The 112,266-nt window shown below is 65.1% G+C and carries 110 protein-coding genes and 4 pseudogenes; 47 read left to right on the top strand and 67 right to left on the bottom strand.

Annotation, left to right across the window (positions count from 1 at the left end; translation table 11 throughout):
* Positions 1 to 171: 171 nt before the first annotated feature.
* Together QOC76_RS05310 and eccCa are read right to left on the bottom strand one after the other, a co-directional pair.
* Positions 172 to 1,335 carry a type VII secretion-associated protein gene (locus tag QOC76_RS05310; protein WP_526354915.1) on the bottom strand — a complete coding sequence of 388 codons (1,164 nt, stop codon included), beginning with the start codon at positions 1,333 to 1,335 and terminating at the stop codon, positions 172 to 174.
* Positions 1,332 to 5,078 carry a type VII secretion protein EccCa gene (gene eccCa / locus QOC76_RS05305; RefSeq protein ID WP_526354913.1) on the bottom strand — a complete coding sequence of 1,249 codons (3,747 nt, stop codon included), beginning with the start codon at positions 5,076 to 5,078 and terminating at the stop codon, positions 1,332 to 1,334. The genes QOC76_RS05310 and eccCa overlap by 4 nt, the downstream gene beginning before the upstream one ends.
* Before the next feature lie 145 nt (positions 5,079 to 5,223).
* Here eccCa and eccD point away from each other — a divergent pair, with 145 nt between their 5' ends.
* Both eccD and mycP read left to right on the top strand, forming a co-directional pair.
* Complete coding sequence (gene eccD, locus QOC76_RS05300; RefSeq protein WP_526354911.1) at positions 5,224 to 6,588, top strand: type VII secretion integral membrane protein EccD; 1,365 nt, start codon at positions 5,224 to 5,226, stop codon at positions 6,586 to 6,588.
* Complete coding sequence (gene mycP / locus QOC76_RS05295; RefSeq protein ID WP_526354909.1) at positions 6,585 to 7,985, top strand: type VII secretion-associated serine protease mycosin; 1,401 nt, start codon at positions 6,585 to 6,587, stop codon at positions 7,983 to 7,985. The genes eccD and mycP overlap by 4 nt, the downstream gene beginning before the upstream one ends.
* On the opposite strand, the gene eccB is transcribed toward mycP, so the two are convergent.
* The 3 genes from eccB to QOC76_RS05280 form a co-directional block, all read right to left on the bottom strand.
* Positions 7,950 to 9,329 (bottom strand): type VII secretion protein EccB, encoded by a 1,380-nt coding sequence (gene eccB / locus QOC76_RS05290; RefSeq protein WP_526354907.1) that lies wholly within the window; start codon positions 9,327 to 9,329, stop codon positions 7,950 to 7,952. The two genes, mycP and eccB, sit on opposite strands and share 36 nt — an antisense overlap.
* Before the next feature lie 70 nt (positions 9,330 to 9,399).
* Positions 9,400 to 10,590, bottom strand: coding sequence for a PE-PPE domain-containing protein (locus tag QOC76_RS05285; protein ID WP_526354927.1), 1,191 nt, complete (start codon positions 10,588 to 10,590; stop codon positions 9,400 to 9,402).
* Positions 10,508 to 10,891 carry a hypothetical protein gene (locus QOC76_RS05280; protein WP_526354905.1) on the bottom strand — a complete coding sequence of 128 codons (384 nt, stop codon included), beginning with the start codon at positions 10,889 to 10,891 and terminating at the stop codon, positions 10,508 to 10,510. Before QOC76_RS05280 ends, QOC76_RS05285 begins: the two co-directional genes overlap by 83 nt.
* Positions 10,892 to 11,626: 735 nt before the next feature.
* Between QOC76_RS05280 and QOC76_RS05275 the strand changes: the two genes are divergently transcribed.
* The 8 genes and pseudogenes from QOC76_RS05275 to QOC76_RS05240 all read left to right on the top strand — a co-directional run bounded on the left by QOC76_RS05275 (position 11,627) and on the right by QOC76_RS05240 (position 23,273).
* Positions 11,627 to 15,976, top strand: a complete 4,350-nt coding sequence (locus tag QOC76_RS05275) for an AAA family ATPase (protein WP_526354903.1) — start codon at positions 11,627 to 11,629, stop codon at positions 15,974 to 15,976.
* A 106-nt stretch (positions 15,977 to 16,082) separates the two neighbouring features.
* Positions 16,083 to 16,874 carry a hypothetical protein gene (locus tag QOC76_RS05270; RefSeq protein ID WP_526354901.1) on the top strand — a complete coding sequence of 264 codons (792 nt, stop codon included), beginning with the start codon at positions 16,083 to 16,085 and terminating at the stop codon, positions 16,872 to 16,874.
* Positions 16,840 to 18,039 carry a polyprenyl synthetase family protein gene (locus tag QOC76_RS05265; protein WP_526354899.1) on the top strand — a complete coding sequence of 400 codons (1,200 nt, stop codon included), beginning with the start codon at positions 16,840 to 16,842 and terminating at the stop codon, positions 18,037 to 18,039. The genes QOC76_RS05270 and QOC76_RS05265 overlap by 35 nt, the downstream gene beginning before the upstream one ends.
* Positions 18,036 to 18,494 (top strand): hypothetical protein, encoded by a 459-nt coding sequence (locus tag QOC76_RS05260; protein ID WP_526354897.1) that lies wholly within the window; start codon positions 18,036 to 18,038, stop codon positions 18,492 to 18,494. The genes QOC76_RS05265 and QOC76_RS05260 overlap by 4 nt, the downstream gene beginning before the upstream one ends.
* Positions 18,491 to 18,769, top strand: a complete 279-nt coding sequence (locus QOC76_RS05255) for a hypothetical protein (protein ID WP_526354895.1) — start codon at positions 18,491 to 18,493, stop codon at positions 18,767 to 18,769. The genes QOC76_RS05260 and QOC76_RS05255 overlap by 4 nt, the downstream gene beginning before the upstream one ends.
* On the top strand, positions 18,766 to 19,785 hold the full coding sequence (locus QOC76_RS05250) for a hypothetical protein (protein WP_526354893.1): 1,020 nt from the start codon (positions 18,766 to 18,768) through the stop codon (positions 19,783 to 19,785). The genes QOC76_RS05255 and QOC76_RS05250 overlap by 4 nt, the downstream gene beginning before the upstream one ends.
* Positions 19,778 to 20,179, top strand: coding sequence for an SCP-2 sterol transfer family protein (locus QOC76_RS05245; protein ID WP_526354891.1), 402 nt, complete (start codon positions 19,778 to 19,780; stop codon positions 20,177 to 20,179). The genes QOC76_RS05250 and QOC76_RS05245 overlap by 8 nt, the downstream gene beginning before the upstream one ends.
* A pseudogene (locus QOC76_RS05240) lies at positions 20,179 to 23,273 on the top strand (FAD-dependent oxidoreductase). The gene QOC76_RS05245 and the pseudogene QOC76_RS05240 overlap by 1 nt, the downstream one beginning before the upstream one ends.
* Positions 23,274 to 23,276: 3 nt before the next feature.
* On the opposite strand, the gene QOC76_RS05235 reads toward QOC76_RS05240, so the two are convergent.
* Positions 23,277 to 23,831: a CGNR zinc finger domain-containing protein gene (locus QOC76_RS05235; protein WP_526354925.1), complete on the bottom strand. Its 555-nt coding sequence runs from the start codon at positions 23,829 to 23,831 to the stop codon at positions 23,277 to 23,279.
* A gap of 74 nt (positions 23,832 to 23,905) precedes the next feature.
* Between QOC76_RS05235 and QOC76_RS05230 the strand changes: the two genes are divergently transcribed.
* From QOC76_RS05230 to QOC76_RS05215, 4 genes are all read left to right on the top strand, one after another.
* A complete protein-coding gene (locus QOC76_RS05230; RefSeq protein ID WP_526354889.1) occupies positions 23,906 to 24,916 on the top strand; it encodes an EamA family transporter in 1,011 nt (336 codons plus the stop codon).
* A gap of 33 nt (positions 24,917 to 24,949) precedes the next feature.
* Positions 24,950 to 25,609: a cutinase family protein gene (locus QOC76_RS05225; RefSeq protein ID WP_526354887.1), complete on the top strand. Its 660-nt coding sequence runs from the start codon at positions 24,950 to 24,952 to the stop codon at positions 25,607 to 25,609.
* A gap of 4 nt (positions 25,610 to 25,613) precedes the next feature.
* Positions 25,614 to 26,252, top strand: a complete 639-nt coding sequence (locus QOC76_RS05220) for a cutinase family protein (RefSeq protein WP_526354885.1) — start codon at positions 25,614 to 25,616, stop codon at positions 26,250 to 26,252.
* A gap of 80 nt (positions 26,253 to 26,332) precedes the next feature.
* Positions 26,333 to 27,016 carry a cutinase family protein gene (locus QOC76_RS05215; RefSeq protein ID WP_526354923.1) on the top strand — a complete coding sequence of 228 codons (684 nt, stop codon included), beginning with the start codon at positions 26,333 to 26,335 and terminating at the stop codon, positions 27,014 to 27,016.
* On the opposite strand, the gene truA is transcribed toward QOC76_RS05215, so the two are convergent.
* The 8 genes from truA to infA form a co-directional block, all read right to left on the bottom strand.
* The gene (gene truA / locus QOC76_RS05210) at positions 27,013 to 27,939 is read right to left on the bottom strand and encodes a tRNA pseudouridine(38-40) synthase TruA (RefSeq protein WP_526354883.1); all 927 of its coding nucleotides are present in this window, start codon (positions 27,937 to 27,939) and stop codon (positions 27,013 to 27,015) included. The genes QOC76_RS05215 and truA overlap by 4 nt on opposite strands.
* Before the next feature lie 4 nt (positions 27,940 to 27,943).
* Positions 27,944 to 28,606 (bottom strand): 50S ribosomal protein L17, encoded by a 663-nt coding sequence (gene rplQ, locus QOC76_RS05205; RefSeq protein WP_526354881.1) that lies wholly within the window; start codon positions 28,604 to 28,606, stop codon positions 27,944 to 27,946.
* 40 nt (positions 28,607 to 28,646) lie between these two features.
* Positions 28,647 to 29,699, bottom strand: coding sequence for a DNA-directed RNA polymerase subunit alpha (locus QOC76_RS05200; protein ID WP_526354879.1), 1,053 nt, complete (start codon positions 29,697 to 29,699; stop codon positions 28,647 to 28,649).
* A 78-nt stretch (positions 29,700 to 29,777) separates the two neighbouring features.
* Positions 29,778 to 30,383, bottom strand: a complete 606-nt coding sequence (gene rpsD, locus QOC76_RS05195; RefSeq protein ID WP_526354877.1) for a 30S ribosomal protein S4 — start codon at positions 30,381 to 30,383, stop codon at positions 29,778 to 29,780.
* 15 nt (positions 30,384 to 30,398) lie between these two features.
* Positions 30,399 to 30,821, bottom strand: a complete 423-nt coding sequence (gene rpsK / locus QOC76_RS05190) for a 30S ribosomal protein S11 (RefSeq protein WP_526354875.1) — start codon at positions 30,819 to 30,821, stop codon at positions 30,399 to 30,401.
* A gap of 4 nt (positions 30,822 to 30,825) precedes the next feature.
* A complete protein-coding gene (gene rpsM, locus QOC76_RS05185; RefSeq protein WP_526354873.1) occupies positions 30,826 to 31,200 on the bottom strand; it encodes a 30S ribosomal protein S13 in 375 nt (124 codons plus the stop codon).
* A 241-nt stretch (positions 31,201 to 31,441) separates the two neighbouring features.
* Entirely contained in the window at positions 31,442 to 31,555 is a 114-nt protein-coding gene (rpmJ, locus tag QOC76_RS05180) for a 50S ribosomal protein L36 (RefSeq protein WP_003879483.1), read from the bottom strand.
* A 42-nt stretch (positions 31,556 to 31,597) separates the two neighbouring features.
* Positions 31,598 to 31,819 carry a translation initiation factor IF-1 gene (gene infA / locus QOC76_RS05175; protein WP_003418601.1) on the bottom strand — a complete coding sequence of 74 codons (222 nt, stop codon included), beginning with the start codon at positions 31,817 to 31,819 and terminating at the stop codon, positions 31,598 to 31,600.
* A gap of 248 nt (positions 31,820 to 32,067) precedes the next feature.
* Between infA and QOC76_RS05170 the strand changes: the two genes are divergently transcribed.
* The 10 genes from QOC76_RS05170 (at position 32,068) to mmsB (ending at position 43,395) form a co-directional block, all read left to right on the top strand.
* Entirely contained in the window at positions 32,068 to 33,771 is a 1,704-nt protein-coding gene (locus tag QOC76_RS05170; RefSeq protein ID WP_526354871.1) for an NAD(P)/FAD-dependent oxidoreductase, read from the top strand.
* 11 nt (positions 33,772 to 33,782) lie between these two features.
* Complete coding sequence (locus QOC76_RS05165) at positions 33,783 to 35,276, top strand: ATP-binding protein (RefSeq protein ID WP_526354869.1); 1,494 nt, start codon at positions 33,783 to 33,785, stop codon at positions 35,274 to 35,276.
* Between the two features lie 29 nt (positions 35,277 to 35,305).
* Entirely contained in the window at positions 35,306 to 36,178 is an 873-nt protein-coding gene (locus QOC76_RS05160; RefSeq protein ID WP_526354867.1) for an LLM class F420-dependent oxidoreductase, read from the top strand.
* On the top strand, positions 36,175 to 37,026 hold the full coding sequence (locus tag QOC76_RS05155; RefSeq protein ID WP_526354865.1) for an LLM class F420-dependent oxidoreductase: 852 nt from the start codon (positions 36,175 to 36,177) through the stop codon (positions 37,024 to 37,026). The genes QOC76_RS05160 and QOC76_RS05155 overlap by 4 nt, the downstream gene beginning before the upstream one ends.
* Positions 37,027 to 37,053: 27 nt before the next feature.
* Positions 37,054 to 38,040 carry a dTDP-glucose 4,6-dehydratase gene (rfbB, locus tag QOC76_RS05150; RefSeq protein WP_526354863.1) on the top strand — a complete coding sequence of 329 codons (987 nt, stop codon included), beginning with the start codon at positions 37,054 to 37,056 and terminating at the stop codon, positions 38,038 to 38,040.
* 1 nt (position 38,041) lies between these two features.
* Positions 38,042 to 38,647 (top strand): dTDP-4-dehydrorhamnose 3,5-epimerase, encoded by a 606-nt coding sequence (rfbC, locus tag QOC76_RS05145; RefSeq protein ID WP_526354921.1) that lies wholly within the window; start codon positions 38,042 to 38,044, stop codon positions 38,645 to 38,647.
* A 158-nt stretch (positions 38,648 to 38,805) separates the two neighbouring features.
* A complete protein-coding gene (locus QOC76_RS05140) occupies positions 38,806 to 39,681 on the top strand; it encodes an LLM class F420-dependent oxidoreductase (protein ID WP_526354861.1) in 876 nt (291 codons plus the stop codon).
* Between the two features lie 86 nt (positions 39,682 to 39,767).
* Positions 39,768 to 41,288, top strand: a complete 1,521-nt coding sequence (locus tag QOC76_RS05135; RefSeq protein ID WP_526354859.1) for a CoA-acylating methylmalonate-semialdehyde dehydrogenase — start codon at positions 39,768 to 39,770, stop codon at positions 41,286 to 41,288.
* Between the two features lie 16 nt (positions 41,289 to 41,304).
* A complete protein-coding gene (locus tag QOC76_RS05130) occupies positions 41,305 to 42,507 on the top strand; it encodes an acyl-CoA dehydrogenase family protein (RefSeq protein WP_526354857.1) in 1,203 nt (400 codons plus the stop codon).
* A 12-nt stretch (positions 42,508 to 42,519) separates the two neighbouring features.
* The gene (gene mmsB / locus QOC76_RS05125; protein WP_526354855.1) at positions 42,520 to 43,395 is read left to right on the top strand and encodes a 3-hydroxyisobutyrate dehydrogenase; all 876 of its coding nucleotides are present in this window, start codon (positions 42,520 to 42,522) and stop codon (positions 43,393 to 43,395) included.
* A 76-nt stretch (positions 43,396 to 43,471) separates the two neighbouring features.
* Here mmsB and QOC76_RS05120 read toward each other — a convergent pair whose 3' ends face one another.
* Positions 43,472 to 44,332, bottom strand: coding sequence for a hypothetical protein (locus QOC76_RS05120; protein WP_526354853.1), 861 nt, complete (start codon positions 44,330 to 44,332; stop codon positions 43,472 to 43,474).
* Positions 44,333 to 44,541: 209 nt separating this feature from the next.
* On the bottom strand, positions 44,542 to 45,348 hold the full coding sequence (locus QOC76_RS05115) for an HAD family hydrolase (protein WP_526354851.1): 807 nt from the start codon (positions 45,346 to 45,348) through the stop codon (positions 44,542 to 44,544).
* 104 nt (positions 45,349 to 45,452) lie between these two features.
* Between QOC76_RS05115 and QOC76_RS05110 the strand changes: the two genes are divergently transcribed.
* Both QOC76_RS05110 and QOC76_RS05105 read left to right on the top strand, forming a co-directional pair.
* Positions 45,453 to 46,130: a response regulator transcription factor gene (locus QOC76_RS05110; protein ID WP_526354849.1), complete on the top strand. Its 678-nt coding sequence runs from the start codon at positions 45,453 to 45,455 to the stop codon at positions 46,128 to 46,130.
* Positions 46,127 to 47,356 carry a GAF domain-containing sensor histidine kinase gene (locus QOC76_RS05105; protein ID WP_526354847.1) on the top strand — a complete coding sequence of 410 codons (1,230 nt, stop codon included), beginning with the start codon at positions 46,127 to 46,129 and terminating at the stop codon, positions 47,354 to 47,356. The genes QOC76_RS05110 and QOC76_RS05105 overlap by 4 nt, the downstream gene beginning before the upstream one ends.
* On the opposite strand, the gene QOC76_RS05100 is transcribed toward QOC76_RS05105, so the two are convergent.
* The 10 genes from QOC76_RS05100 to secY form a co-directional block, all read right to left on the bottom strand.
* Entirely contained in the window at positions 47,353 to 47,871 is a 519-nt protein-coding gene (locus QOC76_RS05100; protein WP_526354845.1) for a MarR family winged helix-turn-helix transcriptional regulator, read from the bottom strand. The genes QOC76_RS05105 and QOC76_RS05100 overlap by 4 nt on opposite strands.
* 40 nt (positions 47,872 to 47,911) lie before the next feature.
* Complete coding sequence (locus QOC76_RS05095) at positions 47,912 to 48,916, bottom strand: pyridoxal phosphate-dependent aminotransferase (RefSeq protein ID WP_526354843.1); 1,005 nt, start codon at positions 48,914 to 48,916, stop codon at positions 47,912 to 47,914.
* 53 nt (positions 48,917 to 48,969) lie between these two features.
* Entirely contained in the window at positions 48,970 to 49,980 is a 1,011-nt protein-coding gene (locus tag QOC76_RS05090) for a 3-oxoacyl-ACP synthase III family protein (protein ID WP_526354841.1), read from the bottom strand.
* 37 nt (positions 49,981 to 50,017) lie between these two features.
* On the bottom strand, positions 50,018 to 50,689 hold the full coding sequence (locus QOC76_RS05085) for an SRPBCC family protein (RefSeq protein ID WP_526354839.1): 672 nt from the start codon (positions 50,687 to 50,689) through the stop codon (positions 50,018 to 50,020).
* Positions 50,670 to 52,391, bottom strand: a complete 1,722-nt coding sequence (locus tag QOC76_RS05080; protein ID WP_526354837.1) for a thiamine pyrophosphate-binding protein — start codon at positions 52,389 to 52,391, stop codon at positions 50,670 to 50,672. The genes QOC76_RS05085 and QOC76_RS05080 overlap by 20 nt, the downstream gene beginning before the upstream one ends.
* A 70-nt stretch (positions 52,392 to 52,461) precedes the next feature.
* Positions 52,462 to 53,196 carry an anti-sigma factor family protein gene (locus QOC76_RS05075; protein WP_526354835.1) on the bottom strand — a complete coding sequence of 245 codons (735 nt, stop codon included), beginning with the start codon at positions 53,194 to 53,196 and terminating at the stop codon, positions 52,462 to 52,464.
* Positions 53,193 to 53,681, bottom strand: coding sequence for an RNA polymerase sigma factor (locus tag QOC76_RS05070; protein ID WP_526354919.1), 489 nt, complete (start codon positions 53,679 to 53,681; stop codon positions 53,193 to 53,195). The genes QOC76_RS05075 and QOC76_RS05070 overlap by 4 nt, the downstream gene beginning before the upstream one ends.
* Before the next feature lie 103 nt (positions 53,682 to 53,784).
* A complete protein-coding gene (map, locus tag QOC76_RS05065; protein ID WP_526354833.1) occupies positions 53,785 to 54,582 on the bottom strand; it encodes a type I methionyl aminopeptidase in 798 nt (265 codons plus the stop codon).
* A gap of 3 nt (positions 54,583 to 54,585) precedes the next feature.
* Positions 54,586 to 55,134, bottom strand: coding sequence for an adenylate kinase (locus tag QOC76_RS05060; RefSeq protein WP_526354831.1), 549 nt, complete (start codon positions 55,132 to 55,134; stop codon positions 54,586 to 54,588).
* Positions 55,131 to 56,456, bottom strand: a complete 1,326-nt coding sequence (gene secY, locus QOC76_RS05055; protein WP_526354829.1) for a preprotein translocase subunit SecY — start codon at positions 56,454 to 56,456, stop codon at positions 55,131 to 55,133. Before secY ends, QOC76_RS05060 begins: the two co-directional genes overlap by 4 nt.
* A gap of 307 nt (positions 56,457 to 56,763) precedes the next feature.
* Here secY and QOC76_RS05050 point away from each other — a divergent pair, with 307 nt between their 5' ends.
* From QOC76_RS05050 to QOC76_RS05035, 4 genes are all read left to right on the top strand, one after another.
* The gene (locus tag QOC76_RS05050) at positions 56,764 to 57,693 is read left to right on the top strand and encodes a class I SAM-dependent methyltransferase (RefSeq protein ID WP_526354827.1); all 930 of its coding nucleotides are present in this window, start codon (positions 56,764 to 56,766) and stop codon (positions 57,691 to 57,693) included.
* A 67-nt stretch (positions 57,694 to 57,760) separates the two neighbouring features.
* On the top strand, positions 57,761 to 58,780 hold the full coding sequence (locus tag QOC76_RS05045) for an SAM-dependent methyltransferase (protein ID WP_526354825.1): 1,020 nt from the start codon (positions 57,761 to 57,763) through the stop codon (positions 58,778 to 58,780).
* A gap of 7 nt (positions 58,781 to 58,787) precedes the next feature.
* Complete coding sequence (locus QOC76_RS05040) at positions 58,788 to 59,681, top strand: class I SAM-dependent methyltransferase (protein ID WP_526354823.1); 894 nt, start codon at positions 58,788 to 58,790, stop codon at positions 59,679 to 59,681.
* 8 nt (positions 59,682 to 59,689) lie between these two features.
* Positions 59,690 to 60,589: a class I SAM-dependent methyltransferase gene (locus tag QOC76_RS05035; RefSeq protein WP_526354821.1), complete on the top strand. Its 900-nt coding sequence runs from the start codon at positions 59,690 to 59,692 to the stop codon at positions 60,587 to 60,589.
* Positions 60,590 to 60,749: 160 nt separating this feature from the next.
* Here QOC76_RS05035 and QOC76_RS05030 read toward each other — a convergent pair whose 3' ends face one another.
* Genes QOC76_RS05030 through QOC76_RS05020 form a run of 3 tightly spaced genes read right to left on the bottom strand, consistent with a single transcriptional unit; the run spans position 60,750 to position 63,692 of the window.
* Positions 60,750 to 61,250 (bottom strand): DUF3830 family protein, encoded by a 501-nt coding sequence (locus QOC76_RS05030; protein WP_526354819.1) that lies wholly within the window; start codon positions 61,248 to 61,250, stop codon positions 60,750 to 60,752.
* 1 nt (position 61,251) lies between these two features.
* Positions 61,252 to 62,658, bottom strand: coding sequence for an amidase (locus tag QOC76_RS05025; RefSeq protein WP_526354817.1), 1,407 nt, complete (start codon positions 62,656 to 62,658; stop codon positions 61,252 to 61,254).
* A complete protein-coding gene (locus QOC76_RS05020) occupies positions 62,655 to 63,692 on the bottom strand; it encodes a D-2-hydroxyacid dehydrogenase (RefSeq protein WP_526354815.1) in 1,038 nt (345 codons plus the stop codon). The genes QOC76_RS05025 and QOC76_RS05020 overlap by 4 nt, the downstream gene beginning before the upstream one ends.
* Before the next feature lie 80 nt (positions 63,693 to 63,772).
* Between QOC76_RS05020 and QOC76_RS05015 the strand changes: the two genes are divergently transcribed.
* From QOC76_RS05015 to QOC76_RS04990, 6 genes are all read left to right on the top strand, one after another.
* Positions 63,773 to 64,495 carry a maleate cis-trans isomerase family protein gene (locus tag QOC76_RS05015; protein ID WP_526354813.1) on the top strand — a complete coding sequence of 241 codons (723 nt, stop codon included), beginning with the start codon at positions 63,773 to 63,775 and terminating at the stop codon, positions 64,493 to 64,495.
* Between the two features lie 2 nt (positions 64,496 to 64,497).
* Positions 64,498 to 65,670, top strand: a complete 1,173-nt coding sequence (locus tag QOC76_RS05010) for a M24 family metallopeptidase (RefSeq protein ID WP_526354917.1) — start codon at positions 64,498 to 64,500, stop codon at positions 65,668 to 65,670.
* Between the two features lie 3 nt (positions 65,671 to 65,673).
* Positions 65,674 to 66,873 (top strand): aminotransferase-like domain-containing protein, encoded by a 1,200-nt coding sequence (locus QOC76_RS05005; RefSeq protein WP_526354811.1) that lies wholly within the window; start codon positions 65,674 to 65,676, stop codon positions 66,871 to 66,873.
* A 5-nt stretch (positions 66,874 to 66,878) separates the two neighbouring features.
* Positions 66,879 to 68,153, top strand: coding sequence for a M20 family metallopeptidase (locus QOC76_RS05000; RefSeq protein ID WP_526354809.1), 1,275 nt, complete (start codon positions 66,879 to 66,881; stop codon positions 68,151 to 68,153).
* A gap of 130 nt (positions 68,154 to 68,283) precedes the next feature.
* A complete protein-coding gene (locus QOC76_RS04995; RefSeq protein WP_526354807.1) occupies positions 68,284 to 69,003 on the top strand; it encodes a maleate cis-trans isomerase family protein in 720 nt (239 codons plus the stop codon).
* On the top strand, positions 69,000 to 69,677 hold the full coding sequence (locus tag QOC76_RS04990; RefSeq protein ID WP_526354805.1) for a GntR family transcriptional regulator: 678 nt from the start codon (positions 69,000 to 69,002) through the stop codon (positions 69,675 to 69,677). The genes QOC76_RS04995 and QOC76_RS04990 overlap by 4 nt, the downstream gene beginning before the upstream one ends.
* 5 nt (positions 69,678 to 69,682) lie before the next feature.
* On the opposite strand, the gene QOC76_RS04985 is transcribed toward QOC76_RS04990, so the two are convergent.
* A complete protein-coding gene (locus QOC76_RS04985; RefSeq protein ID WP_526354803.1) occupies positions 69,683 to 71,149 on the bottom strand; it encodes an NAD-dependent succinate-semialdehyde dehydrogenase in 1,467 nt (488 codons plus the stop codon).
* Between the two features lie 81 nt (positions 71,150 to 71,230).
* Between QOC76_RS04985 and QOC76_RS04980 the strand changes: the two genes are divergently transcribed.
* The gene (locus QOC76_RS04980) at positions 71,231 to 72,496 is read left to right on the top strand and encodes a class-III pyridoxal-phosphate-dependent aminotransferase (protein ID WP_526354801.1); all 1,266 of its coding nucleotides are present in this window, start codon (positions 71,231 to 71,233) and stop codon (positions 72,494 to 72,496) included.
* A gap of 81 nt (positions 72,497 to 72,577) precedes the next feature.
* Here the strand turns inward: QOC76_RS04980 and QOC76_RS04975 are convergent, their stop codons facing one another.
* The 3 genes from QOC76_RS04975 to QOC76_RS04965 all read right to left on the bottom strand — a co-directional run bounded on the left by QOC76_RS04975 (position 72,578) and on the right by QOC76_RS04965 (position 76,445).
* Positions 72,578 to 73,966 carry an MFS transporter gene (locus QOC76_RS04975; protein ID WP_526354799.1) on the bottom strand — a complete coding sequence of 463 codons (1,389 nt, stop codon included), beginning with the start codon at positions 73,964 to 73,966 and terminating at the stop codon, positions 72,578 to 72,580.
* Positions 73,967 to 74,170: 204 nt separating this feature from the next.
* A complete protein-coding gene (gene sppA / locus QOC76_RS04970) occupies positions 74,171 to 75,967 on the bottom strand; it encodes a signal peptide peptidase SppA (RefSeq protein ID WP_526354797.1) in 1,797 nt (598 codons plus the stop codon).
* Positions 75,968 to 76,094: 127 nt separating this feature from the next.
* Positions 76,095 to 76,445, bottom strand: a complete 351-nt coding sequence (locus tag QOC76_RS04965) for a nuclear transport factor 2 family protein (RefSeq protein ID WP_526354795.1) — start codon at positions 76,443 to 76,445, stop codon at positions 76,095 to 76,097.
* Between the two features lie 44 nt (positions 76,446 to 76,489).
* Here QOC76_RS04965 and QOC76_RS04960 point away from each other — a divergent pair, with 44 nt between their 5' ends.
* On the top strand, positions 76,490 to 77,416 hold the full coding sequence (locus QOC76_RS04960) for an LLM class flavin-dependent oxidoreductase (protein WP_526354793.1): 927 nt from the start codon (positions 76,490 to 76,492) through the stop codon (positions 77,414 to 77,416).
* A 59-nt stretch (positions 77,417 to 77,475) separates the two neighbouring features.
* Here QOC76_RS04960 and rplO read toward each other — a convergent pair whose 3' ends face one another.
* From rplO to QOC76_RS04895, 13 genes are all read right to left on the bottom strand, one after another.
* Complete coding sequence (gene rplO / locus QOC76_RS04955) at positions 77,476 to 77,919, bottom strand: 50S ribosomal protein L15 (protein WP_526354791.1); 444 nt, start codon at positions 77,917 to 77,919, stop codon at positions 77,476 to 77,478.
* Between the two features lie 3 nt (positions 77,920 to 77,922).
* Positions 77,923 to 78,111 carry a 50S ribosomal protein L30 gene (gene rpmD, locus QOC76_RS04950; protein ID WP_526354789.1) on the bottom strand — a complete coding sequence of 63 codons (189 nt, stop codon included), beginning with the start codon at positions 78,109 to 78,111 and terminating at the stop codon, positions 77,923 to 77,925.
* Positions 78,112 to 78,113: 2 nt separating this feature from the next.
* Positions 78,114 to 78,797, bottom strand: coding sequence for a 30S ribosomal protein S5 (gene rpsE / locus QOC76_RS04945; RefSeq protein ID WP_526354787.1), 684 nt, complete (start codon positions 78,795 to 78,797; stop codon positions 78,114 to 78,116).
* Positions 78,798 to 78,834: 37 nt separating this feature from the next.
* Entirely contained in the window at positions 78,835 to 79,242 is a 408-nt protein-coding gene (gene rplR / locus QOC76_RS04940; protein ID WP_526354785.1) for a 50S ribosomal protein L18, read from the bottom strand.
* A gap of 2 nt (positions 79,243 to 79,244) precedes the next feature.
* The gene (gene rplF, locus QOC76_RS04935; protein ID WP_526354783.1) at positions 79,245 to 79,784 is read right to left on the bottom strand and encodes a 50S ribosomal protein L6; all 540 of its coding nucleotides are present in this window, start codon (positions 79,782 to 79,784) and stop codon (positions 79,245 to 79,247) included.
* 12 nt (positions 79,785 to 79,796) lie between these two features.
* Entirely contained in the window at positions 79,797 to 80,195 is a 399-nt protein-coding gene (gene rpsH / locus QOC76_RS04930; RefSeq protein WP_526354781.1) for a 30S ribosomal protein S8, read from the bottom strand.
* A 96-nt stretch (positions 80,196 to 80,291) separates the two neighbouring features.
* On the bottom strand, positions 80,292 to 80,477 hold the full coding sequence (locus tag QOC76_RS04925) for a type Z 30S ribosomal protein S14 (protein WP_011558444.1): 186 nt from the start codon (positions 80,475 to 80,477) through the stop codon (positions 80,292 to 80,294).
* Between the two features lie 4 nt (positions 80,478 to 80,481).
* Positions 80,482 to 81,054 (bottom strand): 50S ribosomal protein L5, encoded by a 573-nt coding sequence (gene rplE, locus QOC76_RS04920; RefSeq protein WP_526354778.1) that lies wholly within the window; start codon positions 81,052 to 81,054, stop codon positions 80,482 to 80,484.
* A 1-nt stretch (position 81,055) separates the two neighbouring features.
* On the bottom strand, positions 81,056 to 81,373 hold the full coding sequence (gene rplX / locus QOC76_RS04915; RefSeq protein ID WP_526354776.1) for a 50S ribosomal protein L24: 318 nt from the start codon (positions 81,371 to 81,373) through the stop codon (positions 81,056 to 81,058).
* Positions 81,374 to 81,742, bottom strand: coding sequence for a 50S ribosomal protein L14 (gene rplN, locus QOC76_RS04910; RefSeq protein ID WP_526354774.1), 369 nt, complete (start codon positions 81,740 to 81,742; stop codon positions 81,374 to 81,376).
* Positions 81,743 to 82,038: 296 nt separating this feature from the next.
* On the bottom strand, positions 82,039 to 82,923 hold the full coding sequence (locus tag QOC76_RS04905) for a formylglycine-generating enzyme family protein (RefSeq protein ID WP_526354772.1): 885 nt from the start codon (positions 82,921 to 82,923) through the stop codon (positions 82,039 to 82,041).
* Positions 82,924 to 82,927: 4 nt separating this feature from the next.
* Positions 82,928 to 83,623 (bottom strand): hypothetical protein, encoded by a 696-nt coding sequence (locus QOC76_RS04900; RefSeq protein ID WP_526354770.1) that lies wholly within the window; start codon positions 83,621 to 83,623, stop codon positions 82,928 to 82,930.
* Between the two features lie 10 nt (positions 83,624 to 83,633).
* Entirely contained in the window at positions 83,634 to 85,985 is a 2,352-nt protein-coding gene (locus QOC76_RS04895; protein ID WP_526354768.1) for an arylsulfatase, read from the bottom strand.
* Positions 85,986 to 86,214: 229 nt separating this feature from the next.
* Here QOC76_RS04895 and zwf point away from each other — a divergent pair, with 229 nt between their 5' ends.
* The gene (zwf, locus tag QOC76_RS04890) at positions 86,215 to 87,723 is read left to right on the top strand and encodes a glucose-6-phosphate dehydrogenase (protein WP_526354766.1); all 1,509 of its coding nucleotides are present in this window, start codon (positions 86,215 to 86,217) and stop codon (positions 87,721 to 87,723) included.
* Here zwf and QOC76_RS04885 read toward each other — a convergent pair.
* The 20 genes and pseudogenes from QOC76_RS04885 to rpsJ all read right to left on the bottom strand — a co-directional run bounded on the left by QOC76_RS04885 (position 87,720) and on the right by rpsJ (position 102,331).
* Positions 87,720 to 89,039, bottom strand: a complete 1,320-nt coding sequence (locus QOC76_RS04885) for an LLM class flavin-dependent oxidoreductase (RefSeq protein WP_526354764.1) — start codon at positions 89,037 to 89,039, stop codon at positions 87,720 to 87,722. The two genes, zwf and QOC76_RS04885, sit on opposite strands and share 4 nt — an antisense overlap.
* Positions 89,036 to 89,374 carry a hypothetical protein gene (locus QOC76_RS04880; RefSeq protein WP_526354762.1) on the bottom strand — a complete coding sequence of 113 codons (339 nt, stop codon included), beginning with the start codon at positions 89,372 to 89,374 and terminating at the stop codon, positions 89,036 to 89,038. The genes QOC76_RS04885 and QOC76_RS04880 overlap by 4 nt, the downstream gene beginning before the upstream one ends.
* 27 nt (positions 89,375 to 89,401) lie before the next feature.
* Positions 89,402 to 90,970, bottom strand: coding sequence for a sodium:solute symporter family protein (locus QOC76_RS04875; RefSeq protein ID WP_526354760.1), 1,569 nt, complete (start codon positions 90,968 to 90,970; stop codon positions 89,402 to 89,404).
* 45 nt (positions 90,971 to 91,015) lie between these two features.
* Positions 91,016 to 91,570, bottom strand: a complete 555-nt coding sequence (locus QOC76_RS04870) for a methane monooxygenase (protein WP_526354758.1) — start codon at positions 91,568 to 91,570, stop codon at positions 91,016 to 91,018.
* A complete protein-coding gene (locus tag QOC76_RS04865; RefSeq protein WP_526354756.1) occupies positions 91,567 to 92,592 on the bottom strand; it encodes an FAD-binding oxidoreductase in 1,026 nt (341 codons plus the stop codon). The genes QOC76_RS04870 and QOC76_RS04865 overlap by 4 nt, the downstream gene beginning before the upstream one ends.
* Entirely contained in the window at positions 92,589 to 93,014 is a 426-nt protein-coding gene (locus QOC76_RS04860) for an MmoB/DmpM family protein (protein ID WP_526354754.1), read from the bottom strand. Before QOC76_RS04860 ends, QOC76_RS04865 begins: the two co-directional genes overlap by 4 nt.
* Positions 93,011 to 94,174 (bottom strand): ferritin family protein, encoded by a 1,164-nt coding sequence (locus tag QOC76_RS04855; RefSeq protein ID WP_526354752.1) that lies wholly within the window; start codon positions 94,172 to 94,174, stop codon positions 93,011 to 93,013. The genes QOC76_RS04860 and QOC76_RS04855 overlap by 4 nt, the downstream gene beginning before the upstream one ends.
* A 9-nt stretch (positions 94,175 to 94,183) precedes the next feature.
* Positions 94,184 to 95,782, bottom strand: coding sequence for a ferritin family protein (locus QOC76_RS04850; protein ID WP_526354750.1), 1,599 nt, complete (start codon positions 95,780 to 95,782; stop codon positions 94,184 to 94,186).
* A 272-nt stretch (positions 95,783 to 96,054) separates the two neighbouring features.
* Positions 96,055 to 96,513 (bottom strand): annotated as a pseudogene (locus QOC76_RS04845) (ABC transporter); the annotation flags it as partial.
* A 209-nt stretch (positions 96,514 to 96,722) separates the two neighbouring features.
* Positions 96,723 to 97,025, bottom strand: a complete 303-nt coding sequence (gene rpsQ / locus QOC76_RS04840; RefSeq protein ID WP_526354748.1) for a 30S ribosomal protein S17 — start codon at positions 97,023 to 97,025, stop codon at positions 96,723 to 96,725.
* Positions 97,025 to 97,258, bottom strand: coding sequence for a 50S ribosomal protein L29 (gene rpmC, locus QOC76_RS04835; protein ID WP_526354746.1), 234 nt, complete (start codon positions 97,256 to 97,258; stop codon positions 97,025 to 97,027). Before rpmC ends, rpsQ begins: the two co-directional genes overlap by 1 nt.
* Positions 97,258 to 97,674 (bottom strand): 50S ribosomal protein L16, encoded by a 417-nt coding sequence (gene rplP, locus QOC76_RS04830; RefSeq protein ID WP_526354744.1) that lies wholly within the window; start codon positions 97,672 to 97,674, stop codon positions 97,258 to 97,260. The genes rpmC and rplP overlap by 1 nt, the downstream gene beginning before the upstream one ends.
* 3 nt (positions 97,675 to 97,677) lie before the next feature.
* Complete coding sequence (gene rpsC, locus QOC76_RS04825; RefSeq protein ID WP_526354742.1) at positions 97,678 to 98,550, bottom strand: 30S ribosomal protein S3; 873 nt, start codon at positions 98,548 to 98,550, stop codon at positions 97,678 to 97,680.
* Complete coding sequence (rplV, locus tag QOC76_RS04820; protein ID WP_526354740.1) at positions 98,550 to 99,173, bottom strand: 50S ribosomal protein L22; 624 nt, start codon at positions 99,171 to 99,173, stop codon at positions 98,550 to 98,552. Before rplV ends, rpsC begins: the two co-directional genes overlap by 1 nt.
* Positions 99,174 to 99,204: 31 nt before the next feature.
* On the bottom strand, positions 99,205 to 99,486 hold the full coding sequence (gene rpsS, locus QOC76_RS04815; protein WP_010908582.1) for a 30S ribosomal protein S19: 282 nt from the start codon (positions 99,484 to 99,486) through the stop codon (positions 99,205 to 99,207).
* Between the two features lie 9 nt (positions 99,487 to 99,495).
* The gene (gene rplB, locus QOC76_RS04810; protein WP_526354738.1) at positions 99,496 to 100,338 is read right to left on the bottom strand and encodes a 50S ribosomal protein L2; all 843 of its coding nucleotides are present in this window, start codon (positions 100,336 to 100,338) and stop codon (positions 99,496 to 99,498) included.
* Positions 100,339 to 100,363: 25 nt separating this feature from the next.
* Positions 100,364 to 100,669: a 50S ribosomal protein L23 gene (gene rplW / locus QOC76_RS04805; RefSeq protein WP_526354736.1), complete on the bottom strand. Its 306-nt coding sequence runs from the start codon at positions 100,667 to 100,669 to the stop codon at positions 100,364 to 100,366.
* The gene (gene rplD / locus QOC76_RS04800) at positions 100,669 to 101,361 is read right to left on the bottom strand and encodes a 50S ribosomal protein L4 (protein ID WP_526354734.1); all 693 of its coding nucleotides are present in this window, start codon (positions 101,359 to 101,361) and stop codon (positions 100,669 to 100,671) included. Before rplD ends, rplW begins: the two co-directional genes overlap by 1 nt.
* The gene (rplC, locus tag QOC76_RS04795; RefSeq protein WP_526354732.1) at positions 101,358 to 102,011 is read right to left on the bottom strand and encodes a 50S ribosomal protein L3; all 654 of its coding nucleotides are present in this window, start codon (positions 102,009 to 102,011) and stop codon (positions 101,358 to 101,360) included. The genes rplD and rplC overlap by 4 nt, the downstream gene beginning before the upstream one ends.
* 14 nt (positions 102,012 to 102,025) lie before the next feature.
* Entirely contained in the window at positions 102,026 to 102,331 is a 306-nt protein-coding gene (gene rpsJ, locus QOC76_RS04790) for a 30S ribosomal protein S10 (protein WP_003883485.1), read from the bottom strand.
* A gap of 398 nt (positions 102,332 to 102,729) precedes the next feature.
* On the opposite strand from rpsJ, the pseudogene QOC76_RS04785 reads away from it, so the two are divergent.
* The 4 genes and pseudogenes from QOC76_RS04785 to QOC76_RS04770 all read left to right on the top strand — a co-directional run.
* A pseudogene (locus tag QOC76_RS04785) lies at positions 102,730 to 103,038 on the top strand (DUF4442 domain-containing protein); the annotation flags it as partial.
* 90 nt (positions 103,039 to 103,128) lie between these two features.
* The gene (locus QOC76_RS04780; RefSeq protein ID WP_526354730.1) at positions 103,129 to 104,262 is read left to right on the top strand and encodes a site-specific integrase; all 1,134 of its coding nucleotides are present in this window, start codon (positions 103,129 to 103,131) and stop codon (positions 104,260 to 104,262) included.
* The gene (locus QOC76_RS04775; RefSeq protein WP_526354728.1) at positions 104,259 to 105,437 is read left to right on the top strand and encodes a hypothetical protein; all 1,179 of its coding nucleotides are present in this window, start codon (positions 104,259 to 104,261) and stop codon (positions 105,435 to 105,437) included. The genes QOC76_RS04780 and QOC76_RS04775 overlap by 4 nt, the downstream gene beginning before the upstream one ends.
* An 18-nt stretch (positions 105,438 to 105,455) precedes the next feature.
* On the top strand, positions 105,456 to 106,334 hold the full coding sequence (locus tag QOC76_RS04770; RefSeq protein ID WP_526354726.1) for a site-specific integrase: 879 nt from the start codon (positions 105,456 to 105,458) through the stop codon (positions 106,332 to 106,334).
* A gap of 46 nt (positions 106,335 to 106,380) precedes the next feature.
* Here QOC76_RS04770 and QOC76_RS04765 read toward each other — a convergent pair whose 3' ends face one another.
* A complete protein-coding gene (locus QOC76_RS04765; RefSeq protein WP_526354724.1) occupies positions 106,381 to 107,748 on the bottom strand; it encodes a cytochrome P450 in 1,368 nt (455 codons plus the stop codon).
* Between the two features lie 147 nt (positions 107,749 to 107,895).
* Here QOC76_RS04765 and QOC76_RS04760 point away from each other — a divergent pair, with 147 nt between their 5' ends.
* The 4 genes and pseudogenes from QOC76_RS04760 (at position 107,896) to QOC76_RS04745 (ending at position 112,112) form a co-directional block, all read left to right on the top strand.
* Positions 107,896 to 111,162: a helix-turn-helix transcriptional regulator gene (locus QOC76_RS04760; protein WP_526354722.1), complete on the top strand. Its 3,267-nt coding sequence runs from the start codon at positions 107,896 to 107,898 to the stop codon at positions 111,160 to 111,162.
* A 46-nt stretch (positions 111,163 to 111,208) separates the two neighbouring features.
* Positions 111,209 to 111,463: a DUF4442 domain-containing protein gene (locus QOC76_RS04755; RefSeq protein ID WP_526354720.1), complete on the top strand. Its 255-nt coding sequence runs from the start codon at positions 111,209 to 111,211 to the stop codon at positions 111,461 to 111,463.
* An 89-nt stretch (positions 111,464 to 111,552) separates the two neighbouring features.
* Positions 111,553 to 111,867: pseudogene (locus tag QOC76_RS04750) on the top strand (mycothiol transferase); the annotation flags it as partial.
* Positions 111,786 to 112,112 (top strand): mycothiol transferase, encoded by a 327-nt coding sequence (locus QOC76_RS04745; protein ID WP_526354718.1) that lies wholly within the window; start codon positions 111,786 to 111,788, stop codon positions 112,110 to 112,112. The pseudogene QOC76_RS04750 and the gene QOC76_RS04745, both read left to right, overlap by 82 nt.
* Positions 112,113 to 112,266 lie beyond the last annotated feature (154 nt).

Here is a 112,266-nt window from a genome sequence, read left to right as displayed (position 1 = left end):
ACATGGCCCGGATCTCGTCATTGCCGGTGTCGATCTTGGCGGCGACGGCTGTCATCAACTCGAAGTCGGTGTTGAGCGAGCCGCCTGCGGGTGTCGTCATCAAAGTCCTTTCCGTGCTTTTCGATCGCGATGTGATTTCGACGGACCCAGAGCGCAGTTGGTTCCCCCGAATCAGATGAGTGCATGTGCCGACCGGATGGCTTCCTCGCAGGCGTAACGGACGGCGGGTTCGCCGCCCGGCGCGCTCTGGCAGCCGACGCCGATCCGCACGGTGTCGTCGACGAACACCGCCCAGTCGATCTGCCGTCCCTCACGGAGTTCCCGGTACGTGACAGCAGTTCGATCCGCGCGACGATCGTCGGGGTTGAACTGACTGAATACACCCGTCTGCTGGTCCTCGAGCGCCCTCCGCAACATCGCTGAGGTCGCAGACAGCGTCTCGCCTTCGGGCACCCGCGACTGGGTCACCAGTACGGCCGTCGCGTTGTCCGGCGCTCTCACTTCCACCCGCGCCGAGCCCGCTCCCGATGTGATGCGCTGCACCGCCCACAACGCCGGAACCTTCAGCGCGACTCGTCCTTCGACCAGAAGTGTCATCGGCGCGGCGCCCAGATCGTGTTCGTCCGCGCCTGGCGGGAGACTCAAGCCGGCGCAGAGCAGAACGACCGCTGCCGCGGAAGCGGCGGGCGCTGCGAACCTGTGTCTTCTCCGTCGAAGTGGCTTCGATTCGTTCGCTTCCCGCGGCCCTTCCCGCGTGGCAGCCAGTACCCGGTCGGGGTGCACCGTCGTCGCCGCGACGCCTGTAATCCGAAGGCGCTCGCAGATCGCACGGGCCAGTTCGACTGCTCCTGCGATACCGACCGGTGCGTCCACCAGCACCGAGGTCGCCGGGCCGACGCTGTTCGCCACTGAGTTGGCGACGTCCGCAGCCTCGCCGAGCCGCGGGTCGGCTGTGATCACCTCGCCTGCCCGGCATACAGCGACGAAGTCCGGTGCGATCTCGACGATCGTCGCTATGCCGGGCACGCCGCCGGCGAGGACGTCGGCACGATGTCGCACATCGGCTCTCGACGATCGAGTGGCCGCGGCCTCCGCCACGCGATCGAGCCACGGCGGCGGCCACCACGTCGGGCAGACCAGCACGGCGGTCTCGACGGGCTCAGGCAAAACAGTTCGGAAAACGTCACGCCATACGGCGGTGACGGCAACGGGCTGTTCATCGAGGATGGCGATGTCATCGTCGATGCAGTCGAGCGCTGTTGACACCAGAATCGGCGCCGCATGGCATGGTCCGCGGACCGTGCCCGGCCCCACCTCGACGACACACTCCGTCACGCCGGATCGCTCCACGCGATTTGGAGGAGCCGGTCGGGGTGCGCACGGGTGACGAGTGTTGCCCGACCTGGCGGCAGCTGCGACGGCCGGACGGAACCGATCAGCACGCCCTCGTCCGGGCTGGCACTCATCATCAGGCCCATGCATCCAAGGTCCCGCAGCCGAGCCAGAACTGGATCGAACATCGCCCGCGCCGCACCGCCGGAGCGCCTCGCCACCACGACATGCAAACCGAGATCCTTGGCGTGCGGCAGAAAGTCGACAAGCGGCGCCAGCGGGTTGACGCCGGCCGCAGGGGCGATCAGGTCGTAGTCGTCGATGACAACGTAGATTTCCGGACCCGACCACCAGGACCGCGCTCGCAACTGCTGCTGGCTGACGTCCGCACCGGGCATGCGCGCCTGTAGACGTTCCATCAGGCCGACCAACTGCGACGTCAGCGCCGACGCGGACGGTGTGTACCCCGCGAGATGGTCGGACTCGACAACACCGAGCAGTGTCCGACGAAAATCGACGATGAACAGTTGAGCGGCGTCTGACGCGTTCGTCCTGACGATCCCGCGGCAGACCGTCCGCAGGGTGGCCGTCTTGCCGCACTCCGCCTCGCCGAGGATGATCAGATGTGACTCAGCAGCGAAATCAAGTGCGACTGATTGCAATTCGGACTCACTGATACCCACCACGATCCGCATGGCGGAACACGGGTCTTGCGATCGTGCGACCACTGCCTCGTAGCCGACGCGTGCCGGCAGAACCTGGATGAGTGGTGCAGCGCGCCCTCCGTATCGCGTCCTCAACCTGTCAGCGATGGCAGCACCGAACCGAGGCAGCGCGATGACGAACTCGTGGCCGTCGCGGGTGATGCCGCGACCGGGCGGGCTCTTCATCAACTGCCGTGCGCGCTTCCGGTCCATCTCGGATTCCGCCGGGTCGCCCAGCCGCAGCTCGATGCGGGTACCGAGCTGATCCTTCAGCGCGGACCGGATCTCGGCCCATCGCGCCGCCGAGACGACCACATGGATGCCGTATGAAAGACCCTGCGCCGCAATCGAAGTGACCCGCGCCTCCAAAGCGTCGAACTCCTGCCGGATGGTGGCCCAGCCGTCGATGACGAGGAACACCTCGCCGTACGGGTCGCCCGGTGTGTCCGAATCGCCGGAATTGCGCTGCGCCTCTCTCGCTCGCAGCAGTGATTCGAGTTGGGCGACAGTTCGGCGAATCAGGTCGACGTCGCGCCTACTTGCCACCGAACCGACGTGCGGCAGTTGTCGTACCGAGGACAGCGCACCGCCGCCGAAGTCCAGACAGTAGATCTGCACATCGCGGGGGTCGTGAGTCTCGGCCAGCGCCAGCACCATCGTCCGCAGCGCCGTGGACTTGCCGGCCCGCGGCCCGCCCACGACGGCGACATTTCCGCCCCGGCCGTCGAGTTGCGCGACAAACAGATCCCGGCGCTGCTCGAAGGGGCGATCGACGAGGCCGATCGGCACAGTCAGTGCAACACGCGCCCCGGCCTGCTGCAGCAGGACATCGAGATCGGGCGATGTCGCCAGCGGCGGTAGCCATACTCGGTGCGCCGGCGATCCGCGGCCCTCGAGTCGATCGACGACCGTGTCGAGAACCGTGCGGGCGGAAGCGGGCGGACCTCCGGTGCGGTGATCGGTTCCGAACGCAATGCGGCCCATCGGTGCCGCGGTGAACACCCGTGGCACCGGCGTGGCTGTCGACTCGGCGGACTTCGATGGCCTGCTCTCGTAGGGTCCAGAGACGAACGCCGTCTGGAAGCGCACGGGCTCAGCCGCACCGGTCTTCAGGTACGCAGCACCCGGTGTTCTGGGCAAGTTGTAGGCGTCGGCGACCCCGAGAACCGAACGAGATTCACTCGCAGAGAATGTCTTCAGACATACCCGATAGGACAAGTGGGATTCCAACCCGCGCAGCCTGCCCTCGTCTATGCGCTGACTCGCGAGCAGGAGGTGCATGCCCAGCGAACGGCCGAGCCTGCCTATCGCGATGAACAAGTCGATGAAATCCGGCTGCTGGCTGAGTAGCTCCGAGAACTCGTCGACGACGATGAACAGCGCCGGTAATGGAGCCAGGCCAGCATTCCGCTTGCGCGCCCGGGCGTAGTCCGCCACATTCGCGAAGTTGCCCGCCGCCCTCAATAGCTCTTGGCGCCTGGTCATTTCACCGGCCAACGCGTCCCTCATGCGCGCGACGAGGTGCGCTTCGTCCGCCAGGTTGGTGATCACCGCGGAGGTATGGGGTGCGCGCTCCAACCCGAGAAAGGTGGCACCTCCCTTGAAGTCGACGAGGACCAGGTTCAGCGCGTCGGGCGGATGCGCGGTGATCATGCCCAGCGTCAGAGTGCGGAGAAACTCCGACTTGCCGGAGCCCGTCGCACCGATGCACAAGCCGTGCGGCCCCATGCCATTCGCCGCCGCCTCCTTGATGTCGAGCTCGACCGCCTCGCCGACCTCGGTTACGCCGATCGGGACACTCAGCATGTTTTCCGGCCGACGGGTGGCACGCCAGAGCGTTGTGGGATCGACTTCACCGACATCGGCGATGCCCATCAACTCCGACCATCCGAGCGATGGTGAAATGCACACCGGGCCGACGGTCGTCGTGGCCGCGGGCCGGAACCGAGACATTCGGCGGGCGCATGCCACCGCCTGTCCTGGCGTCATTCCGTCGGGGCGGGCAACGACGTCGTCACCGGTCTCACTGTGTGCGACCAGATCATCGCCGCTGAAGACGAGGTGCAGGCCGGCGACGTCGTCACACGCCGTGCCCAGTTCGAGAACCGTCATCCTGTCTGCACTCCGCCGGGTGAAGAGGCCCTCTGTACCGGTAATCAGGCCGCCGTCGACCAGCAGCACGCCATGAGCTCGGCGGCAGCCCGACAGTGCGGCCTCAGCAGACGAGAGACTGCCGTACGTCAACCGCGCCGACCCGCCGTCGTCGACGCCATAGGGATGCTGATGGTGCGGCAGCCATTTCAACCAATCCCAGTCCCTTGCGGTGATGGGATCGACGGCGACGGCAATGCGTAGATCCTGTGGGCTGTGCATCGCCGCCAACTGACATGCCACCGCACGAAGCAGACTCCGGGCTGCGGATGTGTCGCCGTTGACGGTGACGGCGGCGAAGTCCTTCAACGCGAACGCGACGGGTAAATCGGGCACCATCGAGCGGTCGCGCAGCAGCCGCCGCAACTCCATCGATGTGACGGGATCGAGATCGTCCGGCGGTCCGAGCTCTGGGGTGACCAAAGGCGTCGACAAGGGCCGAATGCCCAGCCCGAGGCGGACGTGCCCGAAATCGGTGTCGCCGGGCTTGCGCTCCCACATTCGCCTACCGCCGACCAATGCCCAGAGCGATCCCGGGTCGGGGTGCTTCCACCACGACGAACGACGTTGCTCCTCAACGGTCTTCGCGAGCTTCGCGTCAAGAAGCGAAAGGTAATGCAGATAGTCGCGACGGTCTCTGTTGATCTCGTGGATTCGACTGCCTCCGCGCGACCCAGATGCCACCGTGCCGACGAGGGAGATGAGCATCATCACCGGAAAGAACATGAACATCGGGCTGCGCATCGCCGAAGCGCCCGAGGTGAAGTAGAAGGCCATCATCCCTACCGTGGCGACCACCATCGCCACGGGGAGCAACCTGGACAGGGGATTACCCGGCATATCGCGCGGAATGTCCGGCGGGGCCTGCACGGCGACTTCTTCGGTCGCCATGGGTGGCGTCGCGACGCGCGGCGTGATCAAGAACTCCACCGAGCAATAGACGAGGCGGCACCCTGTCTCGTTCCCCTTCCACAGCAGAGAAATTGCCGCCACATGTCGCCTGCGGACGCGGTTACCGTGATCGGCGGGGGGTCACATGACGGTTGTTGATCTGTGTCGAGTAACGGTGCGAACGCTTCGACCGGAGACTGTAGTGGCGGTGGATCTCACTCTGCCCACTCGGCTCGAACTCGGCCAATTGCTACCGGACATCGTCGACCTCGTCGTCAATCCGCCTCATGCCGGTGAGCGATGGAGCCTGTCACGGATCGACGGAACGCTGCTCGATGAGTCGATGACGTTACAGGAGAGCGGTGTTGACGATGGTGACGTGCTGCTGCTCTCCGCTGAGACGTCGGTGCTCGCTGCCCGTTACAGCGATATGAGCCACTACGTCGTCGATGCTTCGGCTTCGGCCGATCGCGATACCGGCTGGACCCGACGGATGGGTGCAGTTGCGTTCTTGTGGTCGGCGAGTTTCAGTGCGACGACACTTGCCTTTCCCGGTCCTGGGGCACCAGACATCCGAGGCGTCGTCGCGGCGATCGTGGCCGTCGCGACGACCGTTGCAGCCGTCATCTCGAGCCGAGTCGATGCTGAACAGTCGCCGACATTGAGCCTGGGCGCGACGGCTGTCGTGTTCGGCGCGGTATCCGGATTTCTGTTGGTGCCCGGCGGTCCCACACCACCGAAGTTCTTTCTGGCGGCTGCGGTCTGCGCAACGGTATCGACGCTGTTGCTTCGTCTTACGTCAAGCGGAACGACGTTCTTCGTCCCCATCACGGTGATCTCAGCCTTGACGGCGGTTGCCGCAGCGGTGGTGGCGATTTGGCCGGCCCCGACTGCGACCGTGGGCGCCGTGCTGACCGCCGCATCTCTGGCGATGATGGGTGTCGCGGCGAAGCTGTCGATTTTCCTGGTCGGTCTGGCGCCGCGGATGCCGGGTACAAACCATGCACACGATGAAGTGGCCATTCCGGTCGACGTCGGTGCGTGTTGCGCGGACCGCGGCCACAACGCGTTGACGGGACTTCTCGCCGGCTTCTCGTTGTCGGCGGCACTGGGCACTGTGTTGGTCGCCATGGACCATCACCGTCCGAACACGTGGAGTGGTGTTGCGCTTACGGCCGCCGCCTCCGTGGTGCTGATGTTTCGGGCAGCTCAACAGCGGGGAGCAGTCCGGTCCGCGGCCGTGCTTGCGGCTGGACTGGCCAGCACCACCGCGGCTTTGGTATTGACCGCGCTGGCGGCGCCGCAGCATCGCATCTTGGTGTCTCTCATCGCAGTCGCCTTCGGTTTCGTCGGCCTGTGGTCTGTGCGTGCAGACCTCGGATCATCGTTGAGCCCGCCGGCGCGTCGCAGCCTCGAGGTGGTGGATTACCTCGCGATCGCGGCGGCCGTACCGTTGGCTTGTTGGGTCGCTGGTGTCTTCGGCTTCATCCGCGGCTTGAGCCTGACATGACCTCTCGGCTGGCGCGACTCACCACAGCCATCATGCTGGTGTCCATCCCGGTGTGGTCTTCACCCGTTGCTGCAGCGGTGATGCCGCCCGCGGTTGATAACTCGCTACTGCCCGAACCGCGACCACCCGCACCGCCGGAGGCCACCGAGCAGCGCCAACAGTGCGTCGTTTCGGCTGCCGTTACGGTGGGCGATCCAAGGGCAGCCAGAGGCCAGCTCAAAGGTCTGAATCTCCCGGCGGTCCGGCAGCTCAGTCGCGGCGCCGGTCAGACCGTCGCCGTCGTCGACACAGGGGTTGCGCGGCATCGCCTGCTCCCTCATCTTGTTCCCGGAGGCGACTACGTGTTCACCGGCGACGGCACCGATGACTGCGACGGGCACGGAACGATTGTCGCCGGAATCGTCGGTGCAACCGAACAAGCAACGGAGCACGGTGGATTCAGCGGTGTCGCACCCGACGCGACGATCATCGGCATTCGGCAGTCCAGCGTCAAGTTCGCGCCGGCCGGCCAATCGGCTCCGGGATTCGGTGATGTGGACACGTTGGCGATGGCGGTACGGACCGCGGCTGACATGGGCGCCACGGTGATCAATGTGTCATCCATTGCCTGCGTTGCAGCCGCCGCGGCGCTTGACGACCGGTCGCTGGGTGCAGCGTTGGCATATGCCGTGGATGTCAAGAACGTCGTTGTCGTCGCGGCAGCGGGAAATGTCGGCGGACTCGGGCAGTGCCCCGATCAGAACCCACCGGCGGATCCCGCTCGGCCCGGCAAGCCAGACTGGGAGTCGGTGAAAGTTGTTGTGAGCCCGGCCTGGTACGACGACTACGTGCTGACGGTGGGCTCCGTCGATCTCGAGGGTGCGCCATCGCGGTTCACTCTCGCAGGGCCATGGGTGGACGTCGCGGCGCCGGGCGAGTCCGTCGTTTCGCTGGACGCGGACGGAGAGGGTCTCGTCAATTCGCTGCCCGTGCTCGGCGATGCGATGCCGATCATGGGGACGAGTTATGCGGCGCCGGTAGTGAGCGGAATCGCCGCGCTCGTTCGCGCACGATCGCCTCAGCTGACCGCCCGACAGGTGATGCAGCGGATCAAGGACACTGCGCATCGGCCGCCCGCGGGCTGGGATCCCTTCGTCGGTCATGGCGTCGTCGATGCGCTTGCCGCGGTCAGCGGCGGCAGCGCCACCACGGACATGACTATTCGTGGGAGTGAGTCGAGCGCTGACGGTGTTCGTTCGGTGTCGCTGCCGGAAAGCGAAATCACACCGGATCAAAGTGGCCGGAAGATCGCTTTCGGCGGTGCCGGGATTTGCGTCGCGGTGATATCTGGAGCGGTGGCGATGACGGCATCGCTCAGCCGGTTACGGCGGCAAGGCAAGACTGTCGCGCGCGACTAGTGCACCGTCTCTGCTCAGTTCGGGCCCGCGCGGTAGCCGGGACAGCACCGGCCACGGAGCCGCGACGGGATTGCCCCTGACGCCGAGGAGCTTGGCCGTGTTCTCGTCACGAAGGCCGAAGAGCACGCCGGTGTCCGTCACCAAGTACAGCGGTCCGGCAGCGCCGCCTTCGCCGGTGAGGGCAGCCGATCGCACGTAAGCGCTTCGCCCCGAGGGCAGCACGACGGTGTCGATGTTCGGTCCCTCGCCATCGCGCTGCGCCAGGTCAACCGGGCTCGGTTCGACGGGCAGCGAGTCACCCTGCCACAGAACGGTTTCCGGCCTGTACGGCACCGTCTGGGCACATATCACACCGCTGTCGCCGGCACCTATGGTCACGCCCGCTCGGGTGGGAAAACTGGACACTGGCAGCGAGTCGACGACCGGTACATCGCCGATGGCGTCGGGTGAGACGGTGGCCATCTCACGGCTTCCCCGCGCGTCGATGGTGCGAATCAAGTTCGCCGCGACTTCGCCGATGCGCTGGACGCCGTCGGCCAGCACGACGAAGTAGTCGACGCCGTCGACTCGTGTCACCCGAACAACTGTCCCGACCGGCAGGCCGGGGATGGCGCCAGGAGAATCGGCGCCGGGGATATGTGGCGGAGTGATCGGCGGCGCTTCGGGAACAGCGTCGAGGAGCGCCCGCGACACAGGTCGCGGCTCAACACCGTCGAGCCGTAAGGCCCATAGAACACTGGGGTTACGGAGATCGACTTCCGCACGCCGGCCGTCGTACAGCAGGTACGTTACGGCCGCGCTCTCCGTTCGCGGACTGACCAGGACATTCGGTTGGTGGTCGTGTGGATTCAGATCTGTGGGGCCGGCGATCACCGTCGTCGTCCTTTCGTCGCAGACCGTCCAGGCGGATTCTCGGGTGGACAATGGCCGGCCGATGGCGAAGGGCGCACCGGGGATGCCAAGTAGCGGACCGCGCTTCGAGTTGTCGATGTCGGCCGCTTTGACGCTTCGCGGACTATCACCGTTGCCGGTGGCCAAGCGCGCGGAAGCCAGATTCAAGACGGGGTGCAGCGTGTCGCCGATGCGGACATACAGCGCTCCCGAGTCGCGGGACATGACGATCGCGGCATCGCCCAGGCCTGCGTTGGGCCGAAGAAACGCCAGGACCGCGCACACGGCGACAACGACAACGGCAAGCACGCAGCCTGCGATCAACGAAAGCGACTGTGTCCGCATCGGGTCGTCAAGCATGCGGATGTCACCACGCAGCAGTGCGTGTTCCATCCGCCGCAGCAGAAATCGGTACCCGCTGACTTGCAGCCGGGTCGTCGGTTGACGAGCCATATTCCCCCGGCGCCCAGCCTAATGGCGCTCGGGGGTATGACCTTTCACCAATCTGACCCCGGCCGCGCGACTAATTGGCCTCGGCGTTATCGCCGGCGGCAGAGCTGTCGTCCTTGCCGAGCGCCTTCTTCACCTCGCTCGAAACCGCCTTAACGACGTCGCGCACCGGATGGAAATCTTTCAGCGCGTTGCTCAGCGGGCGATTGGCGTTCGGTCCGTTCGCACCGGCGGCCGTGACGCCCCCACCGGGTTTGGCGAACAGCCCCGACCGAACCAGCGGCGTGCCATCGACGGGCCTCGGCGTCGTCGTGTTGGCGACGAGCTCATTGCCGCCCGTGTCCGACAGAGTGCTCGCACTTGTCACCGGGGGCGATCCCGGCAGCGGTGTGCGGCCGGGCGTCAACGCCATGTTGATGCCCTCCGGGACGTCATGGACGAGGTCGACTGCTGTCTGGACCGGGTTGAAATTGGCAGGCGGGAGCAGTGTGCCCGGTGTCGGTTTGCTGTAATCCGTTCGGTCATAACCCGTTTCGATAATCGTCCGGGTAAAGGGTGAAAGAAAATCGGTGACGGGAACCACCAGCGCTGAGGTGCCAGTCGCGTCTCCCAAGTCAATGAAAGGCTGATAGATCGGCAGATATCTGGCCGGCAACACCACGTAGATGGTGTCGCTACCGTCAACGTGCTGGCAGTACGTCTCTACGCTGCAGTTGGCCTGCGCAGCCGTGACCGCGTCCTGCACCTCCTTGACGCTGTAGCCATACGGCGTCTCGGTAACCGGATCGTCGCCGTTGGGCGCAAGATACGTGCCATGTACGTAAGCGAAGCCGGCGACCGCATTGAGATCGGCCACGGGATTGGCCAGCCACTGTGGGAAGTCGACGACACCGTCGTATTGCAGCGCGAAGTCCGTCGTGCAGACCCGATCGCCGCCGTTGCAGGTGTCCGTCGGCGATGGGTCGCCGAATTGCGCATCCAATATGGGAACGTTGCCTAAGAAGGCGAACCGTTCGAAGAATCCGCCGTTAGGTTTTTGCGGGTTGCCGATGAAGAAGTAGTCGGTTGTGGGGTCGCCCGGTTCCACGCCGTCCTGCGGGTGCGCCTTTTTGAAATTGCTGGCGACGGTGGCACCCTGCGAGTACCCGAAGATCAGTACGTCGCTATCACTCGGGAGCGCTTCATATGCCGTGGTGAGGCCAGTCACCCCGCTTGCGACCGACACGTTCCACTTCTGACCTGATAGGCCGCCCCATCCCGGCAGCGGTATTGGCCAAAAGGTCGCGAAGTAGTCGATGCTGCGTGGTCGGACACGGGCCAGCCGGAGCCGTCACGCTACAAGCGGGGTCAGCGCCGGGGACGACGTAGTAGTTGAGCACGTTGTTGACGTAGTCGTCAGCTGCATGCGGCGTGCCGGTACCGGGCACGATCAAAGCTTGGAATGCCGTCAATCCGAGGGATGCCGTGGCTGCCGTCGTCAGCGACTGCATCACGCCGATGATCAAGGCGGCCAGTGCGGTCAAGATCGCGACGACCGCCGTCTTCACCACTGATTGAGCCGACATGCCCATGTACACCTCTCCTCGCTGTTCTGTTCCCGAGGGATCCTCGCACCGGAGCGCGGTTTGCGCGACGATATCGAGCAAACTGGCATAACTCCGCTTATTGCACGGTCGGTTCGCGTCGAGTCCGACGACCGCGTAGGTAGTAGGTGTCTGATGGGCTGGATATCAAGGCCTTAAGGCGGCGCGCCTTCGAAACCGCCCTGCGCTGTACCGGGACGTCGCCTTCGAAGCACAGGCGAGGCGGAGATACTCGGCGCACTGGAGCAATCAATGCACCCTTCGCGCAGCGAATCCACTGTCTCGGCGCGATCGACGGCGCCGCGCACAGCGCAGTAGTCGAACGTCGAAGGTCCCAACGAGCAAATTATTGCGTGCGAAAATTATCAGCACTCGATACCGTCTCGAGTGGTGGGGGGCTGTTGATGATGGAAGCCGCTACGGGCGCTGACGACAGCGCGAGTCGCGCGAGGGCCATCAGCGAATTTCGTCAGAGTTTTTTCCCGTGCTTACATGGCGTCGGGCGCCACAAGCCTTCGCGTGCTACAGAGAATGAAGGAACAACGGAGGTCTTGCCCTCAACGAAGACGCGAGGTATTGCAGTTTCAGCAACCCGAGTACGCACTCGGCGCATAGTGAGGACGACGTCGTAGACGAGATGTTGCAGTTGAACGAGCAGATCCGGTTCGATAGCGGCGCCGCAGGACAAACGGCGCGAGTCGAAGTGCGTCCCGAACGATGACGGCCGCGTTACTCGATCTCGACGGCCACATGGTCGACCGCGACGATGAGCGGACCGACCTCCGAGATGCCGTTGATGCGGCCGGACGCACCGGCGGAGGATGTGTCCTGCTGAGCGGTGCTCCTGGCGTCGGCAAGTCGGCGCTGATGCAAGCCTTCGGCTTCGAAATCACAGGACGCAACTGCGTCTTCGCCTACGGCAGGTGCAGGGAGGGCGCGCCTGCTCCGTATACGGCTTTGGGAGAAGCGCTCAGGGCGATCGTTCGCGGGATGGAGTCGACGGGTCCGGCCGAGCGCGACCGTTGGCGCTCAGATCTTCTGAGTGCAACGTCGGCATTGACAGGCATCCTCGGGGATCTCGTTCCCGAATTGGTCGAAGTATTCGGCGAAACACCGCAGCCGGCAGACCTCGGCGCGGCCGACGCCCGCCGCCGACTTCACCGCGCGGTCATTCGCCTGATCTCCGATACTGCGGCCTACCGGCCGGTGGTCTTGGCGGTCGACGACCTGCAATGGGCCGATCGAGACACACTGCTGCTGTTGTCCGAACTTTTGACGGTGTCGCCTCGCAATGTGCTGGTTCTCGGTGCGCATCGTGCAGGCGAATTCGACGCGGCTGCAGCGGGTCTCACGTCGTCGAGCGTGCACAGTATCGAACTCAGCCCTCTGGCGGACAAGGATGTGGAGGAACTGCTTGCTTCGGTCTGCGGCCGAAGCGTCGAACTGAGCCACGTGACCACGGAGTTCCAGCATCGGACCGGGGGCAATCCCCTGCAGATCCGTCAGCTGCTGTACCGCGCGCAACGCGAAGGCGCACTCACACCTGCAGAGTCGGGCGGGCAGTCGAATTGGGACCTGCGCGTTCTTTCTTCTATCGAGGTCACCGCCACCTCCGCCGAGTTCCTCGGCCGTTACCTCGAGCAACTGCGGCCCATCGACCGTGAGGTATTGAGCTCGTTAGCGTGCATCGGTGGAGAATTCGACCTCCACGACGCGACGTCAGCGGCCGGGAAACTGGCGGACGTGGTCGCCATGGCACTCTGGGCGGGTCTTGAGTTTCGGCTGATCGAAGCCGTTGACAGCGGTGGTCGGCGCATCGCCAACGCCATCAGCCACGACGCGCACTACCGGTTCACTCACGACCGAGTGGCCGAGGCCGCGCGGGCCGACCTGCCCGACGACGCCCAGCGCGAAATACACCTGCGAATCGCCCGCCGGCTCGTCAAGCTGGGTGACGGCCGACTGTTCGAGGCCGCCCGCCACATCAGCGCCGGCGGTAAGGGCTTGACCGAAGACGAACGCGTTGACTTTGTTCAGGTGCTCCATAAGGCGGCGCGCAAGGCGCGAGCGCAGGCATCGTTCCCCCTGGCTCTTGAGTATTCCAGCACCGGCCTGCGACTTCTAGGCGGAAGGCGTTGGGACACAGCCTTTTCGCTGTCGCGCGAATTGCAGCTCAGTGCAGCCGAGGCCGCCGTACTGGTCGGCGATGTGGCAGCCCTGCATGAATTGCTGGACGAGGCCGACCAATTCCTCCCCGAACCGGCCGACCGCGCCCGCCTTGCTTACCTCAGGGTCAAAGAGCGGGTATCACAAAACCGGATTCAGGATGCGATCGAAACCGGGCTGAACGCACTCGACGAACTCGGCGAGCCGCTGCCCCACAATCCGGGCAAACCGCGGTTGGGCGTCGCGCTGGTCCAGATGAAGCTGAAGATGAGCGGCTGGAGCAACGAGCGGCTGCTCGCCCTCCCCGACTGCGACGATCCCCGGGTCATCGAGCTCCAGCGGATCCTCGCCGAAATGCACAGCCTCTCCTACATCGGCCGGACGAATCTCTTCCCACTGATCGTGCGCAAGCAGCTCGACCTTGCGCTGGCACACGGCCACACTCCGAGTTTTCCCTTGGTGCTCGCTAGCTACGGGGCAGTGCTGGTCATCGCCGGTGACCGCAACGGCGCGCAGCGCTTCGGCGAGGTCGCCAGGCAGCTCGCCGAACGCCCAGAATTCAAGGAAGCCCGACCCCAAGTACTGTTCTTGCACTTCGACTTCATCGACCACTGGCGCCACCCCATCCGAGAAAGCCTGGGTCCGCTTCGGCAAGCCATCAACGAGGCGCTCGACCAAGGCGACCAGGAATACGCCGGGTGGCTCACCGCCACGCTGCTCGGGCAGTCTTTTTGGGTTGGCCGCCCGATGGGTGAACTCGACACCCTCGCCAGATCGCTTGTCCCAGAGATCCAGTCACAACCCGGACCCACGACGATCTGCCAGGCCCTTCAGCAATTCAGCCTTAACATGCAGGCCCGGAGCAAGAACCCCTACCTGGTCGCGGGTGAAAGCGGCTACGACGAGCGGGAAACGCTGCCCGCGGCGCGCGCCGAGGGCGACCTGGTCACTATCAGCTCGATCGCCACGCAGAAACTCGGCCTGCATTACTGGTCGGGTGACTACGCAGGCGCTGTCGGCGGTGTGGCAGATGACGCCATGGAGCACATCGACGGCATGGCCGGGACTGCGTTCATGCAAATCATCTACTTGACCAACGCCCTCAGCAGGATTCACGGCGCGCCGACAGAACGGTCGACGAAGCAGGCGGTGAAACGAGCGCTGGCTCTGCACCGGAGGTGGGCAGCGGAGGCCCCGGCCAATTACGCGGCACCCTATGCGTTGATACAGGGAGTGTGGGCAAGCGCGCGCGGTCACCACGGCAAGGCGGAGCGTCACCTTCACCGCGCAATCGATTTAGCCGAGGAACACCAATTGCCGTTGATAGCCGCGGTCGCCCACGAGGAAGCCGCGGAGTTGTACGCGAAGACGGGGCGGCCGGGACTTCACCAGCACATGCTCCGTTCGGCATATAGCCGCTTCCAACGGCAGGGAATGACACTGCGCACAGACCGGCTTGCACGGGAGCATCCGTGGCTGATCAGCCGCGACCTCGCACCGGCGGGCTCAGGACTCGACCCCGCCGAGGCACATCAGCTGTTCCGCGCACTGTCAGCAGCGCGGACGCCGGAAAGCCTGGCCAATATCGCGCTCGGCTCCGTCGCGGACACGACCGGCGCGAGCCGTGTCGTCGGACTCACCGGCGAAGATGAGCAGCTCAGCGTTCGAGCCGTCTACGAGAACGGCAAGACCACAACTGTCGACGGGCCGTGGACCGACGTACCGTATGACCGTCAGATCGTTCGTCGCGTGGTCGACAGTGGCTCGCCACTGATCGTCGCGGCAAATCCCGCGGGTGTCGGTGGGGCTTTGAGTAGGCAGGCCTTGCACGACCCGTCTCTCCAATCCACCCTTGCGGTTCCGGTTCGCGTGCAGGACAAGACAATCGGCGTCATCTATGCCGAACATCACGAGCCGGGAAAGCGCTTCACCGCCGCCCATCAGGAGGCCGTAGCGTTCCTCTGCGCTCAGGCGGCCGCTCCGTTGTGGAACCTTCAACTCGAAGCACGGCTGCGGGATGCCGACGAGTATCGCCGATCCCTGATCGACGTCCAATCGAAATTTGTGCCCACCGAACTTCTCCGCATCCTTGAGTTCGATGACATTCGCCGTGTTCGCAGTGGATACCGCGTAGAGCGTCAAATGACCGTGCTTATCAGCGACATTCGCGGTTACACCACGATGCTCGAGGATATGAACGTGTCCGAGGCGAGCGATTTGGCGATGGGATTTCTGCGGGCTGTCGAAGTCCCAATCGTGAGCTCGAACGGCATGATTCAGGACGTTCGGGGGGACGAGATCGTCGCCGTCTTCGAAAAGGAAGCGGATGCCGTCCGAGCGGGACTCGGCATGCTGCGGTCGCTGCGAGAGCACAACAGCGAAAGGGTGGCGCACGGCTCCGAAGAGCTTCAGGCGGGAATCGGCCTGAACAGCGGGGCCTTGGGGATTGGCCTCGTCGGTGGAGTTAACCGCATGGTGCTGACCATCATCGGCGATGCGGTGAACCTGGCCGCTCGCGTCGAAAGCACCAACAAGCGCTACGGCTCCGGCTTGCTGATCTCCGACAAGACCTACCGGGGCCTTGAGACCCCGGACGAGTTCGACATTCGTCGCATGGAGCGTGTGATGGTGGTCAACCGACGCAAGCCGGTGACAATCTACGAGGTCTACGACGACGACCCCGAAGAACTGCGTGCCGCCAAGCGGTCCGCTCAGCCCGCCTTCGACGAGGCTTTCAAGCTGTTCGACGCCGGTGACGTCGACGGCGCGCGCGCCGCTTTCGAACAATGCGAGCATCTACTGCCCGACGACCCCGTCGCCCCGCTGCACCTCGCGCACTGCGACGCGATGGAGCGTGGCGAGATGACTCCTGGCCAGGATGTCGCGCTTTCGCAGAAGTAGTGCTGAGTACTCCACTACTCCAGTTGAATGAACTGTTGCTAACTACCGACACAGGCTGACCTTGTCTGCGATGATTCGAGACACATTCCACCAGGGGGGTCTCAGCATGTACCTGAGCGCCGAGCTCATCGCCCTTGCCAACCAGCAAGTTCAAGAGACGTTCGCGCAGGCAAGCGTGGCCTGGCAGGCAATCCCGCACTGGGACACCGGCGACCCCGGTCAGACCAAGATCCGTCAGGATCTCATGTGGGCGACTACTGCCCCTCCATGGGTAGGCGCCTCACTGACGGTCAAAGAAGAGAGCAAGTCATTCAACGTGTCGCTGGCGCAGGCAACTGTAGCTGCGCCCGACGCGCTTCTCGCAGTCGTGATCTCAAAGACGGTGGAACTTGCTACGGCGGTCGACGCATTTGTCATTCCTAAGCTCTACACCGCCGGGAAGATACAGAACATCGGCCCAAAGACCGAGGACATCCTGGCGCAACTCATCATCGCCCGTGTGTCGCTTGAGAACATCGGCTACCGGGCACCAGGCTGTCTGTTGGTCAGCACCGCTGCCCTAACAGCGCTCAACACACTGGACGGCGGATATTCCGTCCTCGAACCGCTGCTCACCGCGGCGAATGTCAATTCACTGTTCCGAGTGGACGCGCTGGACCCAGCGATTCCTCCGACAAAGTTGTACGCGCTCATGCTGGGTCGGCGCCAACTGATCCCACACGGGGGGGCCGCGTCGGCGTCGGCCGGGGAGGAGCCAGTAGACATTGCCTTCAGCGTCTTGCCAAGCGTCGAGGTCGTTGGCGAGGCCGCGAGTGGCAACATCGAACTCGCCGTCCGCACCCGCTACGCTGTAAGGGTAAAAGATGCACGCGGCGTCGCCATCGTCCATACGAAGTGAACTGCGTTTGCCCCCAAAGGTATCGGACGTGCTCGAGGACTACCTCGCCACGTGCAAGGAAGCCTGCGACAGCGAGATCAGTCGGCTCTACGGTCCCGGAGAGGGCAGACAGAACAGCCTCTACGACCTGATCCTCGACTACCCCCTCCGCGGCGGGAAGGCGCTACGACCGGCCCTGAGCATCGCGACCTGCCTCGGACTCGGCGGTCATCTCGAGGCCGTCCTACCGACCGCGGCAACCCTCGAGCTCTACCACAACGCATTTCTCATCCACGACGACATCGAAGACGAATCCTGGACGCGCCGCGGCAAACCCACACTGCACATCGATCACGGCATCCCGATCGCCGTCAATGTCGGCGATGCCATGCTCTCGCTCTCACTACGACCCCTACTCGACAACGTCGAGCGCGTCGGACTCGGCCCGGCACTGCGCATCCTGCGCGCCGTCGCGCATATGACGCAGCGAACCGTAGAGGGCCAGGCGCTCGAACTCGACTGGGTCCGCAACAACACGTGGAAACTCGACGACGCCGACTACCTGAAAATGGTCGAGCTGAAGACGAGTTGGTACTCGTTCATCACGCCGCTGCAAGTCGGCGCGGTTGCCGCAGGCGCCAAACCTGATCAGCTCGAACCGCTCGAGGCACTCGGCAGGCACCTCGGCGCCGCCTTCCAGATCACCGACGACCTTCTGAACCTGCGTGCGGACCCAGAGGATTACGGCAAGGAGATCGGCGGTGACCTCTGGGAGGGCAAGCGCACCCTGATGTTGTTGCACGCCATGAGAAATGCCACCCCCGATGACCAAGAACGTGCCGTGCAGATCTTGGCCAAGCGCCGACCGAGCGCCGACGACGAACTCAAATTGGACGACCTTCTCGATCGGCTCTTCGACCGCGGAGATCTGTCCCAGGCGGGACGGAACGAGATCGCCGCTCAGGTCAAGGGACAACGCAACTTGGACTCGAAGAGCCTCGACGACATCCGGTGGCTATATGGGCTGATGCAACGGGTCGGCTCGTTCAAGCACGCAAAGCAGGTGGCTGCCGGACACACTCGGGATGCAGCCGCCATACTGGCCGGCCTCGACTGGTTGCCGGCGAGCAAGCATCGCGACGCGCTGGCCTCTCTCGTCGAATACGTACATGGGCGCACACGATGAGCCCTGAACAGTTGATGGGCATGCTCGCGGAGCTGGAACGGATCCGCGAGCTCACGCTCGATCTCGTCGAGCGCAACGCCCCGCGGCTGCTTCCACCACCGCCTGATGACTGCGCGGGACCGGAGCGATCGATGTTCGACCTACTCATCGGTGCTCGGCGCGCGGTGCTCGGAAATCCTGCCGGGGCACGGCACCTGCACGACATGCTCGTCGCCGAGGGTCGCCGCTACGCGGACACACCCGAAGGCGCGGAGCTACGCGATGCGCTGATCAATTCGGAGGCCGTCGAGAATCTTCGTCGCGTCTGGGAAACAATCAGCCTCAACGTCCTTGACGGCCCTGCCGCGCCCAACACGGCACCGACCGCATGGGCCGATCTGGTCGCCGACGCAGTCATCGGGCACGGGCTTGACGATTCCATCCTGGGCCGCCTCCGTCCGGAGGGCTTCGCATGACGCTCATGGATCCGCGCGAGGCACTCGCCGAGCAGAGCACCTTCATCGGCTATCTGATGGGGCTGGCCAGTCTCGGTCAGGTCGTACGGGCGCTTGTCGCCGACGATGACCAAGCCACTAGGCCCTGCGACGCCGACGACTTCGTCCACCTGCTCCTCGGCATCGTAGGCCTCGGTGCCTCTATCGAGCGACTGGCCCAGACCAGCCGAAGTGAAAGCCCTTGTGAAGCAGATGATTCGGCCATTGACTCAGCGTACACGCGGTGGTTGCGATGACCGCCGTGCTCGCAGGCAGCGACTTCGTCCGCACCCCCCTCCTTGCCGCCGCCCAGCCGGAGGGATTCAAAGAGTGGCACCACTTCGTGATCCACGGCGCGGGTCGACGGCTATTGATCAACTTCAACCTGACGAGTGAACCGTCACGCACCGGCCACCTGCTCGCACCACGTGTCATCGTCATCGACCACGACAAGCAGTGGACGGGAGCGATCGAGCGGTTCGACGAGTCCGAGCTGGACATTTCAGCAGATCTCGGCACAATCACCATCGGGGGAAACCGAGTGGTCGTCCAGCCCGATGGATACCAGGTGGTCATCGATCTTCCGAAGCAAAGCATTCACGGCGAGCTTCAATTCACCTCCGTCAGTCGACCTTTCGTCGTCAACAATCAGCCGCTCGGTGAAGGCCGCATGTGTTGGCTGTTCGTGCCTAAGCTGCGCGCCGACGGGTGGCTTCGCATCGGTGGCCAAGAGCATCGCATTGACAGCGAGTTGGCCTATCACGATCACAACTGGGGTCGCTTCTGGTGGGGCGACGACTTCGGGTGGACCTGGGGCACAATGCTTTCGCAAACACCGGGAAACCCTTGGTCGCTCGTCTTCTTGCAGATGACCGACAGACGCAGGTTGCGCTGCCTGTCGCAGGCGCTCTACGTGTGGCATCACGATGAGCCCGCCGCGATCTTCCGGCACGCCGCGCTGCGAACGCGCCATCACGGTCTACTCGGTCGCGTCGCGGATTGCACGCTGCCCGCCCCTATGCGACTCCTGCTCGACGGCGAGGTCTCGGATGTCCCTCAACGAGTCGAGATCGACGCGACGCGTGCAGGCGACTCGGTGTACGCCGAGTTCCGCCCGCACTCCTACGCGCGACTGGCTCAACCGAGCGAGCTCAGCTTGGATCGGTCGACCGTGCTCTGCGAGACCAGCGGTACGGCCAAGGTGAGTGGTTCGATCAATGGCGAGGATTTCGGCTTCGCCGGCACGGGTGTATTCGAGTTTCTCTATGGCTGAACGAGTTTCGTCATTGCTTCGGCAGTCGGTTGAGCACCTCGCCGATGAGGTGCCCGACAGCTACCGCCTGGTGCTCGATCGACTCGGGCCGATGGTGGTCGAGCTGGAAATAGACGGTGAGCTCTTCTCGTTGCGCGGCGGCCAGCGACTGCACGTGTCCGACGGCGCGGCGGAAACTGCAGGTACTCGGATAGCCACCTCGCGGGCGGCGATCCTCGACGTGCTCGACGCCAGAATGGGGCTCGCCGAAGCCGTGGAAGCCGGCGCCGTCGCCGTGCTCGGTTCACTCGACGACGTTCAGCGCGCACACGACACCATGCTCGCCTACGTGCACGCTGCGATCCGGGCACCGTCGCAGCCCGGCCTACTGGTGGCACTACGGGCGGAACAGTGATGACCGAAGCGATCGCCACCCCCGGCTCGTGCAATCGGCGCCGCACGGTCGCAGTCCTCGGCGGCGGCATCGCCGGGCTCACCGCTGCTCAGGAACTGGCCGAGCGCGGCTTCGACGTCACCGTGTATGAATTCCGATCAGACGAACGCCACGGCTTGGGCAACACGCCGGCGGGCACCTACCCGCCGGTGAAGCTTGGTGGTCTCGCCGCTTCGCAGTATTCAACGGTCGGCCCTTACGGCGGAAGCCTGGCCCAGTTGCGCCCCTTCCCGGGTCGACGCGGCCATCCGCGCAATCCTGCGACCGCGGTCGCAGGCGAGCACGGCTTCCGCTTCTTTCCCGCCTACTACATCCACATTTGGGACCTGTTTCAACGGATTCCGGTCTATCAGCGCACAGAAACTGGTTACGGCCAGGTCCAATGGCAGGCGACCTCGCGAACGATCATGGACAACCTCAGGCGGGTGGTCACCCAGGGCACCACGTTGGAAGGCAAGCCGTCGCTGGTTTTTCCCCGCGAGGCGCCACGCAGCCCGGCCGAATTTCTCACCACCGCAAGCCAGCTCACCCAGCTGGGCTTCACCCCACTGGATGTGCATACCTTCGTGAGCCGGCTGATCGACTTCCTCGTCACCAGCCCCAAGCGCCGCGCATCAGAACTGCAGAACCTGTCGGCTTATGACTATTTCATCGGCCGCACGGCCCCCGGGGATCCTCCGCGGTACTCGTACTCGCAACAGTTCAACGCGGTTCTGCTGGAGATGCCTAGAGTGCTGGCTGCGTTCGATACCCGCTGGGGTGACGCCCGCACCAATGTGTCCACCTATCTTCAGCTTCAGCTGCAGATGGACCGGCGCGACAACAAGGCCGACGGGGTGCTCAACGGCCCCACCACCGAGGCGTGGTTCGACCACTGGTACCGCCACCTCGTCGAACTGGGAGTCAGCTTCGTCCACGGTGAAGCCGCCAATATCGAGGCATCGGCGTTCGACCCACTGCAACCGGCGCACCTCAGACCACGCGCGCAGGTCACGTTCGCCGACGGGACGCGAGTGGCCCCCGATTACACGGTGGTCGCTGTCGACGCGCCGGTGGCCGAACGCATCACCGCGTCGCTGCGCGCGGCAGGCATCGGCGGGACCGTAGCCGGGTTGGACGGATTCACCACCCTCGTGCCCCCTCCCGACGGCCCGCTGCAGCCCGATTCGACCCGGCCGGTCGATCGGCGTGATCCCTATGCGATGGACTCCATGGGGCTCAAGGCCTGGGACCGGTTCCAAACGCTCGGTGGCATTCAGTACTACTTCGACACGGAGTTCCAACTCCTTCGAGGACACATGTACTACTCGGGTACTGCGTGGGCGCTGTCGTCGATCAACCAGCACGGCCTATGGGAGAAGAAACCGATCCTGAATCGCGACGGCCACGTCTCGGTGCTCTCGGTCGACATCGGCGATTTCAACACGCCCTCGTCCGGAAACGGCAAGGCCGCCCGCCATTGCACGGCCGACGAAATCGCCACGGAAGTGTGGCACCAGATCGTCAAAGCCCTCACCAGCACCTCACCCAACGTCGCCGAGTCGCTGCTTCCTTGGCCCGCGTGGTACGCCATCGACCGCGGCATCATGATGGAAGGTGGTCCCGGTCAGGGGTCGGGCGTTCCGATCAGGAACGAGACGCCGTACCTCGTGCCCATCGTCGGGGACTGGCCCAATCGGCCTTGCGCCGAACCCTGGAACCCGACGGGCAACTCCTGGTCCACTGTGCCAGGCGAGGACGACTGGCTCGAAGATCTACAGCAGCGCGATGTCTGGCAGGCCCGTCACGGCGGCTATCAAGTTCACAACAACTCGGTCGTGTTTGCAGGCACGTGGACCAAGACGTTCACTCGCATGACTTCTATGGAGGCGGCATGTGAGTCGGGACGTCACGCGGTGAACGCCATCCTCGATCACTACATCTGGGTCGAGTCCGGTGGCACGGACCGGCGCGGCGAGACAGCGCTTGACTGGCGAACTCCGTACGGCTTCATCGACCAAGGCCTGACGACTCCGGTTCGGATGCCTTCGCCGGCAGGCGATTACTGCTATGTCATGGATCTCGAGAACCGCGAGCCACTCGACACCCGAACACTTCGCAACCTCGACGCGAAGTATCACGACGGCGGCACCCCTGTACCCCTGCAACCCGAATGGCCGGAGGATCACTGATGACGAACCCGATGAACTACAACCAGCAACTGCTGAACTATCTCCAAGCGTGGCGACAACTCTTGGAGGCCTCCGCGGCGCTGACGTCCGGGATGCCGATGGGCCCAAGTCCGATGGGCATGCCACCGATGCCATCGATGCCGCCGATGCCGTTCATGCCGCCGATGACCGCCCCCGGCACAGCTCCCCCCGGCGCGAGCCCGCCGGCCGACTACTCGCAGCAACTGTTCGGCTACCTGCAGACGTGGCGGCAGTACCTCGAGCACGCGACGAGCAACGCGTCGGGCTCCATCCAACCCCTGCAGCCGATGGGCTCATACCCCGGCTCCTACCCGAACGGACAGCCAACGGGCTCGCAATCGGCTGGATCGCAGTCGTCGGCCTCCGAGCCGACGGATTCGTCGTCGACCGGCTCACAGGCCACCGGCGACACGGGCTCGGGGGCGTCGGGCACGCAATCTTCGGGTTCGCAGACGTCGTTTGCGCCGAAGAACGAGAACAGAGTTGTCCTACGCCCCAAAGATCCGTACGGGACGATCTCCGGCTTCAACCTCAGCGGATGGGGGGAACAACCCAACCGGGCTGAATTCACACGGGGCAGTTCAGATCCCGGTGTTCGCTCGGCGTTCGCCAAGAAGTTGGCTCCAGAGGCAACGACCTCGCCCGTACAGGGCGCGTCGCTCTACGGTCGCGCCGCAACCACGCCGTCGCCAACGGTGTCGACGACCGTTACGGGGGCCGGCATGGATCCCCGTCACGCCGCCCCGCCTGCCACGTCCCGGTGGTGGCTCGCCGGCCAGGGACAGCGCCCCGGCATCAAGGAGCAGCGCGACCCGACGAGACTCGTGAATATCCGACCGACAGATTTGGGCGGCAGGCAGTAGCCGTCAGCTCTCCTGCGCACGCCGTTCGCGATAAGCCGCGACGTGTTGGCGGTTGCCGCAATTGCCGGTGTCGCAGAACTTGCCGGATCGGTTGCGCGACATGTCAACCAGTACTGCTTCGCAGTCGGACGCCGCGCAGATCTTCAGCCGGCGCAATTCGCCTCCGCGGATCAGGTCGGCCAGCGCCATCGCCATCTCCGCACCCATGCGTTGCCACAACGGATCGTGCACCGACGCCAGATGTAGGTGCCACTCCGGCATCTCCGGGTGCCGCGTCAGCCAGGGCTGTGCCTTGGTGTCGCTCAAGAGCGCGTTGACATGGGCGACGGCGGTGTCCTCGTCATCGGCAGCCCCCCAGATAGTGCCCAGTCGCTCGCGCAACCGGTGCACCGATTCCAGCTCGGCGCTGTCATGATCGCGTCTGCCGGTCCAGCCGAAGCTGTCCAAGTAGGCATCGAGCGCCTCGAGGTCGCCGAGCTGCTCACCGTTGACGCGCTCGGAGTTGATCAGCACACGCGCAGCCTTCAGTGTGAGCTCAGTGTCATAAGTGAAATTCATTTGACTCATGACCTCCACCCCGGCTAACGTCATTACCAAATCTCACTTTACTCATGACATGCCGGAGGTGCCACATGACAGCGACCCAGCTGACCAAGGGCGCTGACCACTTCCGGCTCGGCCTGCTGTTCGCCATCGGCTCTGCCCTGAGCTTCGGCATGTCCGGGCCGCTGGCGAAGGCACTGATGGACGCCGGATGGAGCCCGACCTGTGCAGTAACCGCACGCATGGCCGTCGGCGCGTTCGCGATGGCCGGCTTTGCCACGATCGTGAAGCGCGACTGGGTTCGCGAGGCCATCGCACACCGCAAGATCGTGATCGCCTACGGCATCTTCCCGATCGCCGGCGCCCAGCTGTGCTACTACAACGCCGTCGCGCACCTGTCCGTCGGTGTCGCGCTGCTCTTGGAGTACACAGCGCCCGTCCTCGTCGTGGGTTGGCTGTGGGTCACCACGCGACGTAGGCCCACCAACCTCACGCTGGCAGGCGTCGCACTGGCGGTGGCCGGAATCATGTTGGTGCTCAACGTTTTCGCCGGTGCGCATATCAACGCGGCCGGGGTGGCTTGGGGTCTTGCCGCGGCCGTGTGCGCGGCGAGTTATTTCATGATGTCTGACGAAGTCGCCGCCGACGGCAGCGGGCTGAACTCCATCACGCTCGCCGCAGGTGGCCTGGTCGTCGGCGCCGCCACGACCACCGCGCTCGGCGTGCTGGGCGTGATGCCGATGACTTTCGCAACCAATGACACCGTCGTTGCGGGGTTGACGATGTCATGGTTGGTGCCCGTCATCGCGCTCGGCGTGATCACCACCGCAATCGCCTACACGCTCGGCATCATGGGCATCGCCCGGCTGCGGCCCCGGTTCGCGTCCCTGCTCGGGCTGTCCGAGGTGATGTTCGCCGTGCTGGCCGCGTGGCTGCTTGTCGGCGAGGCGATGACATTGACGCAGGCCGTCGGCGGCGCGGTCGTACTGGTCGGGTTGGCGCTGGCGCGCCAGGGCGACCGTGGCGAGGTGGCGGCCGCCACCTGGCCAGACGCCGGTGCCGTCGGGGACCTGACCCCGTGCAACAGGGCAAACAGTTAGGTTCCCGTTACCCGGGTGTGGAAATATGGCCGGGTGACTTTGCCACGTAGCTTGGCCCGGGGGGCCGCCGTCCTTTCCGCCGTCGGCGCCGCCGCCACCGCCGTGATCGTCGCCCCGACTGCGACGGCCGCGCCGTGCCCGGACATCGAGGTTGTGTTCGCGCGCGGCACCGCCGAACCCGCAGGCATCGGAAGGGTCGGTCAGTCCTTCACCGACGCGTTGAGCACCCAGGTCGGCGGTCGTACCGTCGGTTCCTACGCGGTGAACTATCCGGCGGGCTATGACTTCCTCACCACCGCAGACGGAGCGGCGGACGCGACGAACCACATCTCGTCCATGGCCCTGTCGTGCCCGTCGACGAAGATTGTCCTGGGTGGCTACTCGCAGGGCGCGGCGGTGATGGACATGCTGGCCGGAGTTCCGCCACTGGGCAACAAGATCGGCGAGGTCGGCTCGGCGCCACCACTGTCGCCCACCGCCGCGGTGACCGTGGCAGCCGTCGCGGCATTCGGAAACCCCGCAACGAAGTTCGGTAACCCGCTATCGTCGGTAGGCATGTTCGCCGATCGCGCCATCGATCTCTGCAAGGACGGCGATCCGATTTGTTCTGATGGCCGAAATCCCCTCGCCCACAGAGGTTATGAGGACGCAATGGCCCAACAAGGGGCCAGCTTTGCAGCCGGAAGGGTATAGAGAAATGCGCGTAGTTGAGACAACAGCTGCCCTACTCGTCGGAGCCGCCGCGGCCATCACGCCGTCGATCGCGTTCGCTCCGGTGGCTTCTGCCGACTGTCCCGACATCGAAGTGGTCTTCGCCCGCGGCACTGACGAAGGCGCCGGTCTCGGGCGCATCGGTGGTGGGTTCGTTGATTCGTTGCGCGGCAAGGTCGGCGGCCGATCGGTCGGCGCCTACGCCGTGAACTATCCGGCAAGCTACGACTTCCTCGCCGCCGCCAGCGGCGCCAATGACGCCAGCGCGCACATCCAGTACATGATGGGCGCCTGCCCGAACACCAAGTTGGTGCTCGGCGGCTACTCGCAAGGCGCCGCGGTGATGGACGTCATCGCCGCAGTGCCCATTCCCGCGATCGGTTTCGATAACCCTCTGCCGCCCAACGCCCCCGACTTCGTACCGGCGATCGCCGTTTTCGGTAATCCATCGGCCAAGCTCGGCCTCCCGTTGACGATGAGCCCGGTGTGGGGTGGACGGGCCATCGACCTGTGCAACCCAGACGATCCGATCTGCCAGACCAATGGCGAAAGCGTTCCCGCCCACCGCGCCTACACCGGCGGACCGGTCGACACCGCCGCCGACTTCGTCGCGGGCCGCGTGTAGCTCACACCGTGCGTCAGAACGGGCGCGTCAACTCGTCGGCTAACATCGGCGTGGTGGTCATTCATGTCGAACGCAACTGCATGGGTCAACGGATTCGGCGCGGCTTACTGGCCGCAGTCTCCGCGAGTCTCCTAGCGGCTGGTCTGCTGGTAGGACCATCAGTCCTGGCTGGCGACAAGGCCATCCCGACGGCGTCGGCCGCCTGTCCCCAGGTCCAGGTGGTCTTTGCCCGCGGCCGTCTGGAGTCACCCGGCGTCGGGGTGCTCGGAAATGCGTTCGTCAGCGCGCTCCGCAAAAAGGTGAACAAGAACATCGATGTGTATGCGGTGCGCTATCCCGCCGACAACGAGATCGACGTCGGCGCCAACGATATGAGCGCGCACATCCAGAGCATCGCCAACACCTGCCCCGACACCCGCCTGGTACTCGGCGGTTACTCTCTGGGTGCCGCGGTCACCGACGTGGTCCTTGCGCTTCCGTTCGCGTTCTTCGGCTTCGACAATCCCTTGCCGGCGGATATGGAGCCGAAGATCGCTGCCGTCGCTCTCTTCGGCAACGGCTCGGCCTGGGCGGGGCCGATCACGAATTTCAACCCGACCTACTCCGAGCGAACCATCGAGTTGTGCCACGGTGCCGATCCGATCTGCAACCCGGCGGATCCCAATACGTGGGAGCAGAACTGGGTTGACCATGCGGCGAAGGCATACATAGACGCCGGCATGGTGAACCAGGCCGCCGACTTCGTCGCAGGCCGGCTGAACTAGTCGAAGCGGCGCACGTCGCGGGTCACCGCGATGCGCGCCTCGAGTTGGTGGTCGGGCGGATAGTCGACGCCGACGAGCGTCAGGCCTCGCGCCGGTGCGGCTGCGAAATCGCTGGAGCGACGTGACGCGTCCAACAAGCCTGCACACCAAGCCGGTTCGCGACGGCCCTCACCCACTGCGAGTAGGGCGCCGACGAGCGAGCGCACCATCGACCAGCAGAACGCGTCGGCGGTGACATGGGCGGTGACGAGATCGCCGGACTTCGACCAGTCCAGCCGTTGCAGGTCCCGGATCGTGGTGGCTCCCTCGCGGTATCGGCAGAACGCCGCGAAGTCGTGCAGCCCGATGAGTTCCCGCGAAGCGACCGTCATCGCCTCGACGTCCAGCGGACGCGGCCACGCGGTCACATACCGGGCATCCTGCGGATCGACGCCGTAGGGGGCGGTGGACAACCGGTACTCGTAATGACGTCGCAGGGCCGAGAACCGGGCGTCGAAACCCTTTGGCGCCCGGACGATATCGGTCACCCTGACATCGGGCGGCAGTAGCCGCGACAGCCGTCGGACCAACGGTAAGAACTCCGGAACCGCTTCGGCGGCGACATTCGCTCGGGCGTCGGGATCCTTCTTCCCCCGCGGGTAGGCGTGCGGGATCGCGTCGGCAGGCACATCGACGTGGGCCACCTGCGCAGTCGCGTGCACGCCGGTGTCGGTACGTCCGGCTGCGCGCAGCTGCACAGGGGTGCGGAACACCGTCGTCAGCGCCTCGTCGAGCACACCGGCCACGGTGCGCTGTCCCGCCTGCACCGCCCAGCCGGCGAACTCTGTTCCGTCATAGGCGATGTCGAGGCGAAGACGAATCACCGGACGCGACGAGATACGAACAAGCCCGCCACCGGAATCGATGGCGGGCTCATTCGTCATGTCACTAGGACTTGTCGGCATCCTCGGAGTCAGCCTCGTCGGCGTCAGCGTCGGTCGCCTCTGCCGTCTGAGCGTCGGCGATCGCCTCGTCCTCGGCCTTCGCCTCCTCGACCGAGGTCTCGTCGGAAGCCTTCGCCTCCTCGACCGAGGTCTCGTCGGAAGCCTCTGCCCCCTCGACCGATTCCTCGGCGTCCGGTCCGACAGCTTCCTCGGGCTCAACCGCCGCTTGCGGCGCCGCGGCGGCCGCAACGGGCGCAGCCTTCTTCGCCGCACCCGCGCGACGCGCACGGTTGGCCTCGGACGTCACCGTCTTCTCCCGCACCAGCTCGATGACGGCCATCGGGGCGTTGTCGCCCTGACGTGCCTCCACCTTGATGATGCGGGTGTAGCCGCCGGCGCGGTCGGCATAGAACGGCCCGATCTCGGCGAACAGGGTGTGCACCACATCCTTGTCCCGGATCTTCTTGAGCACCTCACGCCGGTTGTGCAGCGTGCCCTTCTTGGCGTGGGTGATCAGCTTCTCCGCGTACGGCCGCAGCGCCCGCGCCTTTGGCTCGGTGGTCTTGATCCTGCCGTGCTCGAAAAGCGATGTGGCCAGGTTGGCCAGCAGCGCCTTCTGGTGCGAGGACGACCCGCCGAGGCGACGGCCCTTGGTGGGCTTGGGCATTGGTGACTCCTTGTATTACGGCCGAGTTGGCTAACTCGGTCTAGAGCTGTTCGGTTTCGGCGAAGTCCTGATCGTTGTCCAGCTCGTAGCTGGCGTCGCTGTTCCACGTGCCGGTGGCGACGTCGTAGCCTGCGACCTCGGACGGATCGAACGTGGCCGGGCTGTCCTTCAGCGAGAGACCGAGCTGGTGCAGCTTGATCTTCACCTCGTCGATGGACTTCTGGCCGAAGTTGCGGATGTCCAGCAGATCGGACTCCGTGCGGGCGACGAGCTCGCCCACCGTGTGCACACCCTCGCGCTTGAGGCAGTTGTACGACCGGACCGTGAGGTCCAGGTCGTCGATCGGCAGTGCGAACGATGCGATGTGGTCCGCCTCGGCGGGCGATGGGCCGATCTCGATGCCCTCGGCCTCGACGTTGAGTTCGTGTGCCAGACCGAACAATTCGACCAGCGTCTTGCCCGCCGACGCCAGCGCGTCACGAGCGGTGATCGAACTCTTGGTCTCGACGTCCAGAATGAGCTTGTCGAAGTCGGTGCGCTGCTCGACGCGGGTGGCCTCCACCTTGTAGGTGACCTTCAGCACCGGCGAGTAGATGGAATCGACCGGGATGCGGCCGATTTCGGCGCCCGACGCCTTGTTCTGCACGGCGGGGACGTAGCCGCGGCCGCGCTCGACGACGAGCTCGACCTCCAGCTTGCCCTTGTCGTTGAGGGTAGCGATGTGCATCTCGGGGTTGTGCACCGTCACGCCGGCCGGCGGCACGATGTCACCCGCGGTGACCGCACCGGGGCCCTGCTTGCGCAGGTACATGGTGACCGGCTCGTCCTCCTCGGAGGACACAACCAGACCCTTGAGGTTCAGGATGATGTCGGTGACGTCTTCCTTCACCCCGGGAACGGTGGTGAACTCGTGCAGCACGCCGTCGATGCGGATGCTGGTGACCGCTGCGCCGGGAATCGACGACAGCAGCGTGCGCCGAAGCGAATTGCCAAGGGTGTAGCCGAATCCGGGCTCCAACGGCTCGATGACGAACTGAGAGCGATCCTCGGCAAGGACCTCTTCGGACAGTGTGGGTCGCTGAGAAATCAGCATGGTATTTCTTTCCTCCTTCGCGACAACCTCTATTTGATGTCGCGTATCCCAACCGCCATCCGGGCGGCTGGAAAGTCTTTACTTCGAGTAGAGCTCGACGATCAGCTGCTCGGTGAGCGGGACGTCGATCTGTGCACGCTCCGGCAGCTGATGCACCAGGATGCGCTGACGCTCGCCGACGACCTGCAGCCAGCCCGGAATCGGGCGCTCACCCGCGGTCTGACGAGAGATCTCGAACGGCAGCGTGTTGATCGACTTGTCCTTGACGTCGATGATGTCGTACTGCGACACCCGGAAGCTCGGGACGTCGACCTTGACACCGTTGACGGTGAAGTGACCGTGGCTGACCAGCTGGCGGGCCATCCGGCGGGTACGCGCCAGGCCGGCGCGGTACACAACGTTGTCGAGCCGGCTCTCCAGGATGCGCAGCAGGTTGTCACCGGTCTTGCCCGGCAGGCGGTTCGCCTCCTCGTAGTAGCGGCGGAACTGCTTCTCCATCACGCCGTAGGAGAAGCGGGCCTTCTGCTTCTCCTGCAGCTGCTGGCGGTATTCGCTCTCCTTGATCCGCGCACGGCCGTGCTGGCCGGGCGGGTAGGGGCGCTTTTCGAACGCTTGATCGCCGCCGACCAGGTCGACGCCGAGGCGGCGCGACTTGCGGGTTGCGGGTCCGGTGTAACGAGCCATGAGTACTTATCCTCCCTAGACCCGGCGCCGCTTGGGCGGACGGCAGCCGTTGTGCGGCTGCGGGGTGACATCGGAAATGGCGCCGACCTCGAGGCCGGCGGCCTGCAGTGACCGGATCGCGGTCTCGCGGCCCGAACCCGGGCCCTTGACGAACACGTCGACCTTCTTGACGCCGTGTTCCTGCGCCTTGCGCGCCGCGTTCTCGGCGGCCAGCTGCGCGGCGAACGGTGTCGACTTACGCGACCCCTTGAAACCGACATGGCCCGATGACGCCCAGGCGATGACGTTGCCCTGCGGATCGGTGATCGACACGATCGTGTTGTTGAAAGTGCTCTTGATGTGCGCTGCGCCGTGCGGGACGTTCTTCTTTTCCCTGCGACGGGTCTTCTGACCCTTACGAGACGATGCGCCCTGGGCTGCCTTTTTAGCGGGTGGCATTTACTTACCTGGCCTTCTTCTTGCCGGCGATGGTGCGCTTGGGGCCCTTGCGGGTGCGCGCATTGGTCTTGGTCCGCTGGCCACGCACCGGCAGGCCCCGGCGATGCCGTATGCCCTGGTAGCAGCCGATCTCGATCTTGCGGCGGATATCGGCCTGCACCTCGCGGCGCAGATCGCCCTCCACCTTGAGGTTGCCCTCGATGTAGTCGCGCAGCTGGGTCACCTGATCGTCGGACAGGTCCTTGGTGCGCAGCTCCCGGCTGATGCCGGTGGCTTCCAGGATCTCCTGGGAGCGCGTACGGCCAATGCCGTAGATGTACGTCAGCGCGATCTCCATGCGCTTGTCGCGCGGGAGGTCGACGCCTAAAAGTCGAGCCATTAGGCAGTGTTCCTTCTCTATGCGGAGGTCTGTTCCCAGTCCGTTCCTCCGACCAGGCCTCGGCGTGGAGCCGACATCTATGTCGCAGGGTCCGGCCTCCGTGCCGGGCGTTGGATGATGCTCTTCGCGTGAGCGCTCATCGCTGACGAGCGGCCTATCCGCTCAGTGGTGCTGGGAGGTCATCATTCAGTTGTGGTGCGGGGCTTCGGCGAGTTGCTCCTCGCGCAAGCGCCGGTGGCGCTCAGCCCTGTCGCTGCTTGTGACGCGGATCGGAGCAGATCACCATGACCCGCCCATGCCGACGGATCACCCTGCACTTATCGCAAATGGGCTTGACGCTCGGGTTCACCTTCACGGCTTGTCGATCCTGTTCTTGTCTTAAGTGATGTCGGGCTGACTACTTGTACCGATAAACGATGCGGCCCCGGGACAGGTCGTAGGGAGACAACTCCACCACCACGCGGTCCTCGGGCAGGATGCGGATGTAGTGCTGCCGCATCTTGCCGCTGATGTGGGCGAGCACCTTGTGTCCGTTCTCCAGCTCAATGCGGAACATCGCATTGGGCAGGGGTTCGACCACGCGGCCCTCGACCTCGATGGCACCGTCTTTCTTGGCCATTGTTGTTCGGAGATCCTCCGTGTCCTTCTGGTTCTTTGGCGCCTGGCGGCGCAGAATTCGTTCCGACTACAAAACGTGAGCCGGTAGCTAGAAATTCCAGAACTGGGGCACGCAAGAGCCGGCGCGTATACCGCACCGTTGGTCCATACTACCTGCTCGACGGCGTGCCCCAAAATCGCCGAACGGCCACCTCAGCGCTGTCTTGTCGACCTCATATTACCTGGACAACCGGCGCATAATTGATCGCGATGACGCGATCCAGTGTGGAGCCACGTAAACCTGCCGTCCTCACCGTCGATGACGACCCCGCAGTATCGCGGGCGGTCGCCCGCGACCTCCGCCGACACTACGGCGAGCGGTACCGCATAGTGCGCGCCGAGTCCGGGGCCGACGCGATCGACACGCTGAAGGAACTCAAGCTGCGCGGTGACACTGTGGCTGTCTTCGTCGCCGATTACCGCATGCCCCAGATGAGCGGCATCGAGTTTCTCGAGAAGGCGATGGACTTCTTCCCGCTGGCGCGGCGGGTGCTGCTGACCGCCTACGCGGACACCCACGCCGCCATCGATGCCATCAACGTCGTCGACCTCGACCACTACCTGCTCAAGCCGTGGGACCCGCCGGAGGAGAAGCTCTATCCGGTGATCGACGCCCTCCTCGAGGATTGGCGCGCGGTGGGCGATCGCGGGATGCCGTACACCAAGGTCATCGGTCACCGGTACAACGACCGGTCATGGGAGGTGCGGCAGTTTCTGGCGCGCAACGAGTACTCCTTCCGTGCAGTCAATGCCGACGAGCCGAAGGGGCAGCAACTGCTCGAGGCCGCAGGAATCGACGGCAGCAGGCTTCCGGTCGTCATCACCGAGAAGGGCGAGACTCTGGTCGATCCGACGGACGTCGAGCTGGCAACGCTGCTCGGCCTGTCGACCAGCCCGCAATTGCAGATGTACGACCTCGCGGTGATCGGCGGCGGTCCGGCCGGGCTCGCCGCGGCGGTGTACGGCGCATCGGAGGGACTCGAGACGGTGCTGATCGAGCGGACCTCCACCGGCGGGCAGGCGGGGCGCAGTTCGAAGATCGAGAACTACCTCGGCTTCCCGTTGGGCGTCTCCGGCGCCGAGCTGACCACGTCGGCGCGCCGCCAGGCCGAGAAGTTCGGCGCCGAGGTCATCACCACTCAGGAGGCGGGCAAGCTCGAGGTGAACGGCGTCGGCGCCGCCCATTCGATCCGCCTCAACGACGACAAAACCATCGGCGCGCGCGCCGTCATCCTTGCCACCGGCGTCGAGTACCGCCAGCTCCAGATCACCGGATGCTGGGACGATCCCGACGACTCGGCGTGCAACTACATCGGCCGCGGCGTTTATTACGGGGCGTCGGTGTCGGACAACACCGAATGCGCCGGCGAGGACGTCTACATCGTCGGTGGTGCGAACTCGGCGGGTCAGGCCGCCATGTACATGTCGCAGACCGCCAAGTCGGTCACGATGCTGATCCGCGGCCCGTCGCTGGAGGCCGGCATGTCGCAGTACCTGGTCGATCGCATCCTCAAGACTCCGAACATCACGGTCCGGACCTGCACCGAAGTCGTCGACACCGTCGCGGCGGACGGCCACCTGTCCGGTTTGGTCCTCCTCGACAAGCGGACGGATGAAACAGAGACGGTGTCATGCGACCGGATGTGCTGCTTCATCGGCGCGACGCCGCGCACCGACTGGTTGGAGGAAGCGGGAGTAGCCCGCGACGACTACGGCTTCATCCTGTCCGGTCCGGACGTGATGAAGGTCAGCGGATGGATGCTGGACCGCCCGCCTCACCACCTGGAAACAAGTGTGCCGGGTGTGTTTGTTGCAGGAGATGTGCGCTCGGAGTCCGCGAAGAGGGTGGCGGCCGCCGTCGGCGAAGGGTCGATGGCAGTGATGCTGGTGCACAGGTATCTGGCGGAAGCCTAGAGAGGACCACCATGGGCGACGAATGCGTCCGCGACGAGCTTCGGACCTTGTTCCTGTTCGAGGACTTGTCCGACGAGCAGCTCGACATGCTGTGCGCTTACGGTCATATCGAGACGTTCCCCGCCGGTCCGCTGTGCCTCGAGGGCGAGCCTGCGAGCTGCTTCTATGTGATGATCGACGGCGAACTGATCATGTCGAAGCGCTCCGGCGGCGTGGACATCCAGACCGGTCGCACGTCGCAGCGCGGCGTGTATTTCGGCGCCTGGTCGGCATACGTCCCCGGCGAAGAGCACATCTACGAGGCCTCCGTACGCCTGACGAAGCCATCTCGCTGCTTTGTCCTCGACGCCGACGCCTTCGCGCGGTTCATGCAGTCGCAGTTCCCCATGGCCGTGCACCTGCTCGAGGGCCACAAGGTGGGCGGCAGGCGGCAGAGCCAGATCATCGGCCAGCGCGAGAAGCTGCTGGCTCTGGGCACCATCACCGCCGGGCTGACCCATCAGCTCAACAATCCCGCTGCTGCGACTGCGCGCGCGGTGGCCGATCTCCGCGAGGGTGTCGGCCACATGCGGCACAAGCTGGCGATGGTGGCCGAGGCCAAGTTCACGCCCGAGGCACTGCGCGTTCTGGTGAACATCCAGGACCAGGTCGCTGAACAGGTGGCCAAGAACACGGACGTGGAACTCACCGCTCTCGAGGCGTCCGACCGCGAGGACCAGATCGGTGACTGGCTCGAGGACCACGGGATCGCGGGCGCCTGGGACTATGCGCCGACGTTCGTGGAGGCCGGGCTGGACACCGACTGGCTGGAGCGCGTCTCGTCGTTGGTCGACGACGTCGACGCGACGGCCTCACTGCAGGGTGCGATCGGGTGGCTGAAGTACACCATCGACAACGAGCTTCGAATGAACGAGATCGCCGAGGCCAGCAAGCGCATCTCGGCGCTGCTCGCCGGCGCCAAGCAGTATTCGCAGATGGACCGCGGCGCCTACGGGAGCGCCGATGTCCACGAACTGCTGCGCAGCACGATCATGATGTTCGGCGACAAGATCGGGATGGAGGGCAAGGGCAGGCCCGTCACGCTGGTCAAGGACATGGACAAGACATTGCCTGAATTGCAGTGCTACCCCGGCGATCTCAACCAGGTGTGGACCAACATCATGGAAAACGCGATTCAGGCGATGGACGGTCGCGGCACCCTGACCATTCGCACCGCGCGCGAGAACGATCAAATGATTCGCGTCGAGATCTGCGACGACGGCCCCGGTATCCCCGAAGACGTCATCGACCGAATCTTCACTCCGTTCTTCACCACCAAGCCGTTCGGCAAGGGCACCGGACTCGGGTTGGATTTGGCGTGGCGCATCGTCGTCGAGAAGCACGGCGGGAACATCTCCGTGCAATCGAAGCCGGGCGACACGCGGTTCATCGTGTGCCTGCCCTTGGTGGCGCCGGCGCCGATGACACCGACACCCGGTGAGCTCTCGAAGGCCGGCACGGAATAGCTTGCGCCGCGTCGTAGGTTGGAGAAACCATGACGACTCCAAATCTCGGCACGTTCGGCGCGTTCGGTCACCATTCGATGTGGCAGCAACTGAGTCCTGAGCAACTGCGAGAAATCGAGGCTCTCGGCTACGGGGCCATCTGGGCGGGTGGCTCACCGGCGGCGGAACTGTCGTGGGTCGATCCCATCCTCGATCAGACCGACAACCTGAAGCTGGCCACCGGGATCGTCAACATCTGGACCGCTGAAGCGGGGCCGGTCGCGGAGTCGTTCCACCGCATCGAGAAGGCCCACCCTGGGCGCTTCCTGCTCGGCATCGGTGTCGGGCATCCCGAGGCGCATCAGCAGTACCGCAAACCGATCGATGCACTCACCGATTATCTGGACAAGCTCGACGAGTACGGCGTGCCCAAGAACAGCCGCGTGGTGGCCGCGCTCGGCCCCAAGGTGTTGAAGCTGTCGGCGGAACGCGCCGCGGGAGCGCATCCCTATCTCACGACACCGGAACACACCGCCGAAGCGCGCGGGCTGATCGGGGCAGAGGCGCTCCTCGCGCCCGAGCACAAGGCGGTGCTGACCACCGACCCGGAGAAGGCCCGCGCCGTCGGACGCAAGGCGCTCGAGATCTACCTCAACCTGGCCAACTACTTGAACAGCTGGAAGCGGCTGGGGTTCACCGATGAAGACGTGGCGAAGCCCGGAAGCGATCGGCTGGTCGACGCCCTCGTCGCCTACGGCACCCCCGACGAGATCGCCGCGCGGCTGAAGGAGCACATCACTGCCGGCGCAGACCATGTGGCGGTGCAGGTGCTGACCGGACCTGACAAGCTGGTCCCTGCGCTCGCCGAACTCGCCGGGCCGCTCGGCCTTTCGTTAGTCGACACACAGGGGGACCCGCAATGACCGACGCTGTTTCACTCAAGCCAGATCTCGGCCGATACGGAGTGTGGACCTTCGGGACCCCTAAACCCGAACAGGCCGTCGAGGTCGAAAAGCTCGGGTACGGCGCCCTCTGGATCGGCGGCTCCCCCGCGGGCAATCTCGAGTACGTCGAGCCGATTCTCGAGCAGACAGAGACGCTGCAGGTGGCGACCGGCATCGTCAACGTCTGGACGGCGCCCGCGGGTGAAGTCGCAGAGGCGTACCACCGGATCGAGAACGCCTACCCTGGCCGGTTCTTGCTGGGTGTCGGCATCGGCCACCCCGAGCACACCGACGAGTACCGCAAGCCCTACGACGTGCTGGTGGAATACCTTGACGCGCTGGACGCCGCCAAGGTGCCGACCAGCAGACGCGTGGTGGCGGCCCTGGGGCCGAAGGTGCTCAAGCTGGCGGCGCAGCGCAGCGCAGGTGCCCACCCATATCTGACGACACCGGAGCACACCGGTTCGGCCCGCGAATTGGTCGGTCCCACCGTGTTTTTGGCGCCCGAGCACAAGGTCGTGCTGACCAACGATGCGGACGAGGGACGCGAGGTCGGCCGGCAGGCCGTCGATTTTTACCTGAACCTGAGCAACTACCTCAACAACTGGAAGCGGCTCGGCTTCACCGACAAGGATGTGGCGAAGCCCGGCAGCGACCGGCTGATCGACTCGGTGGTCGCCTACGGCAGTGCCGACGACATCGCCAAGCGTCTCAACGAGCACTTGGAGGCAGGGGCCGACCACGTGACGATCCAGGTGCTCGGCGGCTGGGACAAGCTGCTGCCGACACTGAAGGAGCTGGCCGGGCCGCTGGGGCTGAAGGGCTAGAACTTCGCGGACCGTTACGGTAGTTCCATGCGGTTGCTGGTCACCGGAGGCGCGGGGTTCATTGGCGCCAATTTCGTGCACAGCGTGGCGGGTGAGCACGCGGTGACGGTGCTCGACGCACTGACGTATTCCGGCAGCCGCGAGTCGCTGGCGCCAGTCGAGGACGACATCGAACTGATTCAGGGCGACATCGCCGACGCCGAGTTGATGACGAAGCTCGTCGCGCAGACCGATGCCGTCGTGCACTTCGCAGCCGAGACCCACGTCGACAACTCGCTGGCCGACCCTGCGCCGTTTCTGCATTCCAATGTGATCGGCACCTACACGGTTTTGGAGGCGGTGCGCCGGCACGGGGTGCGGCTGCATCACATCTCGACCGACGAGGTCTACGGGGATCTCGAACTGGACGAACCTCGCCGCTTCACCGAAGGCACGCCGTACAACCCGTCCAGCCCGTACTCGTCGACCAAGGCAGCCGCCGACATGCTGGTGCGAGCGTGGGTGCGCTCCTACGGTGTACGGGCGACGATCTCCAACTGCTCCAACAATTACGGCCCCTATCAGCACGTCGAGAAGTTCATTCCGCGGCAGATCACCAACGTGCTGACCGGCAGGCGACCCAAGCTGTACGGCAACGGCCACAACGTACGTGACTGGATTCACGTCGACGACCACAACGGCGCGGTGTGGAGGGTCCTGCAGGATGGCCAAATAGGTCGCACGTACCTGATCGGATCCGAGGGCGAACGGGACAACTTGTCGGTGATGCGAACGATTCTGGCGTTGATGGACCGTGATCCCGACGACTTCGACCACGTCGTCGACCGCGTCGGCCACGACTTGCGGTACGCGATCGATCCGTCGGCGCTGCGCGACGAACTCGGGTGGGAGCCCAAGCACACCGAATTCGAAGACGGCTTGCGCGCGACCATCGAGTGGTATCGCGACAACGAATCCTGGTGGCGGCCAATAAAAGACGGCGTCGAGGACACATATCAGAACCGTGGTCAGTAACGTGGAGGCACGCGAGCTCGCCGTTCCCGGCGCATGGGAGATCACGCCGAAGCAGCACACCGACGATCGCGGCGTCTTCTTCGAGTGGTTCACCGATACCGGATTTCGCGCATTCGCCGGACATCGCCTGGATCTGCGTCAGGCCAATTGCTCGGTCTCGGCGGCCGGCGTGCTCCGTGGTCTACACTTCGCGCAGTTGCCCCCGAGCCAGGCCAAGTACGTCACCTGCGTACGCGGAGCGGTGTTCGACGTCGCTGTCGACATTCGTGTCGGCTCACCCACTTTCGGGCAGTGGGACTCAGTGCTGCTCGACGACCGCGACCGCCGCTCGATTTACCTCAGCGAGGGCCTGGCGCACGGTTTTCTTGCCCTGCAGGACGACTCGACGGTGATGTACATGTGCTCAGCCGGATACGACCCGGACCGCGAGCACACCATCCGGGCTACCGACCCCGCCCTTGCCATTGACTGGCCCGGCACGGGCAATGTGCTGTCGGACCGAGACGCCGAGGCGCCGACGCTCGAAGAGGTCAAGGCCGCGGGCCTCCTCCCGACGTGGGACGACACTCGGGCGTTTGTCGAGGAGCTCCGCCGCCGCGACTCCTGAGCGCCGAGACTGCACAGATCGCTCCCGTCGCAGTTCGCCGAGTCCACCGTGCCGATTCCGAGGAAAACTCTGCGACTCGGAATTCAACCGAGGACATTCAACTTGTAGGAGTGTGCGGGCCGTCAGGCCTGTCGTGCCCTTTCAACCAGGAGCCTCCTATGGACGTCGGCATTCACGTGCCAATCTTCGATATCGACGGCGGCACCACATCCATCGCCGGTGAACTTGCCAGGGTCGGCGCCGCCGTCGAGGCCTCCGGTGCCAACTGGCTGTCCTTCATGGACCACTTCTTTCAAATCGAGCCGACGGGTCTGCCCGCAGAGTCGAACATGCTCGAGGGCTACACGACGCTGGGATTCCTCGCCGCTCATACTTCGACCGTCAGCCTCGGCTTGCTGGTCACCGGCGTGACCTACCGCCATCCCGGCATCCTCGCCAAGACGGTCACCACCTTGGACGTGCTGTCGGGCGGTCGCGCGGTCCTTGGCCTCGGCGCCGCATGGTTCGAGCGTGAGCACCGCGGGCTCGGCGTGCCGTACCCGCCGTTGGCCGAACGCTTCGAACGGCTCGAAGAGGCGCTGCAGATCTGCGATCAGATGTGGGATCCGAACAACAACGGCCCCTACACCGGCCGGCACTATCAATTGGCGGAGACGCTGTGTTCGCCGCAGCCGATCAATCGACCCAAGGTGATGATCGGCGGCAGCGGTGAGCGCAAGACGCTGCGGCTGGTGGCCCAGTATGGCGATGCGTGCAATCTGTTCGCCAGCTCGCCCGAGGAGGTTGAGCACAAGCTCAACGTTCTGCGGCGGCACTGCGACGACGTCGGCCGCGATTACGCCGAAATCCGCAAGACGGTGATGGCCAACAATCCTCGGCATACTCCCGAGACGCGCGACGCATTCGTCGCTCAGATGGCCGACTACGCGAAACTGGGAGTGCAGACCGCGATCACGATGACGACCAGCGGCTCCCCGGCTGCCTGGATCGACGGCATGGCGCCCGCCTTCCAGCAGCTCGTCGGGCTCGGGTAACGGCTTTATCGGCGGGCCCTTGCGCAGCACCCCTCGGCGTTACTAGGATATCCTAGTATTCGAATTTCTTGCCGGAGGGCACGGTCATGACCACACAGATTCCACACTTCATCGAGGGGCGACGCAGCAACCTGGCGTCGACCCGAACCGCCGACGTGATGAACCCAAGCACCGGCGAAGTACAGGCTCAGGTGCTCCTGGCGTCGGCCGCCGACGTCGACACCGCGGTGGCCTCGGCCGTCGAGGCTCAAAAGAAATGGGGCGCCTGGAATCCCCAGCGCCGGGCACGCGTGATGATGAAGTTCGTCGAGCTGGTCAACACCAATGTCGACGAGCTGGCCGAACTGCTCTCAATGGAGCACGGCAAAACGGTTCCCGACTCCAAGGGCGACATCCAGCGCGGTATCGAGGTCATCGAGTTCGCGATCGGCATCCCGCACCTGCTGAAGGGCGAGTTCACCGAGGGCGCCGGCACCGGCATCAACGTGTACTCGCTCCGCCAGCCGCTCGGGGTGGTCGCCGGCATTACCCCGTTCAACTTCCCCGCGATGATTCCGCTGTGGAAGGCCGGGCCCGCCCTCGCATGCGGCAACGCGTTCATCCTCAAGCCGTCCGAGCGCGACCCGTCCGTCCCGCTACGGCTCGCGGAACTCTTCGTCGAGGCCGGTCTGCCGCCAGGAGTGTTCCAGGTGGTGCAGGGCGATAAGGAAGCCGTCGACGCGATACTCGAGCATCCCGACATCCAGGCCGTCGGCTTCGTCGGCAGCTCCGACATCGCGCAGTACATCTACTCGAACGCCGCGGCGAACGGAAAACGCGCACAGTGCTTCGGCGGTGCGAAGAACCACATGATCGTGATGCCCGACGCCGACCTCGATCAGGCCGTCGATGCGCTGATCGGTGCCGGCTACGGCAGTGCCGGCGAGCGGTGCATGGCCATCAGCGTCGCGGTGCCCGTGGGCGAAGAGACGGCAAACCGGTTGCGCGCCAGGCTCGTCGAACGCATCAATGCGCTGCGTGTCGGCCACAGCCTTGACCCAAAGGCAGATTACGGTCCCCTGGTCACCGAAGCGGCCCTCAAGCGCGTGCGCGACTACATCGCCCAGGGCGTGGAAGCCGGCGCGGAGGCCGTGGTCGACGGACGCGAACGCGCCACTGACGAGCTGACTTTCGATGAAGCCGACCTGTCGAAGGGTTACTTCATCGGGCCAACGCTGTTCGATCACGTCACCTCCGACATGTCGATCTACACCGACGAGATCTTCGGGCCGGTGTTGTGCATGGTGCGCGCCAAAGACTACGACGAAGCCCTGCGCCTCCCCTCCGAACATGAGTACGGCAACGGCGTCGCGGTTTTCACCCGCGACGGCGACACCGCGCGTGACTTCGTGTCGCGGGTGCAGGTCGGCATGGTCGGCGTCAACGTCCCGATCCCCGTTCCGGTGGCCTACCACACGTTCGGCGGCTGGAAGCGGTCCGGCTTCGGAGACCTGAACCAACACGGGCCCGCATCGATCATCTTCTACACGAAGGTGAAGACGGTGACCGAGCGGTGGCCCTCCGGCATCAAGGATGGCGCCGAGTTCGTCATCCCGACCATGAAATAGAGCTGAAGTAGTCCACATGGATTTCTTCGGTCTGGACGACGACGAACGCGTCATCGCCGAGACGGCGGCGGCGTTCGCCGAGAAGCGTCTTGCCCCAAATGCGTTGCAGTGGGACAAGTCGCATCACTTCCCGGTCGAGGAGCTCCGTGAGGCTGCGGAGCTGGGCATGGCGGCGATCTACTGCGGCGAAGACGCCGGCGGCAGCGGTCTGCGTCGCATCGACGCCGTCCGGATCTTCGAGCAACTGGCCGCCGCCGATCCCACCGTCGCGGCGTTCCTGTCGATCCACAACATGTGCGCGTGGATGGTGGACACCTACGGCACACACGAACAACGCAAATCGTGGGTGCCGAAGCTCGCGTCGATGGAAGCCATCGCCAGCTACTGCCTGACCGAACCCGGCGCCGGATCGGACGCCGGCGCGCTGCGCACGAAGGCCGTACGTGACGGCGACCATTACGTGCTCGACGGCGTCAAGCAGTTCATCTCCGGGGCCGGCGCGTCCGACGTGTACATCGTGATGGCCAGAACCGGCGACCCCGAGACCAAGCCGGGCCCACGCGGCATCTCGGCTTTCATCGTCGAAAAGGGCACTCCCGGGCTCAGTTTCGGCGCCGACGAGGAGAAGATGGGCTGGCACGCCCAGCCGACCGCGCAGGTCGTCTTCGAGGGCGCCCGGATCCCGGCAGATGCGATGCTCGGCGGTGCCGAGGGTGAAGGCACCGGCTTCTCGATCGCGATGAACGGACTCAACGGCGGCCGAATCAACATTGCGGCGTGCTCGCTCGGCGGTGCCCAGGCCGCCTACGACAAGGCGGCCGGCTACCTGGCCGACCGGCAGGCATTCGGTGGTCCGCTGCTGGACGAGCCGACGATCCGGTTCACGCTGGCCGACATGGCCACCGCACTGGAGACGTCGCGAACAATCTTGTGGCGTGCGGCAACCGCGCTTGACAGCAACCACCACGACAAGGTGGAACTGTGCGCGATGGCCAAGCGGTACGTCACCGACACCTGCTTCGACGTCGCCGATCAGGCGTTGCAAATGCATGGCGGCTATGGCTATCTCACCGAGTACGGACTCGAGAAGATCGTCCGCGATCTGCGGGTGCATCGAATCCTTGAAGGAACCAACGAAATCATGCGCGTGGTCATCGGTCGGGCTGCGGCGGGCCGAGCCCGCGATTCAGCAGCAGCCGCCCGTGCCCGCGCCTCTTAACCGGGAGGGTCAATGACCAGCATCGCGTTCTTGGGACTTGGCAACATGGGCGGACCGATGGCGGCCAACCTCGCCGCCGCCGGCCACACCGTGCACGGTTACGACCCGGTGCCTGCGCTGAAGTCGGCGGCAGAGGAGAAGGGTGTCACGGTGTTCGACACCGGCGCGACGGCGGTCGCTGACGCCGACGTCGTGATCACGTCACTGCCGAACGGCGCGGTCGTCATGGCCTGCTATGACGAGGTGCTGCCCGCGGCGAAGGACGGTGCCCTGTTCATCGACACGTCTACCATATCGGTCGCCGACGCCCGCGAAATCCACCAGCAAGCGGTGGACCGCGGTTTCGCGCAACTCGACGCTCCGGTATCCGGTGGCGTCAAGGGCGCCACCGCGGGCACGCTTGCGTTCATGGTCGGCGGTGAGGATGAAGCCGTCGGACGCGCGCGGCCGGTACTGGAGCCGTTGGCGGGCAAAATCATTCACTGCGGAGGCCCCGGCAATGGCCAAAGCGCCAAACTGTGCAACAACATGGTGCTCGCGGTTCAGCAGATCGCGGTCGGAGAGGCTTTCGTGCTGGCCGAGAAGCTCGGCCTGTCCGCGCAGTCGCTCTTCGATGTGATGACAGGCGCCACCGGCAACTGCTGGTCGGTGCACACCAACTGCCCGGTCCCCGGCCCGGTGCCGACATCGCCCGCCAACAACGACTTCAAACCGGGCTTCGCGACGGCGCTGATGAACAAGGATCTCGGTCTGGCGATGGACGCGGTCAACTCGACCGGCTCAGCCGCACCGCTGGGCACCCACGCAGCCGACATCTATGCAAAGTTCAACGCCGACCACGCCGACAAGGACTTCAGCGCGGTGATCGAACTGCTACGCGGTAACTGATTTTCCGACGGCCGAGCGCCACTGCCACGGCCCGTTCAATGCCGGGCCGTGGCAGACGGGGACGGGGAATTACTTGTTACACCCCTTGGTTGACGCGACCGAACTCAACCTGCTTGCCGTCATATGTACCGGTGCAAACCGTCACCGTGTCGTATTTGAGGACCCCGGGGTTTAGAACAGTGAAACTGTGGCTGGTGTTGGGTCCGATGTCGAAGTCCTCGTGGACTGACAACCCAAAGCCAACAGGGGTTGCGTCGTACGTGCAGCTACCGCCGATGCCCGCGTTGTTCTTGACAGTCACGGTCCAGTTCCCGAATGTCGGCTTATTGAAGGACACCGTGACGGCGTTCGTCGGTGGCGGACAGGTTTGGCCGGGGGGAACTTCCTTTTGCGGCCCACCTGGTGGACAAACTACGTTCGGCTCCACTGGCGGTAGCGCCTTTTTCTCCTCCGCGGGCGGGGTGCCCGCGCCCCCCGGCACACCCGGACCCACGGGCGGTGTGACCGTCGCGGGCCTGCCGAATATGATGCCGACCCAGTCGGTCTCGGTCGTTTCGTAGCGGGTGAAGCTCACGCCGAACTCGGTCCAGTAGCAATCGCTCAACGCGGGTCCCGCGCCTCTCTTGTAGGCATCGGTTGTTGCGGCGGCGATGGGATCACCCACACCGATGAAAGGCAGTACATCACCGCCGTACTGGGCCTTCTTCTGATCAATCGACGCTTGGGGCTCGGGGATGAACTGGCCCATTGCGAAACCGATGTCCTGGAGTGTCTGGTTGTATTTCAATGCCTGACAAGTCGTTGTGGCGCGGTCGCGGTTGACGATCCCTCTAAGGTTGGCGAGGTCGTCGGCGTGCGCCACCGGCGCCGTCAATGTCAGGGTCAGCGCGCAGCCAGCCACCAGGGTCGCGATGCGCGCAAATCGCTTTTTGGTCATGAGACCCCTCCCCGGGTTGCCTGTGTGTGCATTGGCGAATATGGCCCCCGACAAAGTGACACTAGAGCAAATTCGATCTGGCACAGTGTAGGGCGAAATCTGTAGAGATGTGCACAGTTTCCTACATGTTCGCTGAAAGTGGCACCCGGCAGCGCGGCGTCAGCTATGCTGTTCCGCCCACAGGCGACGCCACCAGAACGTCGCCGGATTTACGCCGCTGACACTTTCTGCCCGGCCCAGAAACGGCGATGCAGCCGTTGGCAATCCGCAATCCGCATCGGCTCGCTGCCTGCATAGTCGGGCCTGACCGATACCGCGGCGGGGATTTCGGGCGCACCGTCGCCGGTGATGACCGCGGTGGCCAGACCCGTGGAGGTAGCCGCGCGCAGTCCCGAAGCGGAACCCGTGACGGCGAGCGCATTCTCCGCGGGTATCCCGAGCTCCCACAGTGCGGTCCGGAAAGCTTCGGGATCCGGCATGGGCTTCTTGACGTCGTCGGCGGTCACCACCGTCTCGACGATCCCGTCGCCGATCAGTTGACGCACCAACGGCTCGGCCCAGCTTCGCTGGCCACCTGTGACCACGGCTACCGCGACGCCTGCGGTGAAGGCCTCCATGACGAGGTCGACCAGTCCCGGCCGCGGCGTCAGGTCGGCGTCGAGGATCATCTCGTCCAGCACCATCGTCTTGGTCGTATAGATGTCGTCGGCGAGCAACCGGGTCAGCACATCGGACTCGGTGGAGACGCTGCGCTTGCGCAGTTCGGCCGAGACTCGCTGACGCTCATCGGAGAGTGCCAGCAGTTGCCGGTACCGCGCGACGGACCACTCGAAGCTCATGCCGTGAGCGGCGAAGGCGGCGTTATAGGCAACGCGATGCCCCCCGCATTCGACGTCGGCCAGCGCGTCGAGGTCAAACACCAGTGCACGGAGGGAATCCACGTTGGCGCCGAGTGGTGAGGCGCAGTCCCACCAGAACCGACCCGCACGCCAAGTCTTTTGCTGTGTCGTAGGCACGTTCAAAGAGTGGCCCAGACCACAGGTGTCAAGCCTCCCCCATTAGGGGGATTGGCCAGGCCAAGTTGCGGAGCGCCTTCCTACCCCGGCTCTAAGGTATTGCCATGGCGTCCGACAACCCGCTCGCCTCCAGACCAGTACGAATCGTCTTGGTGGACGACCATGAAATGGTCATCGAGGGTCTCAAGGCGATGCTCGCTGCGTTCTCCGACCGGGTGGCGGTGGTAGGGCAGGCCATCGGCGCTGAGCGAGCGCTCAGCGTGGTCGACGAACTCGATCCCGACATCGTGCTGTCCGACGTTCGAATGCAGGGTTCAAGCGGCCTTGACCTGTGTCAGACGCTGCGCGAGCGCCGATCGGATCGAAAGGTCGTCATGTTGTCGGTCTACGACGACGAGCAATACCTCTTTCAGGCTTTGCGGGTCGGCGCAGCGGGATACCTCTTGAAGAGCATCAGCAGCGACGAACTGGTGCGCCAGCTCGAATTCGCGCACCGGGGCGCGACCGCCATCGATCCGGGCATGGCCGCCAGGGCAGCCGACACGGCGGCCAGGATGCAGCGCGACGAGTTCTGGCCGGGGGCACGGCAAGGGCTCACCCAGCGCGAGAGCGAGATTCTTTCGCTCGTCGTCAACGGCCTGTCCAACCGGGGCATCGCAGGCAAGCTGGTCATCGGCGACGAGACAGTGAAGACGCACCTGCGGTCGATCTACCGCAAGCTCGGCGTCAGTGACCGCACCGGCGCCGTCGCCACCGCACTGCGCGAGGGAATCTTCCAATGACTCCAGTTGGTGGAGGCCCGTTGCGGCCGAACGCGGTTCGCGATCTCGTCGACGCCGACCGCGAGCTCGCGCTGTTGCGTGAACTGATCCAGGCGGCGTCCAGCGGCCCCGGCGTCGAACCGCTCGCCGCGGCAGCCGCCAAGATGATCACCGCGGCCACCGCCACCGACGTCTGCTTTGTGCACGTCCTCGACGACAGCGACCGGTCGCTGACCCTTGCCGGGGCGACGCCGCCGTTCGACAGCGAGGTCGGCAAGATCCGGCTTCCGCTCGGTTCGGGTGTCTCCGGCTGGGTGGCCAGCCATCGGGAGCCGGTCGTCATCACCCACGACAAGGAATCCGATCCGCGGTACATGCCGTTCCAGTCGCTTCGCGGTTCAGATTTCACGTCGATGGTGTCGGTGCCGATGGAAACCGATCCCGGCGGTCTGGTCGGTGTGCTCAACGTGCACACCGTCGCGCGGCGCGAGTTCACCTCCGGCGATGTGGAATTGCTGTTGGTGATCGGTCGGTTGATCGCCGGAGCGCTGCACCAGGCGCGCCTGCACCGGCAACTGGTCGCTCGCGAACGCGCGCACGAGAATTTCGTCGAGCAGGTCATCGAGGCCCAGGAGCTCGAGCGTCGCCGCTTGGCGGCCGACATCCACGATGGCATCTCGCAGCGGCTGATCACCCTGTCCTATCGGCTCGACGCGGCTTCGCGCGTCGCGCAAACCGACTCTACGGCGATGGCTGAACAGCTGGACATCGCAAGGGAACTCGTCGATCTGACACTGCAGGAAGCGCGCGCGGCGATCAGCGGCCTGCGGCCGCCGGTGCTCGACGACCTCGGCCTGGCGGGTGGGCTGGCCAGCCTGGCGCGCTCGATAGGGCAGATCGAAGTCAAGGTCGAACTCGCTGAGAAGCGGTTGCCCGACCACGTCGAACTCGCGCTGTATCGCATCGCGCAGGAATGCCTGCAAAACGTCGTCAAACACGCCGGTGCGTCGACGGCGCGGCTGATGTTCGCGGTCGACGACGACACGGCGCGACTGGAGATCGTCGACGACGGGGTCGGCTTCGACACATTCGAGCACCCCCTGGGCAGCGACGAGATGGGCGGCTACGGCTTGCTGTCGATGGCCGAACGCGCCGAGATCGTCGGCGGCAGGCTCAACATCAGATCGCGACCCGGCGCGGGGACGGCCGTCACGGCGACGATCCCGCTGCCCAACGTCGCGGACTAGGAGAAGTCGCCGGCGTTGCGCCGTAGCGTTTCGATCGATGCCGCCAGCGCCCGCGATTCGTCGTCGGAGAGGCCGATGTCGGCGAAGACCTCCTTGTTGAGCGTCACGGTCGCGTCCTCGACGGTGGAACGTCCGAGCTTGGTGATCTGCACCAGCGTGGTGCGGCCGTCGGTGGGGTGGGGCAGCCGCTCCACCAGCCCGTGTGCTTCCAGCCGACGGATCGCATGCGTCACGCTGGTGACGTGCACCTGCAGCCGGTCGGACGCCTTGGTGATCGGCAGCGCGCCGTTGCGACTGAACGCCAGCAGCCGTAGCAGCTCGTAACGTGCGAAGCTGAGGTCATACGGCCGCAACGCGTTCTCGACGCGGGCCAGCAGGATCTGGTGGGCCCGCATCACCGACGTGACCGCGACCATCCCGTCCGAGACGTCACCCCAGCCGGCGCGTTCCCAGTTGACACGCGCTAGCTCGATGGGATCCCGCTTGTGCGGATCCGTGGGCGATTCTGAGTCCACGACTCTTCATACCGCAGCCCACGCCCGAGGTGAACGAATTTCAGCGCGACGCGAATGGCTCCAGTGCGTTCAGCACCGCCCTGGTCGACTGACGATTGCCGACGGTTATCCGGACGCTGCCATTGGCGTAGTCGCGGATTCGCAGACCGGTGTCGTCGAAGAACTGGCTCCACGGCCGACTGTTGGTAGGCAGATACACGAAGTTCGCATGGCTGTCAGTGCTGTACACCCCCATCGAATGCAGCCGCATCCGCAGATACCGTCGCTCCGATGCGATCATCCGAATCCGTTGCTGCAGCTGACTTTCTGCATCGTAGGACGCCGCGACCGCCACCAGACCGGTGATGCCGATACCGAACGGCAACTGCATGGTCCACAGTCTCCTGGCCAGATCGGGTGCGCAGAAGCCGTATCCGATGCGCAGGCCGGCCAACCCGTAGGCCTTCGAAAATGTGCGCAGTATGACCACATTGGGGAACCGCTCGACCAGCGAGAGTGCATCGAGCCGATGTTCGGGAGCAAGGAATTCGACATAGGCCTCATCCAGCAGGACCACGGTGTCCGACGGCACCCGCTGCAGGAACAACTCGATGTCCGCGGCAGGCTCGACGGTGCCGGTCGGATTGTGCGGACGGCACACCACCACGACCCGTGCATGGCCGGCCGCCTCAGCCATGGCATCGAGGTCGTGGTGGCCGTGCTCGTCCAGCGCCACGGTGACCGAAAGCAGGCGGGCCATGTGCGCGAAGATCGGATAGCCGTCGAACGTCGGCGACGTCATCACCATCCGGTCCCCCGGACTGGTCACTGCGCTCAACACCTGCATGATCACTCCGGTGGCCCCGGCGCCGATCACCACCTGGTCCTCGCGGACCCCGACATGGCCCGCGATCAAAGCGCGCAGCCGCTCGGGCAGAAACTCCGGATACCGGTTCGCCACATCGACGGACTCCCTCAGCGCAGACCGCACTCCGGGCAGCGGCGGGAAAGGATTCTCGTTGAGCGACAAGGCCAACGGGTTCACCGCGCTCGGCAGCGCGGACACCGCCTCTGCCAGGTCCGCTCTCGCTGATGTTTTACCGCTCCTCGCTGTTCCTATCACTCCCGGCCGCCCCACTTGAGCACGGCGGCGCCTGCGAAGTCGCCCGCATGCGCGAAGGCGGCCATCAGCGCCGTATCGCCCTTCTTGAGTTGGCCGTCGGAGATGGCCCGCTCGAGATTGACCGGAATACCTGCGGCGAACAGATTGCCGCATTGCTCGAAAGTGTCGCGATGCTTCTCCTTCGGCAGTTCCAGCGCGTCGCGCCAGTTCCGCAGGAACGCCCGGTTCGGCTGGTTGGTCACCAGAAGGTCGAGATCCGCCGGCTTGATGCCGATCCGGTCGCAGACCGCGTACGACACCTCGGGCACCTGGCGGTTGCCGCGCGCCAGCACCTTGGTGATCTTGCTTTCGGTGAACCCGATGCAGCCTTCTCCGGTGCCGGCCTCCCACCATTTGCGAGCCGGGTCGACGGCGATGGTCATGTCACCGGCGTACTCGCCGTAGGTGCGGCATTCGATGTCGAGGATCGGCGACTTGTCCGACCGTGCAAGCAGGCCCACTGCGGCTCCGTCGCCGGGCACCGACGACTGCGCCTTGGAGCGGATGGTCTCCTGGTCGAATATGGTGCCCGCCGCGTTCTGTGCGACCGCGATCAGCGCCGTCTCCGCCTGCCCCGAATCAATCAGGGAGCGAGCCACTTTCATCGCCAGCACGAACGCGGCACACCCGCCGTTGTGCAGGTCGAGCACCCAATTCGGTTTCATGCCAAGGCGATGCGCGATGCCGCCACCGCTGCCGTAGAAGGGCATGTCCGGCAGCTGAACGTGGGTGATCAATACATCGGCGTTGGCGATGGTGTCCTGGCCGTGGCGTTCGACGAGGCCGGCGGCCGCCCGCTCCACCATGTCGATGGCCGTCTCGTCCTTGGCCACGTGATGGCGGAACTTCGGCGCCCGGAACATCAGGTTCTCGCGCAACTCGTCTGTTTCGGCGAACCCGACGTAGTACTCGGCGCTGACCGGTTCCCCGGGCAGGTACGTGGAGATGTCAAGCAGGCTAACGGTCATTTTCGCTCCTCGCGTGCGCAGTCGTCATGGTGGGTCCTCACTTCATCCAGGCCGGTGTGACCGGCAGGCCATTGCGGCGCCGGTATTCGACGATCGCCTTCAGGTTCTTCAGTTCCAGCAGGTGTCCGGGTCCGAACATGTCCCAGAAGTCTCCGACCCACACAGGACGCTGTGGCGGCGCAGTCTCGGGATACGGATTCTCGTCGTAGAACGGGTGGTGACAGTTCGTCCACAGCACGACGGAGCCGGGCTTGTCGAAAACCACCTGCGCGTCGATGATGCGCATCACGTAGATCATCCACAGATGTTTGCCCTGGTCCCACGCGCAGTGATAGTCGACCGTGCGGGCCTCCTTGTTGGCCACCGTGCGGGTGAAGATGGGGCTTCCCTTGTCGCCGCCGAGCTTGTCGTAGGCCACCCACAGACCCGGCTCTTCCGTCGGCGCGAACCCGCGCAGGCTGTATGTCCACTCCTCCAGGCAACGGGTGTCAGCCATGTAGTCGAACAGCTCATCGGGCGGACAGTCGATGTAATCGTTTACGGTGCAATATGTTCCGAAGACCTCGTAATGCGGGTAGACCGACCGCATCATCTCCATGATGATCGGTGTGGCCTTCTCCCTCGGCGACGTCTCGACGCGAATCACTCCGTCGATCGGGTCGGCTGTGCCTCGGTGGACGGTGATGTCATCAAGCGCTGGCAACGACATGGGGACTGCTCTCCTCTGCGATAACAGGTTTCTTCACGGCCGCGTTGCCGAGAAAGGCCGCGAACGGCGGGATTTCGTCGGCGGAGCACTCGACGGCGATGACCGACGGCCCGTCGACATCGAGGGCGGCCCGCAACGCCGTCGGCAGATCGTCGATGGTGTCCACGTCGACCGCCGACAGACCGGGGAACATGGCCGCCAGGCCCGCGCCCAGCCGGCTCGGGCCGAACCGGTTGTAGCTGTACACATCGTTGTAGAAATGCTGTTCGCGGGTCACGCACATCGCGTGCGCGTGGTTGTCGAAGAGCAGGAACGTGACGGGCAGGCCGTACTGCAGGGCGGTGTGAATCTCCATACCGTGCATGAAGAATGAGCCGTCGCCCGCGATGACCACGGTCCGGCGGTTACGCCCGAAGGCGATTCCCAGCGCGGCGCCGAAGCTGTATCCCATGCCGCCCATGCCGAGAGCGACGACGAACCGCCCGTCCCTGCGAGCAGGAAGGTAATGGATCGCCGATGCGCCGATGTTCCCCGCGTCGACCACGATGTCGACGCCATCGGGCAGCGCGGCGTCCAGCACCGCCATCGCCTCGCGGTACCGCACACCAGGGCCGTCGTGCGGTGGCGGCTGCAGCTCGGTCCTCGACACCTCGTCCGGCACACGCATACCGGTCGGACGGCCATCGCCGTTCAATTCCTGCGTCAGCAGCTTCAGCGACCCACGAAGGTCCTCGGTATGGACGTGCGTGCACGCCACGAACGGCACCGCGGAGCCGATCGAGTACGTCGGCACCGACGCCAGCACGTCGTCCAGTCCCGCGCGTGCGGTGACGCTCAGCTGCGTGCCGACCACCAGGCACAGCGCGCTGCCTGCGATCGCCGTCGCGACAGCGGGATGTCCCATCACGCCGCTCACCCCCAGTGCCGAGGACGAGCCCAGCCCGGGCGTGCCCGCGACATCCTTCGCATCGGGAACGGTGGAAACTCGGGCGCGCAGCACGGAACGCAGCTGCGCGAGTTCGGCGCGTGCATCGTCGCGGGCAACCTGCTCACCGGCGATGATCGTGATCGGACCGTCGGCGCGCCTCAGCGCCCGTGCGAGCACCTGCGGATCGCCTAGTTGACTTCCAACCGCGACACCGTTGGTGGCTCTATTCACCGAATTACGAAGTTCAAGGGCGGCCTGCTGAATGTCCTTCGGCAGAAGCAGTACGGCCGGTCCCCCTCGTCTGGCGGCCGCGATGGCCTGCGGCAGCGCCGTTGCGATCTCCTCGGGCGCCGAAATCCGACGGCAGAACACCGAAACCGCGGAGAACAGGGCCTCACCGTTGAGCGCACCGTTTCGGCCGCTGGTGTCCTGGAAGGCGCCGCGGCCGTCGAGAGTCGTTGGGGGTTGGCCGATGAGCGCCAGCACCGGCACCCGGCTGGCCAGCGCCTCACCAAGCCCGGCAACTGTGTTCAGGCAGCCGCCACCGGAGGTTGCGGCCACCACGCCGAGTCCGGCACCGCTGCGGCTGAACCCGTCGGCCATGGTCGCCGCGGAGAACTCATGTTTGGCCAGTACAGCGGTGATGCCGTCACAGAAGTGCGCGGCGTCGTAGACATCCTCGATGTTCGCGCCGTCGACGCCGAAGACGTACTCGACTCCGCACGCCGCCAGATAGGCGACAATGTGGTCCACCACCCGATGCGTTCTGGCCATTCATTCACCTGCTCTCAACCCTGCAGATGACACGACCCTCGGGCGACCACGGTTCAATCCGTGACCGGACTCACAAATCTGTTTGCAACAGCACCGCTCGTGTGTTGGCATCGACGAGTTGCACGGACTTGATCTGGTCCTTCTGCATCGTCGTGTTCCCGCTCGGCAACGCGGTGGCGCCGTTCACGCCCACCCACGTCGCGATCTCGCTCTGAGTTCCGTTGTGGTCCAACAGAACCATCGACAGATTCTCCGTCGTCGCATCGCCGCGGCTCGCATAGTCGCCATAGGTGCAGACCATGTCGATCCGGGTGCCCCAGCCGAATCCCGTCATCGTGACGGCGGCGTTGATCGGTGTCTGCGCGACCTTGCTCATCGTTACCGCGGACGCCATCTCGGTATCGTCGCCATGCCCGCGGATACCGGGCAGGATCCCGACGACCAGCGCGACGGCCAACACCGCGGCGGCGGCGGCCAACGTGATCACACTGAGCCTGCGGGTGCGGCGACGTCGCCACTGGACCTTCTGCAGCAGCGAGTCGAGGACCTCGGTACGCAGCGGCGGTGTTTCCGCCGTCGTCGGGTCGTCGAGTGCTTCCACTTCTTCGGCGGACAACTGAGCCAACAACGCAGGGATGCCGCTCAGTTCGGCGACGGTCGCGCTGCACCGCGGGCAGGATGCGAGGTGCGCTTCGAACTCCCGCCGTTCGGCCCCCGATAGTGAACCGAGGACGTAGGCGGCATCCCACGTCGCGTACGGGTCGTCGCCGCGCAGATCGTCATCGCGTCTCGCCGGTTGCGTCATCGGGTCACCCCCATTTCCTGCAGTGTGAGGCGCAGTGCGCGCACAGCGTAATGCAGCCTCGATTTAACTGTGCCTTCGGCAATGTCAAGATCGGCAGCGATCTGGGCGGTCGTCCAGCCCTGGTAATACGACCGCTTGACCACCGCTCGGTGTTCTGCGGATAACTGTGCCAGGGCCCCGCTCAACAACATTCGGTCCAAGGCGGAATCCACCTCATCCGGTCCGGCGCGGTCGTAGGTCTTTTCCGGGTCCGGGGTTCCGGCCTCGTTTCGAAACCTGGCGCTGCGCCGCTCGTCGATGATCATATTGCGCGCGACTGTGAACAACCAAGCTCTCGCCGGACGGTCACCGTCGGTCACTTCTGGATGCTGCCACGCCCGCAGCAACGTTTCTTGCACTACATCCTCTGCTCGTGCCGGGTCACCGGTAAGCCGCACAGCATAGCGCCATAATGCTGGGCCGTGTTCTTGGTAGAGCACTCGCATTAGCGCGACTTCCGGATCGTCCACTACAACCTCCCTCGTTAATACGAGGCCGAGGCCGATCGGGTTCACCTGTTCTGCCCGACCAACTGGGCAGTCGGGCGATTCAGGCCGTCAGAATCCGGGGTCCGCCGTCGGTGACAGCAACAGTGTGCTCCCAATGCGCGGCGCGCGACCCGTCTTCGGTCACAACGGTCCACTCGTCCGCGAGAACGACGGTCTTCGAGGTGCCGAGGGTAAGCATCGGTTCGATCGCCAGCACGGAGCCGGCAACCAGGTGCGGCCCTCGTCCCGGCTGGCCCTCGTTCGGCAGAAACGGGTCCATATGCATGCGCCTGCCTATGCCGTGGCCGCCGTAGCCCGCGACGATAGCGAATCTGCGGTCGTAGCGCCTCTCGGCTGCCCGGGTGGCGGTCTCGATGGCGTGCGAGACATCGGTGAGCCGGTTTCCGGGCACCATCGCGGCGATGCCCGCCTCCATCGACTCCCTGGTGGCCGCCGACAGCGCCTCGTCGACTCCGATGAGCGCCCCGATCCCGAAGGTGATCGCCGAATCGCCGTGCCAGCCGTCGAGGATGGCACCGCAGTCGATGGACACCAGGTCACCGGCCGCGAGGACCTCGGTGGCAACCGGGATTCCGTGGACGACGCGGTCGTTCACCGACGAGCAGATGCTCGCGGGAAAGCCGTGATAGCCCAGGAAGGACGGGGTGCCGCCGGCATCGCGGATCACCGATTCGGCGACGTTGTCGAGTTCGAGCGTGGATACGCCGGGCGCGGCGGCCTTGCGCACCGCATGCAGCGCGGCGGCGACCAGCGCGCCTGCGGCGGCCATCGCGTCGAGTTCAGCTGGCGTGCGCGGATCGACGACCTTGCGGGTGCGCAGCCCCGGGACGGTGATCATCGGCTACTTGCCGAGGGAGCGGAGCGCGCGGGCGAAGACCTCGTCGAGACCGCCGACCGCGTCGACCGTCTGCAGGTTGTTGTGGCTGTAGTACTCGAGCAGGGGTCTGGTCTCGTCGGAGTAAACCTTCATCCGGTTGTGGATGACGTCTTCGGTGTCATCGGCGCGGCCGCGGGCCTTGAGGCGCGAGAACAGCTCCTCTTCGGAGACCGCGAACTCCAGCACCGCGTCGAGCTTGGTGTTGTGGTTCTTGAGCATCTCGTCGAGCGCCTCGGCCTGCGCCACCGATCGCGGGTAGCCGTCCAGGATGAACCCGTCGGCGGCGTCCGACTGCTCGATGCGGTCCTCGACCAATTTGTTCGTCAGCTCCGAGGGCACCAGGTCGCCTGCGTCCAGGTAGCGCTTGGCCTCGAGGCCCAGCGGTGTGCCGGAGCTGATGTTCTCGCGGAAGAGGTCCCCGGTGGAGATCTGCGGAATGCCGAGCTTCTCGGAGAGCTTCTGGGCCTGTGTCCCCTTGCCCGCCCCCGGCGGGCCCAGCAGAACGACTCTCACTTCAGGAACCCTTCGTAGTTGCGCTGCATCAGCTGGCTCTCGATCTGTTTGACCGTATCCAAACCGACGCCAACCATGATGAGAACCGCTGTCCCGCCGAACGGCAAGTTCTGCACACCTCCGGAGTTGCCGATCTCGAGGAACAGGTTCGGCAGGACGGCGATGACGCCGAGGTAGATCGAGCCGGGAAGGGTGATCCTGTTGAGCACGAAGCGCAGGTAGTCGGCGGTCGGCTTGCCCGGACGGATACCGGGGATGAAGCCGCCGTACTTCTTCATCTCGTCGGCGCGCTCATCGACGTTGAACTGCACCGAGACGTAGAAATAGGTGAAGAAGACGATCAGGCCGAAGTAGATCGCGATGTAGGAGAGGCTGGCCGGGTTGGTGAGATAGTTCGCGACGAGCTTGTCCCACCACCCGTTTCCTGGGGTGGCCTGCCCGCTCTGGATCAGCTGGGTGATCAGGTGCGGGATATAGATCAGCGACGACGCGAAGATCACCGGGATGACACCGGCCTGGTTGACCTTCAGTGGCAGATAGGTCGACGTGCCGCCGTACATCTTGCGGCCGACCATTCGCTTGGCGTACTGCACCGGGATACGGCGCTGGCCCTGCTCGACGAACACCACGCCGACGATGATCACCAGGGCGGCGAAGCAGACCGCGGTGAAGACGACCGGGCCGCGGCTGTCGAGGATGCTCTTGCCCTCGGACGGGATGCGGGCGGCAATGCTGGCGAAGATCATCAGCGACATGCCGTTGCCGATGCCACGTTCCTGAATCAGCTCGCCCATCCACATCACCAGCGTCGCGCCCGCGGTCATCACGAGCACGATGACGGCCAGCGAGAAGATCGACGTGCTCTGGATGATGTCGAGGCTGCAGCCCTGCAGCAGCCCGCCATTGGAGGCCAGCGCCACGATGCTGGTGGCCTGCAGGAGCGCCAGCGCGACCGACAGGTAGCGGGTGTACTGGGTGAGTTTGGCCTGACCCGCTTGCCCCTCTTTGCGCAGCTCTTCGAAGCGCGGAATGACCACCCCGAGCAGCTGCACGATGATGCTCGCGGTGATGTAAGGCATGATGCCGATCGCGAACACTGCCAGCTTCAGCAGAGCGCCGCCGGAAAACAGGTTGATCAGCGAGTAGATCTGCGCCGAGTCGCCACCGCTGAGCTGTGTGAGGCACTTCTCGACGTTGCCGTAGTTGACACCGGGCGACGGGATCGAGGCGCCGACCCGGTACAGGATCAGGATGGCCAGAGTGAAGAGAATCTTGCGCCGTAGATCAGCCGTCCGCAGCGATGAGATGAAAGCCGAGAGCACTCTTCCTCCTGCGCAGCCGGGCTCATATCGCGGCGTGCCAAATGGGGCTGGTCTCTACCAGCGTCGGTTAAGTCGTGTGCGAGTGCCCCGGGCAGCCTGGGTGCTTGTCGGCCCAGGCCATCTGACCTGCTCCCAGCCTGTGGAGTCACGCAGTCTACGAGAGTAACAGTTGGTGGTTGTCTACTCCGCATCCGCTGGTGCAGGCACTGAGGTCAGACGACTTTTCAGGATAAAAGCGTAGAGTCGGTGACAGCTCGTTACATCAGCTAAGTAATTGACGGATAGCCTAACGACAGGGGTTTTCTTCATGGCACGGACAGACAACGACACCTGGGATCTGGCCTCCAGCGTGGGAGCGACGGCGACGATGGTGGCGGCCGCCCGCGCGATGGGGACCAGGATCGACGGCGCGTTGATCAGCGACCCCTACGCCGAACCCCTGGTGCGGGCCGTCGGCGTCGACGTGTTCACCCGGCTGGCCACTGGCGAGCTGGACCCCTCGGTGTTCAACATCGATGACGACACGAACGCCGGGATGGATCGCATGGTCGACAACATGGCGGTCCGGACGAAGTTCTTCGACGACTTCTTCACCGACGCGACGGTGGCGGGCGTCCGGCAGGTGGTGATCCTCGCGTCCGGCCTGGATTCGCGCGCGTACCGGTTGCAGTGGCCCGCGGGCACCGTCGTCTACGAGGTGGACCAGCCCGAGGTGATCGCGTTCAAGACGCGGGCGCTCGCCGAGATCGGCGCCGAGCCGACCTGCGACCGCCGGGTCGTGGCGATCGATCTGCGCTTCGACTGGCCTGCCGCGCTCAAGGAGGCCGGATTCGACCCCGACCAGCCGACGGCGTGGAGCGCTGAAGGACTCCTCGGTTATCTGCCTCCCGATGCCCAGGACCGACTGCTGGACACCATGACCGAGTTGAGTGCGCCGGGAAGCTGGTTGGCCACCGAAAGCACACCACCTATCAATCAGGACGACGCCGACGAGGCGATGAAGAAGATGCAGACGGCTGCCGAGCGGTGGCGGGAGCACGGCTATGACCTCGACTGGGCCAACCTCGTCTACCTCGGCGACCGCAACGAGCCGGCCGCCTATCTCACCGAGCGCGGCTGGAACACCGACGGCAGCAACGTCAATGAGCTGCTGACCGCCAACGGCTTTCCGCCGTTCGACGGCGACACCCCGTTCGCCGATTTGCGTTACATCAGCGGCACCTTCGGCAATCACTGAAAGGGAGTGCGAGTGAGGATCGCGGCGAAGCGAGGACCGGAGCGAGCGGGAGCCGAGGAATGAAACCATGACACGAGCCGACGCCGACAGCTGGGACATCGCGTCCAGCGTCGGCGCGACCGCCACGATGGTCGCCGCGGCGCGGGCGATCGCCAGCAAGGAACCGCACGCGATCATCGATGACCCGTTCGCTGAGCCGTTGGTGCGCGCCGTCGGATTAGACTTCTTCAACCGTCTGCTCGACGGCGAGATCGGTTTGGTCGAGGGCGAAGGCGCTGACGCGACCCGGCTGATGGTCGACGTGATGGCGGTGCGGACCCGGTTCTTCGACGACTTCTTCACCGGAGCCGCTCCGGCGGCGGCATCAGGCCCCAGAGCCGCTCCGGCGGCGACATCAGGCCCCGGAGCCGCTCCGGCGGCGGCATCAGGCCCCGGAGCCGCTCCGGCGGCGACATCAGGCACGGCATCCGCCGGCCCGAGCCAGGCGGTGATCCTCGCGTCGGGCCTCGATGCCCGCGCATACCGCCTGGACTGGCCCGCAGGCACCGTCGTCTACGAGATCGACCAGCCGAAGGTGATCGAGTTCAAGAACGCGACGATGTCGTCGATCGGTGCGGCGCCCACCGCGGAGCGCCGCACCGTGAGCATCGATCTACGCGACGATTGGCCTGCCGCATTGCGGCGCAACGGATTCGACGACACTCGGCCGACGGCATGGATCGCCGAAGGGCTTCTGGTGTACCTGCCTCCGGAGGCTCAGGACCGGCTGTTCGACGACATCACCGCGCTCAGCGCCCCGGGCAGCAGGCTGGCCACCGAGTATCACCCCAATCCGGGGGCGAGCATCGGTGAGCGCGCACAGGCGATCGGCGAGCGGTGGAAAAAACACGGGTTCGACATCAACCTCGCCGACCTCTTCTACCCGGGCGAGCGCAATCCGGTCGTCGATTACCTGGCCGGACAAGGGTGGCAGGTGACTGCGCGCGCCCGGCCCGAGATGTTCGAGACGTACGGCCGTAAATTCCCCGACGGCGACGACCTCGCACCGATGCGAGATTCGCTGGCCGTCACCGCGACACGACAGTAGGCATTCGATGGCACGAACAGACAACGACACCTGGGACCTGGCCTCGAGCGTTGGCGCTACCGCCACCGCTGTGGCGGCCTCTCGAGCGGTGGCCTCTCGGGGGCCCGACCCGCTACTCGACGATCCGTTCGCCGAGCCGCTGGTCCGCGCGGTCGGCGTGGACAGTTTCATCAGGATCGTCGACGGCGAGGCGTTCAACGGCAACCCGGTGATGAACCGCAAGGCGATGAGTGAGCAGATCGCGGTCAGGACACGGTTTTTCGATGACTTCTTCCTTGCCGCTTCCGAAGCCGGGATTCGGCAGGCGGTGATTCTGGCGGCGGGACTGGACACCCGCGGCTACCGGCTTCCATGGCCGGCGGGCACGGTGGTCTTCGAAGTCGATCAACCGCAAGTCATCGAGTTCAAGACAACGACGCTCGACGGCCTCGGTGCGCTTCCGAGAGCCACCCGCAAGACGGTCGCCATCGACCTGCGCGACGATTGGCCGGCCGCATTACGCGAGGCGGGCTTCGACCCGACCCGGCCCACCGCGTGGATCGCCGAGGGCCTTTTGGTCTATCTGCCACCGGATGCGCAGGATTGTCTCCTGGACAACGTCACCGCGCTGTCCGCCCCTGGCAGTCGGTTGGCCACCGAACACATGGACATGACGTCCATGCCGGCTGACTGGACAGAAAAGCTGGACGAACGATCGCGTCGGGCCGGCTCGGACATCAAGTTGTCGGAGTTGTTCTACTCAGGCGACCGCAATACGGCCCGTGAATACCTGTCCTCGCACCGCTGGCAAGTGTCTACTATCTCAACCGCGGAGGCGTTCGCCGCCAACGGTTTCGAGGTGCCGGACGACGAGCTCATCAGGTTCATCGGCGACTCCGGCTACCTCACGGCAACCCTGTAAGGAGCATGATGGCCCGCACCGACAACGACTCGTGGGATCTCGCGTCCAGCGTCGGCGCCACCGCCACGATGGTGGCCGCGCAGCGCGTGCTGGCCGATCGCGAGGGGTTGATCGACGATCCGTACGCCGAGCCGTTAGTGCGTGCGGTCGGCCTGGACGTCTTCACTAAGGCGCTTGACGGCGAGATCACGCTGGAGGACATCGATCCGCGATTCAACATTCAGCGCGCCGCAGAGGGCATGGCGGTCCGCACCCGCCATTTCGACAGGTTGTTCACCGATGCGGCGGCTGCAGGGGTACGTCAGGCGGTGATTCTGGCGGCGGGCTTGGACGCTCGGGCCTATCGATTGCCGTGGCCGGACGAAACGACAGTGTTCGAGGTCGATCAACCGGAGGTGATCGACTTCAAGTCCACGACGCTCGCCGACCTCGGCGCGCAGCCAACGGCCGACCGACGCACCGTCGCGATCGACCTTCGCGACGACTGGCCGAAAGCATTGCGGGACAACGGCTTCGACCCGTCGCAGCCCACCGCATGGATTGCCGAGGGCCTGCTCATCTATCTTCCGTCGGAGGCCCAGGACCTGTTGTTCGACAGGATCGACGAGCTCAGTGCGCCGGGCAGTCGGCTGGCCACCGAGCACATCCCCGATGTCAGCATGTTCTCCGACGAGCGGTCGCAGCTGATCTCGGATCGGCTGAAGCAGTACGGCCACGACTTCGAGATGGGCGACCTCATCTATCACGAGAAACGCAATGACGTCATCGAGTACCTCAAGGGTCACGGCTGGGATGTGTCGGCGCGAAAGATGGCGGATGCATATGCCGACAACGGTTTCGAGTTTCCCGAGGACGGAGCCATCGGCTTCTTCACCGAAATGAGCTACCTGAGCGCGATCAAGCGCTAGGGATTTCCCCCGCCCCCGAAAACCCGCTGTAACCTCGCACCGCGAGCGGGCGTGTCTGCACGCGACTCGCCGTCACATTTCGTGCAATTGCGCACGCTCGCGCGGCGACGAAGAGGCGGGTAAGCAGGTCATAGCCGGAAGCAGCACGTGGCCCCCGCCGTCAGTCGCGGCGCTGAAAGCTCAGTGTCTCGCCGCGTGCGCCGCCCATCCACAGGTCCTGGCACGCCTCAGCCATCTCGTCGAGTCCCTCGACCACCGCGCCGAAGACATTGCCAGGCACCCAGCCCTGGTCCCCGTTGATCAATAGGTTGTTCCGCCCGTAAAACAACGCAAGGTCGACGATGGCACCGGTTGTCCCTGTGCCGGTGGTGTTTTCGTAGCCGTACGCCGGATTGCCGAGGACATCGGAGTCGAACGAGAACCAGCACAGGTCGCCCGGAATCGGCGTGATCGTGGTGTTCTCCTTCCCGGGGTCGGCGGCCGCGAACGCAGGCAGCAGCGTGTAGATCTCGTTTCTGGCGTACTTGCCGTGAAACACCGGCGCCGACAGCGGAAGCGCGTCCCACACCGCGGCGCTGGTCCGGGGTGCCTCGTCGTCGAGCATCCGGGCAACGCAACTCACTCCGCGCTTGTCCAGCGACACCGTGATCAACCTGCTCATCTCAAACCTCCTCGGCCAGAAGTGCCGGTGTGCGCTGGTGCCAGTCGGTCGCTGACTGGTAGGCCTGGCCAACACGCAACACCAGTGCGTCGGTGTGCCGGGCGCCGACGATCTGCAATCCGATCGGCAATCCGGCGCCGGTGAACCCGCACGGCACGCTGAGCGCGGGCTGCTGTGTCAGGTTGAAGGGGTAGGTGTACGGCGTCCAACTCGTCCAGTCCGGCGACACCGACCCACCCGGCACATCTATGCCGACGGGGAACGCGGGCAGCGGCAGCGTCGGCGTCACGAGCACGTCGTAGCGCTGGTGGAACCGCCCCATCAGCCCGCCCAGCGACATCCGGACCGCCATGGCGTCCAAATAGTCCGACGCCGAGTAGCGCAATCCGATCAGCGCGGTGCGGTGCAGTCCGGTATCGATCCGGTCGGCGAGGTCGTCGATGGCCCCGTAGGACGACAACACCTTGGCCTCGCCGGCGAACCACAGGACGTGGAAGGCATCCACCGGGTCGCTGAACCCCGGGTCGACCTCCTCCACCTCGGCCCCGGCGCTCGCCAGGACGTCGACGGCTGCGCGGACGGCGACATCGACCTCAGGATCGTTTCGGACGAAGCCGAGATCGGATGAGTAACCGACGCGCAGTCCGGCCACCCCGTCGTCGAGTCCAGACAGGAACGATGTCACCGGCGTCGGCATGGCCGCCCAGTCGCGCGCGTCGAATCCGGTGATCACGTCCATCAGAGCGGCGGCGTCCCGCACGGTCCGGGTCATCGGCCCGGCGTGCGACAGCGTGCCGAACGGGCTCGGCGGATAAAACGGAATCAGGCCGTATGTCGGCTTCAGCGCGACCGTTCCGGTGAACCCCGCAGGGATGCGAACCGACCCGCCGCCGTCCGTACCGACCGACCACGGGCCCATGCCAAGCCCCACCGCCGTAGCGCTGCCTCCGCTGGATCCACCTGACGTCATCGCCGGATCCCACGGGTTACCCGTTACGCCGTGTCGTCGGGAGTCGGTGACTCCCTTCCACGAGTACTCCGGCGTCGTGGTCTTGCCGAGGATGACGGCGCCCGTCTCGCGCAGCCGCGCCACACACGGCGCATCCTCGTCCCACGGTCCCGCCGCATCGATCAGTTCGCTGCCGCGCAGCGTCGGCCATCCGCGCGTCCACAACGCGTCCTTGATCGAGGTCGGCACACCGTCGCCGGGTCCAAGCGGCTCCCCGGACTGCCAACGCTCCTCCGAATCCTTCGCGGCGGCCAGTGCGCCGTCGCGATCGACCAGGACGAAGGCGTTCACCCGGCCGTCGTAGGTGTCGATGGCCTTCAGCGCGGCCTCCGCCGCCTCGACGGGCGAGATCGTCTTTTTCCGGTAGCCCTCGACCAGTTCCGTCGCCGACGCGATCATCGCGCGGCTCCGGGTCCTGATGTCGCCGGCCCTCCGGCTCCGGGTCTTGATGTCGCCGGCCCTCCGGCTCCGGACACGTACCCGAGCTTCTTGTCCACCACATTGATCATCGGCTCGCCGGCCAGCCAGTGCCGGACGTTCGTCGCGAACTGGCTGGCGAGGGTCTCGCGCCAGCCGACGGCGTCGGCCGACATGTGCGCGGTGACCGTCACATTCGGCGCGTCCCACAACGGGTGACCGGCAGGCAGCGGTTCGGTGTCGAACACGTCGAGGGTCGCCCCGCCGATGCTTCCCTGTGTCAGCGCGTCCAGCAAAGCGACCTCGTCGACCATCGGCCCCCTGGCGATGTTGACCAGATGCGCGTCGGGCTTCATGGCAGATAGAACGCGCGCGTCGACGAGGCCACGCGTCGCTGCGGTCAGCGGCGCGGCCAGGATCAGGTGATCGCACCAGCCCGCTTCCGCCGCCAGGTCGGCGCTGTCGACGATCTCGCCGAAGTCGGGGTCGTCTGCGACGGCACGGCGGCCTGCGCCCCGAACGACCATGCCTGCCGCCCGCAGCAGCTTCGCGATTTCGCGCCCGATGCCGCCAGTACCCACCACCAGAGCAGTGGCGCCGGTGATGCTGCGGGTTTCGCGGTGCCGCCACTCATGGCGGCGCTGCAGGTCGAAGCTCGTCAAGCTGTCCTTGGCGTTGGCGATCACGGCGCCGAGCACGTATTCGGCCAGCGGCCGGTCGAATATTCCGCGCGCGTTGGTCACCACGACGTCGGAGTTCCGTAGCTCATCGAACAGAAGGGTGTCAACGCCCGCGGCGGTGATGTGGATCCACTCGAGCTGGTCGGCCTCGGCCCAGACGTCGCTCACGGCCTTCGAGAAGAAGTCCCAGAGCAAGAGTGCCTGCGCCCCGTGGACAGCGTCTGCCAAGCCGTCGGCCGCGCAGTAGCGGAACTCCACCTCGAGGCCGTCGAGACCGGGTGGACGGTCGGTCGCCTTCTCGCACAGGACCGCGACAACCGGTCGTGTTCGAGGCACGGGTCCGAGGCTAGGAACGAAACCGTACGATTGTCAACAATCGGCTTGCGGTCGCCACACCGTCCCCCCAGACTGGGGCCATGGGCCATTCCCCGTCGGTCGAGCAAGCCGGGATAGGAGTCGTCACACCGTTCGACTTCGCGCTCGACAGGGAGCTCTGGCGATGGATGCCCGACGACGTCAGCCTGCACATCACCCGCATGGCGTATGCGCCGATGCCTGCGACGCTCGAAATGGCTGTGCACATCTCCGACCCGGCCCTGGTCGCCAAGGGGTTCGACGACGTTCGCGCGGTCTCGCCGCTGGTGATGGCGTATGCGTGCACATCGGGCAGCTTCATCGGCGGCCTCGAGGGTCAGGCCGCATTGGTGGCCGCCATGACGGAGGCCGGTGCGCCCGCAGCCGTGACAACCAGCGGCGCGCTGCTGGAGGCGCTGCACCACCTCGACATCGCCCACATCGCCACCGTCACGCCCTACATCGCCGAGCTGACCGTGGGCCTGACCGCCTACCTGGCCGAAGCCGGGATCGAGGTGGTCGCCGCCGCAGGACTGGGATTGACCTCCGACATCTGGACGGTGCCCTACGACGTCACCGCCGGGCTCGTGCGCGACACCGACAACGCCGATGCGCAGGCCGTCTTCATCAGCTGCACCAATCTGCCGACCTATGACGTCATCGCGACGCTGGAACGCGAGCTGGGCAAACCGGTGCTGACCGCCAACCAGGTGACCGTGTGGTCGGCGCTACGCGTCCTCGGGCGCAAGGCGGTCGGCCCCGGCCAGCAGCTGCTGGAGCGGTGAAGATGCCGGACGGTGCGATCAACGTGGAGTACACCGACCGGTTGGGGTGTGTGCGGGAAGCCATGGCGCAGAAGGACTTTGCCGCTCTGATCGTGTGCGATCCGGCGAATCTGTTCTATCTCACCGGCTACAACGCATGGTCGTTCTACACGCCGCAGTGCTTGCTGGTCGGCGCCGACGGCCCGCCGCATCTGTTCACCAGGGCGATGGACGCCGCAGGCGCGGGCTTCACCGCCAACCTCCACGATGACCACATCCACGGATACCCCGAAGAGTTGGTGCACCGGCGGGATGTGCATCCGTTCGACTGGATCGCCGAAGAGGTACGCGGGCTCGTACCCGCGGGCGAAGCAGTCGGCGTCGAAGCCGACTCGCACTTCTTCTCTCCACGCGGGTATCAGGCGTTGGAGCACGGACTGCACTCAAACCGGCTGGTCGACGCAGGCGAGTTGGTCAACTGGGTACGAGTCGTCAAGTCCGCCTTCGAGATACAGCAGTTGCGTATAGCGGGCACGATTGCCGAAAAGGCGATGCGCGCCGCGTGCGAGGGGGTACGCCCAGGCAGGCGGCAATGCGATGTCGTCGCCGAGATCATGGCGGCGCAGGCCTGCGGCACAGCCGAGCACGGCGGTGACTACCCGGCGGTTGTTCCGATGCTGCCGACCGGAAAGGCCGCAGGCACCCCTCATCTGACCTGGTCCGAACACACCTTTCAACTCGGCGAAGCCACCACGATCGAGCTGGCCGGAGTGTTCGGCCGCTACCACGCGCCGCTGGCGCGAACAGTGATGCTCGGTGAACCGCCGTCCCGGCTCACCGACACCGCGAAGGTGGTCGCCGATGCCATGGAAGCCACGCTGACGGCCATCCGGCCCGGCGCGGACGGCAGCGCCGTGCATCGGGCGTTCGACCGGGTGATCAAACCCCATGGGCTGCAGAAGGAGTCCCGGATCGGCTATTCGATCGGCATCGGGTATCCGCCCGATTGGGGTGAGCGAACCGTGAGCCTGCGCCCAGGTGAGACCACCGAACTCGTCGCAGGCATGGCGTTTCACGTCATTCTCGGTATCTGGAACGACGACTGGGGCTACGAATTGTCCGAGCCGGTGGTGGTCACCGACGCAGGCGCCGAGCGCCTGACAGGTCTGCCACAGGAACTCACGGTCTGGAGGTAACCCGTGACCACATCCACACTTCCGTTCGCCGCCCGCGCCGCCGGGCTGGTCGGATCGGTCATCGACTCGAGCACGTCACTGCTGCAGAAGCAATCGCACGACGTGGTCCGGCTCGCGATGGGCAGTCCGGCGGCCGAGGCCGTGCCGTCGGAGATCCTGGCCGGCATCGCGGCCGTCGAACTGAGTTCCCCCGACGCCTATGACTATGCCGCGACGGAAGGCGATCCGCCGCTGCACGCCGCGCTGCTGGAGATGCTGCGCGGAACCAGCGATGAGACCACTGCCGAGCGCCTGACGATCACGGCGGGCGGCATGCAGGGTCTCGATCTGTTCTGCAAGATCTTCGTCGACCCAGGCGATCTCGTCACCGTCGAATCGCCCACCTACACCAACGGCAGCGCGACCGCTCTGTCCTACGGGGCGACACTGCTGGAGGTCCCGGTCGACGACGACGGGATGGACATCGTCGAGCTCGAGCGCCTGGTCGGCGAAGCCGGGCGCACCCCCAAGGCGATCTATACGATCCCGACCTTCCAGAACCCTTCGGGGGTGACGCTGTCGTTGGAGCGCCGGCTGCGGCTCCTCGAGCTTGCCCGTGAATGGGGGTCGATGGTGATCGACGACGACCCCTACGGTTTGTTGCGGTTTGCGGGCGAGCCGCTGCCGACGCTGCGCGAACTCGGAGGTGGCGACCCGCTGGTGTTCGCGGTCCGCACCTTCTCGAAGATCGTCGCGCCGGGGCTGCGGGTCGGCTGGGTCGACACCGTTCCCGAGCTGCAGCCGCTGCTGATCAACGCCAAGCAGGCGATGGACACGTGCACGAACCTGCCTGCGCAACGCCTGCTCGCGGGCTTTCTCACCGGCGGACATCTCGACCACCATCTGGTGACCCAGCGCGCCGAATACCGGCGGCGCAAGGAGGCGATGCACGCGGCGTTACGCGAACACTTCAGCGACCGCGCCCGGTGGACTGATCCCCAAGGCGGCTTCTTCTGCTGGGTCACTCTCGACAATGTCGACAGCGCAGCGCTTTTCGAGCCTGCCCTTGCCGAAGGTGTCGCGTTCATCCCCGGCTCGGCGTTCTCACCGTCCGGCCGGTTCGGTGATGCGCTGCGGCTGTGTTTCGCCTCGACGCCGCCCGACCGGATCCACCAGGGGGTCGCCCGGCTGCGCCGCGCCGTCGATCTGCTCGCAAAGGGCTGACCGGCATGGGCGTGTCCGCCGCCGAACGGTCTGTGCTGGACAAGATCGACGAGCACCATCTGATCGAGCTGACCCGGTCGTTGGTGCGGGCCGACGGGCAGAACCCGCCCGGGGAGGAGGCGGCCACGGTCGCCGTACTCGCCGCAGCCGCCGCGGAACTCGGGCTCGCCGTTCATGAGGAGCCGGTGACGCCGGGCCGCAACAACCTGCGCGTCACACTGCGCACGCGAGGAGCGGGACAGGCAGGGCGCACGCGAGGAGCGGGACAGGCAGGGCGCACGCGAGGAGCGGGACAGGCGGGGCCACCAGGCGAGGGCCCTGGTTTTCTGCTGCTCGGCCACACCGACGTCGTTCCCGTCGGCGAGGGCTGGACGAAGGACCCGTTCGGCGCTGCCGTCGAGGGCGGCCGCATATACGGGCGTGGTGCCGCCGATATGAAAGGTGGTTTGGCAGCGTGCGTTTCGGCGATGGCGGCACTTCGCGGCGCCGGTTTGAGCGGTCCCGTCGAACTGGCTGCACTGGTGGATGAAGAGGAGAACGGGACCGGTATCCGCGCCTATGTGTCCTCGGTACAGGCGTCGTTCGCCGGATGCATCACCGCCGAGCCCACCGACCTGCAGACCATCGTCGGCGCGCGCGGAGCCTCGTACCTGCGGGTGCATGTTCACGGAACTGCTTGTCACGCAGGCAATCCCGGCGATGGCGCCAACGCAATCTACGGCGCGGCCGCCGTGGTGGCCGAGATCGAACGCATGCACGCCCAACTGGCGGACCGTCCCCACCCCTTGCTGGGTCCCGCGACGTGGAGCGTCGGCCAGATCAAGGGTGGGAACAGCGGCAGCGTGGTGCCTGCCGAATGCGCCGTGGTCGCCGATCGCCGGATCCTGCCGGGCGAGTCGGCCGCGACTGTGCTCGACGACCTGCGTGCGCGGATCGAGGCGCTGCGTCTGGCCGACCGCGGCCTGACCGTGGAGGTCTCGATGCCGATGGAGATGCCGGCCTTCGAGACGCCGTCGGAGTCGCCGCTGGCGCGCACCGTCGGCGCGGCAGTCGCCGATGCGGGAGGGCCCACCTTGGCGCCCGGCGGTTGGACCGCTGCGTGTGACGGCGGGTTCGTCGCCCGCGACCTCGACGTGCCGGTGGTCGTCCTCGGGCCTGGATCGGTCGCGGAGCAGGCGCACCGTCCCGACGAGTCAGTGGCGCTCGAGGAATTGATCGTTGCGGCCAGGACCTACACGCTGACGGCGCTACGACTGTTGGCCCCTGACAAGTCCGCGTGAACGGCGGGAGGGGGTTACCGAGATGAAGCGTCGGCGAGCAGTTCGGCGAGGTGTCCCGCGTCGTAGCTCGCGCGGGCTAACATTGTCAACAATCTACCTATTCCGGTCAGCGTGATCCAAGGGAGATGACATGCCAACGGTTGGCCTGCTCTACCCCGGCCACAGTGCCGAGGACGACTTTCCCGCCCTCGAGGCGCGCATCGACGGCGCCGTGCGTTTGCCGGTGGCGATCACGTCGGTCGGCGAGGACGCACATCGTGTCGATGCCCTGCTCGACCTCGGCAGCCAAGCACGGCTCGCCGACGGCGCGGCCCTGTTGGCCGTCGAGAAGCCGGACGCCGTGATGTGGGCGTGCACCTCGGGCAGCTTCGTGTTCGGTCCGCAGGGCGCGTCGGCGCAGGCGTCGGCCGTCGAGGCCGCGGCAGGGGTCCCCGCGTCGTCGACCTCGATCGCCTTCGTCGACGCGCTGCGGCATCTCGGCATCAGCCGGGTCGCGGTGGCGGCGTCCTACCCCGACGACGTAGCGCAGCACTTCGTCGCCTTCCTGACCGCAGGGGGCGCCGAGGTTGTCTCGATGGGTAGCCACGGCATTTACACCGCAGCCGAGGTGGGCACTCTTCGCCCCGAGCAGGTGCTCGCGATGGTGGCTGCCGCCGATCATCCGAGGGCCGAGGCAGTGCTCGTCCCGGACACCGCGATGCACACGCTGGCGATCGTCGACAAGCTGGAAGCGGCCGTCGGCAAGCCCGTGCTCACGGCGAACCAAGTCACCGTGTGGAAAGGACTCGAACTGCTCGGCTCCCCACCGGTGCTTCCCGGGCTGGGCGCGGTGTTCGAGGCGCGCCGATGAGCAGCTTCATCGGGCCGCTCGTTCAGGAGTCGACGCCCAGCATCATCGCCGAGAAGCTGCGCCAGGCGATCGCTCACGGCGAGCTGAAGCCCGGCGCACAGTTGGGCGAAGCCGAGTTGGCGCGCAAGCTCGGAGTCAGCCGCGGCCCATTGCGGGAGGGCATGCAGCGCCTCACCCAGGAGGGACTCCTGGTGTCGATCCGCAACCGCGGGTTGTTCGTGATCGACATGACCCCCGACGACGTCCGCGACATGTACAGCGCGCGCGAAGCGATCGAACGAGCGGCCGCCCGCAGAATCCTCGACGGTGACCACCGGACGGCGGGCAAGGAGCTGCTGGGGATCGTCGACCAGATGGCCGAAGCAGAGACTCCCGCCGATGTCAGCGAGCTGGATATCGCCTTCCATGAGCGGCTGTTGAAGCTCGCCAAGAGCCCGCGGCTCTCCCGGATGCACCAGACCTTCATCACCGAAACCCGGATGTGCATCCATGCCCTCGACGAGACCTACGCCAGATCCGAGGTTCGCGACAAGGAGCACCGGGCGCTGGCGAACGCGATCCGCAAAGGCGACCGCGAACTCGTCGACCGGTTGCTGGCCGCCCACATGGACGATGCCGTCAATCGGCTCACGCTCGAAAAGACAGTCGACGGAGCCGAACACGTCGGCATCTAGGGGCGTCACCGCATCGCTATGCCGATGTATTTGGTCTCGAGGAACTCGTCGATTCCGACCAAGCCACCTTCGCGGCCCAGACCCGACTGCTTGATGCCGCCGAACGGCGCTGCCGGATTTGACACCACGCCCTGGTTGAGCCCGACCATGCCGCTCTCCAGGGCTTCCGCAACCCGCAATGCACGCCTCAGGTCGTTGGTGAAAACGTAGGAGACAAGGCCGTATTCGGTGTCGTTGGCGGCCGCGACCGCCTCGGCCTCCGTCTCGAAGGCCGTCAGCGGCGCCACCGGACCGAAGATCTCCTGATCGCACATCTCGGCGTCGCGTGGCACACCGGTGAGCACGGTGGGCGGATAGAAGAAGCCATCGCCACCGGGCGCCGATCCCCCGGTGAGGACGGTCGCGCCGCGCCCGACGGCATCGGCGACGAGCGTCTCGACCTTGTTGAGCGCGGCCTTATCGATGAGGGGACCGACGGCGACACCATCGTTGGTGCCACGGCCCACCGACAACGAAGCCATCCGCGCGGCCAGCCGGCGTCCGAATTCATCGATGACCGAGGATTGCACATACATCCTGTTGGCCGCGGTGCACGCCTCCCCCATGTTGCGCATCTTGGCCGCGATCGCACCCTCGACGGCCTCGTCGAGGTCGGCGTCGTCGAACACGATGAACGGCGCGTTCCCGCCGAGTTCCATCGAGGTCCGCAGGACCTTCTCGGCGCACTGTTCCAACAGCAGCCGACCGACCTGGGTGGAGCCGGTGAAGGAGAGTTTCCGGGCCAGGCCCGACCGGATCAGCGGCTCCATGACCGGGCCGGCTTCCGTGACGGTGATGCAGTTGACGACGCCCGCGGGCAGCCCGGCCTCGGCCAGGATGTCCATCAGCGCCAGCATCGACAGCGGTGTCTGAGGAGCGGGCTTGATCACACTGGTGCACCCGGCGGCGATGGCCGGGCCCAGCTTGCGGGTGCCCATCGCCATCGGGAAATTCCACGGCGTGATCAGCAGGCACGGGCCGACGGGTTGGCGCGCGATCAGGAAGCGCGCTCCGCCTGCAGGCGCCGTCTGGTAACCGCCGTCGATGCGCACGGCCTCTTCGGCGAAGTGGCGGAAGAATTCTGCGGCATAGGCGATCTCCCCTCGTGCTTCGGCGACCGGTTTGCCCATCTCCAACGTCATCAACAGCGCAAGGTTGTCGATCCGCTCGTGCAGCAGCTCGTAAGAGCGGGTCAGTATGTTTGCGCGCTCGCGTGGTGAAACCGCCGCGAAGTCCGGCTGGGCGGCGACGGCCGCGTCGAGTGCGGCCCTGCCGTCTGCCGGGGACGCCTCGGCGACCGAACAGAGGGTCCTTCCGGTGGCGGGATCGACGACGTCGAAGGTCCGTCCCTCGGATGCGTCGAGCCACTTGCCGTCGATGAACAGTCGCTTCTCGACGGTCTGGACGACCCTCGCCTCGTCGTGCTCGCTCACCGCTACCCCTTCGCCGTACGCCGGTCCGTCCGATACGCTGATTGTCGACAATCTACCAATCAACAGGCAAGGGAAAGAAGCGTGGCCGCGTCCGCACAGCTCTCACAGGTCCTCAAACAAGCGACCGGCGTCATCGCTGCCCGCGGAGAGGGTGTGCTGCTGTACGACGAAGACGACCGCAGATACCTCGACTTCACCGCGGGCATCGGCGTGACCAGTACCGGGCACTGTCACCCTCGAGTGGTCGAGGCCGCACAACGCCAGGTCGGCACGCTCATCCACGGCCAGTACACCACCGTCATGCACCGCCCGCTGCTGGCGCTCGTTGACCGGCTGGGCGAAGTGCTGCCGCAGGGCTTGGACCGCATCTTCTTCGCGAACTCGGGCAGTGAGGCCGTCGAAGCGGCGCTGCGATTGAGCCGGCAGGCGACCGGACGGCCGAATGTCATCGTCTTCCACGGCGGCTTCCACGGTCGCACGGTGGCGGCCGCTTCACTGACCACGTCCGGAACGAAGTTCCGTTCCGGCTTCTCTCCGTTGATGGCAGGCGTCCACGTCGCACCGTTCCCCGATCCCACCCACTTCGGCTGGCCGGTCGAGCAGGCCACCGATTTCGCGCTCGGCCAGCTCGACTACATCCTGCAGACGCTGACATCGCCCGCCGACACCGCCGCGTTCCTCGTCGAGCCGGTACTCGGCGAGGGCGGCTATGTGCCCGCCAACGACCGGTTCTTCGCCGGACTGCGGGAACGCGCCGACCAGCACGGCATCCTGCTGGTGGTCGACGAGGTGCAGACCGGCTTCGGACGAACCGGAAAGTTCTGGGGCGGTGAGCATTTCAACGCCGAACCCGACGTCCTCATCACCGCCAAGGGCCTTGCCTCCGGATTCCCGCTGTCGGCAATCGCCGCGTCGTCTGAGCTGATGGCCAAGGCATGGCCGGGATCCCAGGGCGGCACGTACGGCGCCAACGCGGTTGCCTGTGCTGCCGCGCTGGCGACCCTCGACGTAATCCGCGATGAAGGGCTCGTCGACAACTCAGCGCAGCGTGGGGCGCAGCTGAAGGAGGCGCTGCAAATGGTGGCCGACAAGCACGACCAGATCGCCGACGTACGCGGCCTCGGGCTGATGATCGGCAACGAGTTCCGTGACGCCGACGGAAAGCCCGATCCGGTCACCGCCGCCGCCGCCCAGCAGGAGGCGGCTCGCCGCGGCCTGCTGTTGCTGACCTGTGGCGCGTGGGGCCAGGTCGTGCGCTTCATCCCGGCACTGGTGGTGACCGGTGATCAGGTCGACGAAGCCGCGAGCATCTGGGCCGACGCCGTCGGCGCCGTCGTCCCGGGGTGAGCCCGAGCCCGCGCGAACGTTCCTCAACCCGCGATAGTTCGCCGAAAATCTGAACCGGTACGGAACGTTCGCGGGAACTTCTCAGACGGCGCCGGGCTGCTTCTCGTATTCCAGCTGCGGCGGCGCCTCCGGGGTGCCAGGCATCTCCGTTCCGTTCATCGGGCAGCGTGTCGTCTCGGGCACCTTGATCAGGGCGATCGCACCGATGACGCACGCGGCCATCATGTAATAGGCGGGCACCAGATTGTCGCCGGTCTTGTTGACGAGCCATTCGTTCACCGCAGGCGCGGTGCCGCCGAAGATCGACGTCGACACGTTGTACGCGATGGCGAATCCGGCGTAGCGCACATGGGTGGGGAACATGGCCGGGAACATGGCCGAAATCGTGGCTAGTTGCGGCACGTACAGCAGGCCGAGGACCGCGAAACCGATCACCGCGCCCACCACGTTGGTGCCCATCAACATGAACATTGGGATGCCTGCGATGAAGAGGCCGATCAACGAGAACCACCACATCGGTTTGCGCCCAACGCGATCCGATAGGCCGCCTGCGATCGGCAGGAACACCATCATCGCGAGCATGCCGATGATCGGCACCAACAATGACATGGTGGCGGACAGGCCTATCGACTGCTCGAGGTAGGTCGGCATATAGCTCAGCAGGGTGTAGTTCACCACGTTGAGTGCGACGACAACGCCGCCCAACCGCAGGATCGGCCCCCAGTAACGGCTGAGCAGATCCTTGAACTGGGTGGCGGTGCGCTCCTCCGTTTCACCGGACTCTGCCAGTTCGCGGAAGATCGGTGTGTCCTCCAGCCGCGACCGCAGGTAGACACCGACCAGGCCGAGAGGGGCTGCAACGAGGAAGGGCAGCCGCCACCCCCAGGTGCTCATCTGATCGTCGTTGAGCACCAACGAGAAACCGAGCATCAGCAGTGCACCGAGCGAGAACCCCGCCAGCGTGCCGAACTCCAGGAAGCTGCCGAAGAATCCGCGCCTGCGGGGCGGAGCGTATTCCGCCATGAAGGTGGCGGCACCGCCGTACTCGCCGCCGGTCGAGAAGCCCTGGATCATGCGCAGCAGCACCATCAGCACCGGCGCCCAGAACCCGATCATCGCGTAGGACGGGATGAGACCAACGCACAGCGTGGCGCCGGACATCATCAGGATCGTGATGGCCAGCACCGACCGACGCCCGATCCGGTCGCCGAGCGGACCCCATACCAGCCCGCCGATAGGCCTGACGAGGAACGACACCGCGAACGTCATCAACGCCAACAACGTGGCGCTCTCGGTGTCCCCGGGGAAAATCGCCGCCGATATGTAGGTGACGCCGTATGCGTAGATCCCGTAGTCGAACCATTCCGTCGCGTTGCCGATGGCCGAGGCCGCGACGGCCTTCTTCAGCACATCGGGCGGTACGTCTTCGGTGCTGACGGTCGAGTGTGGAGGTTGATCAGGGCTGCCCATCGGGAGCCTCCTCGTGTCAATGACACTGTCGGACACTTCCCCGGGCCGGCTCCCACACTCACGACGGGCAGGTTGTGCACGGCCTCGGGGTCAGGTCGTAGTTTTGTTGACAATCCGACACTAGTCAAAGTCGATCATGAACATCAAGAGATGACGACGATGAACTACCCAGCTCAGCTGGACGCCAAACGGGAGCCTGGGGTGCTAGAAGCGGTAGTCGCCCAGCCACAACGCGCTGACGCCGGTCAACGACCGCTCGGCCTGGACGAACACCTCCTTGACCGATCGGCCGAGCAATGCGCCGACGGCCTCGGGCAGCGATGCCGCAGCCGGCTGCGATGAAGGCTTGGGTCGGAGGAAGTCCAGGAACGAAGAGCCGGGGAAGCTGACAATGCGGACGTCGGCGTCTTTCTCGTGACCGGCCAGCACCTTGGCCCGGTCGATCGCGGTCCGCAGGCCGCCGAGTTCGTCGACAAGGCCCCGCTCGAGCGCGTCGGCACCGGTCCACACCCTGCCGCGGGCAACCTCCTCGACATCCTCGAAGCTGAGCTCGCGGCCCGCGGCGACGCGCTCGATGAAGTCCCGATAGCTGAGGTCGGCCTCTGCCTCGATACGAGCGCGCTGCTCATCGGTGAACGGCTTGTCGATCGACCACACGTCTGCGTTGTCGTTGGTGCGCAACGAATCTGAGCTGACACCAAGCCGCTCTTTGAGCTCACGGGCTATCATCTTGCCGGTCAGTACTCCGATGGATCCTGTGATCGTGCCGGCATTGGCGACGATCGCATCGGCGCACATCGAGACGTAGTAGCCGCCGGAGGCGGCCACCGCACCCATCGATGCAACAATCGGCGTGTCGCTGGTTCGAATCCGATTCACTTCCCGCCAAATGGTTTCCGATCCGGTGACAGAGCCGCCGGGGCTGTCGACCCTCAGCACGATTGCCGACACGGAGTCGTCGGCGGCCGCCTCGCGGAGGGCGGCGGCGATGGTATCCCCGCCTGCGCTCGAGTTTCCGAGCGGCAACACCTGGGGGCCGCCGCGGCCACTGACGATCATGCCGTCCACGGTGACGACGGCAATCGTCGGATCGGACTTGCGGCCGGGGATCGACGGCAGCTGCGGACCTGGCCGGCTCGCGCTGGCCTTGGCATAACGCGACAAGTAGAGCCGCGGCGGTGCGTCGGGATCATTATCGGCGTCACCGATATTCGGTGAATTACCCGGTGATCCAACGAGTTCGCCGATACGCGCGTACGCCTCGTCGCGGAACCCGATCCGGTCGATCAGGCGTCCGGCCACAGCCTCGTCGCGCAGCAGCGGTGCCCGATTCGCCATCTCGTCGATGGCGGCCGAATCGATTTGCCTGCACGTCGCGATTGCCCGCCACACCTGATCGTGCAGGCTTTCCAGCAGGCGGTTGTCCGCCTCGCGGTGGGCATCGGTATACCGGGTCTGCGTGAAACGATTCGTGGCGACCTTGTATTCGCCGCGAGTGATGTATTGCGGCTCTACGCCGGCCTTGTCGAGCGCGTCGCGGAGGAACAGCGCGTTGGTCGCGAAGCCGACCAGCCCGACCGTTCCGGACGGCTGCATCCAAATCTCACGGAATGCCGAAGCCAGGTAGTACGACAGCGTGCCGGGATAGGTCTCGGCCCACGCCAGCGACGGCTTGACGTCACTGAAGGCGGCGATCGCGTCCCGCAGTTCCTGAACAGGCCCGGGCGCCGCGGCAGGAATCTGCACCCGCGCGATCAGGCCTGCGACGCGCTTGTCCTCGGCGGCCCGGTGAATTGCCGCAACGGCCTCGCGTAGCACCAGCGGCCTGTTGCCGCTGATGATCGCCATCGGGTTGAAGCCCGTGGTCTCGGGCGGCGCCGTCAGTAGATCGAGCTCGAGCACACAGCCGTGGGGCACACCGTGATGGCGGGCGGTATCCACTTTGCGGGCTAGACCCCGCAGATCGTCGGCGCCGGGGATGCCGGGCAAGAAACTGAACATAATTCGAGCCTACCGAGCAGCGGGCCTCACCAGACGATTCGCTTGCGGTCACTAATGGACAATTGACGACGCCGATAATTCCTGTGTAGAACTGCTCTTCATTGAACCCACCCCGCCGCGCTGAGCGTTACCGCGGCAGAGTCTGAATGAAGATGTCGACCCGGGAGATGCGCCGCTCACCGTCGAATTCGAAAACGAGCACCTCCGGCGTGCGCATCGGGTTGCCTCCGACAGCAACCGTCTCGCTGAGTTCGGCGAAGGCCACCCCGTCGTCGACGTAGGTCACCCGGTGAAGCTGCATCGAGTAGCCCTCGAGCTTGGGCATCGTGTCGGAGATGTAGGCGAGGTAGTCGTCCTTCCCGTCGAACCGATCGCCGTACGGGCCGACGCGGATGATGTCGTCGGCGACGCACTCGCCCACCACATCCCAATCGTGCGAGACGATTGCATCGAGATAGCGCTCCACGATGCCTGCCATCGGCCAATCACACCACGTCTGCATTCGACGCCTAACGTGGTTGTGTGCGGTTCTCGATATCGATCCCTCAGTTGGACTACGACGGCTTCGACGACGCCGGAGTGAAGGACTATCTCGCGCGCGCCGAAGAACTCGGCTTCGAAGGCGGCTGGACGATGGAGCAGGTCGTCGGCGACTCGCCGCAGATCGCACCACTGGCCATGCTCGCCTACGCCGCGGCGTGTACGACCCGCTTGCGCCTCGGGGTAGCGGTGCTCATCACGTCGCTGCATGACCCGCTGCAGCTGGCGTGGGCCATCGCCGCGGTCGACCGCCTGAGCCACGGCCGGCTGGATGTCGGCGTCGGCCATGGCGGCAAACGCAGGCCGTTCGCGGCCTTCGGCGTGCAGAAGGAGACCTTTGTCAGCTATTTCACCGAGGGCATCGAGCTGATGAAGGCGGCATGGTCCGACGAGCCGACGGTGACGTTCCACGGCCGATTCCGCGACGTCGACGGCCTGCCGATCCAACCCAAGCCGGTACAGCGTCCACACCCTCCGCTGTGGATCGGCGGCACCGCGCCGAAGGCTCTTGCGCGCGGCGTACGGATCGCCGACCACTTTCTGGGAGCAGGCTCGTCGACGACCGCGACCTTCGCCGAAGCCGTCAAGATCGTCCGTCGCGAACTCGATATACAAGGCAAAGACGCAACGCGATTCACCATCGCCAAGCGCGTCTATCTGACCGTCGATGACGACGCTCGACGGGCCCGCGAGCGCGTCGTCGCCGGACTGCACCGCATCTACGGAGACATGCCGGGGATCGAGGATGTTCCCGTCTCGGGTACGCCCGACGACGTCGTGCGCGGGGTTCGCGAGGTGATCGACGCGGGCGCGGAGATGGTGCTGCTGAATCCGGTCGGCGCTGCCGTTGCCGAAGACCGCGAGCAGATGGAACGGCTTGCCGCCGAAGTGATCCCGCAACTGCAGTGAAATCGCGAAAGCCCCCGCACGGCTAGCGTGTCGGGGGCTTCTGCGTCTTGTCGGGGGAGTTAGGAGGCCTCGGTCGCCGAACCGCCTGCGGCCGAGATCTTTTCCTTCGCGCTGCCACTGAACTTGTGCGCGGTGACGTTGACCTTCACGGTCAGCTTGCCGTCGCCGAGCACCTTGACCAGCGAGTTCTTCCGGACCGCACCGGCGGCCACCAGTTCGTCGACACCGACGTCGCCGCCCTTGGGGAACAGCCTGTTCAGGTCGCCCACATTGACAACCTCGTAGGAGGTGCGGAACCGGTTGCGGAAGCCCTTGAGCTTCGGCAGCCGCATGTGAATGGGCATCTGGCCACCCTCGAACGTCGCGGGGACGTTCTTGCGGGCCTTGGTACCCTTCGTACCGCGACCGGCGGTCTTGCCCTTGGAGCCCTCGCCGCGGCCCACGCGGGTCTTGGCGGTCTTCGACCCCGGCGCCGGGCGCAGGTCGTGCAGTTTGATCGTCATGATTTAGTCGCCTTCAACCGCTTCTACTTTGATGAGGTGGTGCACCGTGTTGATGAGCCCGCGGGTCTGCGCGTTGTCCTCACGGACGACCGACTGACGGATCTTGCGCAGTCCCAACGAACGCAGGCTTTCCCTCTGCTTCCACCGGGCACCGATCGTGCTGCGTACCTGGGTGATCTTCAGCTCTGCCATGGCTATGCCGATCCTTCGCGTGCGGCGGCGTTGGCGGTTGCGGCCAACGCGTCGGCCTCACGGCGGGCCCTGAGCATGCGGGCAGGCGCCACGTCCTCGATGGGCAGGCCACGGCGGGCCGCGACCTCTTCGGGACGCTGCAGCAGCTTCAGCGCGGCAACGGTGGCGTGCACCACGTTGATCGCGTTGTCACTGCCCAGCGACTTGGCCAGGATGTCGTGCACGCCGGCGCATTCCAGCACCGCACGCGCCGCGCCACCGGCGATCACACCGGTGCCGGGGCTGGCCGGGCGCAGCATGACCACACCAGCGGCCGCCTCACCCTGCACCGGGTGCGTGATGGTGCGGCCGATCAGCGGAACGCGGAAGAAGCCCTTGCGTGCCTCCTCGACGCCCTTGGCGATCGCGGCCGGAACTTCCTTGGCCTTGCCGTAGCCGACACCGACCATGCCGTTGCCGTCGCCGACGATGACCAGCGCGGTGAAGCTGAAGCGCCGCCCCCCCTTGACCACCTTGGAAACGCGGTTGATCGTGACGACACGCTCGAGGTAGTTACTCTTCTCACCGCCGTCGCGGTCGCGACGACCGCCACGATCGTCACGACGGCCCCGGCCCTCGCGGTCACCGCGGGCCGGCCTTCCGTCCGAACTCGAAGGCCCGGCGGCTCCTGCTGCCTGCTCGGCCATTACGCAGTCCTTCCGATTGTTTTGAGGTCATTCGTCATTAGAACTTCAGCCCACCTTCGCGTGCCGCGTCGGCCAGCGCAGCGAGCCGTCCGCCGTAGGTGTAGCCACCCCGGTCGAACACGACGGTCTCGATCCCGGCGGCCTTGGCTCGCTCGGCGATCAGCTGACCGACCCGCGTGCTGTGGGCCTTCTTGTCGCCGTCCACCCCGCGCACATCGGCTTCGATGGACGACGCGGCGGCCAGCGTTGTGCCGTTCAGGTCGTCGACCAGCTGGACGTGGATGTGCCGCGCGGAGCGGTTGACCACCAGGCGCGGCCGCTCGGCCGTCCCCTCGATCTTCTTGCGCAGCCGGGCGTGCCTGCGCAGCCGCGAAGTGCGGCGGGCCGCCGACACGCTCTGCCCGGCCTGCTTCGGTGCGCCTGTTGCTTTCTGGGCTTGAGCCATTGCTACTTACCTGTCTTTCCGACCTTGCGGCGGATCTGCTCACCTTCGTAGCGGATGCCCTTGCCCTTATAGGGGTCGCTCTTCCGCAGACGACGGATGTTGGCCGCAATCTGGCCGACCTTCTGCTTGTCGATACCGGTGATCGAGAACTTCGTCGGTGTCTCCACCGCGAAGGTGACGCCCTCCGGGGCGGTGATCAGCACCGGGTGGCTGTAACCCAGGGCGAATTCGAGGTCGCTGCCTCTGGCCACCACGCGGTAGCCGACGCCGAAGATCTCCATCTTGACGGTGTAACCATCGGTGACGCCGGTGACGAGGTTGGCCACCAGGGTGCGCGACAGCCCGTGCAGTGAGCGGTTGCGCCGCTCGTCGTCGGGCCGGGTCACCACGATGGCGCCGTCGTCATCGCGGGCCACCTTGATCGGCTCGGCGACCGCCAGGTTCAGGCTGCCCTTGGGCCCCGTGACCGAGACGTGCTGGCCGTCGATCGTCACGTCGACTCCGGTGGGTACCGGAACCGGCTGCTTACCAATGCGCGACATGGCTAATCCCCCTCACCAGACATACGCGAGGACTTCGCCGCCCACGCCTTGTCGTGCTGCCTGACGGTCGGTGAGCAGCCCTCCGGACGTGGAGATGATCGCCACGCCGAGGCCGCCGAGCACCCGCGGCAGATTGGTGGATTTCGCGTACACCCGCAGACCGGGCTTCGACACCCGGCGCAGGCCCGCGATGCTTCGCTCGCGGCTGGGGCCGTATTTCAGTTCGACGACCAGCGACTTGCCCACCCGAGCATCCTCGGTGCGGAAATCGGTGATGTAGCCCTCCGCCTTGAGGATCGAGGCGATGTTCGCCTTGATCTTGCTGTGCGGCAGGGACACCTCGTCGTGGTACGCCGAATTGGCGTTGCGCAGACGTGTCAAGAAGTCTGCGATCGGGTCCGTCATGGTCATGACAGCCGGTTCACCTTCCTCGCGGCGGTTCCCAGCCCCAAAGATTTTGGAGTGGGCCTGCCGCAACCTGTTCCGATGTTGTGGTCTATTTCGCTGCTACCAGCTGGACTTCTGCACACCCGGCAGTTCGCCGGCGTGTGCCATTTCGCGCAGGCAGATGCGGCAGAGGCCGAACTTGCGGAAGACCGCATGCGGACGACCGCACCTTTGGCAGCGGGTGTAGCCGCGCACCTTGAACTTGGGCTTCTTATTGGCCTTGTTGACCAGAGCCTTCTTTGCCATCTGTTCAGTTCTCCTTGAACGGAAAGCCGAGGGCCCGCAACAGCGCTCGTCCTTCGTCGTCGTTCGTCGCCGTGGTGACGACGGTGATGTCCATGCCACGGGGCCGGTCGATGGAGTCCACGTCGATCTCGTGGAACACCGATTGCTCGGACAGCCCGAAGGTGTAGTTGCCGCGGCCGTCGAATTGCTTGGGCCCCAGTCCGCGGAAGTCACGGATACGCGGCAGCGCAATCGAGATCAGCCGGTCCAGGAACTCCCACATGCGGTCGCCCCGCAGCGTCACGCGGGCGCCGATCGGCATGCCCTCGCGCAGCTTGAACTGAGCGATCGACTTCGTCGCCTTGCGCACCTCGGGCTTCTGGCCGGTGATCAGCGCCAGATCGTTGACGGCGCCGTTGATCAGCTTGGCGTCACGGGCGGCGTCGCCGACGCCCATGTTCACGACGACCTTCACCACGCCCGGAATCTGCATCACGTTGGCGTAGCTGAATTCCTTCTGCAGCGCTTCGCGAATTTCCTCGCGGTAGCGCTGCTTCAGGCGGGGCAGCGTCTTTTCTGTCTTCTCAGCCGTGGTCATCTCAGATGTCCTTGCCGTTGGTCTTGGCGATGCGGACGTTCTTGCCGCTCTCTTCGTCTTTCCGGTAGCCGATGCGGGTCGGCTTGCCGTCGGAGTCGACCACCATCACGTTGGACACGTGAATCGCCGCTTCCTGGGTGACGATGCCGCCCGAGGACGCACCGCGCTCGGTGCGGGATATCGGGGTGTGCTTCTTGATGCGGTTGACGCCTTCGACGAGGATCTTGTTGCGGGTCGGAAAGGCCTGCAGCACCTTGCCTTTCGCGCCCTTGTCCTTGCCGGAGACGACTAGCACCGTGTCGCCCTTGTGGACCTTCATCTACAACACCTCCGGAGCGAGCGAAACGATTTTCATGAAGCGCTTCTCGCGCAGTTCGCGGCCGACCGGGCCGAAGATGCGCGTGCCGCGCGGATCGTTGTCCGGCTTGATGATGACAGCGGCGTTCTCGTCGAACTTGATGTAGCTGCCATCAGCGCGACGGCGCTCCTTGACGGTGCGCACGATGACGGCCTTGACCACCTCGCCGCGCTTGATGTTGCCGCCGGGGATGGCGTCCTTCACGGTGGCGACGATGATGTCGCCGATGCCGGCATAGCGCCGCGCCGAGCCACCGAGCACACGGATGCACAAGATCTCCTTGGCGCCCGTGTTGTCGGCGACCTTCACCCGCGATTCCTGCTGAATCACTCGATCTCCTCGACCTGGTTTATGTTTGCACGGCAGATACCGACCTGACGTGCGCGGTCTTGCGTCACCGAAGAGCACGCAGGGCCTGCCGGGACGGCTGGCCGAGGTCTGCCCAAGGCAACCAGTGAATTCTAGGCGACGACCGGCGATGCGCCAAATCACCCCTGGTCAGCAGTCACCCCACTCCCCGAACTGGGCCACCTCCCCCTCGCGAGGGGGCGTGTCTGTACACGACACGCCGCAGGAAGTCGTCGTTGCGTGCACGCTCGGCGCCGATCGACGATGCGCGTCTGCCGTCAGGCGATATCAGCCACGCAACGGAATCCGATATGCGTGGTCGCGCTGTCCTGTGACTGCGGCGAGCGTGCAGCCGGCCGGTAGCGGTGGCAGTATTCCGGCGCGCACAGATGTGAGCCCCCCTTGAGCGCCTGGCTGACCGAGGGGTCGCCCTCATCACTCGCCGGACAACATCCATGGGCCGGAGCATCCAGCCGGTGGTGGCCGGCGAATTCCGTCGTCGTCCACTCCCAGACGTTGCCGATCATGTCGGCGAGGCCGTAGCCGTTCGGCGGAAACGTCCCGACCGGCGACGTGCCCGTCCACCCCAGTGCACCGAGATTCCGGTACGGGAACCGGCCCTGCCAGGTGTTGGCCATCAGCCGCCCGTCCGGCGCCGCCTCGGCGCCCCACGCGTACGTCGCACTGCTGCCGCCGCGCGCCGCGTACTCCCATTCGGCCTCGCTCGGCAGGTGGCGCCCCGCCCAGCGCGCGTAAGCGGCCGCGTCGGGATAGGCCACCTGCACGACCGGATGATCGGCAAGGGTTTCGATGCCACTGTCGGGACCGAAGGGATGACGCCAACTGGCGCCGGGTGTCCATTCCCACCACTGCCGCCAGTCCCGCAGATCCACCGGCCCGGACGTCGGCGAGAACACCAGTGCGCCCGGCACCAGATCGGCCGGATTCGCCTCCGGATACAACACCGGATCGATGTCGCGCTCGGCGACGGTGACATGGCCCGTCTCGTCGACGAACTCGGCGAACTGCGCGTTGGTGACCGGATGCCGTTCGATCGCGAACCCGGCCATCTGCACCGTGTGTATCGGCGCCTCTTCCGGATAGAAGCTCGTCGAGCCCATCCGAAACGACCCGCCGGGCACCTCGACGAGCTCAGTGAGCATGACTTCAGGGTATGCCGACGGCGAAGTCCTCGATGAGCACCGTTGATGCTGCTTCGAATCCGTCGGTGGCGGCCGGTGCCTGCACGTGGATGGCGACCAGATAGTTGTTCGAGTTCGTCGGTATGTGTGCAATCCGATCGAGGAACTCGACCGACTGTTGCGGCGTGTCCGACCACGCGCCCATCAGCTTTTGTCCGCTGTACCCGCACAGTTCGGCGGGCAGCACGCTCACGCTGCTGACCGCGGACACGGCCATCACCTTGTCGGCGTATTCCATGAACGCCGCAGCGGGATCGAGCTTCGTCTGCCCGATGGTCACCGTCGCGAACATGCCGTCGGGTCCCTGCATGCGGAGGCCGACGTCACCGGAGCCCGGCCGCACCGACCAGCCGTCGGGGACAGCCACGGTGATCTTGGGAGCGGCCGGATCGGTGACCTGCGCGACGGCCGAGACGGCAGGTTTGACCGGTTCCGGGCAGCTGACGGTGTTCGCCGGAATCGGCGTTTGCGTTGTGACAACGACGCCGGGTGCCGGAGGCCCGGCATCCTCCGTCGGCTTTGTGGGTTGAGGTCGCGCGCTGGTGGACGTCGCGGCATCCTCGCCACGGATCGCCACGCCTTCGTCGGTCCGCACGCACGCCGAGACCAGCACAGCGACCAGAGTCAGCAGGACCCACGTCGCGCGACCGAACCGCTTCACCGGAACATCATCAGTCTTTTGAGAAGGCTTGCGCCAATTCCCGTTCGACGTCCAGGTAGGGCGTGCCCGAGATGTCGACGACGACCTTGGCGATGGTCCCACCGGTAAACGGGTATGGGGCTTTGTAGCTGCTCGACACTGCCTGGCCGGTGTTGCGTCCGACGGCCACGCCGCCGCCCGAAAGGCCGAAGCTCGCGGGGTGGGTGCGCACTCCCGGCATCGTCGCCACCGGGGCACCGTCGACGTAGAGCGAGACGTCGCCCAGCGGCGTATGACTGCCTTCAACCGTGCCGGTGCGGTCATAGCGCACACCGAAGACATGATCGCCCAACGGCAGCGGGTCAGGCGCGGACAACTTCTGCTCGTCCTCCCCCATGAAGTTGTAGATGTAGTGCAACCGGCCGTCCTGGACGAACAACACGTGGCCGCCGTGCCCCGCGCCCTGCTTGTAGAGCACTCCCTCCGCGCCGGGCGTGTCGACGGTGACCTCGGCCAGCACGGAGAACGACTGGCCTCGCAGCTCCGGTGCCGCGCCGAGGCCGACGTCGGAGTTGTCCGGGTAGTACGTGAAGTTCTTCCGGTCGGCGACGAGATACGGCCGAAAGCGCGTCATCGTCTCGAAGATGTTGAGATCGGCCAGCGGAAGCCCGTTGTACTTCGCGGCCTCGTCGAACCAGAGCTTCTTCATCTCGTCGAGTTTGTCCGGTTCGTCGGCGGCGAGGTCATGACACTGACTGCGGTCCGCCTCGATGTTGTACAGCTCCCACCGGTCCTGCTCGAAGTGAGACCAGCCCGCCGGGGTGGCGGCGTGAACGGTGTTGGCGAACCAGCCCTTGTGCCAGATGCCCCGGGTGCCGAGCATCGTGTAGAACTGGGTGTCTTTGCCGGTCTCGACGGACGGATTGTCCAGGGCGGCTTTGAAACTCACGCCGTCGAGCGGCTTCTGTGCGATACCGCCGACTTCTGCGGGCGGGGTGATACCGAGCAGGTCGTAAACTGTCGGGGTGATGTCGCAGACGTTGACGTAATTGTCGCGTACCTCGCCGTGCGCCTTGATTCCGTTGGGCCAGCTGACGATTGCGGTGTCGGCGATGCCGCCCTCATGCGAGGCGTAGCGCTTGAACAGCTTGTAGGGCGTGTTGAACGCCATCGCCCAGCCGATCGGATAGTGGTTGTAGGTCTCCGGTCCGCCGAGGTGGTCGATGTAGGCCATGCCGTCCTCGGCCGTGTCGATGTAGCCGTTGAAGAACTTCACCTCGTTGACCGACCCGTTCGGGCCGCCCTCACCGCTGGCGCCGTTGTCGGAGATCACCACGATGATCGTGTCGTCCAATTGCCCGGACTCCTCGAGATAGTCCAGGACGCGCCCGATCTGGGCGTCGGTGTAGGACAGGAATCCGGCGAACACCTCTGCCATCCGGCTGAAGAGGCGCTTCTCCTCGTCGTTGAGTCCCTCCCACGGCCGCACCGTGTCCTGATATGGCCACGCTTCTCCATTGGGACCCTTGACGTCGAGATACGGGTTGACAGGCGACAATTCGGTGTCGGGCGGCACGATGCCGAGCTTCTTCTGGTTCTCGAGCACGATCTCGCGGTAGCGCTCGTAACCCATGTCGAACTTGCCTGCGTACTTGTCCGCCCACTCCTTGAAGACGTGGTGTGGGGCATGCCCGGCACCGGGACAGACATAGCTGAACCACGGCTTGTCGGGGGCGATCACCTTGGCGTCGCGGATGAACTCGATTGTCTTGTCGGCGAGGTCCTTCGACAGGTGATAGCCCTCTTCCGGCGTCGCCGGCGGTGCGACCTGATGGTTGTCGTATACCAGGTCCGGGTACCACTGGTCGGTCTCGCCGCCCATGAAGCCGTAGAACCTCTCGAACCCGCGAGACAGCGGCCAATGACGCCGGGTGGCAGCGAGATTCGACTCTTCCAACGGTGTCAGATGCCATTTGCCGACGCAGTAGGTGTTGTAGCCCCGCTCGTTCAACACCTCTGACAGCAGCGCGGTGTCCGCCGGGATGCGGCCGTTACAGTTGGGGAACCCGTCGGTGAACTCCTCGATGGTGGCCATGCCGACGGTGGTGGCGTTGCGTCCGGTCAGCAGCGAGGCGCGCGTCGGCGAGCACAGCGCAGTGGTGTGGAACTGCGAGAGCCGCACACCGCGTTCAGCGATGCGGCTCATCGTCGGCATCTCCACCAGGCCACCGAAGCAATCCCAGGTCGCGATGCCGGTGTCGTCCCACACGAGATAGAGGATGTTGGGCGAGCCTTCGGGTGCGGTGGGTGCGGCGTAGGGCCCCCAGTCCGGCTCGGAATCGCGGATGTCCAGCTCGATTTTGCCGTTGAATTCGGTTGCCATGGCACAGCCTCGTCCCGGTAGGTGCGTCGCCGCGTGGTCCCCAACCGCCCGGAGAGTACACCGGTTGCATATTGGGTTGCTGAGAAATTGACGGCGGTGGCAGTACCAGGCACGAGACGATTGGCCGGCGCCGATCAGGGGTAACGATAGGTTGTCTGGCTTGTGACTGCGCGGTGGCGGAGGGCGGCAAAGCGTGCGTGAAGAATCCGGCGGTGGAAGGATGCCGAGCGTGGCGACAAGCAAACCGCAGACGATCTCCTACCCGGGGCCGGGCGCGCGCGCACGCCGTAACGACGACTTCGCGGTCGATCCGCACGTCGTCGTGTTGTTCGGCGCGACCGGTGACCTTGCGAGACGGAAATTGATTCCCGGGCTCGCCTATCTCGGCCAGTCCGAACTCGCACCCAACATCGAGATCGTCGCGACGTCGCTGGAGGAGATTTCCCGAGACGAGTTCCTCGAAGTCGCCAAAGAGGCAATCGACGACTTCGGAACGCACAAGCTCACCGAGGAACAGTGGGCCCGGTTCGCCGAGAGGGTCACCTACGTCCCTCAGAGCACGGGTCCCGAGGCACTTGCAGCCGCCGTCGAGGAAGCCGAGGAAAAGCTGGGGCCGGACGTCCGCCGTCTCCACTATCTGTCGGTACCGCCGAAAGCCGCCCGCGCGGTCATCACCATGCTGCGTGACGCGAAGCTGGTGGAGCGATCGCGGGTCGTCATGGAGAAGCCGTTCGGCACCGACTTGGAGAGCGCCGTCGAACTCAACGACTTCGTCCACGAGACGTTTGACGAAAGTCAGATCTTCCGCATCGACCACTTTCTCGGCAAGGAGGCCGCGCAGAACATCCTGGCCTTCAGGTTCGCCAACGGTCTGTTCGAGCCGATCTGGAACCGCAACTTCATCGACCATATCCAGATCGACATCCCGGAGACCCTGGGGCTGGACGAACGGGCCAACTTCTACGAGAGCACCGGCGCCTACAAGGACATGGTGGTCACCCACCTTTTCCAGGTGATGGCGTTCGTCGTGATGGAGCCGCCGACGGCACTCGAACCCCGCGCCATCAGCGAAGAGAAGAACAAGGTGTTCCGCTCGATGTTGCCTGTCGACCCGGCCAAAGTTGTCCGAGGGCAGTACGTGGGGTACCGCAAGAATAAAGGTGTCGCCCGCGATTCCGATACCGAGACGTTCATCGCGCTCAAGGTGGGTATCGACAACTGGCGTTGGGCCGGGGTACCGATCTACCTCCGCACGGGAAAGCGTATGGCCGAGGGCATTCGCGTCATCTCCATTGCGTTCAAAGAGGCGCCGCGGTCCATGTTCCCGTCGGGCTCGGGCGTCGGTTCCCAAGGCCCCGACCACCTCACCTTCGATCTCGCCGACAACTCCAAGGTGTCGCTGTCCTTCTACGGCAAGCGCCCAGGACCCGGGATGAAGCTCGACAAGCTCTCGATGCAGTTCTCGACTCAAGAGACCGACACCATGAACGACGTGCTCGAGGCCTACGAGCGCCTGATCCTCGACGCGATGCGCGGCGATCACACACTGTTCACCACCGCGGAGGGCATCGAGTCGCTGTGGGAGCGTTCGGAGAGCCTGCTGTCCGACCCGCCGGCGGTCAAGTCGTACCCGCAGGGCACGTGGGGGCCCAACGCGATTCACCAGCTGATCGCGCCCAACGCATGGCGGCTGCCGTTCGAGCGGGCCTGGCGCGAAGCCAGACACGACGACTGCTAATACTCCTGCAGGCTTTCCCGCAAAGTCGTTCCGGGATAGCGCGTCCGGTACCGTCCGCGCCGCTGAAGTTCGGGCACCAGCAGCTCGGTCACGTCGTTGAAGCAGCCGGGCGTATCGGTGGCAAGCAACATGAAGCCGTTGCAGCCGCCGTCGTCGAGGTACTGCTCCATCTGGTCGGCGACGTCCAAGGGTGTGCCAACCGCGACCGGCGCGCCCATCGAGACTCCATAGATCTGCGCGGCCTCACGGACGGTCACCGGTGCGCCGTCCTTGGCCTCCAGGATGGCGTCGAACAGACCGCGGATACCCTGCACGTCCGCATCGACGACGTTGTCGTCTAGGCCGAGTGTGGAGAAGTCGAATCCCGTATGGCCAGAAAGGATTCCCAGTGCGCTCTCGATCTGCACCTTCTCGACGAACTCGGCGTACTTGTCGTTCGCGCGGGATTTGTCCCGATCGATGATGGTCTGCAGACCGTAGATCAGCTTCACCGAATCGGGATCGCGTCCGTGGTCGTCGGCTCGGGTGCGGATGTCGTCGGCATAGGCCCGCATGCTCTTGGGGGTAGGGAAGATGCCGAACACGGATTCCGCGTGTTTGGAGGCGAAATCGCGGCCCTGATCCGAGGAGCCGGCCTGCCACAGCACCGGCCGCTTCTGCGGTGACGGTGCGACGAAGTGGCGCCCCTTCGACTTGAAGAACTCGCCTTGGAAGTCGACTTCGCGCACCTTCGAGGGATCGGCGAAGATCCCATTCTCGCGGTCGTAGACGATCGCGTCGTCATCCCAGGAGTCCCACAGCTGGTACAGCAGTTGCATGTACTCCTCGACCACTTCGTAACGCTTGTCCCGAGGCGTGAGGTTGTCCTTGCCCATCGCCTGGAACTCGCTCTTGGAGTACGACGTCACAATGTTCCAGCCGACCCGGCCGTTGGTCAGGTGGTCGAGCGAGGACAGGTGGCGGGCCATCATGTACGGCGGCACAAACGATGTCGACAGCGTGATGCCGATCCCGAGGTGTTTGGTGAACGCCCCGATGATCGGCACCAGAGTTGCGGGCTCGTGCACCGGACACTGTCCGGCATACTTCACGACCGGATCCGAGTTGCCCTTATAGGTGGTGTACGGGGCCAACTCGTCGGCGATGAACATCGCGTCGAACAGGCCACGCTCCATGATCCCGCCGAGATCGCGCCAATACTCCGGCCGCGACCAGTGATAGCCGACCTTGTCGCGCGGATGCGCCCACATCGTCGACGCGTGGTTCATCACACCGTGCTGAACGAAACCCAGAAGGTGCGCCTTTTTCTTGGTCACGCGGCGGTCCCGGTGCGGTCGCCACGCAGCTCGAGAACGAAGGCAACGATTACCGCCGCTGCTGTACCGAGTCCGCTCAACGCGAGCACGTACCAGAACACGCCGCTGTAGGAAGCGATGACCAGTAAGACGAACGACGTCAGGACGGCCAAGGTCGCCTTCCATGTGAAGCCGGGCACAAGGGCGATCTCGGAGGAGTCTGTCTCTTCCCCCAGAACCACACTGTTGCCTGCCACCAACTCTCGCCGGATCCGGAGAAAGCTGAGGGCGCCGACGATCAGATAGAGGACGGCGAGAACCAAGCCGATGGTTGCGCCGATGTAAAAGATGACCACGAGAGTGCCTTTCTACTGTTCTGGGTATTACTGCTGTCCGGCGGGCTCGCTGCGTGCGTCGTCGGCATCGAGTGCCTCGGGCGTCGCGGCTTGTTTCTTCGGCGCCGCACCGTTTCCACGTTCCAGAAGCGCCGCCTTGCCTTCCGCCAAGCTGCCGAAGTCGAACTGGGTGTCGGCGCGCAGGCTGACGACCACCGAGACGATTGCCGACGCAGCGATCAACCCGATGATTCCGAAGAGCGGTCCGTACGTGGGCCCGAGCGTCTCGCGCAGAGGACCACCGACGACTATGCCCGCGAGCACACCCGCGACGTACCCTGTTCCGGTCATCCGCGACCAGAAGATGCTGAGCGTCACCGGAATCAGAAGGCTTGTGCCGTAGAAGTACACCGTCGTAACGAGATTCACGTAGTCGATACCTGTCAGCACCACACCACCGGCGACTACGGCCGCGACGATCATGCTGGTCTTGGTGATGGTGAGCAGCTTGCGCTCAGACACCTGAGGCCAGTAGCGATGGACGATGTCGACAGCGACCAGCGAGGTCACGCCGGACAGTGCCCCGTCGATGGCCGCGAAGCACGCGTTGACGACCACAAGGGTGTAAAGGGCGATGATGAATATCGGCAGGCCGAGGCTGGCGATGACGTGTGGGCCGATCGCACCTGCCCCCAGCGAACCCAGCTGTTCGGGCGTCACGCCGTAGGCGACACCGATGAAGCCAAGCAGGCCCAGCGCCAGAGGAATCGGGTAGAACCACACGCCTGCCCACAGGAAGCTGCGGCCGAGATCCTTGGGCCTGATTGCCCATACGCGCTGCCAGAATGACTGGTCGGCAATGACATTCGTGAGTAGTCCGAGAGCCAACGCGAGGCCGAAGCTCGCGGCGGTGACCGGGTTGAAGGGGTTCAGGTGCTGGTCACCGAGAGCGTGGACCTCATTGAACACCAGTTCTGCGCCGCCCGCCTTGGCCAAGGCGTAGAGCACGACCACCGAGGACCCGACACCGAGAAGGAGAGTGTTCAAGGTTCCGGTCACGGCGGATGTGGTCAGCCCACCGAAGTAGGAATACACGGTGACGACGATGATGCCGGTGATGACGATGCTGACCGGGGTGAGGCCGAAGATCTTGTTCATGACCAGTACCAGTCCGGCGAGGTTGATCATGATGACGCCGAGCAGAGCACCGATCAGAAAGATCAGCGTCGCCACACTGCTGATTCCGTTCCGGAACCGTGCGCGAATGAACTCCGCGAGGGTATAGCCGGAAGGCATCTTCTGGCGAAGTTTGAGGGCGAACGGCACCATGATGATCACGGCGAGCCCGTTGGGCACGATGAACCAGACCAGTCCTGAAGTGCCCCAGGTGTAGGCCTGCGCGGACGACAGCATCACCGCCATCGACCACGTCCACACCGAGATGAGCGACGCGACACCGAATCCGAAGCCGAGAAGCCGCCCGGAGATCACGAAGTTGTGCGTCGTCTTGACGGCTCCCTTGACGGCAAGGGCGATGAGCAGCAGCACGATTCCCGGGCCGAAGAGAAGCGCATATCCCAATGCGCCTGATTGCTGGATGAATTCGAGGTTGGGCATGATCGGTCTCCTTGGTACGAGTGAGGAAGTGGGTTGGTTCCGGGTCTACTTGTCGTGTTCGCCTGCTGCTCCTTCGAGGACCAGGACGGCCGCGCGGCGGCGTCGCAATTCGTCAAGCGGCTCGTCGTACCACCCTTTGGAGCGGCGCAGCATCAGCAGTTCGGCAAGCTCGGTCTCGGTGCGCATGAACGGCACAGTGGGAATCACCGGCGGCTTGAAGTTGCGACGGAAGGCGTTCACGACCGTCTCGAGTGTCGGGACGTCGGCGGCCGCCCTCGCGTCGGCCAGTGCAGTGTCGCAGACCTGCGAGATCGGAACGCCGGTGAGTGCCGTCGTATCGATGTACTCGCCTGACAGTTCGGCGAATCGGAGGACTGCGACCCGGTCTTCGATGCGCGCCTCGATCCACAGGAAGTCCGCCTCTTCGAGGACGTTGACTTCACGGCTGCGTCGCCAATCGAGCAGAAGCGCGAGTGCCGAATCGAGTGTCGAGAGCTGTGCCAGGCGATCGGTCCACTCGTGGCGCAACGCCTGGTTTCCGAACGGCGGGTATTCGGTCCGCGGCGTTGCACCCGCGGAGGCGTTGCTATTTCGCGTCATGACTGGTCTTCTCCGGTCTCGAGAAACCGTTCGATATGGATGCGGTCACGGGCCACTCCGTCGGCTGCGAGGAGTTCCTCGGCGGCGCTGGCCATCCCCGATGGCCCGCAGAGGTAATAAGACTTAGCGGGGTCGTCGGCGCCGAGGTGATCGGTCACTCGCCCGACGGCACCCGACCAGGACGATGTCGGGCGCTCAACGGTGATCACCACGTCGAGATTCGGCAGGACACGCCTCAGCTCGGAGAGCTCGTCTACGCCGAACAGTTCGGCTTCGGTACCAACGCCGAAAACCACCCCTGCCTCGGTGTCGGGCGCGGTCTGCGCCAACGACCGCAGAATCGCGAGGATCGGCGCGACGCCCGTCCCGCCGGCGATGAACACCGGTTTCGGATCGCCGCGAAAGATGAACTGACCGTGAGGTCCTCGCACCCGGACCGGCTCACCCTTCGCCAGCCCGGCGGCGACATGACCGGAGAACTTGCCATCCGCCAGTAGTCGGATCAAGAACTCCAGTTGACGGCTTCCGTCTGCGGGTTTTGACATCGAGTAGGCGCGGGTGACCCCGAGCGCAGGCAAAGTGACCTGAACGTATTGGCCGGGATCCCAATCGAGTGGATCCTGAGCCGCGTTGGTGCGAACGACGATCCGGGCGACGGTTTCCGACAGGCGCTCGGCCTCCACGATCTGCCCGGTTCGCGTGCCCTCCTCGTAACGCCCGACGCGGTCGGCTGGGTAGTCGAAGTCGATCTCCAGGTCGCTCGCCGGCTGAAGGCGGCAGGCGAGGATCAGGCCGTCGTCCTCCTCGGCTTCGGTGAGGGCGTGGGGGCTGTGGGTGAGCAACTGGTCATAGTCGCCGTCCACCAGGAACCCGCGGCACGTGGAACAACTGCCCTCGCGGCAGTCGCTCAGGAGTAGGTACCCCTGTCTCAGAGCGGCAGTGATGACGTCCTCGTCACCTCGGCAGGCGATGTCGACGCGGTCGGCTCCCTCGAATGTCAGCGCGACCTTGTACTCGGTCATCGGGGCACCTCGCGCTCCCAGCCGATGAGATCGGTGGTGATGGCGAATATCTCGCCGTTCACATAGGCCCGGCCGATCGTGGTGGAAACGTTCACCAAGAGGTCGTAGACGGAGAAGGGCCGGCCAAGGAGTTCCGCTATCTCCTCGGCGTCGATCTCGAAACCTTCGAGGCAGTCGATCCGGTAGTAGGTTCCGCTGTCCTGGATCGTGAAACTCGGCTCGTCGGCGTACCGTTCGGCGAGCCACTCCACGGTCGCCTCGATCTCATCGGCCTTGGTGAGGGTCAGCACCACGCGACGGCTCTCGACCACGCCGTTCTCACTGAACAGGTTGGCGCGCGACTGCTGCGCGTCCACCCGCGAGATACGTCGGTCCACGTCCGCCTGGTGTGAGTTCTGGGCGGTGACAGGGATTTCCGTCATCCCAAGCCTCCGCGGGATAGGCGGTTGTCATAGAGACGGAGAAGGCTTTCCGTCGTGAAGTCCGATCCCCATATGGGAGCGACGTCGCGGACCCAGTCGTTCGCCAGTTCTCCGAAGAGCTGTCGAGGCGTTTCCGTCTGGCTCTTTCGCAACAGCTCTGTCGACGCGAACAGCGCCGAGATGTCTGCGATCGCGTCGACTGCGCGAGGCAGCCATCGATGGGACCACCACGCCATCAGTTGGTGGTTGTAGGTGCCGAATTCGGCATCCGCGCCGAGGATCCGGTCGAAAAGTTCACGCGTCCAGGTGTTGGCGGCTTCGGCGGAGCGTAGTGACGGCCAAAGAATCTGTTGGGTTAGGTGGTCACCGTGCAGCGGCGCAAGCCGGTAGAAGTACTCCTGGCGAACAAAGCGTCCGAAGAGCGGTTCATAGATCAACGCGAGGGCGAAGACTACTTCGATGTGGTCATAGCCGTCGCGCCAGAGATGCTCGACGAATCCTCTGGCGCCTGCGAACGCCGGATCGTTGAGCCATCGCTGCTTCGCCGGATCCAGCAGGGCGAGCGACTCGGAGACGACCTGGCCCAGGAATACCTTCTCGGCCTGGATCTGCTGGGCGCTGTCAAGGTAATCCAACGCCCAGTTGACGATCGCCACCCGCAGGGTGTCGACGAGGCTGTCACGCACCGGAGAGGTCAGCGCCATGAAGAGTCCGTAGTCATGCAGCACGAGTGCACCAAGCTGCTCACCGATGACGGTTTCTATCCAGGTGGAGTCGGCGCCCCGGTGCAGGGCGTGGCTGGAGAAGGTGGAGAACAGCCGGCCGGTGGTGCGCCACTGATCGGCCTTCTCGGCGACATACGGCCTCTGCCAGCGACCCTCAGGATCCCTGAAGGCGAACCAGTCGGTGCATCGGGCTTCGGTGAAGTAGTTCTCCCACGCGCCCCGTCCACCGGGAAATCGAGTGGTCCACCCTCCTACGCCGATGCCGCCACGGATCCAGTCGGGGTTGGGCTGGGCGTAGAGCAGCACCTGCTCGTATTCCGAGATTCTTCTGCGGTACGGGTTGGCGAAATGAACGGCGGTGCGCTGAGTTTCGAGCGGTTCACGCTCTTGGTCGTGCTCCGGGTTCAGCAGACTTCGACGGTAGGAAGTGGACACGTCGGTGTCTCAGACCTTCTCGAAGCTGACGCCTGCGACATGCGGATCACGAACCGTCACGCCGCAGCCGGCGAGATCGTCAAGCGTCCAGAGTCGTTCGCTGTTCAAATGGGGTTGCGATACCAGGGTTTTCCCGTCGCTGCGCACACCACCTGTGGCGCGGACGATTTCGGACAATTCCCACCCGTCGAAGATCTCCAGGAAGTTCTGACCGGTGTAGCGTTCCGGCTCCTGCAGATACATCCGCTCGCACCAGTCCGAGCACAATGCGTGCTTGCGACCGCCGTAGGAGATGATTCGAGTGGTGATGGACGAGTTCCGCTGCACGTCATGCTCTTCGGTTTTGCGCAGGCTCAAGAGCGGCGACTGACAGACACGGCAGATATGCAGGACCTTGCCGAGCTCGATGAGGTGCTCAACCGGGCTCGTGCGATTGCCCGGATCCTCGACACCGATCTCCCGCCACCTGTCGAAGGTGGATCCGATCGAGGTGTACCAGCCCGGGTAGTGCCTCTCGAACCATTCCTTGTCGGTGTCGTTCGGCAGCTCGAGGCGGTAGCCGAGGAACGGCCACAGGGCATAGGCGATGCCGAAGGAGTCGTGGTGGGCCCAATACGCGTCGCGGCTCGCATCGGCCAGGTTTCTCGGTGAGTCCAAACCGAACTTCGAGAACCTGCCCATCCAGATGCCGCCCCAGTCCTCGATTACCCAGTCGTTCCAGGTCTGCGCCCACGGTTCGGCGCGGTTGACCGCGCCATACTCGAAGGCCCGTCCGACCATCGAACTGAATCCGCGGTGCTGGATCCAGAAGGCGTTCTCGAGGTCGGTCTGCAGGTACTGCATGTTGTGGTCGTTCTCGATGACCGAGACGATCGTCTGGTAGCCATTGGCCATGTGACGCAGCTCGTCGGACTGAATCGAGAGAAACACGGTCGGGGTGACCTCATCACCGTTCGCGGCGGCCCACTCGGTCATTGCGACCACGAGCGGGTTCGTGAAGCACGCCTCGGCAACCATCTGGAGGTTGAGCGAGATCAGCACCGGATCGCCGGAAACGAAGGTCTCGCATGCCTGTTGGCGGTTGTTTCCGAACAGCGGGTTGCCATGACGGTGACCGCGGGCACCGGTGAATCCGGCCGGATCGTAGTACTGGGAAGCGAAGTACTTCTTCAGATAGCCAAGCTGGTTCGTGTGGCGCACTTCGTCCTCGACCTGCGCGAGGTACCCATTGCGTTGCTCGGGTGATTTCACGGCGTCCAGCAGCACGGCCGAGCCGCCGATCGACGCGTACTCCCCCAGCTCGAGGAAAGAACTGACGAACTTCATCGACTCGGCCCACCGCGGTTCGATCCGGCTGCCGGCCTGAAGCCGAGCGAGACTGTCGAGCAGGGAGCCGTACTGGCGGTCGTCCTTCTCCGTCTCCATCCGACAGTACTCGCCGACGATCAGCTTGAACTGCTCCCTGGTACCTCCGTCGAACTGGTACTTCGTCGGATACTTCGACCGACCCCCCGGAACCTCCCACCCCATGTCCTGGATCCAGCGGTGCACATCCTGGGCGCCTACCTTGATCTCGCTCTGGGTATAGCCGCGCGGAACGGGGGCCATCGAGTCTCCTTGTTCATCGGCGGCGGGCAGACCAAAGGGGAATGGTAGGCGCCGTGAGCGCGGCCGTTAATTGTTTGGCTCGCGCTGAATCGAACGAAGACCGATGGAATACGTTGTTGCAGAATCGGGTTCGCGCGCGCTATTAGCACATGTCGTGCAATTCCGCGCTTCGACCGTCGCGTCGAGCGTCAACAAGCCAGGAGAACGATCCGGCGAAACTCGCTGGGGCAAATGGCGTTTCCCACTTATCGCTCACCTTCAGCCTCTTGCAATCAGGGTGAGCCGATTTCTCCCGCCACCGGTTCCGCCACCCGGTACAGGCGCCACGTCGGCTGGCTGTCTCCGTCGTTGGGGATCTCGAGTTCCAGTGTGGCGATGTCGGCGCCCGTGTCGAACAACGTCGGATAGCGCACGTTGAGCGCATCCGAAACGCCCCATCCCTTCGGTGGCACGGCCAACAGGTATTCGACACCGGTCTCGGTGGGATCGTTGAGCAACGCCGTGAAGTCTGAGTCCGACGGCACCACAAAGGTTTTCGGCTTGGTCGAGGCGGCCACAACGGCGAAGCCGTACACGGTGTCGACGATCACAGAGCTCTCCGGCAGGTCGAGGCCGTCGAGATACCGGGCGATCTTGCGTTCGGTGGAGAAGGTGGCCGCAATGCTGCGCTCGACCGCACTGCGATCGCTCAGCGCATTCTGGTTCGGACGCAGAACCGCTGCGAGGGCGTGCGGTGGTCAGACATCGGCGTCGTCATTTCTCCGCGTCGTCATTTCTCCGCGTCGGATTGGCCGTCCGCGTCGGCGTCGGGCTGGTTTGTCAGTCCGTGAAAGGTCTTCCCCATTGAAGGGATTTGCCGGCGCGTGCTTGCTCTATAAATAACAATCCCCCGAACACCAGACGTGTCGGGGGATTGTCAGTCTGCTCGCGCAGATAGCTACTACTTGGCCTTCTCGAGGATCTCGACGAGCCGCCAGCGCTTGGTGGCCGACAGCGGACGCGTCTCCATCAGAGACACCCGGTCGCCGATGCCGGCAATGCCGTTCTCGTCGTGCGCCTTCACCTTGGTGGTGGTGCGGATGATCTTGCCGTAGAGCGGGTGCTTCACCCGGTCCTCGAGCTCGACCACGATGGTCTTCTGCATCTTGTCGCTCACCACGTAGCCGATGCGGGTCTTGCGACGCGCGCGCGGCTTCTCGGTGCGCGGCGTGTACGCCGGACCCTTTGTTGCCTTGTCTGCCATTACGATTCCTCACCAACGGGTCCGGAAGCCAGACCCAGCTCACGTTCGCGCAGCACGGTGTACACGCGCGCGATCTCTTGACGGACGACCCGCAGCCGGCGGTTGTTGGCCAGCTGGCCGGTCGCCATCTGGAAGCGCAGATTGAACAACTCTTCCTTGGACTCGCGCAGCTTGTCCTTCAGGTCGTCGTCGGTCAGCTCACGCAGCTCGCCCGGCGTCACTCCCACTGCCATCAGAACTGCTCCTCTCGGGTAACGATGCGTGCCTTGATCGGCAGCTTGTGGATCGCACGGGTCAGAGCTTCCCTGGCGACCTTCTCGTCCGGGTAGCTCAACTCGAACAAGACCCGGCCCGGCTTGACGTTGGAGATCCACCACTCCGGCGAACCCTTGCCGGAGCCCATGCGGGTTTCGGCCGGCTTCTTGGTCAGCGGACGGTCGGGGAAGATGTTGATCCACACCTTGCCGCCACGCTTGATGTGCCGGTTGATCGCAATACGGGCGGACTCGATCTGCCGGTTGGTGACGTAGGCGTGCTCCAGTGCCTGGATGCCGTAGTCGCCGAAGCTCACCGAAGTACCGCCGCTGGCGATGCCGCGTTGCCGCGGGTGATGCTGCTTGCGGTGCTTGACCTTACGGGGAATCAACATGGTTCAGCTCTCCGTGCTTTCCGTGGTCGGCGGGGTCGCCTCAGCTGCGGCACCGGCCGCGGCCTCGGTTCCCGTCGTCGCCTCCGCGACAGCGGGCGCCTCTTCGGCACCCGACGCGGCGCGACCGGCCTCGGTGCTCGTCGCGGTCGTACCCGATGCGCCACTGCGACGCGGACGGGTGCCCGACGGGCGCTCGCGGCGCGGACGATCGGCGCCTGAGGGAACGGCGGCGGTCAGCTCGCGCTTGCCACCGACGATGTCGCCCTTGTAGATCCACACCTTCACACCGATGCGGCCGAAGGTCGTCTTCGCCTCGTACAGGCCGTAGTCGATGTCGGCGCGCAGCGTGTGCAGCGGGACGCGACCCTCGCGGTAGAACTCCGAGCGGCTCATCTCGGCGCCGCCGAGGCGGCCGGAGCACTGCACCCGGATGCCCTTGACGTTGGGCTGACGCATCGCCGACTGGATGGCCTTGCGCATCGCGCGACGGAATGCCACACGGTTGCTCAGTTGCTCGGCGACGCCCTGCGCCACCAGCTGTGCCACCGACTCCGGGTTCTTCACCTCGAGGATGTTCAGCTGCACCTGCTTCTTGGTCAGCTTCTCCAGGTCGGCGCGAATGCGATCGGCCTCGGTGCCGCGGCGACCGATGACGATGCCCGGCCGGGCGGTGTGGATGTCGACGCGGACCCGATCGCGGGTGCGTTCGATTTCCACGTCGGCGATGCCGGCGCGCTCGAGACCGGTGGCCAGCAGCCGGCGGATCGCAACGTCTTCCTTGACGTAGTCCTTGTACTGCTTGTCGGCATACCACCGGGACTTCCAGTCGGTGGTGATACCGAGCCGGAAGCCGTGGGGATTGATTTTCTGGCCCACTAGTGCGAGCCTCCCTTCGCTTCGTCAGAAGCCTTTTTCGCCGGAGCCTTCTTGGCAGCAGCCTTTTCAGCCGTCGCCTTCTCAGCGGTCGCTTTCTCAGCCGTCGCCTTGTTAGCCACAGCCTTCTTGGCCGGAGCCTTTTCAGCCGTCGCTTTCTTCGCCGGAGCCTTGGTTGCGGGCGCCTTCGTCGCCGCGGCCTTGCTGCCCTGCGCGCGACGCGAACGCGTTGAGCTGGCCGATTGACCGCCGCCGCGCTCGCCACGCGGTGGGCGGCTTTCGACAATCACCGTGATGTGGCTGGTGCGCTTGCGGATTCGGAACGCACGCCCCTGCGCGCGTGGCCGGATGCGCTTGGCCGTCGGGCCCTCGTCGGCATAGACGGTGGCGACCACGAGCGTCGAGGGATCCAGCCCGTCATTGTTTTGCGCGTTGGCGGCGGCGCTCGCGATCACCTTGGCGACCGGCTCGCTCGCGGCCTGTGGCGCCCAGCGCAAGATGTCCAGCGCTTCGGACACGGGCTTGCCGCGCACCAGGTCGATGACCCGGCGCGCCTTGGACGCCGAAACGCGGACGAAGCGGGCCTTCGCCGTCGCGGTCGGGTATTCGAGTTCTGTGGTGGTCATCGGCTTCTCCTGGATGCGCCGTTCACTGCGTTCACCGGCGCTTGGCCTTCCGGTCATCCTTGATGTGACCCTTGAACGTGCGGGTGGGTGCGAACTCGCCGAGCTTGTGTCCGACCATCGCCTCGGTGACGAACACCGGGACATGCTTGCGGCCGTCGTGCACCGCGAAGGTGTGCCCGATGAAGTCGGGGATGATGGTCGACCGGCGCGACCAGGTCTTGATGACCTGCTTGGTGTTCTTCTCGTTCTGTACGTCGACCTTCTTCAAGAGATGGTCGTCGACGAACGGACCTTTCTTCAGGCTGCGTGGCATCGGCTACTCCTACCGGTGGTGCTTCTTGCCGGTGCGCCGGCGTCGGACGATGAGTTGGTCACTCTGCTTATTGCGTTTACGGGTACGGCCCTCGGGCTTGCCCCACGGGCTGACAGGGTGACGGCCGCCGGAGGTCTTACCCTCGCCACCGCCGTGCGGGTGGTCAACCGGGTTCATCACGACACCACGAACGGTGGGGCGCTTGCCCTTCCACCGCATGCGGCCTGCCTTGCCCCAGTTGATGTTCGCCTGCTCGGCGTTGCCGACCTCACCGACGGTGGCGCGGCAGCGCACGTCGACGCGGCGGATCTCACCGCTGGGCATACGCAGCGAGGCGTAGGCGCCTTCCTTACCCAGGAGCTGGATGCCCGCGCCTGCGGACCGGGCCAGCTTGGCGCCACCGCCGGGCCGCAACTCGACTGCGTGGATGACGGTACCTGCGGGGATGTTGCGCAGCGGCAGGTTGTTTCCCGGCTTGATGTCGGCGTTCGGGCCGGCCTCCACGACATGCCCCTGGCGCAGACCCTCGGGGGCGATGATGTAGCGCTTCTCGCCGTCCAGGTAGTGCAGCAGCGCGATGTTGGCGGTGCGGTTCGGGTCGTACTCGATGTGAGCGACCTTGGCATCGACGCCGTCCTTGTCGTGCCGACGGAAGTCGATCACGCGGTACGCGCGCTTGTGTCCACCGCCCTTGTGCCGGGTGGTGATTCGACCGTGCGCGTTACGACCGCCCTTGCCGTGCAGCGGACGCACCAGCGACTTCTCCGGCTCCGTGCGAGTGATCTCGACGAAGTCGGAGACGCTTGCACCGCGGCGACCGGGGGTCGTCGGCTTGTACTTGCGAATTCCCATAACTCTTGTCTCTCAGCTTCTCTCGCTAGGCCGGTTGCTGCCCGAATAGGTCGATCGGCTTACTGCCGGCGGCCAGGGTGACTATGGCGCGCTTGGTGCTCTTCCGCGTCCCGTAACCGGCACGGCTCCGCTTGCGCTTGCCCTGGCGGTTGGCGGTGTTCACCGACGCGACCTTGACCTTGAAGATCTTCTCGATGGCGATCTTGATCTGGGTCTTGTTCGAGCCAGGGTGAACGACGAACGTGTAGACGTTGTCCTCGATCAGGCCGTAGGACTTCTCGGAGATGACCGGCGACAGGATGATGTCGCGCGGATCGGTGATGGTCGCCATCAGGCCGAAACCTCCTCGGCAGTCTTGGTGTTGGCGCTGATGTAGGAATCCAGTGCCTCAACGCTGAACACCACATCGTCGGCGTGCAGCACGTCGTATGTGTTGAGCTGGTCCGGCGAAAGCACGTGAACGCCGGGCAGATTTCGCACGCTCTTGGCGCCGGCTTCGTCGCTGCGGCCGATGACGAGCAGTACCTGCTTGCCCTCGACAAGCGTGGCAAGGAACGCCTTGGCGCTCTTCGTCGACGGTGTCTGACCCTCGATGAACTCGGTCACCGCGTGGATGCGGCCGTTGCGCGCCCGGTCGGACAGTGCGCCGAGCAAGGCGGCGCGGATCATCTTCTTCGGGGTCCGCTCGCTGTAGTCGCGCGGCTTCGGGCCGTGCACGACGCCGCCACCGGTGAACTGAGGCGCCCGCGTCGAACCCTGACGGGCGCGACCGGTTCCCTTCTGCCGATAGGGCTTCCGCCCGCCGCCGCGGACGTCGCCGCGGGTCTTGGTGGAGTGCGTGCCCTGTCGGGCCGCCGCCAGCTGCGCCGTCACCACCTGATGCATCAGCGCGATGTTCGGCTCGACGTCGAAAAGCTCGGCAGGCAGCTCGACGGAGCCGTCCGTCTTGCCAGCCGGTGTATGGACGTCAATCTTGACGGTCTTGGTCGCTCCGCCAGACTTGCTGCTCGCGTCCGCGGTCACTTCTCGCTCCTTTTGATTGCGCTGCGGACAGTCACCAGTCCGCCGTTGCGACCGGGGATGGCGCCCTTGATCAACAGCACGCCGTTCTCGGCATCGACCTTGTGCACCAACAGGTTCTGCGTCGTGATGCGGTCGCTGCCCATCCGGCCCGACATGCGGGTGCCCTTGAAGACACGGCCCGGGGTGGCGCAGCCGCCGATCGAACCGGGACGGCGATGAACCGCCTGGGCGCCGTGGCTCGCGCCCTGGCCCTTGAAGCCGTGGCGCTTCATGGTGCCCGCGAAGCCCTTGCCCTTGGAGGTGCCCGTCACGTCGACAAAGGCGCCGTCGCTGAAGATCTCGGCGGTCAACTCCTGGCCGACCTCGTACTCCGCTGCGGCGGTCTCGTCGTCGAGCCGGAACTCGGCGATATGACGGCGCGGGTTGACACCCGCCGCGGCGTACTGCCCGGACAGGGGCTTGTTCACCTTGCGCGGGCTGATCTCGCCGTAGGCGAGCTGCACCGCGCTGTAGCCGTCGCGTTCCGGTGTACGGATCATCGTGACGACGTTGGGGCCGGCCTTGACGACCGTCACGGGCACGACCTTGTTGTTCTCGTCGAACACCTGCGTCATGCCCAGCTTGGTGCCCAGAATGCTCTTTCTAGCCATTTCTCTTGGGTCTCCTACTGGATATTGACGTCGACACTGGCCGGCAGATCGATGCGCATGAGAGCGTCAACGGTCTTCGGCGTCGGGTCGAGGATGTCGATCAGCCGCTTGTGGGTGCGCATCTCGAAGTGCTCCCGCGAGTCCTTGTACTTATGCGGGGACCGGATGACGCAATACACGTTCTTCTCGGTCGGCAGCGGCACTGGACCCACCACACTTGCGCCGGTACGGGTGACCGTTTCCACGATTTTGCGCGCAGAGGCGTCGATCGCCTCGTGGTCGTAGGCCTTCAGCCTGATGCGGATCTTTTGTCCCGCCACGCTTCTCCTACCTCGCTCCTGCTTCGTACTTCGGCCGGCCCGTTGAGGACCTGGTCCCAGCGCTTCGTCCGCGTGGCTAGCCACACGGTCACAGCGCTGGTGTTGCCGCCGCTGTTTACCTGTCTGAAGTTCACCGGTCCCCGCGCTCGGGTGTGTCGCCCGCACGCACACTCCGCCTCGACGGAAATCCGCCATTGTCGAAGTTGGCACCGGATGCGCCCGTTTGGGCGCCGGTTGTGTGCCCGGCCAGGCGCAAACCCGGCGCAGAGCAACCCGACCAGTATGCCCTATCTCGCGGGTTGCTCCAAATCCCTGGCCATGGGGTTGCCGCCCTGGCAGGCGGCCCTCACACCACCGTAGCGGCCGAGCCTTCTTACTCCCGAGTAAGGTAGCCCGCCATGGCACCTGTGACCACCACGTACAAGATATGGAAACGCCTCGCCGGACGTCCCGGCGGCACCCGCCTGTTCTCGACGGCCGCGATGGCGCGGGTGCCTTATTTCGCATCGATCGTCCCGCACGTCGTCCGGATGGAGCCGGGCTTCGCCGAGGTGACGGTGCCGAAATGGTTCTTCGTCTACAACCATCTGCACACCGTGCACGCGATCGCGTCCTGCAATGCCGCGGAAATGGCGATGGGCATGATGATGGAGGCCACAGCGCCGACCAGCCACCGCTGGATCCCGAAAGCGATGGCGGTGCGCTACGGTGTTATCTGGACAATTGCCTAGCTTCTTGCTGGTGAACACCGAAACTGGCTCCCCGAAATCGGGCATCAGATCGGCTACTTTCCGATCATGCGGGTCGTTCGCGTAGCGGATCCTGGTGTCGATGAGCCGGCGGTGCAGCTGGTCGACGGTAATGGCGAGGTCGTAGAGGACGTCGCAGCGTTCTTGCGTCTGCTGACGGTTCGCCGGTTCTCTCCCAACACGGTGCGGGCGTATGCGCACGACCTGCGGAAGCTGATGCTGTTCCTCGACGAACGTGGGCTGACGCTGCAGGATTTCACTCCGGCGCGCGCAGTGGATTTCCTGGCGACGTTGCGCCACATGCCGTCGAACCGGCGTGCTCAGCGGCTGGACCTGGCCGCGACGGTGGACGGTGGCCGGTTGTTGTCCGCGCGGACCTGCAATCGGATACTCGCGGCGGTCTCGTCGTTCTACGAGTTCCTGATCACCTGCGAACGCTATGGCGGTCGAGCGAATCCCATTCAGAAGCAGGCGGATCCGGCTGCGAGGCGCGCCGTCGCACGATGGCGTCCACCACTGATGAACTCGAGTAGGCAGGTCCCGGTGCGCCGCACGCTACGGGTCAAGACCGTCGAGGCGCTGCCCCGACCGATCTCCGACGAGACGTATCGAGCGTTGATCTCGGTCATGCGCACCAAGCGCGACCGCGCCCTGCTGGAACTCATGCACGAAGGCGGACTGCGTCCCGGTGAGGCGCTCGGCCTTCATCTGGAAGACATTTCTTATGGACGCCGACGGGTCACCGTCCGATTCCGGGACGGCCACCCGAACGGAGTGCGGCAGAAATCCCGCCGAGAACGAGTGGTCGACCTGCTGGAGGGCCGGGCATTGCCAGCGATCAACGACTATGTGCTGCGCGAGCGGCCGCAAGATGCGGACACAAGCCTGGTGTTCCTCGTGGGTGGCCGGGGCAAGCGACGCGACCATCCGCTCAGCTACGACGGCATGGTGCGGATGTTCGCCCGCGCCGCGGACCGCGCTGGCGTCCGAGATCCGTGGCTTACTCCCCATGCCCTGCGTCACACGCACGCGACCCGCATGTTCGAGGGCGGAATGCGCGAGCTGACTCTGATGGCCCGTCTTGGACACGCGAGTCCGGATTCCACCAAGATCTACACCCGCATCAGCGACCACGAGGTCGCGGAGGACTACCGCCAGGCTCTGGAAGCGAGGGACGCGTGAATACGGTTGCTGCGCTGCCATCACCGGACTCTGATCCCGGAAGGCGTTGTCGGCATTGCGAACCCGGAGAGTACGAAGAGTTCCTCGCCAACAGTGTTTGGCGTGAAGACCGTCGTCGCCGACTCCTGGGCAAGCAACGCCGGTTCGCCAAGGCCTACCCGGATCTTGACGCGTGGATGGAGCTGCCGCTGCAAGTTCGGTTGGGCTGGCGCAACAACGAGACCCAGTCCCGCCGCACCCGCGATATGACCAGGAGCGATGTCGCCACCGACTGGGTCAACTTCAATGCCCGGCACTACCTGTTCTATCTGTCGCTTACGGGACGGCTTCGTCTGGACTGGGGCTGGCTGCTTGGCATCGGGGTGCTGAAGCCCTGGACGGTCGCTGAGAGCCTCAAGCTTCCGTTGTTCGAGCAGGCAGACGCTCTCGCCGCCAGGCATCGCGAACTCGGGCTCGCCACCAAGCCGTGTCGGCACGGGGTGCACTGGGGCGTGGCGCGGTTGGTCCTCCACCGCGCCGACCCTGACCTGTCCACACTCACCATCGGCGACGTCGAAGGTCTGCGCGAGGCTATCCGCAGCGCGGCGACGATCCCCGGCATCCCAGAGGTGCTCGGGGCGAGGCTCGATACAACCCGGCTTCAGTGGAGTCACCGAGCATTCGCGACCGGCGTCGCGCTCTACCACGCGGGCGTGATTGACGAACTCCCCAAGCGTGAGGTGACGCGGCCACGCGTGCCGTTGAGCACCGTGCCGCGTATCGCTGGGGTGATGAATCGCTATGTGGCAGAACGGTCGCTGATCGACGCGAAGTCGTCGGTGGACCAGACTCGCGCGGCGTTGCATCGGCTGTCGAGGTGGCTGGCTGAGGAACGTCCCACCGTGGAAAGCCTTGCGGAGCTCACGCGCCCGGACCTGCTGGACTTCCTCACGTGGATGACGAACCAACGCAAGCTCAAGCACCCAGACCAAGAACTGTCGGTTTCGTATCGCAAGATGGTTGCCTGGCAGATCAATGCTTTCTTTCGCTACGGCTTCAACGCCGAGTGGGAGGACATGCCCGCCCGCCCTCCGCTGTCGACGGCCGACATCCCTCGGGGCGTGCAGAAGGTGCCGCGTTACATCCCCGAGCACGAGCTCGAACCGCTGATGGACGGTATCCGTGCGCTGGAATGACCGCTGCAGCGGTGTGCGTTGCTGATCGCCCGCTGGAGTGGAGCCCGACGCACCGAGATCCGCAAGCTGCATCTCGACTGTCTCGATACCTACCCCGACGGCACCCACCGAATCCGCTTGGCTGCAGGTAAATCTCGCAAGGAACGTATCGTCCCGATTCATCCCGAGGCCGCGGCCGCGATCGAGGAGCTAGCTGCGATCCGACGCCGGCAAGTCGACCGCGCGGTCTTTGATCCTGAGCTCGGTAGACCGGTTCGTCGGTTGTTCCTGCACAACGGTCGCCTCGCCAGCTCGGATTACCTCTTCGCATTCCCGCTGCAACGCGTGTGCACGGAGCTCGGCCTGCTCAAAGACGACGGCAAGGCCGCGGTACACGCACACCGGTTCCGACACACGCTCGGCACAGAGCTCGCCGGAAAGGGCGCCAAGACCTTGACAATCATGAAAATCCTCGGACACGCGAGCGCTGGCATGTCGCTGACGTATGCCCACATTTCCGATCCGGTCGTGCTCGCCGACTACAAGGCCGTTCTCGAGCCCGGCGCGATTCTTGCTGGGCCACAGGCAGATATCATCCGCGCGGGCCGACTCGACCAGGAATCACTGGACTGGCTGAAGACGAATTTCTACAAGACCGAACTCGAACTCGGCCACTGTCTGCGCCTGCCGCAGGAAGGCCCTTGCGAGTGCGATATCTACCTGACCTGTCCCAAGTTCCTGACCACGCCGAAGTACGCCCCACGGCTCCGCGAACGGCTTTGCATGGAACAGACACTCGCAGCCGACGCCGAGACCCGCGGCTGGGTACGCGAGGTTGAACGTCACGAACGTACGGCAGATCGCATTCGTAGCCTGCTCCTCGACCTCGGCGAACCCGCCGAACCCGATTGTCCGTAGCGGCGGTCTGTGACCGTCACCGACGTTGACTGTGGTCAAGTCATGGTCACGCCCGGGGTTTCGCATGGGCGCGGATGGGCCGTGCCGCGACCGTGGTGAAGGGCACGATCATCGGGAATTCCGCGTCTATGGAGTGGATTTCGGTGCACCGGATGATGGTGGCCAGCGCGAGGGTGGCTTCGAGGATGGCGAAGTGGTCGCCGATGCAGGAGCGCGGCCCGGCGCCGAAGGGTAGGTATTGCCAGCGGTCGCGGCCCGCAGAGTTTTGTGGGCTGAACCGGTCGGGGTCGAAGGACAGCGGGTCGTTCCACAGGGTGGGGTCGCGATGGAGCGCGTAGATGCCGACGACCAGCATGGTGCCGGCCTCGACACGGTGGCCGCCGACTTCGATGGCGCGCATGGCTGTCCGTCCTGTGGCCGCCGCGGGTGGGCACAGCCGAAGCGCCTCGTGCAGCACCTGAATGGTGTATCTGAGGGCCGGAATGTCTTCGGGTGTCAGCTCGCGATCCCCGATCCCGATCACCTCGGCGCGGACCTTGTTCTGCATATCGGGGTGGCGGCCCAGCGCCCACAGTGCATAGGTCAGCGCGGTGGCTGTGGTGTCGTGGCCGGCGGACATGAATGCGACGAGCTCGTCACGAATTTCGTCATCGGATAGTGCCCGCCCGGTGGCGGGGTCGCTGGCCGCGATGAGCGCTTGCGCCAGCGGTGCGCCTCGGGTCGGGTCGGCGCGGCACGCCTGCAGGATCTCATCCGCGAGTTGGTGCAGCGTGTCGCTAGCGGCGCGAGCACGATGGCGCGCCGGGGTCGGCAACCATCGCGGGGCGCGTAACGGCCGCAGAGCCCGATCAGCGATGTACTTCGTCGTGACCCGCAGCGGCTCGGCGATGGCGTCGGAGTGGTTGTCCAGGTCGAGTCCGAGCACCGAGCGGCCGAGCGCCCGCAGCGTCAGCCTGCGGCATTCGGTGTCGAGGTCGACCTGGGTGCCGTCGACCCAATTGTCGGCGACCGTTTGCGCGGCCTGCGCCATGTGCCCGCCGAATTCGCGGACGTGGTGCTTGGTGAAGATCGGTTGCAGTGCCCGTCGGCGCGGCAGCCAGGGTTCGTTGGTGAGGTCGAATAAGTTCGGACCGAGCAATTGGCGCATTTCGTGGTGCATGCGCGTCCTCTCAACATATTCCCCGCTGCGGCCAAGGATGTCGCGGGCCCCTTGTGGTGAGGTGGCCACGACGACCGATGGCATCAGCCATTTAGGCCCGAGCCTGAGCCGTGTTACCGGACCACCCGCATCGCGCAACGTTTCTAGCCCGGTGTGGAAAGCCCTGATCGCCATCACCTGCTGGCGATACGGCAACGGGTTCACCGGCGCCAGGGGCAGCTCATTCAGGGTGACCTTTTCGATTGTCTCTACCATGGCCTTCCTCCAATTCAGTTGAATCGACTATCCGGCGGCCACACTGCAAGACCATCGGCCAGATCGCGTATTTGCCGCAGAGGAGGGTCGTAGATATACGCGCATGCGCTGATGTTTTGCGGTACGGATACCCCCACGCTGGCTAGCATGAGCGAAACCGAGTGGAGCGATCTTGCCGTGAGTGGGCTACCTACCGGGACCGTGACGTTGCTGCTGGCCGACGTCGAGGGCTCGACGCGGCTGTGGGAGACGCAGCCGGATCAGATGACGGTCGCGATCGCGGTGCTGGACGGCACGCTGGCCGAGCTGCTCACGCTATACAACGGTGTGCGGCCGGTGGAGCAGGGCGAGGGGGACAGCTTCGTGTTGGCGTTCGCGCGGGCCAGCGATGCGGTGGCGTGCGCGCTGGCGTTGCAGCGGGCGCCGTTGGCGCCGATACGGCTGCGAATCGGATTGAATACCGGCGAGATCCAGCTGCGTGACGAGGGCAACTACGTAGGCCCGACGATCAACCGGACCGCACGGCTGCGTGACTTGGCGCATGGTGGCCAGACGGTTCTGTCGGGTGCGACGGAATCGATGGTGATCGATCACCTGCCTTCCGACACGTGGCTCACCGACCTCGGCACCCACGCGCTGCGTGACCTGCCGCGGCCGGAAAGGGTCGTCCAGTTGTGCCATCCAGATATCCGAAACGAATTCCCGCCATTGCGTACCTCTGATGTGGTTGGTGCACAAAGACTTCCGAGCCAGCTGACGAGTTTTGTGGGCCGTGTGGAGCAGATCGAAGAAGTGCGTCGACTCTTAGCCGATAACCGGCTGGTGACGTTGACCGGTGCGGGTGGCGTCGGTAAGACACGCCTTGCCGTGCGCGTAGCGGCCGGCCTGGATGACGAGGTCTGGTACGTCGACCTCGCGCCCCTCGCCGACGCCGATGTTGTCCCAGTTGCAGTGATTCGGTCACTCGGCCTGCCGGATCAACCTGGTCGATCGGCATTGGATACGCTGCTGCGTTTCGTCGATGAACGTCGCGCCCTGATCGTGCTGGACAACTGCGAACATCTGCTTGACGCCTGCGCGGATCTGATCGTCGCGGTCCTGGATGCCAGCGAGGGCGTAACGCTGCTGACGACAAGCCGTGAGCCGATCGGGATTCCGGGCGAGGTGACGTGGCGGGTGCCGTCGCTGTCACCCGAAAACGAGGCGGCCGACTTGTTCGCCGACCGTGCCCGGTTGGTGCGGCCGGACTTCAGCTTGACCGACGACAACGCCGGCTCTGTGATCGAGATCTGTCGGCGGTTGGACGGTGTGCCCTTGGCCGTCGAGCTTGCGGCCGCGCGGGTGCGTGCCTTGTCGTTGGCGGAGATCCTGGACAGCCTTCATGACCGATTCCGGTTGCTGACAGGCGGTTCGCGGACGGCGGTCCGTCGGCAGCAGACACTGCGCGCATCGGTGGACTGGTCGCACGCGTTGCTGACAGAGCCCGAGCGCGTGCTGTTTCGCCGATTGGCTGTGTTCATGGGCGGATTCGACCTCGACGCAGCGCAAGCCATCGCCGGCGGAGGCGATGTCGAGCGTTATCAAGTCCTGGACTTGTTGACGCTCTTGGTCGACAAATCATTGGTGGTAGCCGAAGCCGACAGGGGGCGAACGCGATACCGGTTGCTTGAGACGGTGCGCCAGTATGCGCAGGAGAGACTCGGCGAGTCGGGTGAGGCCGATGACGTCCGGTCGCGTCACCGCGACTACTACTCGGCGCGCGCCGCGTTGCTCGATGAGCCAAGACTACCGGGGCATGAAGCGCTGATCGATGAGGCTGAGAACGAGATCGATAACCTGCGAGCCGCATTCGCGTGGAGCCGCGAAGAATCTGATGGCAACCGTGCGTTGCGGCTGGCATCGGCGCTCTACCCAATGTGGTTTGCGCGCGGCCGGATCCAGGAAGGTCTGGCCTGGTTCGACGCAGTCTTCACGGACGAAGCCGTCGATCGCTTTGATCTCGAACCTGCGGTGCGGGCGCGGGCCCTCGCGGACAAGGCCATGCTCACCGCATGGACAGGCGCACCGGATAGGGCGGCCCACGCCGACCTCGCGGTGGCAGCAGCGCGTGAGCTCGAAGACCCGGCTCTCATCGGTCGCGCGTTGACGGCTCGTTCCTTCGTCGGGGCGTGGAACGCTGACCTCGTTGGGCCCGATCTGGTTCAGGCGATCAACTTGAGTCGCGCAGCGAACGACCCGGTTGCCGTCGCCCAGAACCTTGCGGGGCAAGCGTATGCCGCGATGATCGTGGGCGACCCGCGTGCGGCCCGGACAGCCGCGGAGGCGGGGCTGGAACTTGCCGACTCCATCGGCGACGGATTCCATTCTCGGACATGCCGGATCTGGCTGGCTTGGTCAAAGATGGTCTGCGGTGACTTGGCCGGCGCCGCCGCCGAATACCGCTCCGTGCTGGCGGACGCAGACGCAGCCCATGACTTTATGTGGCTGGCCGGCGGCCGGACGGGGCAAGCACAGGTGCTGGCGCATCTCGGTGAGGTCGACGCTGCCCGCGCTGCGGCCGAAGACAGCATCGAGAGCGCTGGCCAGATCGGCGAGCTTTTCGAAGGGGGCGCGCATTTCGGCGCCGTAGAGGCGGCGCTGGCCGCCGGTGACCCGGCTGCTGCGAAGGACCATGGCCAGGCCGCAACGCAGCTCCTCGCGGGTCAAAGCGCTGCGCTCGTGGCTGCCCTCCGGCTCGGCGACGCCGCACTGGCCCTTGGTGACGTAGACGCGGCACGCGGCGATGTCGATCAAGCCGTCTCGGCGACGCACGGATGGCACAACATCGTCGCTCTGACCACGCGAGCCCGTATCTCATTGGTAGATGGCGAGCCTGATCGGGCCGAGCGCGACGCGCATGACGCGCTGGCGTGTGCCGTCGGACTCGGGATGGAGCTCGCTATTCCAGACATTCTCGAGTGTTTGGGGGCGGCCGCGGCAGAGGTCCGCAGCTATCACGAAGCGACACGCCTTTTGGGGGCTGCACATGCGATTCGGCAGCGAATAGGAGCTGTCCGATTCAAGATTCACGATGCAACCTATGAAGGCTGGGTAGCGACGATCCGTAACGGCCTGGACGAGAATGACTTTGATGCCGCATGGACAGAGGGCGCGGCGTTGTCGACCCAAGACGCAATCGCATACGCACAACGCGGTCGAGGTGAGCGTAAGCGTCCGCCGAGTGGTTGGGCGTCGCTTACCCCGACCGAGCTGGATGTGGTGCGGCTGGTGAGTGAGGGTCTGGGCAATAAGGACATCGCCGCACGGCTCTTCGTGTCGCATCGCACGGTTCAGACGCATCTGACGCATGTCTATACGAAGCTGGGCCTGACTTCGCGGCTACAGTTGGCGCAGGAAGCTTCACGCCGGGCCTGAGAGCTAGGAATGAAGCGTTGCGTCAGACAACCGAGTAACCATCACTGTGAGACGCGATGAGCGACACGCCCGACGAGCAGACGGATTTTGGATCGCGAGGGCCTTCAAAGAATCGCAAATTGTCCAGATAAACATAGAGAAGGCCACCACGTCGCTGCGGGCGCAGGCCAGGCTGGATCCGCCCGACTTCGCGGCGATCACCGACGGCGTCGAGCTGGTGATCCCGGTCAGCGTGAACGACAAGGTGGGCACCGAGGTGGTGCATGCGGACATCACCTGCTGGGTGACGCCCGCCAACTGACGCCCAAACCAACGTTTGGGCGGGGATTTGCGAGTAGATCCGCGCAAAACGTCGATCTCGATGAGCCTTTGGCCCGAAACATATGGCGCATGTCCGTCATACCTGTGCCCGTCGCCGGGGAGCGCCAAAGCCTTCTCGAGTTTCTGCGGTTCCATCACTCGGCATTACTGGCGGTGTCGCACGGACTGACAGACGAGCAGGCCCGCAGCACACCGACAGTCAGTACGCTCTGCATCGGCGGACTCATCAAACACGTGACGGTTGTCGCGTACGCGTGGACGCAGCAGGTAGTGATGGAAGCCGAGCAGTTACTGGATGCCCCGTGGTCGCTGGTGGGGATGATGTCGCACCGCGAGGAACAGCACGAGGTGCGCGACGACGAGAGCCTGTCCGAACTGCTCGCCGCGTTTGGCGCCAGACCGCCGAGACAACTCGCGTGTTCTCCGATACCGACCTCGACGCGCCCATGGTCGTGCCCGATCACATCCGGCGCGTCTGCGAGAACGCGCACTGGACGGCGCGCTGGGCGCTGATGAACATCAACGAGGAGATGGCGCGTCATGCCGGGCACGCCGATCTCATCCGCGAGTCGATCGACGGTGCAACGATGTTCCCGCCGCGCAGCTCCGGGTCGACGACCGCTAGTTGACTCTGCGCTGACGGCGCCGGCACCTCAGGCGGATTCATACGGTCAATGCAACATCTATTGATTTGGGAGGTTGCAATGCCGAGTGGATATCCGTTCTCCAAGTCGGTTAAGCGGGAGTTTTTCGACCGGATCTGTCGCGGTGAGGCATCAGGAG

The organism is Mycobacterium sp. (assembly GCF_032159565.1).
Lineage (GTDB): Bacteria > Actinomycetota > Actinomycetes > Mycobacteriales > Mycobacteriaceae > Mycobacterium.
Note: the sequence above shows the minus strand (reverse complement) of the source record. Positions and strands in the feature narration are given on the sequence as shown.

Excerpts from the sequence above, each read along its gene's own strand:
- rplC (WP_526354732.1), bottom strand. The coding sequence starts at position 102,011 with ATGGCTAGAAAGAGCATTCTGGGCACCAAGCTGGGCATGACGCAGGTG.
- mycP (WP_526354909.1), top strand. The coding sequence starts at position 6,585 with ATGACCTCTCGGCTGGCGCGACTCACCACAGCCATCATGCTGGTGTCC.
- QOC76_RS05035 (WP_526354821.1), top strand. The coding sequence starts at position 59,690 with ATGGCCCGCACCGACAACGACTCGTGGGATCTCGCGTCCAGCGTCGGC.
- QOC76_RS05250 (WP_526354893.1), top strand. The coding sequence starts at position 18,766 with ATGACCGCCGTGCTCGCAGGCAGCGACTTCGTCCGCACCCCCCTCCTT.
- QOC76_RS04860 (WP_526354754.1), bottom strand. The coding sequence starts at position 93,014 with ATGACGGAAATCCCTGTCACCGCCCAGAACTCACACCAGGCGGACGTG.
- rpsM (WP_526354873.1), bottom strand. The coding sequence starts at position 31,200 with ATGGCTCGACTTTTAGGCGTCGACCTCCCGCGCGACAAGCGCATGGAG.
- QOC76_RS05085 (WP_526354839.1), bottom strand. The coding sequence starts at position 50,689 with ATGTCGTTGCCAGCGCTTGATGACATCACCGTCCACCGAGGCACAGCC.
- QOC76_RS04765 (WP_526354724.1), bottom strand. The coding sequence starts at position 107,748 with ATGGTAGAGACAATCGAAAAGGTCACCCTGAATGAGCTGCCCCTGGCG.
- QOC76_RS05135 (WP_526354859.1), top strand. The coding sequence starts at position 39,768 with ATGACCACACAGATTCCACACTTCATCGAGGGGCGACGCAGCAACCTG.
- QOC76_RS05040 (WP_526354823.1), top strand. The coding sequence starts at position 58,788 with ATGGCACGAACAGACAACGACACCTGGGACCTGGCCTCGAGCGTTGGC.
- QOC76_RS04905 (WP_526354772.1), bottom strand. The coding sequence starts at position 82,923 with ATGCTCACTGAGCTCGTCGAGGTGCCCGGCGGGTCGTTTCGGATGGGC.
- QOC76_RS04925 (WP_011558444.1), bottom strand. The coding sequence starts at position 80,477 with ATGGCAAAGAAGGCTCTGGTCAACAAGGCCAATAAGAAGCCCAAGTTC.
- eccB (WP_526354907.1), bottom strand. The coding sequence starts at position 9,329 with ATGGCTCGTCAACCGACGACCCGGCTGCAAGTCAGCGGGTACCGATTT.
- rplO (WP_526354791.1), bottom strand. The coding sequence starts at position 77,919 with ATGACGATCAAACTGCACGACCTGCGCCCGGCGCCGGGGTCGAAGACC.
- QOC76_RS05160 (WP_526354867.1), top strand. The coding sequence starts at position 35,306 with ATGACGACTCCAAATCTCGGCACGTTCGGCGCGTTCGGTCACCATTCG.
- QOC76_RS05280 (WP_526354905.1), bottom strand. The coding sequence starts at position 10,891 with ATGTCGGCTCAATCAGTGGTGAAGACGGCGGTCGTCGCGATCTTGACC.
- QOC76_RS05130 (WP_526354857.1), top strand. The coding sequence starts at position 41,305 with ATGGATTTCTTCGGTCTGGACGACGACGAACGCGTCATCGCCGAGACG.
- rplE (WP_526354778.1), bottom strand. The coding sequence starts at position 81,054 with ATGACCACGGCTGAGAAGACAGAAAAGACGCTGCCCCGCCTGAAGCAG.
- QOC76_RS05015 (WP_526354813.1), top strand. The coding sequence starts at position 63,773 with ATGGGCCATTCCCCGTCGGTCGAGCAAGCCGGGATAGGAGTCGTCACA.
- rpsE (WP_526354787.1), bottom strand. The coding sequence starts at position 78,797 with ATGGCCGAGCAGGCAGCAGGAGCCGCCGGGCCTTCGAGTTCGGACGGA.
- QOC76_RS05230 (WP_526354889.1), top strand. The coding sequence starts at position 23,906 with ATGACAGCGACCCAGCTGACCAAGGGCGCTGACCACTTCCGGCTCGGC.
- QOC76_RS05120 (WP_526354853.1), bottom strand. The coding sequence starts at position 44,332 with ATGACCAAAAAGCGATTTGCGCGCATCGCGACCCTGGTGGCTGGCTGC.
- rplW (WP_526354736.1), bottom strand. The coding sequence starts at position 100,669 with ATGGCGACCATCACCGATCCGCGCGACATCATCCTGTCGCCGGTCATC.
- QOC76_RS05270 (WP_526354901.1), top strand. The coding sequence starts at position 16,083 with ATGTACCTGAGCGCCGAGCTCATCGCCCTTGCCAACCAGCAAGTTCAA.
- QOC76_RS05000 (WP_526354809.1), top strand. The coding sequence starts at position 66,879 with ATGGGCGTGTCCGCCGCCGAACGGTCTGTGCTGGACAAGATCGACGAG.
- QOC76_RS05220 (WP_526354885.1), top strand. The coding sequence starts at position 25,614 with ATGCGCGTAGTTGAGACAACAGCTGCCCTACTCGTCGGAGCCGCCGCG.
- QOC76_RS04895 (WP_526354768.1), bottom strand. The coding sequence starts at position 85,985 with ATGGCAACCGAATTCAACGGCAAAATCGAGCTGGACATCCGCGATTCC.
- rpsK (WP_526354875.1), bottom strand. The coding sequence starts at position 30,821 with ATGCCACCCGCTAAAAAGGCAGCCCAGGGCGCATCGTCTCGTAAGGGT.
- QOC76_RS04760 (WP_526354722.1), top strand. The coding sequence starts at position 107,896 with ATGAGCGAAACCGAGTGGAGCGATCTTGCCGTGAGTGGGCTACCTACC.
- QOC76_RS05050 (WP_526354827.1), top strand. The coding sequence starts at position 56,764 with ATGGCACGGACAGACAACGACACCTGGGATCTGGCCTCCAGCGTGGGA.
- QOC76_RS05090 (WP_526354841.1), bottom strand. The coding sequence starts at position 49,980 with ATGACCGTTAGCCTGCTTGACATCTCCACGTACCTGCCCGGGGAACCG.
- QOC76_RS05260 (WP_526354897.1), top strand. The coding sequence starts at position 18,036 with ATGAGCCCTGAACAGTTGATGGGCATGCTCGCGGAGCTGGAACGGATC.
- QOC76_RS04875 (WP_526354760.1), bottom strand. The coding sequence starts at position 90,970 with ATGCCCAACCTCGAATTCATCCAGCAATCAGGCGCATTGGGATATGCG.
- QOC76_RS04850 (WP_526354750.1), bottom strand. The coding sequence starts at position 95,782 with ATGGCCCCCGTTCCGCGCGGCTATACCCAGAGCGAGATCAAGGTAGGC.
- QOC76_RS04780 (WP_526354730.1), top strand. The coding sequence starts at position 103,129 with ATGCGGGTCGTTCGCGTAGCGGATCCTGGTGTCGATGAGCCGGCGGTG.
- QOC76_RS05030 (WP_526354819.1), bottom strand. The coding sequence starts at position 61,250 with ATGAGCAGGTTGATCACGGTGTCGCTGGACAAGCGCGGAGTGAGTTGC.
- QOC76_RS04870 (WP_526354758.1), bottom strand. The coding sequence starts at position 91,570 with ATGACGCGAAATAGCAACGCCTCCGCGGGTGCAACGCCGCGGACCGAA.
- QOC76_RS05170 (WP_526354871.1), top strand. The coding sequence starts at position 32,068 with ATGACGCGATCCAGTGTGGAGCCACGTAAACCTGCCGTCCTCACCGTC.
- QOC76_RS04995 (WP_526354807.1), top strand. The coding sequence starts at position 68,284 with ATGCCAACGGTTGGCCTGCTCTACCCCGGCCACAGTGCCGAGGACGAC.
- infA (WP_003418601.1), bottom strand. The coding sequence starts at position 31,819 with ATGGCCAAGAAAGACGGTGCCATCGAGGTCGAGGGCCGCGTGGTCGAA.
- QOC76_RS05200 (WP_526354879.1), bottom strand. The coding sequence starts at position 29,699 with ATGCTGATTTCTCAGCGACCCACACTGTCCGAAGAGGTCCTTGCCGAG.
- QOC76_RS04990 (WP_526354805.1), top strand. The coding sequence starts at position 69,000 with ATGAGCAGCTTCATCGGGCCGCTCGTTCAGGAGTCGACGCCCAGCATC.
- rplP (WP_526354744.1), bottom strand. The coding sequence starts at position 97,674 with ATGTTGATTCCCCGTAAGGTCAAGCACCGCAAGCAGCATCACCCGCGG.
- QOC76_RS05140 (WP_526354861.1), top strand. The coding sequence starts at position 38,806 with ATGGACGTCGGCATTCACGTGCCAATCTTCGATATCGACGGCGGCACC.
- QOC76_RS04965 (WP_526354795.1), bottom strand. The coding sequence starts at position 76,445 with ATGGCAGGCATCGTGGAGCGCTATCTCGATGCAATCGTCTCGCACGAT.
- map (WP_526354833.1), bottom strand. The coding sequence starts at position 54,582 with ATGATCACCGTCCCGGGGCTGCGCACCCGCAAGGTCGTCGATCCGCGC.
- QOC76_RS05235 (WP_526354925.1), bottom strand. The coding sequence starts at position 23,831 with ATGAATTTCACTTATGACACTGAGCTCACACTGAAGGCTGCGCGTGTG.
- QOC76_RS05080 (WP_526354837.1), bottom strand. The coding sequence starts at position 52,391 with ATGGCCAGAACGCATCGGGTGGTGGACCACATTGTCGCCTATCTGGCG.
- truA (WP_526354883.1), bottom strand. The coding sequence starts at position 27,939 with ATGACGAATGAGCCCGCCATCGATTCCGGTGGCGGGCTTGTTCGTATC.
- rpmC (WP_526354746.1), bottom strand. The coding sequence starts at position 97,258 with ATGGCAGTGGGAGTGACGCCGGGCGAGCTGCGTGAGCTGACCGACGAC.
- QOC76_RS05070 (WP_526354919.1), bottom strand. The coding sequence starts at position 53,681 with ATGCGAGTGCTCTACCAAGAACACGGCCCAGCATTATGGCGCTATGCT.
- rpsD (WP_526354877.1), bottom strand. The coding sequence starts at position 30,383 with ATGGCTCGTTACACCGGACCCGCAACCCGCAAGTCGCGCCGCCTCGGC.
- rpsH (WP_526354781.1), bottom strand. The coding sequence starts at position 80,195 with ATGACCATGACGGACCCGATCGCAGACTTCTTGACACGTCTGCGCAAC.
- QOC76_RS05165 (WP_526354869.1), top strand. The coding sequence starts at position 33,783 with ATGGGCGACGAATGCGTCCGCGACGAGCTTCGGACCTTGTTCCTGTTC.
- QOC76_RS05045 (WP_526354825.1), top strand. The coding sequence starts at position 57,761 with ATGACACGAGCCGACGCCGACAGCTGGGACATCGCGTCCAGCGTCGGC.
- mmsB (WP_526354855.1), top strand. The coding sequence starts at position 42,520 with ATGACCAGCATCGCGTTCTTGGGACTTGGCAACATGGGCGGACCGATG.
- QOC76_RS05105 (WP_526354847.1), top strand. The coding sequence starts at position 46,127 with ATGACTCCAGTTGGTGGAGGCCCGTTGCGGCCGAACGCGGTTCGCGAT.
- QOC76_RS05155 (WP_526354865.1), top strand. The coding sequence starts at position 36,175 with ATGACCGACGCTGTTTCACTCAAGCCAGATCTCGGCCGATACGGAGTG.
- QOC76_RS05275 (WP_526354903.1), top strand. The coding sequence starts at position 11,627 with ATGACGGCCGCGTTACTCGATCTCGACGGCCACATGGTCGACCGCGAC.
- QOC76_RS05075 (WP_526354835.1), bottom strand. The coding sequence starts at position 53,196 with ATGACGCAACCGGCGAGACGCGATGACGATCTGCGCGGCGACGACCCG.
- QOC76_RS05215 (WP_526354923.1), top strand. The coding sequence starts at position 26,333 with ATGGGTCAACGGATTCGGCGCGGCTTACTGGCCGCAGTCTCCGCGAGT.
- QOC76_RS05110 (WP_526354849.1), top strand. The coding sequence starts at position 45,453 with ATGGCGTCCGACAACCCGCTCGCCTCCAGACCAGTACGAATCGTCTTG.
- QOC76_RS05010 (WP_526354917.1), top strand. The coding sequence starts at position 64,498 with ATGCCGGACGGTGCGATCAACGTGGAGTACACCGACCGGTTGGGGTGT.
- rplB (WP_526354738.1), bottom strand. The coding sequence starts at position 100,338 with ATGGGAATTCGCAAGTACAAGCCGACGACCCCCGGTCGCCGCGGTGCA.
- QOC76_RS04975 (WP_526354799.1), bottom strand. The coding sequence starts at position 73,966 with ATGGGCAGCCCTGATCAACCTCCACACTCGACCGTCAGCACCGAAGAC.
- QOC76_RS05025 (WP_526354817.1), bottom strand. The coding sequence starts at position 62,658 with ATGATCGCGTCGGCGACGGAACTGGTCGAGGGCTACCGGAAAAAGACG.
- rplV (WP_526354740.1), bottom strand. The coding sequence starts at position 99,173 with ATGACCACCACAGAACTCGAATACCCGACCGCGACGGCGAAGGCCCGC.
- QOC76_RS05255 (WP_526354895.1), top strand. The coding sequence starts at position 18,491 with ATGACGCTCATGGATCCGCGCGAGGCACTCGCCGAGCAGAGCACCTTC.
- rpmD (WP_526354789.1), bottom strand. The coding sequence starts at position 78,111 with ATGGCAGAGCTGAAGATCACCCAGGTACGCAGCACGATCGGTGCCCGG.
- rplF (WP_526354783.1), bottom strand. The coding sequence starts at position 79,784 with ATGTCGCGCATTGGTAAGCAGCCGGTTCCGGTACCCACCGGAGTCGAC.
- QOC76_RS05245 (WP_526354891.1), top strand. The coding sequence starts at position 19,778 with ATGGCTGAACGAGTTTCGTCATTGCTTCGGCAGTCGGTTGAGCACCTC.
- rpsQ (WP_526354748.1), bottom strand. The coding sequence starts at position 97,025 with ATGGCAGACAAGGCAACAAAGGGTCCGGCGTACACGCCGCGCACCGAG.
- sppA (WP_526354797.1), bottom strand. The coding sequence starts at position 75,967 with ATGTTCAGTTTCTTGCCCGGCATCCCCGGCGCCGACGATCTGCGGGGT.
- rplQ (WP_526354881.1), bottom strand. The coding sequence starts at position 28,606 with ATGCCCAAGCCCACCAAGGGCCGTCGCCTCGGCGGGTCGTCCTCGCAC.
- rplR (WP_526354785.1), bottom strand. The coding sequence starts at position 79,242 with ATGGCTCAAGCCCAGAAAGCAACAGGCGCACCGAAGCAGGCCGGGCAG.
- eccD (WP_526354911.1), top strand. The coding sequence starts at position 5,224 with ATGACGGTTGTTGATCTGTGTCGAGTAACGGTGCGAACGCTTCGACCG.
- rplX (WP_526354776.1), bottom strand. The coding sequence starts at position 81,373 with ATGAAGGTCCACAAGGGCGACACGGTGCTAGTCGTCTCCGGCAAGGAC.
- eccCa (WP_526354913.1), bottom strand. The coding sequence starts at position 5,078 with ATGGCGACCGAAGAAGTCGCCGTGCAGGCCCCGCCGGACATTCCGCGC.
- QOC76_RS04865 (WP_526354756.1), bottom strand. The coding sequence starts at position 92,592 with ATGACCGAGTACAAGGTCGCGCTGACATTCGAGGGAGCCGACCGCGTC.
- QOC76_RS05265 (WP_526354899.1), top strand. The coding sequence starts at position 16,840 with ATGCACGCGGCGTCGCCATCGTCCATACGAAGTGAACTGCGTTTGCCC.
- rfbB (WP_526354863.1), top strand. The coding sequence starts at position 37,054 with ATGCGGTTGCTGGTCACCGGAGGCGCGGGGTTCATTGGCGCCAATTTC.
- rpsS (WP_010908582.1), bottom strand. The coding sequence starts at position 99,486 with ATGCCACGCAGCCTGAAGAAAGGTCCGTTCGTCGACGACCATCTCTTG.